Genomic DNA, 89,218 nt, shown 5'->3' with positions numbered 1-89,218 from the left:
GATTTCGATGAGCTTGGTACCCAAGCCATTGAGCAGTGCATACACCAGCACTACGTGAAACGCTATGACCAGCCCTATGCCCAGGAACTTCTTGCCCGGCTCTTGCTGGCGATCTGAAAAATCCATTCCGACTGTCTCCTTAAGCTAAGAATACGAAGGCGCTAATAATAACCTCTGTTGAATAAAAAATTTCGTCTGCTGCCTGAAAAGTTTTCATATTTTTTGTAGCAAAGACAGATTTTTTTTGCATATAGTCCCTTTTTTTGTTGTTAATACCTCTTTATTGCCAGTGCTGACCAGCGTTGGATTCGCCAGTCAGTCCACTTTGTTGCCTTTTTTGCTTTTGTTTGATGACTGAAAAAATATAGGCCTTAATATCGGTAGCACGATCATGATTTTGTGATGATGGCAATTTCAGTTGAGCTCGACAAAACAAACCACGCTAAGCGCCGGGAGAATGAAGCTGCCACTCTCGCTGACAAAGTGCGCTTCACTGGCAATGCGCTGATCGCCAGCACCATGCATCAGGTGTACCGGATGCAGTTGAAAGTGGCGACCTTGTTGTTCCGGAATGACTAAGCGCTGTTCCTGCTTGCTGACATTAAAAAAATACATCACTGCTTTAAAGTGAGCTGGGCTCAGATGTTCGCCATTCAGATGGGCGGCGATGACGGACGGATTTTGTTCCGGGCCTGTATTAAAGAAGCGCAGCCGCTGCTGTATATCTGCGCTGCTGGACAGGCGAAATAATGCAGAGCTGCTGCGTATTCTCAGCAGATCGCGAAACGCATCGCGGCTCATGGCAATATCCTGCGGCCGTGGCTTGATCCGCTGATCGGCCAGCAGTGGGCGCATGATGGAGTAAAAACGTGCGTTATCTTTTTCTGGTGGCAGCCCGGTGCCGAAATAATTTTGTTGATACGTCCAGTCCAGCCGGTTGAACCAATCACCGGAATTGTAGCTGTTGCCATCCAGCGATTTGGAACGCAGGATGTCTGATCCTGCATGAAAATACGCAATGCCTTGGCTGAATGCCGTCAACCCTAAGCCAAGTATCTGTACTCTGGCGCGGTCTTCGTGACTCGTTGTGAGGGGGAGCCGGAATGCATTGATGTCAAACAGAGTATGGTTATCGTGATTCTCAACATAATTAACGACTTCTGCAGGTGAACTGACGTAACCGGCAGGCTGATCGTTGTATGCAATCTCGCTGAGTTTTTTCGTCTGACCATCTGCGGTCTGCATGACATAGTTCGCAATTGAGCCAGCCAAGCCTACCCGCACCATGTCTGCACTACGCTGCACTGTATTGTTTAATAGTGCTGGCGATGCGCCAGCGGCTTCCAGTAAGCCATTGATATACCCCTTGTTTTGTACGATGGCAGCGGCATTGTCGCCATGCCCGCCACCGCGAATGGCATCGCGGGCACGATCGCTGAAGGTGCCGATCTGACTGCCATTCAATGCTAACTGAGATGCCTGAATAAAGCGCGCGCCGTTCGCTACTTCACCAAAATTCCAGCCTTCGCCTATCAGTTGTATCTCTCTGCCATTATCAGTCTGCAATGCTGCTTTTATTTCATCCATGGCCGCGCGAGGCTGATGCCCCATCAGATCAAAACGAAACGAATCCATCTTATATTCACGCGCCCATAGCCTGACGGAATCACTCATCAGCTTTGCCATCATGCGGTTTTCGGTCGCCGTGTTGCCGCAGGGCTGGCAAGTGGAATCTTCAACTTCTCCTTGCGCGTTCAGTCTGTGGTAATAGCCGGGAACGATACGATCAAGGACGGATTGTGGATGTTGCCCCGCAAACGCCGTATGGTTATAGACAACATCCATACCGACCCGCAGACCAGCCTGATGCAGCGCCATGACCATTTTTCTCAGTTCAAGAATACGCGTCGCACCATCGTCAGCATTGCTGGCATAACTGCCTTCGGGCGCATTGTAGTGGTAGGGATCGTAGCCCCAGTTGAAGCAGTCTTTACCGGCCTGCGCATTGATGGTCGCTTGCTGACGCAAGCTGTCTGCGCCTCCGCTGACGTTAGGGCTGATGCAGTGACGCTCGGGAATGGTGGCAATATCGAAAATCGGTAATAAGTGGATATCGGTGATACCCGCTTCGCTGAGTGCTCGCAGATGACGCATGCCAGCCGATGCCGGTTCGGTAAAGGCCAGATATTTGCCACGGTAGGCGGGGCGTACGGTTTTATCGTTGATGGAAAAATCGCGCACATGCAGTTCATAAATTGCCATGTCTGTCGGATTTTTTACCCGCTCGGGTATTTTGTGCTGATCCCAACCCGCCGGTTTCAGCGCAGAATTTTGCAGGTCGGCGATATAACTGCGGCGCGAATCGCTGCTCAGGCTGATGGAATAAGGATCTGTGACGCGATTGCGTATCAGCCCTGCGCCTGGAACGAAGACATCGACCAGATAGCGGTAATAGCTGCCGCTCACATCCTTATTTATTGCGCTTACCCAGATGCCTGTACGTTTATCCAGAGTCATTGGTAGCAGTGCGTTGGCATGGCTAGATCCCGTCTTATATATGCAGGCACTGACGTGTTGTGCCGTTGGCGCCCATAAACGGAAGTTGGTACTTGCCCGCGCGCTGCCATCAGCAGACGAGGCGGTCACAGTGACACCAAGTTTTGTCTCTTCAGTAGCTGTCTGATACAGATCATCGATCACACCGGCGATTTGTACAGAGGTGAAATCAATGACTTCGCCACGCTCGTTTTCCTGAACCAGAATCAACTGTTGCGCGAGTATATTTGCCAGTGTCTGCGCGGACAGCGAATGCCTGAGCAAAGCACCTTCGCCGATGAACTTGTATCGTTGCCGGATGTCTGTTGGCAGAGCCGTAGTTGTGGCAGTTGGAGTAGTCGTGCTGATTCTCAGATCGGCATCGCTGACAGGCAAGCCTTTTTGTATGCGCAGTTTTCCACTGGCTGATGCATAGAGGGCGAATGTCCCTTTTGGGTCTTTCCCTGGCCATTGGATAAAGTCGCGCTTGAGCCAGTAGGCGCGGGCGTCTGACCGGATAGATGTCTTATTCAGGATGGTCTGATGCGATGGGTGATCGCAATCGCGTACGTCAGGTGTGCTGGTAAGCGGAGTTGTCTTTGCGTTGATTTGTGCAGAATCTGCCGTATCTGCCAATGTTGCAGAGCAAGTGGCATTCGAAAAGAATAAGGCTAAGGCGCTGACACAGGCGATCAGTCCGGCTCTTGTTCTGATTGGTACAGGCGAAGGCAACACGATGTGCTTGCTTATCTGCACTTTTGTCTCCAAATAAGTAGTTCAACTACATTTAGTATTTTTTGAATATCGCCAGAAAATCTTTGTTTTCTATAGGTTTGCGTTATTAATCAACAAATTTTGTCTGGTAAGTTAAAAAATATTAGACAGGTATATTTGATGAATGTAGTATTGTTACATAAATTTATCTGAACTTGTTCAGAAATTTTTTCAATTTGAGCTTATTCATACTAATGGTGAGAAGTCAGTGCAAGATTTAAAAAAACAAAACTACACATCGCCACGTTTGCTTGCCGATATCGGTGGGACGAATGCGCGTTTTGCGCTGGAAACTGAGCCGCATCGCTTTGAGGCTGTGGCTGTACTGGCGTGTAATGATTACGCTACATTGCATCTGGCGATCTCTGCCTACCTGCAAAGCGATGCAGTACAAAGAATCTGTCAGCAGCCTGTTCAGCATGCAGCGATAGCGATTGCGAATCCGGTTAATGGCGATCAGATCAGCATGACAAATCATCACTGGGCGTTCTCTATTCAGGCCTTGCGCGATGCCTTGCATTTGCAGACATTATTAGTCGTGAATGATTTTACGGCCTTGGCGATGGCTTTGCCTTACCTGGAAAATCATCAGCGCGTACAGATCGGTGGTGGGCGGGCGCAGCCAGAGCGGGTAATAGGCTTAATCGGACCTGGTACCGGTCTCGGCGTCTCCGGTATCGTCCCCGCTGGCAAGCAATGGATTCCTCTTAGCAGCGAAGGCGGGCATGCCAGCTTTTCTCCGGCCGATGCGGCAGAGGTCGATTTATTGAAAGTGATCTGGCGGGAATTTCCGCATGTTTCCGCTGAACGCTTAATCTCGGGTATGGGCTTGGAAATTATTTATCGCGCGCTGGGTGAATTACATGCAGACGGTGCGGATGCCAGTTTGTCTGCCGCCGATATCAGTCGTCGGGCATTGGACGGCAGTTGCGCCAGATGTCGCCAGACCGTTGCCCATTTCTGTGGCATGCTGGGAACAGCGGCTGGCAATCTTGCCATCACTTTAGGTGCGACCGGCGGCGTTTATATTGGTGGCGGCATTGTGCCGCGTCTTGGTGACTTATTTATGCAATCGTCTTTCCGTCAGCGTTTTGAGGCGAAAGGGCGGTTTGCAAATTATCTGGCGGCTATTCCGACCTTCCTTATCACTGCGGAATACCCTGCGTTTCTGGGCGTGTCTGCGATATTGGCGGAAAAATTATCGCTCGCTGATCACGCTACGCACTGATGCCGTATTGTTCTTTATTCTTGCTTACTATGTCTCCTACATCGATCTCAGGTAATTCCGTTCAGCAATCTGATTCCCATTCGCAGTGGTGGCGCGAAGCGGTGATTTATCAGGTGTATCCGCGCAGTTTTTTGGATACCAATGATGATGGTGTCGGCGATTTGCCAGGCATTACTGCAAAACTGGATTACATCGCACAGCTAGGCGTGGACATCGTCTGGATTTCACCATTCTTTACTTCACCGATGAAAGACTTTGGTTACGACGTGGCAGATTACTGTGATGTTGATCCTTTGTTCGGGACGCTGAGTGATTTTGACCGTTTGCTCGAACGGGCGCATGCATTGGGTTTGAAAGTCATGATTGATCAGGTGCTGTCGCATTGTTCGGATCAGCATCCATGGTTCGTGGAAAGCCGTCAAAGCCGGGATAATCCCAAGGCGGAATGGTATGTGTGGGCAGATCCGCAGGCAGATGGATCGCCGCCGAATAACTGGCTCTCTGTTTTTGGCGGTTCTTCCTGGCAATGGGATGCGCGCCGCCGTCAATATTATTTGCATAATTTTCTGACGAGTCAGCCAGATCTGAATTTTCATCACCCTGATGTACAGCAGGCGCATTTGGACAACATGCGTTTCTGGCTGGAACGTGGCGTTGATGGTTTCCGCCTCGATGCCTGTAACTTTCATTTTCACGACCGTTCTTTGCGTAGTAATCCTCCGGCCACTAAGCGCGATACCAAGACGGTGCAAGACAATAATCCTTACGGTATGCAGTCGCATATTTATGACAAGACGCAGCCCGAGAATATCGCTTTTCTGGAAAAAATGCGCAGTCTGCTGAATGAATACGGCGCGATCGCGATCGGTGAGGTCGGTGCCGATGACTCGCTCGGCGTCATGGCTGAATACACCGCCGACGACAATAAACTGCATATGGCGTACAGCTTCAATTTACTGACGCCTGACGTGTCTGCGGCATATATCCGCACTCAGGTAGAGGAGTTTGAAGCGCGGGTGAAAGGTGGCTGGGTTTCGTGGTCGGTAGGTAATCACGACGTGGTGCGCGTGATGTCACGTTGGGGCGGCGATGCAGCTACACCGCAGTTTGCAAAAATGATGATGGCACTGCAGGCAGCGCTGAAGGGCACCCCATGTCTGTATCAGGGGGATGAGCTGGCGCTGACCGAGGCTGATATTGCGTATGAGGATATACAGGATCCTTATGGAATTACCTTCTGGCCGGAATTCAAAGGGCGCGACGGCTGTCGCACTCCTATGCCATGGCGCACCGATCAGCCGCATGGCGGATTTACCAGCGGTAAGCCGTGGTTGCCAGTGCCAGCTGAACATATCGCTGTTGCGGTATCGCAGCAGGAACAAGATCCGGATTCTGCTTTGACGTATGCGCGTCACATATGGCGCTGGCGCAAGCAGCATCGACAACTGATGCTCGGCGAGATTCATTTTTTTGACGCGCCGGAACCTGTATTAGCGTTTTGTCGTCAGCTTGATGGCGAGCCGACAATTTTTGCCGCATTTAATTTAGGCGATCAGGCTGTTAATTTTGTATGGCCGGAAGTGGCAGGAGCAATGCTGCTCACGGGCTACAATTTGCCCGGAACACTGAACAGCAAGACCTTGGAATTACCAGCGTTTGGCACCTGGTTCGGTACGCGTTAAGAATGTCTACAGGTGTGGCAGATCACACAATTTGTGTCGGTTCTGTCGTGCCTGAGCATCCGAGGCAATCTGAGACAATGCTGGGAAATGAGGAAATTATTTCCCGGTCAGATAAATTTTGTCATCAAAAGTGAATAGCCATTCAGGGCGATAAACTGCAAAAATTGTAGTCAGAAAACCAACTAAAAAAGCTTCACCCCACGTCAGTAACAGCATGTAGGCAATTGCGTCGCCAGGGATGATTTTCACTGGTGCGAGCAGCATGTGCGCTGTCAGAGCGAGTAGGCCCGCACTGGCGTTGACGACTAGTGAGCCAAAGAAGCCGTTACCAAACAAATACACAAACATGTGATGAGGTAAATACTGGCGGGTTTTGTTCAGTATCAGTTCACTCAGATAACTGGGGAAAACCGCCAGTACAAGAATATTCGCACCGAGATTCAGCCATATACCATCGTATTCTGCGGTGTATGCCAGCGTGGCAACTGCAATTCCTAAGATCGCCAGTGATCTGCCAAACATCAGTGCAAATAAGGCGACCCCCATCAGATGAAGATGCAGATCGTTATGAACGGGAACGCGCATACGCCATAGCAGTATCAGCACAATGATGCTGGCACACCAGGCGGAAAAAACGGTAGGTTCCTGCAAGCGCTGCCAGGGGATTTTGCGAATTTCCACTCCCAGCAGAACCAGTGCGACCAGCATTGCAAAAATGCATAAGCCGATATCAACAGGAGTATAAAAAATGCCCATGGGAGATGCGCGACAGTTGTCTGGGAGACTATCATAATCCTGATTGGCTGACGATGCACTGCGTGATATCAAGAAAAAAGACAAACAAAGGAGTCTCTTGTTTGTCTTTTTAGTTTAAGCGCAGCATAAATCAGGGATCGACCAGGGTCACCGTCGCCGTTGCCGTTTTTCCTTTGCCATCGCTGATGGTGTACTGAAAACTGTCGCGTATAAAGCTGCCGAACGGCGAGAAAATCACCTTGTTACCTGAGATGCGGAGTGTGCCCGTATTTCCTGCCATCGGTGTGACCGACACGAGTGTCAAAGGATCGCCATCGGGGTCGCTGTCGTTGGCGAGTGGATCGATCGTTGTTTCAGTGGTACCGGGAACGATGAAGGAATCATTTCTGGCGATAGGTGCGTTATTTACCGGAGGAGCAATGACGTTGAGAGTGACTTGTGCACTTGCTTTTCCACCGCGACCATCGCTGATCGTATATTGGAAACTACCGGGTAAAGAATTGCTGCCCGGAGTGAAAACGACCTTGTTACCGGAAATACGGACGCTGCCGTTGTTTCCGGATAAAGCGGTAATTGCAGAAATGGTTAATGGATCGCCATCAGGGTCACGGTCGTTCGCGAGCAAATCAAGAACGATGTCCGAACTACCCGGGACGGTGAATGTATCGTCATTCGCGACTGGTGCCTTATTCGCAGCGGCAACGCTGACATTGACTTGCGCGGTGGATTGTCCGCCACGACCATCGTTGATGGTGTACGTGAAGCTGTCATTACCGCTGTAATCGGGATGCGGAACATAGAGAATTTTTTGCGATTGTATCGTCGCCGTTCCGTGCGCAGCATTGCCGACCGTGCTGATAGTGATTGCATCCGAATCCGGGTCAGCGTCGTTACTTAAAACGTCGATCACGACGGATTGATTTTGCTGTGTGCTGGCGCTGTCGCTTGCCGCTTGTGGCGCGCGATTCAGGTAATTTCTGGTTTTAGTTTCGGTTTGAGTTTTTTCCTGATAGCGATACGTATCGACTGTGCGCTTATGCTCTACCGAGTTACGCAGTGCCCTGCGTATCCATGCCGGCTCCTGAGAAATATCCTCGCGTTTGTAAGTGACTTCCACCGCAGGCGCAGGCAGAACCTGTTCTGGTATTTCTATGACTTCAGTTTTATCGATGCGGCTGACAAACTCGAGATCCACCCGGCGATTTTTTTCGCGCGTTTCTTTGGTTGCTGGGTACTTAGGCTCCAGCTTGCCTTTGCCTTCAACCACAACTTCATCGGTATTTACCACACCCAAAGAGATCAGGTAATCCCGCACCGCCACCGCACGTGATAACGACAGTTTTTGGTTGTAGCTGACAGAGCCAATATCGCAGGTATGTCCGGTAATTCTGACATTGCCTTCATGCGGATATTTTTTCAAGGTTTCAGCGATTTTCGCTAATTCCTGTTTTGCAAAATCCGTCAACCCGGCGCTATCGATTTTAAAGAACGCATCACCAGTCATGGTGGTCGTTGTTTTGACCAGGCGCTGCTCGGTTCTGGCAGGAATAATAGTCGGAGCTGTTGGTGCGGCGGGTACTTCAACCATCCTATATTTTTGCTCAAAGCGACTACTGGAACCGCCAAAACTATAGCGATACATCAGATTAATCCGGCGATCATTTTGTTGGCTGTCGAAATCACCCGATTTGCGATACTGACCAACTTGCAGTGCCAGACTGTGCGGCGTACCAACAAAGAACTTTTCCGCAGTGAAGCTCACGCCGATTTGTTTGCTGCTGGCTTTACCCCATTCGTAATCAAGCCCGGCGCTGACACGCACGGCATTTTCCGTATAGTAGTGTCCCGCGCGGGCGCCAACGCCATAATCATAGGCGCGCTCATACAGACGCGTGTTTGTGATTGTGGTGATGGTATCAATATATCCGCGCCCGGCGTCATTGCCGTTTTGTTCTGTAATCGTTGTTGTCAGCGTGTTTTGCAACAGCCGTTTGTTACCGGGGCTGTAACTGGCATAGACATGACCAAACCAGTCCTGATTTTCCTGGCCAATACCGATGCTGAGTTTTTTATCCTTCAGCTCATTCTGGTCGATTGCCGCAAAATATTTAACGACAGAATTTTGTTGTTGCGAGTGGTAACTCAGTTTGCCGCCACCCGATTTATTGCTCAGCCATACTTCACCCAGCCAGACATTTGTCCCTGAGTCTGATAACACACCAAACAGTTCGCCCGTAAATGCGCCACCATTTTGATAGCCGATGCCGATGCGCGAATTTTCGCCGATGAATTGTAAATTGCCGCCGTTCTGAATGCCCGGATCTGTGGACTGTTGTGCCGAAGCCTGATTCAACTGGGCGAGCAAAGCGAGAAATAGAAGGGAGAGCTTAGGTTGAGTGTATCGGGCAGACATAACAAGCGAAGTAGTGATTGAAACGAAACCATGCGCGCGGGCTGGCGACCCATAACGGCTGTTGCATAAGTTGAAAATATCACATTTTTTATTGACATAAAAAAACCGCATCAGCTAAAGCGTGATGCGGATATTTTCCGTGTCTCAAAAACGAGTCAGACCTACTTAATTGCAAACTCCATCATGATGAGTGCCCGATACTATATTTTGCTTGCCGGGGTGTCAAGCTTCCTCGATTCATGGCGTACTTCAGAGCATGGAACGCAGGCTCGTTTTTTAGACAGCCTATTTGATGCGCATATCATTTTTGACAGATTTAACACAATTAACATTGCGGGTAATTTTAATTGCTTTATCAACGTCATGTTGTGAGGTTATAGGTTATCTTAGGAATTAATAAATAACTAAATCCTATCAGCGTAAGGCAATGCTTTTATGTAACTTTCCATAAAGCTCCAATCAGGTTCTCCCGATGGATTAACTGGTAAAACTATTTTATGTTTTATAAGATTTTTTTGTCTGTATTGCCTCCCGTATTGATAGCGATATTTATCTTTTTGTATTACGGTATTTATAAATAGCATCGCATATTTGCTCATATCAGATTTTGCTTTCAATGCAATTACGTTATCATCACAGCAAAATTCGCTTACGTGCGTAAACGTATTACAGAACATATCAACTGTAATTGCCTCTTTAAAGATTTTTTGATCTTCATTTAAGATGAAATCTTTAACTCCTAAGTCAGACTCTCCTGCAGTTACTAAAGGTAATTTTCCAGCTATTCTGTCTTCCTTAGTAAGTCTTGAGCCTCTTGAGAAAGTAAAAAGATCCGTTAGACTAAATTCTCTCCAGTTTTCTATGTTTAATGGGATACTAATATTATCTTTTTCAAAATTAGACGATAAATTGGTTGATCCAAATTTAACCAGATAAGATAAATATTCGCGAACTGTTTTTTCAAAATCACATTGTGACAATCTAGAATAATCTGTGTTCATGTAAGCTTCAGCTAGCCACTCATCAGAATGAGTTACTTCCTTTTTTGCTGATAAGCCGTCAGTTACTTCTGAGTTTTTATAAAGCTTAAGCCATTTTGACTTTATTTCTTCCCAAGTTGCAAACGCATCAACTCTACCTAGTTTTTTTCGCTTAACAAATCCGTCATCATTGCAGTAGCCAAAAAATGTTTTTACTGAGGAATCATGGGGTTTATGAGCCTCCCATACCATAACGCACACATTTGTACCTGTAGGATAAAAGATATCATCAGGCATAGAGAAAACAGCTTTTAATGTGTGTTTGTCAAACAATCTTTTTCTAACATCTTTGAATTTAGTACCTATTGCGCAAGACATTGGTACAACTACAGCCGCCTTTGAACCTTTAACAAGTATTTTTAACAGTCTCTCAACAAATTCAAGTTCGACGTGGTCTTTTTGTGAGTATGGAGGATTCAGTAATCCAGCTGTTAAACCAATATTGTCATTTTGAACCTTGCCATCTCTATCTATTCTTAATTTTGCCGATTCAAGTAACGTCTTGGTCGTAGTGTCGGAAAAACAATCTCCATGAATAATATTGGATTTTCCATCCTTTCGGATAATCATGTTGGCAATTGCGAGTACATATAAGTCTGGGTCTAACTCTATGCCATGAAGTTGATGTTTTCTGATGTTTTCGTACTTATGAGGGTCCGAAGTTTTCTTGAACATGTGATTCATGGCAGAAACCAAGAATGACGAGCTACCACAGCATATGTCTGCTACATAGCTATCTTCATTAATTTCGGCAAGCTCACACATAAACTCCGTTAGATGTTGAGGTGTCAACACAATTCCTAAACCACTTCCGTCCCCACCACTATACTTAACAAATTCATGATAAAAAACCCCAAGAGCATCTAATGATGAATCTGCACTATTCATCATTGGTTTGATTTTCATTTCAAGTTGTTCTATATACCAAGCTATTGAATTGTCCGACCCAATAGGGATTTGTTTTAGTTTCTCATTTTGGCCAATAGATTTGAAGGAGGCTTTAATATTGTCTCGTTTGGATTTTGATATATCACTGTTATCTAAGACATTATCAATAGCATTTCCCAACGCATTTATTAATGAGCTAAAGCTGGAAAGATTAATATAATCCCTAGCAAAGTCCGGGTCTTCGAGCGCTATTAAAATTCCGGCAATGAATATAGGCTTTTGCTTTTCCGTAACTTTAATGGTGCGCAAGCGATTATGGAAATCAATAGCAGTTTCACGAATTTCATTAAGGGAATAACTTTTAGCAATTTTTTCTCCATTAATTGCTTTTAGATAGTTTTCCGGTGTTAGAAAAATACCATGAAGTTTCTTTTGATAGATTGGCTTTTCTTGACTTTTTGGCCAATAGTATACATCTAGTGCTGCTTTCTCTTTTTCAGTTCCACTTATGCCAATTGCAATAATGTTATATTCTTGCTTAAGAAATTTCGCGTAGTAGAGTGCGCCGTCAACAGCAAAGCTATTCGGTTTGTTTAAATCTTTGGTTGCATGTTTTTTAGCTTGCTTTTTACATTCAATAACAATGATAGTGTTTGGATCATGTTTGTATGTAATAACGTATTCCGGTTTAGCACTACCTAATCCACCTTTGGAATAATCATCAAGTTCACATTCAGAAGGCTTGCCTCCAGCTTTGGATAAGAGTTTTTTTATCTTAGTAATGTCATGAATGTTGCCCTGTGGATAGACATAGCCAAAGTTATTATCTCCTAAAGAGAAATGCATCTCATCTCTAGTTAGCTGTTCTGTGTAGCTTTCTATTTTAGTCACGCAACTTACTCCATTTATCTTTGAATATTATTCTTCATTGTTAGATTAATTAAATTCAATCACATAACATGCTTAACTATACACTGCAATGAATGAGGCGAAGATCATGAAATACCGAATAAGTGTATAGCTATTATTAGCTGTGGATGGTGTTAAAAGTTAAGCCAAGAACTATTCCATGATAAAGCAAAGTGTATTCTTATATATGAGGCTTGGCTGTAAATTCTTCCAGAGCAAGGTATAGCGAAGAATTGAAAATTTGAGAAAACTATTTGTAGCAAATATTGTCTAGAAATGAAAAAGGACTTACGTTTTAAGCGTAAGTCCTTGAATTCATTGGTGGTGATAGGTGGACTTGAACCACCGACCCCAGCATTATGAGTGCTGTGCTCTAACCAGCTGAGCTATATCACCAAGAAGCCTTAGATTATGTCAGTTGGCTGTTCTGGTGTCAATACCAGGCATCTGTTTTTTATGGAATCGATCGGGTATTTTGCAAAAAAACAAGCGGTTTTTCATGAAATAAGCGTTGAATTGCTGCTTCTTGACTACTTTCTTGCCATTTCCTGCTGTACCAGATGCAGGATTTGTTTTGATGGATTCTGGCTCAGGCAGTCTATCAATATGCGCTCTGGCATGGAGCGTAACCAGGTGAGTTGGCGTTTAGCTAACTGGCGGGTGGCGATAATGCCGCGTTCCCGCATCTCTTCGTAAGTGCAGAGATGATCAAGGTAATCCCATGCCTGACGATAGCCGACACAGCGTATCGATGGCAGATTTGCGTGTAAATCCTGCCGTTGTTTTAACTGTTTTACTTCATCTAAAAAGCCGTTTTGCAGCATCAGATCGAAGCGGCTTGCAATACGTTCATGCAGAACGCTGCGATCGGAGGGTTCCAGTGAAATTGGCAGTATGTCGAACGCTGGCCCGGTTTTAGTTTGGCGGGCGAGTAGTGCAGACATCGACTGTCCGCTCAGTGTGATGATTTCCAGTGCTCTCTGGATACGCTGACTGTCATTGGGATTCAGCCGTGCGGCCGTTTCAGGGTCGAGGGTCGCCAGACGCGCATGCAAACCCGGTACGCCTATGCGTTCTGCTTCCGCATCCAGTTCGGCACGTAACGCGGGATCGGCACCGGGCAGATCGTCGAGTCCGTGTTTCAGCGCATTGAAATACATCATGGTGCCGCCAACGAGGATGGGCAATTTACCTCTCGCCTGAATATCAGCGACCAGTCTTTCTGCATCTTTACGGAATTGCGCGACGGAATACGATTCCACCGGATCAATAATATCGATCAGATGGTGTGGCGCGCTGGCGAGTTCCTCGGCAGAGGGTTTGGCCGTGCCGATATCCATGCCGCGATAAATCAGTGCTGAATCAACAGAGATAATTTCGGAAGGAATGTGTTTGGCGATTTCCAGCGCGGCAGCCGTTTTGCCGGATGCGGTCGGTCCCATGATCGCGATGACGTTGGCGGCATTCGAGGTGTTCATGCTAATTCCGTTTTTATAATTAATGTCGTTGGTAACGGTGTTGATAGTTCACGATGGTTAGAATTTACTGGCCACGCAAGAACATTTTATCGAGATCGTTCAGACCAAGTTGCACCCATGTTGGTCGCCCATGATTGCACTGATCAGCTCGCTCCGTTTGCTCCATCTGACGCAACAGCGCATTCATTTCCGGAACGGTGAGGCTGCGATTGGCACGCACCGCTGTATGACAGGCGAGGGTGCCGAGCAATTCATTGCGTCTGTCAATCAAGACGCGTGAACCGCCGAATTCGCGCACTTCACGCAATACGTCTCGTGCGAGTGATTGTGCATCGGCATTTTTAAGCAATGCTGGAACGGCGCGCACCGCCAGCGTGGTGGGCGATATCGCCGCCATGTCAAACCCCAGTGCTTTTAATGTGTCCTGATGTTCTTCGACAGTGCCGACTTCAATTGCGTCAGCATAAAAGGTCACCGGTATCAGCATCGGTTGCACAGGCATGGCGTTTTCATCGAGCGCATTCTTGAGCTGTTCATACAAGATGCGTTCATGCGCTGCATGCATATCTACCAGTACCAGACCTTTGCTGTTTTGTGCGAGTACATACACACCGTGTAGTTGTGCCAGCGCAAAGCCTAAAGGATGCTCATCCTCTGGTAGTGCTTGTGCTGGCACGGTATTTTCTGCGCGGGAACTGTCGCTGAACATGGCGCCATAACTTTGCAGCGTCTGCGCGACACCGTTACCGCTACCTGTCTGATTGCGACCCCATTGATCGTAAGCATTCGGCGTGCTGCTGCCGGCATTCGTATAGGGGGACGGCGTTGCAAATTGTGCCGCAAACGTTGTTTGTTCACCGGCAATCCAAGGCATTGCTTTTTCTGCTAATACGGACGACGCCGATGCTGCGGTGGCGGGGGCCGGAACGGTGCCGAAAGCGGTGGCAGATGTCTGCGCCAGTGCACGGCTGACGGCATGAAATACAAATTGATGAACGGCGCGGCTATCGCGAAACCGCACTTCAATTTTTGATGGATGAACGTTCACATCAACGAGTGCCGGATCAAGATCAAGCGCCAGGACATAAGATGGATAACGATCGCCATGCAACACATCCTGATAGGCAGCGCGCACCGCATGGGTCAATAATTTGTCACGGACAAAGCGACCGTTCACATAAAAAAATTGTGCATCGGCACGCGCTTTAGAGGCCGTCGGCAAACCGACAAAACCATGCAGGCGCAATGGCCCCGCGCTTTCATCGAGTGGCAGACGCGCGCTGGAAAATGCATCACCAAGTATCTGCGCGCTGCGCTTATCAATTGCGCTGACATTCCAGTGATCAACCGCTTTGCCATTATGTGTGAGGGAAAACGAGACGTCGGGGCGCGCCAGCGCAATACGGCGAACGACTTCAGCGCAATGACCAAACTCGGTTTGTTCTGATTTTAAAAATTTCCGGCGGGCCGGGGTGTTGTAATACAAATCCTGCACATCAACGGTGGTACCCGGTGCGCCGGATGCAGGGCTTACCTTGCCATTTTCAATTTGCCACGCATGCGGCGCATCGGCGGTGCGTGTCGTTAGCGTAAGCAAGGAAACCGAGGCGATGGAGGCGAGCGCTTCGCCGCGAAATCCCAGGGTCGCGACATTTTCCAGCTCCGTCAGCGAGGCGATTTTCGACGTTGCATGACGTGCCACGGCGAGTGGCAATTGCTCTTGCGGTATGCCGCGTCCGTTATCGCTGATCGCTATCCGTTTGACGCCGCCTTCTTCGAGCCGGATGGTGATGCTGCTGGCTCCCGCGTCCAGCGCGTTTTCAAGCACTTCCTTGACGACGGCAGACGGCCGTTCGACGACTTCGCCGGCAGCAATTTGAGAGATCAGGTTATCAGGCAGCGCCTGAATCGGACGGTAAGGAGAGGAATTCGGATTCATCGCGAGATTATACCTGCGCTGTCTTGCGTGTAATGCGGCTTAGTGTATGATTGCCGCGATTTCTTTGACTGGAACAATAATGGATTTCATGCAACTGTTAGACATGATTTTGCATGTCGATAAGATGTTGGGGATGGTGATTGCTGAATACGGAACGCTGGTTTATGTCGTTTTATTTGCGATTGTTTTTTGTGAGACTGCCTTTGTGATTTTTCCATTTTTACCCGGCGATTCATTATTGTTTATTGCTGGCGCTTTTTGCGCGACGGGAGCGATGAACCCCTGGCTGCTGGTTGGTTTATTGCTGCTTGCATCGATCTCCGGCAACACGATTAACTACTGGATCGGCAGCCTGATTGGTCACAAAGTCATGGCGCACGACTATCGCTGGATAGATAAGGCGGCGCTGAAAAAGACCCATGAATTTTACGAAAAGCATGGCGGTAAAACCGTTGTACTGGCGCGCTTTGTGCCTATCGTGCGCACCTTTGCGCCTTTCGTGGCAGGTATCTCCGATATGACGCACCGTACTTTCCAGTTCTTCAATGTGCTTGGTGCGTTGTTATGGATATTATCTCTGGTCATGAGCGGTTACTTCTTCGGTAACATTCCTTTCATACAGAAAAATCTGAATGCCATCGTACTGGTGGGGGTGGGGGCCGCGATTGTGCCTCTGTTGCTGGGGGCATTGTGGAAAATGCTGAAACGCTTGCGTAAAGCGGCCTGACGATTGTGAAAAAGCCGACTTCATCGACGCTGATCTGGCTACGCCAGCAAGCGCCGTTGAAACCAGAAGTCGGCCTGGCCTGTAATGGCTGTGGTGTTTGCTGCGCTGCCGAGCCTTGCCCGGTGGCGCTTGTTTTTTTGTGGCAGCGGCATGGAAGTTGCCGTGCCTTATTATGGGATCAGGCTTCAATGTCCTACCGCTGCGGCATGCTGACTCAGCCTGCACAGTACCTGCGCTGGCTTCCGCTACGCTGGCAGGCCTGGTTTGCGCGCAGAGTCCGTCGCTGGATCGCCGCTGGCGTTGGCTGCGATTCCAGCGCACAGGCAGAATAAAAAATGCCCGGCGAAATCGTCGGGCATGATTTCGTTAACTCTGTTGCGGATGATGGCTCAGGTCAGTCGGCTTTTTGCCAGTGGCGGATTTTTCGAAAAATATTTCTTAATCCCTTTCATCACCGCATCCGCCATCTGATCCTGATAGGCGTCATCGGTCAGTTTTGCTTCCTCTTCCGGATTCGAAATAAACGCCGTTTCTATCAATATGCTGGGAATATCCGGAGCTTTCAGTACCGCAAATCCGGCTTGTTCCACTGAGCCTTTGTGCAATTTATTGATACCGCTGATTTCTGTCAGCACAACTTTGCCGAGTTTTAAACTATCGTTGATCTGCGCCGTTGTGGATAAATCGAGTAATACGCTGGCGAGCTGTTTGTCGTGATTTTTGATGTTCACGCCGCCGATCAGATCGGCCGCATTTTCTTTATCCGCCAGCCAGCGTGCGGCGGTTGAACTCGCACCTTTATCGGATAAAACAAACACCGACGAACCACGCGCAGATGAATTCACAAACGCGTCGGCATGCACCGACATGAATAAATCGGCCTGCACCGCGCGGGCTTTTTGTACCCGGACGTTCAATGGCACAAAATAATCTGCATCCCGCGTCAGCATCACGCGCATATTCGGTTGTTGTTCTATTTTGGCTTTCAGTCGTTTGGCGATAGACAAGACTACATCTTTTTCGCGGCTGCCACCACGCCCGGTGGCGCCGGGATCTTCACCGCCATGACCCGGATCAATCGCAATTGTGATCATGCGGGTCATCGCCGGTGCAGCTGATTTGTCTGGTGATTTTTCACTCAGATGCGGTTCAGTTTTTTCGCTGTGTTTCAGCGCCGACTTATCGTCAGGCTTAGCCTCCGCCATGAGTTCCGGTTTAGATGCTTTTTGATCAGATTTGCCATCGGCTTTGACTTCACCCGCCATAGTCGGTGTGGTCGGGGCGACGCTTCTGGTCTGGGTGTCTTTGTGCCACTCGCCTTTTTCTATCAGCGCGGCAATTGGGTCGGCCGGATTGGCTGGATACAGATCGAAGACCAGCCTGTGTTTATAGTTACCAACGGGTTGCAGGGTAAATACCTGTGGGCTGATTTCTTCTTTTAAATCGAACACCAGGCGCACAACGTTCGGTTTATTCTGACCAACCCGCACCTGCTTGATGTAAGGGTCATTCGGCTGTATCTTCGCCACCAGTTCTTTCAGGGTGGGATTTAATTCCAGACCTTCGATATCAACCACCAGGCGCTCAGGATTTTTTACTGTAAAAAAATTGGTATTGAGCTCAATATCATTTTCCAGCGTGACGCGGGTGTAATCTTCGGCAGGCCAGACCCGGACAGCAAGAATTTTCGCCGCATTTGCTGCTTGCGGCACACAAACGGACAGCAGCAGGGTGCCGCCAGCTTTAATGAAAGCGCGTCGCTTTCCTGATGGGGATTTCTGGCTTACAGATTGGGGGCGAATTGGAGTGATGCGAGACATGCGATACCTTTGGCAGACAACGCCTGCAATTCTACCTCACGACCATCACCTGCAACGCTTAAAAATACATTCAGATCAGGTTCTGGCAGCACGCCATCTGCTTTTTCTGGCCATTCGACGATACAGATATTCGATGCGTTAAACTCTTCGCGGAATCCGGCGTCCAGAAATTCTTCGGCGCTCAGCATACGATACAGATCAAAATGCATGATCGTTGTTGTTTGCGATTGGATTCTTACCTGATACGGTTCTGCCAGCGTATAAGTCGGGCTTTTTACATTACCCGTAAAACCAGCGGCGTGAATCATGGCGCGGGTGAGGGCGGTTTTACCAGCACCCAGATCGCCGTGCAGAAAAATAACCAGCCCCGGCACTAATGTGTGGGCGAGACTTTTTCCTAATGCCTGCGTTGCTGCTTCATCCGGCAGTGTGGTTTTATAATGTGACATTTCCTGCAAAGTCCGTATTCATGAATTCGCTAAACATAGCATATTGCCCCGCCCTTGTGTATTTACCGGAGTTTGTCGCGTGAATCTGGATGACGACAGCTTATCTGCTTTATCCGCACAGATCAAAAGCTGGGGCAAAGAACTCGGCTTTGCAGAAATCCGTATTGCCGATGTTGATCTCAGCCACACCGAAACCGGTTTTCAGAAATGGCTGGACGCCGGTTTTCATGGCGATATGGCGTATATGGCGGCGCATGGCACCAAGCGCAGTCGCCCGGATGAATTAGTGCCTGGAACGGTCAGGGTGATTTCGGCACGCATGAATTACTTGCCAGCCGATCCGCACTGGCGCGCTGCGGAAGCACAGCATACTGCAGATACTGCGGTGATTTCTATCTATGCGCGCGGTCGCGATTATCACAAAGTTTTACGCAGTCGCCTGCAGCAGCTTGCAGAAAAAATCAGTCAGCAGATCGGTGAGTTTGGTTTCCGTGTCTTCACTGATTCTGCGCCGGTAATGGAAGTGGCGCTGGCAGAAAAATCGGGTCTCGGCTGGCGTGGCAAACATACCTTGCTATTGAGCCGTGAAGCAGGTTCTATGTTTTTTCTGGGCGAGATACTGGTCGATCTGCCGTTGCCGCTTGACCCGCCAGTTGGCAATCACTGCGGTCAGTGTTCATCGTGTATCGATGTCTGCCCGACCAAGGCGATAGTCGCACCATACACCGTCGATGCGCGGCGCTGTGTGTCGTATCTGACGATAGAACTGCATGGCAGTATCCCAATCGAATTCCGGTCGTTGATCGGTAACCGGGTGTATGGTTGCGACGATTGCCAGTTGCATTGTCCGTGGAATAAATTTGCGCAAGTTGCCGCAGTCGATGATTTTGCGGTCAGAAATGGTTTGGATCATGCGCGCATGGTGCATTTGTTTGCGTGGACGGAAGAGCAGTTTTTGCGCATGCTGGAAGGCAGCCCTATCCGTCGTATCGGGCATGAACGCTGGTTGCGCAATATCGCGGTTGGTCTTGGTAATGCGGCGACCACGATGTGCGGCGATGCGGGCATCGTGGCGGCCTTACGCGCGCGTCTTGATCATCCGTCAGAGATGGTGCGTGAGCATGTGATCTGGGCGCTAGCCTGCCATGGCCTGAGCGCGTAGTGAAAATGTGGTGCTGCTATCGCACCAACGCCAGCCAGATCGGCAGGGTCAGTACTGACAATACGGTGCTGGCAGAAATCAGAAATGCGACGAACGGGCCATTGCCACCCATGCGCGCCGCCAGCACGTAGGCGCTCGATGCAGTCGGCAGCGCACAGAAAATGACGGCGATCTGCAATTGCAGAGCTGGCAATTCCAACCAGCGGCCAAGTACCAGCGCTATCGCCGGTAACGCCAGCAATTTCACCGAGAGAAAATAGGCGGCGATACCTTTTGCTTCGTGTATCGCCGACACCTTCATCCCGGCACCCACGGCAAGCAAGCCGAGAGCGATGGCGGCATTGCCCAGCCGCGACAGCGTTGCTGCTATTCCTTCCGGCAATGGGATGTCCAGCAGACTGACGATCACACCGCTGGCGGTGCCCACCACCAGTGGGTTACTGGCGATTTCTTTCAGCAAGCGGCCACTGTTATGAGCCAGCGCATAGACCGCTGCCATATTGCAGAGTGGAACCAGAAAGCCTATCAGTAATGCCATCAGCGCGGTGCCCTGATCTCCCGCGAGGCGGGACGCGATCGCCAGCGCAATATAAGAATTGAAGCGGAATGCCGTCTGCACGCCGGATTCAAAAATACGCGGTGCTGTTTTAAACAGATACTTAGCCAGCCAGCCGAGCAACATGCCAGCTATCGTGGCAATGATGGCGACCTGCAACAGATGTCCGGTCGCATGAAAATCAAAACGTGTGCGTGCGGTGGTGTAAAACAGCAGGGCAGGAAACAGCAGGAAGTAAACGAGCTTTTCGACGCCAGCCCAGAAATGGCCTCCCCAATGGGAATGGCGGGCGAGCAGGAAACCGATCAGAATTAAACTAAAATCAGGAAAGAGTAAGGTGAAGATAGACATACTGGGTGGAGTATATTTCAACCCCTAATGTTTACAAGGAGAATAGGGTGAAAATCAAGGATACTCCCCCATTTTTACTAAAAACTACTTCAGGATTCCCGCCAGTTCGACGGCAGTTTTGACTTGCATTTTGTCGAACACATGCGCGCGGTGCACTTCCACGGTACGCATGCTGATGCCGAGTTCGTCTGCGATGACCTTGTTCATTTTGCCGAGCAAAATCAGCTCCAGCACTTCTTTTTCGCGCGCAGACAAGGTCGCCAGACGTTCATGCACGGCAGCAGAAACACCCGCTGCACGCGATTGCGCCAGCGCTTCCTGCACTCTGTCCATGAGCTTGTTATCGTTAAACGGCTTTTCAAAGAAATCAAAAGCACCGCGTTTGAGCGTATCGACCGCCATCGGCACGTCGCCATGCCCGGTCAGAAAAATCACCGGCAGACGTTTGGTCAGTTTTTTGCCGGATAAAATATCAAACAGATGAATGCCGCTCAGCCCTTCCATGCGCACATCCAGCAAAATGCAGTCGCCCTCGGCATCAAAGCGCAAAGGTTGATCGAGCGAGGCCAGAAACTGTTCTGCGCTGCTATAGCCAATCGCGGCAATCTGGCGCGAACGGGCGAGCCAGGAAAGTGAATCGCGGATCACGTCCTCGTCGTCAATGATGTGTAGCATGTCGTCTCCAATTGCGATATCAGAATGTCACGGGCAGAAGCGGTCACGCTGTATCGGTATGACCGCACGTTGACCGTCTCATTATTCTTTTTGTGACGCTGCAGTCGGCAGGTCAGCGGGATTATTTTCTTCTTGCACTGCCGGCAGAATGAAGCGGAAGATACTACCACCGACCGGGTTATCGCGGTGAGTAAGTTTGCCGCCGTGAAACTCAATCGCCGTCCTGCAGATATTCAACCCCATTCCCATGCCGGTTGTTTTGGTGGAAAAAAACGGTGAAAACAATCGGTCAGCCACGCTGGCAGGAATGCCGTGTCCACGGTCGATGACTTCGACGACGATATCGCCATCGTTGTCGAGGCTGGCTTGTATGCGTAAATTTCTATGTTCCGGCGGTGTGTCTTCCATCGCTTCAATCGCGTTGCGGGTCAGATTCAGCAATACCTGTTCGATCAGTACCTGATCCGCCAGTACCTGTGGTGTGCCGGGCAGCGGCAGCCATTGCAGGCTGATGTGCGCAGCCTGCGCTTGCAATTCGACCAGAGGCAGCGCATTTTTAATCAATACGTTGATGTCGACCAGCTCCCTGGTTGGTTCCCGTTTTTTGACGAACTCATGCACGCTGCGGATAATTTGTCCGGCACGCTGCGCCTGGGTTTTCACTTTTTCCATCGCTGATAACAATAAGGCTTTATCGGTATCGCCCGCTTCCAGCAGATTCATGGCACCAGTGGTGTAACTGGAAATAGCGGCCAGCGGCTGATTCAGTTCATGCGCGAGCATTGAGGCAATTTCGCCCATGGTGGCGAGCCGCGCACTGGAATGCAGTTTGGCTTCTTGTTGACGAGTCAGTTCCTGTGCCCGTTTGAGTTCGGAAATATCCAGTATCGAGCTCATCCAGCCAGTTTGTTTACCGCTTTCATCGATCAGCGGCGATTCATAAATTAATACCGGAATCCGTTCGCCACTCGCATGCTGATAAATGGTTTCAAAACCGTCTTGCGGCACCGAGCCTGCCAGCAGTTTAGAAAAGCGTTGCTGATATTCTTCGACGACTTCAGGAGCCCAATACGGCATGGGTGGCAGACGGCCGATGATTTGCTCTGCCGGGTAGCCGACCATTTTGCAGAATGCCGGATTCACATAGGTCATGCGGCCATGCATATCGCGCGCGCGCAAGCCGGTGATCAGTGAGTTTTCCATCGCAGTACGGAAGATGACTTGCTGGCGCAGGGCACCTTCGGCAGCCAGGCGGCGATTGATGTCGCGCCACAAAGCAACCAGACTCCAGATCAAGCCCATTGACAGCAGAATGACCATCACCACCAGCAAATTGGACAGTAGCTTGGGTTCGCTCTTATTGCTATTGGTGTGCAGCGCGAGTGTGACGCCGGGCAGTTCCAGATTGCGGTTGTGGGTATACACATTTTTACCCGGCCCGCCGGCAGCCCGCGTTGCAATCACTTTGTCATCGTTGTCCAGCAGAGAAATCTGGTTTTCCTGCGCAAACCACCATGGGACTAATTCTTCCAGTATGCCATTGGCATGGTAGGTGATGAGGATGCTGCCAAAATAGTGGTTTTCTTTCTTTAAGGGGATCTGACAACTGATGGCGTAATTGTATTTCTGTGATTTGGTTTCCTGTCTGGGAGCAAAACAGCGGGTTTTGTTATCCAGTTCTGCCTGAGCAGATTTGATGTCATCGGGTATCAGAATATTGGATGAATTGAACGCTGTGTCATGTGACGACGTGACAATAGCATTGTGCTGGTCGAGTAAGACCAGGCGGGAAATCTCATGATTGTTTTGCAGTAAATTACGGAAGCGCAGCAAAATGGCATCCGGCTTCAGGCCAATATTCATCATATCGGCGCCGATCTGACGCAACATTTCATCGTTGCGGTCGATCTGAAATTGTATCGCCTGCTCCACCCAAAGAGTGTCGGCAATCAGTTGCTCCTGCCTTTCATTCGCTTCCATGCGCTGTGCCTGCCACGGCAACCAGATCAGCGTGGTCAGAAACAAGGCAATCAGCAAAATAGGAATGATCCAGCGCCACTTGTCGTTAGGCCATCGCTGCGATTTATATAGACGTTTCATGCTGTTAGTTTACTGCAGGTGTTGTTTATATGGGCAATCGAATGCGGTATGTGGTTTTCCACAATTGTTCAGCGGGTGACTATTTCAAATAATCGTAGAATAATAACTTTGATAATTAATAAACTGGAGACTCTCATGAAAATCAAATCCGTTCTGTTTTCGCTTCTGGCGGCATCACTGGTTAGTGGCGCGGCATTTGCTCAATCCCCTATCGTCATTAAATTCAGCCACGTTGTCGCCAGCGATACACCAAAAGGCAAAGCTGCAGAGCGCTTTAAAGAACTCGCAGAAAAAGCGACCAAAGGACGCGTGAAAGTCGAACTCTATCCCAACAGCACACTGTATAAAGATAAAGAAGAATTAGAAGCATTACAGTTAGGTGCAGTACAAATGCTGGCGCCATCACTGGCTAAATTCGGCCCTTTAGGCGTCAAAGAGTTTGAGGTGTTTGATCTACCATACATTTTCCCGACCAAAGATGTGTTGTATGCAGTCACAGAAGGACCTATCGGTAAAGATCTGCTGAAGAAACTGGAAAGCAAAGGCATCACCGGTCTGGGTTACTGGGATAACGGTTTTAAAGTCATGTCGTCGAATAAACCTATCCATTTACCATCCGACATGAAGGGACAAAAATTACGCATACAATCGTCCAAAGTGCTGGATGCGCAAATGCGTGCATTGAATGCGAACCCACAAGTGCTGGCATTCTCCGAGGTGTATCAGGCGTTGCAGACTGGCGTGGTGGATGGCACAGAAAACCCGCCATCAAATCTGTACACACAAAAAATGCATGAGGTACAAAAGCATGTGACGATGACAAATCATGGCTACCTTGGCTATGCGGTGATCGTGAACAAAAAATTCTGGGATGGCTTGCCCGCAGATATCCGCAATGAGTTAGATGGCGCGATGAAAACGGCGACCAAGTATGCGAATGCGATTGCCCAGCAAGAGAACGATAATGCGCTGGAAGCAGTGAAAAAATCCGGCAAGACCACGGTCTATGTACCAACTGATAAAGAAAAAGCAGAATGGCGCAAAGCCTTGCTGCCAGTGCAAAAGCAGATGGAATCACGGATCGGTAAAGATCTGATTGCAAACGTCAACAAAGAAGCCGTTAAACTCGGTATCAAGTAAGTTCTTTCCGTCAGATGAGAACCGGTAAGCTCAGGTTTGCCGGTTCTCATCTCTCATTCTTATCCTTCACAGGAGAACACAATGAAGTTCCTTGATCACCTAGAGGAATGGTTGATTGCGACCCTGATGGGCGCTGCGACCCTGGTCACTTTTATGGCGGTGGTACACCGTTATCTTTCGGGATTTGAAATCCCTTATCTGCAAGACGAGCTGTTAAAAATAAATACCAGTTGGGCACAAGAGCTGACCATTTACATGTTTGTGTGGATGGCAAAGTTTGGCGCTGCCTATGGCGTGCGTACCGGTATTCACGTTGGCGTCGATGTGCTGATCAACAAACTGAGCCCTGCGAATCGCTATAAGTTTGTGATTCTGGGATTAGCTGCCGGCGCTTTATTTACCGGCATTGTCGGCACACTGGGCGGTAGTTTTGTATGGGAAATTGCCCATACTGATCAGACCTCCGCTGATCTGGAAATACCGATGTGGTGGGTCTATCTGGCGATACCGCTGGGTTCTTATCTGATGTGTTTCCGTTTTCTGCAAGTTATCTGGAATTTCGTTAAAACAGGTGAATTGCCTAAACACGATCACACCCATGTTGATGGTCTCGAAGATGAGGTGAAAGCATGAACGCCACCATTATTTTTGTCTTGTTATTGCTGTTGATGCTGACCGGCATGCCGATTTCGATTTCGCTCGGCCTGACAGTACTGACGTTCCTCTTCACGATGACACAGGTACCGATTGAGTCGGTTGCCTTGAAGTTATTTACCGGAATAGAAAAGTTCGAAATCATGGCGATTCCGTTCTTTATTCTGGCCGGTAACTTTCTGACGCATGGTGGTGTCGCCCGCCGGATGATTAATTTTGCGGCCGCGATGGTCGGGCATTGGCATGGCGGTCTGGCTCTGGCTGGCGTTCTTGCCTGTGCTTTGTTTGCGGCTGTTTCGGGTTCGTCGCCAGCGACCGTGGTGGCCATTGGCTCAATTATTCTTCCTGCCATGGTCAAGCAGGGTTATCCAAAAGGCTTTGGTGCTGGGGTGATTACGACATCCGGTGCATTGGGTATTCTGATCCCACCTTCGATTGTGATGGTGATGTATTCCGTTTCGACCAATACCTCGGTTGGGCAATTATTCATGGCGGGCGTTATCCCCGGCCTGATGCTGGCATTTTTTCTCGGTCTGACGACATGGTTTCTGGCGCGTAAGCACAACTATCCTCGCATGCCGAAAGCAAGCTGGGGCGAGCGTTTTACTGCGTTCAGAAAAAGCGCCTGGGGCTTGTTGCTGATCGTGATTGTGATGGGCGGCATTTACAGCGGTATGTTCACGCCGACGGAAGCCGCCGCAGTTGCAGCAGTCTATGCGTTCGTGATCGCCGTGTTTGTCTATAAAGACATGACTTTGAAAAAAGTACCTAAGGTCTTGCTGGATTCCGCTTCGATGTCGGCGATGCTGCTCTACATTATCACTAACGCAGTACTGTTCTCATTCCTGATGACCAGCGAAAATATCCCGCAAGCGATGGCAAGCTGGATTATGGACAAAGGTTTCGGCATGATCAGTTTCCTGCTGGTGGTGAATATCCTGCTGTTGTTAGCGGGTAATGTGATGGAGCCGTCGTCTATCGTGCTGATCATGGCACCGATTTTGTTCCCGGTCGCGATGAAACTTGGTATCGACCCCGTCCACTTTGGTATCATTATGGTGGTGAATATGGAAGTCGGGATGTGTCATCCACCCGTCGGTCTGAATCTGTATGTTGCCTCTGGTATTACGAAAATGGGTATTACCGAGCTGACAGTTGCCGTTTTACCGTGGCTGATGACGATGATCGCGTTCTTATTGCTGATTACGTATATTCCAGAGATTTCTACCTGGCTGCCGAATTTAATTTATAAATAATTGATTTTTATAATAAATAAATTGGATTAGCACATTTTTCGGATATGTACATGTCTTTTACATATCCGCAACAATTAAGTATTTTTGCGTAGTTTTTTTTTGTCACTGGTATTCGGTCGTGCTATATTCTGCGCAGTCGAACTTTTAGCAGTTCAGAAGATTAAAAGGCGGTAGTGCAAGAAAACGGTACCCAATGCCGTACACTGAGGAGACGCGCGTTTTTATTACAAGCTGAGTATTGTGGAAACACAATAACTAAACAGCCGAAAACGCGAAACATGCTTTCAAGGCGCATCATTGATGCGCCTTTTTTCTTTTCCGGATGATATTTATCGCGGTAAGCATTCTGGAATCAGCACATCTGGCGGATAAATTTGTCAGTATCTGTTTGCTATTTTTTTATGCTGACGACAAGTGCGCTGACGTTTAAAATCCACAGAGATTTGATTGATGAGCAGGCTGATCTGGCGATGGGCATGTTCTCGTCGTACATACTGAAGCAAGCTTTTCCCTTTTTGAGGAACACTCATGTCAGACAAAGAGAGCGGTATTTTTTCTGCCATCGTTGCTGCACCATTTGGCGCAGTCGGAATCCGCGTCGCTGATTCCTTACTGACTGAGCTGGTTTATTTGCCACCAAGGTTCCATGAGAAAGACCCAGGTGATTCCCTCTCAGAGAAGGTGGCGACACAAATACTGCACTACTTCGACGACCCTGATTTTCAGTTTGATCTTCCTTTGCGGGCTGTTGGTACGACATTTCAAAATTCGGTCTGGCGTGGAATTTCAGCTATTCCACGAGGTCAGGTGCTGACTTACGGGCAGATTGCCAAGCAAATCCGCTCTGCACCGCGCGCGGTTGGTCAGGCTTGTGGCGCGAACTGGTATCCGCTGGTGATTCCCTGTCATCGCGTCACCGCAGCGGGTGGTTTGGGCGGGTTTGCTCATCATGATGATGAAACGGGTTTTCATCTGGGCGTAAAGCGCTGGTTGCTGGCGCATGAAGGTGTAGCTGATTATGCATGAGGATGTTGTCAGTTTAAAAAAGACCGGTTTAATGCCGAAAGATAATTCGGTGCCATTTTTATTACCTGCAGAATTGATGGCGCAGATAGACCAGTTCTGTGATGTTTTGTGGCTTGAAGACGGGTTGGCAAAAAATACCGTAGAAGCTTACCGGCGCGATATGCGCCTGTTTGCCGAATGGTTGTCCGAAGCGACTGGCAAAGACTTATATCAGGCAGATTACGGCGATATCAGCGCCTATATCGCGCTGAAACACACATCATCCAAGGCAACTTCTGCCAATCGTCGTCTTAGCGTATTGAAACGTTTTTATTTGCTGGCTGTCCGGCAGAATCTGGTCAGACAAAATCCGTGCAGCAAACTCAAATCGGCAAAACAACCCGTCCGCTTACCCAAAACCCTGAGCGAAACACAGGTAGAGTCTTTGCTGCAGGCTCCCGATGATTCTCCTCTCGGGCTACGGGATCGCACCATGCTGGAATTGCTCTATGCATGCGGGTTGCGCGTCAGCGAACTGGTGCAACTCAAATCTTTGGAAGTTGGTTTAAACGAGGGAGTTCTGCGTGTAACCGGTAAAGGGGATAAAACACGCTTGGTACCATTTGGTGAGCACGCCAGATTATGGCTGGAACGTTATTTGAAACAAGCACGTCCGGTGATATTAAACGGCCAGATCGACGACGCTTTATTCGTGACAGCGCGCGGCGGTGCGATGACACGGCAGATGTTCTGGATCCTGCTCAAGAAATATGCAGCACAGGCCGGGATTACGATTCATCTCTCCCCCCACACCTTACGCCACGCATTTGCCACGCATTTACTCAATCACGGGGCGGACTTGAGAGTCGTGCAGCTGTTGCTGGGACATGCTGACATCTCCACGACACAAATTTACACTCACGTTGCCAGAGAGCGATTAAAAAAACTGCACGCATTGCATCATCCGCGAGGGTGATTATTTGTATTGTATAACGCGGTATATCCGCCGTAAGAAATAAAAAAACCTGCGGGGCTCTGAGCGACGCAGGTCTGGTAATTTTGTTGAACGACTTATTTCACTGCGGTATTTTCGTTTAAGAATTTTTCAGCGCGGGTCCAAAAGTCAACATTGTTTTTCAGGGTGCGCCATCCGTGGCCTTCATTCGGATAAGTGATCCATTCAATTTTTGCGTCTTTAGGTGCTGCTTTTTTGAATTGTTCACCGTGTACCAATGGCACTCTTCGATCTGCTGCGCCATAAGCAAGAATCAATGGTTTTGTTAAACGATGTGCTTGCGTGACAGGCGAGGTCGCTTTCAGTTGTTCTGCATCCTTGGTCTGATCACCGATCATCAATGGCATACCGTAACGTGTCCACGCCGAACCAGAGGTATCACTCCAGGTGACATCAAATAAGTAATTGATGTCAGTCACACCAACCCAACTGATACCGCAACGATACAAATCCGGCTCTTTGATTAAGCCCATCAGTGTTGCGTAACCACCATAGCTGGCGCCTGCGATGCAGATACGTTTGGGGTCAGCATAACCCTGAGCAATCGCCCATTTTGTCGCATCTGTTACGTCATCCTGCATTGCCAGTCCCCATTGTTTCCAGCCCGCCCGGAACAACTTGATTCCATAACCTGTACTACCGCGGAAGTCAGGTTCAAGTACAGCATAGCCGCGAGATGCAAGAAACTGTGTTTCGCGGTTCCATTCCCAATGTCCACCCCGGACATAAGGGCCGCCATGTACCATCACCACCATGGGTAAATTTTTACCACTACCGTTTTTTGGCAGCGTGATATAGGCCGGAATTTCCATACCATCCCGCACTTTAATGCGGACAAAGTCTTTATAGGACATGGTCTTAGAATTGATTTCAGGATGGACGTCACCAATCGGAACAAATTTCTTTGTCTCGGTGTTAAAGAGCAAATAGGATCCAGGATGAACGTCAGAGAACGAGTGAACAAGGATAGTATCGTTGTTCGTAGTTTCCGGGCCCCAAATCAGATTTGCCGTATTTGGCAGTGCGGCATCGACTGCTTTTTGCAAACTATTCCATTTTTCATCCAGCCATAAAGTAGAAAAAGCATCGCTCTCGTAATGAATCCCTAGAAGCTTATTTTCTTCTTTGTTAAAAACGAAATTACCATGGAAATCAAATCCTTTTGTGGCGACGATAGGCGTGTCATCCAGTTTATTTTTTTCCAGATCAAAACGGAACACGGAAACCGTGTCACTTTTCTTCGCCGTTGTGACATAAAACTGGCCATCCGGTGCAATAAATGCTGGAGAGAAACCATGCCCTTTTACGTTGTCGTACTCAATCAATTTTCGCCATTGCTGTGTTTTTGGGTCTTTATAATGAACAGCAGAGAGGTTGTCCTCAGAGGTTTCTGCAACCCTTACGTCGCCGAATTTATCAATCATGAAACTAACGGAGTTCGTAGGAGTCTGTACGGTTTCGTTGTAGCCGTTCAGGGTATTCAGTTTCATTAAAGTGTAAGACGGTGTTTTACGCGTTCCAGTGCTGCGCGTTATATACACGTCATTGGAGTCTGGCACGTGAGTGACATCAAGAAAATCGTGATAGCCATTGAGCACTCTGAATTTGCCACCGGTGTCACCGGTCGCAATCAATTCTCGTAACTCACTGCCATCTATATTAATTGCAAATAAACCATTGCCTCTATCGCGGTCACCATCGCCAATGGCGCGATCTCCGACGCCAAAAACAAGTCGTTGGTTATTTACCCAGCTAAAAAATACCACGTCAGTCTTTTCGTAACCAGCCACAATTTTTGGCTTTAACTTATCCACTTCCATGATCGCCAGAACCAAACGATCATTTGCTCCTGCAGCCAACATCGCGATGTTTTTGCCGTCAGGTGAAAACATGACATTCGAGATCTGTTCGCTTTTGAAAAAATTTTCTACTGGTATCAGTTTGTTTTGTGCATGAGCTGACAATGGCATTGCGGCAGTGCTGGTAATCAATACTCCAATAGCGAGCGCCCTACAAAATTTGTGAAGCAATGTTTGCATAAATTCCTCAAAGAGAAAGTGATTCAGGCGATAGAAAAAATAAACGCCCCGTTGAACGAGGCGTTTATTGTCCAGCTAACTACACAATATTAACGGAAAGTATATTTCGCAGATACGCGGAAATAACGGCCAGTATTGTTATGCAGTGTCGAGTTGTAACCCTGAGCGATGGACGCAGCAGTAATTGTTGGATAGTAAGGTGCTTTGGTATCCAAAATATTGCTGATGTTGATACCCAGTGTCAGATCTTTGAAACCGGTGTAAGTATAGCCAAGGTCAACTGTTGTCCAGCTTGGAACTGTGCAATCTGGATAGTAGTCGAGGTACTTAGGAATGCCTCCCAACTGCGGCGTACCTGCAGGCTGACCAGAACCCCAATGACAAACTCCACCATTTGCATAGGTAACATCATTGTTGTAACGACGATATTGCGTGATGCTATCAACAAAGCGGATTGCTCCATTAACGCTATGAGGACCTTTTTCCCAACGACCACTCAATGTTGCTCTCAAACGAGGAATAGGTCCAACCGAGGTTGCAAAGTCGTTCAGATCACCAGCTGTACCAACAGCATTACGCTCTACGTCACCTGGTTGTTCTGCACGACGGTAGGAGATCAGGTAGGTCGTTTGCAGACCGGTAGTCAGTTTGCCGTATTCACCCAGATTTGTACGTAATTTCATATCAACGTCAATACCGCTGACTTCAGTGCTACCTTGGTTGGTCCATGGCGTTTTTATCGCCAGAAGTGGACCCGTACCTGAGATAGGATTACCATTCGCATCTTTCAACTGATTCAATGGATTCGTATCACGAGTGATGTAATCTGCCGGGAAATTAGCAGGATGTGTGAGCAAGAAAGTGGAATCAGCAAGAGCAACAACACCCTCTTGGCGCAGTTTATAAGCATCCACGGTCATGTCAAAGTCTTTTGTTGGCGAGAAAATCAAGCCCAGCGCCAGACTCTTGGATGTTTCTGGCTTCAGATCAGGATTTGCGCCGCCGACCCCTGACATACTCTTAGCGCAATCGGTTTGATCTGCACCGGCAACAGGTGTTGTACCACTCGGGCAGCGAACAGGATCAACAACGTTACTGAGGAAGTACTGTGCACCACCTGGCGCAACTTGTGATAATGCCGGAGCACGGAAACCCTCTGAATAGCTACCACGGAAAGCAAGGCTATCAGTTGCAGTCCATTTTGCGCCGACCTTAGGAACGAAGTTGGCCTTCAGGTTCGGATATTTATCCACACGACCTGCAAAATCCATCTCGAAGTTTTTCATGAATGGAGTACGGACTTCAAAGAAAGCCGAAGAAACATTACGTTTTGCTTCAATTGCAGTTGTCGCCAGACCCAGAATGTCACCGCGAGCATTTGCCGCATCAGGACTAATAGACAGTTTTTCCTGGCGGAGTTCTGCACCGACCGCGAAACCGATTGCACCACCCGGCAAGCTACCAAATTCAGTGCTGGCTTTACCATCCCATTGGGCGATTTGCGAAGTTCCGTTATTTGTCAGGTCTTTAGTGATCGTAGGATCCGCTGCCAAAGAAGCCAGTGAGCGGTTTTCTGTAATCAACTTACGCAAAGTTGGCAGATACAGGAAACCGTACGATGTCTCAATGCGTTTAGAACGGTTCCACAAAAGAGCAGATTCCCAATCCCAGCTACCGAGGCTGCCACGCAAACCAGCCAGCAGACGAGCATTTTGGTTTTCCAGATCAGTACCTGTTTTCAGGTTCTCGAAGCGATAAACGACTGCTGAGCGCGCATCTGGGTTTGGATTGTCTGGATGACCGATTGGCAGAATAGCTTGGAATGGGTCTCCAAGGCCACCAACAACATAGTTAGTCGTTGGAGATCTGCCGTCAATGGTTCTGGCCGCCGAACGATAAACCCGTTTCGAATCAGTGAAAGCAACTTCACTGAATGCAGACAGATTTTCATTAATTTTCAGGTTGCCGACTGCCATGAAGTTGATGTCGTCGGATTTACCCTGAACATCGGTAAATTGATCTGCATCGTAGTTACAGAAAGTACGGCCATACAATACACTGCTTGTCGCGATGCCATTTGCTGCAGAACCAGTTATTTTACGGGACGCGTCGCAATTAGTTTGATTGATAACCGTAGGGCCAGTCGTAATGAATGACTTAGTGTTAGGTGATCTTTCTTTATAGAAAAAACCTTGATTAGAAGCAAAACTGGAATATGGATTCAGACGATAGTTCATGGCTGCATATTGTTCAGCCTGGATATCGTTGGAACCATTGCGTTCGCTGGTAGCTTGTTTCTTCGTCGCATCCAATGACACTAAAACGTTATAGCCTTGGCTTGCGAAATCGCCAAAACCAATGGTGCCGTTCACATTTTGGCGACCAAATTCGCGATCATCATTCGCGCCTGCGGATACACTGACTTCGCCGCCTTTGTAATCGCGTTTGGTAATGAAGTTGATAACGCCTGCAATCGCGTCTGAGCCATACACAGCAGATGCGCCGTCTTTGAAAATTTCGACGCGTTCCAGAGCAGACAGTGGAATACTGTTCAGATCATACAACGCAGACTGACCGTTATTTGGATTGGCGTAGGCAGATGGAGCCATACGACGGCCATTCAACAGAATCAGTGTGGAAGTAGAGCTAAGACCACGCAAGGACGCCGTTGCTACACCGCGGGAAAAGCTATTTTGATCAGGAGTATCGTTATAACCGCCAGTACCCATCGATGGGACTTGTTTCAACAAATCGAGAACTGTGGTTGCGCCACTTTCTTTGATTTCTTTTGCAGTAATAGTCTGAATCGGAGATGTGCCTTCTTTATCAGCACGTTTAATATTAGAACCAGTGATTTCGACTTTCTGAACACTTTTCTCTTCTTGAGCTTGAGCCATGCCGGATAACATGACCGTGCCAGCTAAAACTCCGATTGCCAAGCGTACTGACTGTACGCCTATCTTTTCTTTAAAAATCATAATGATCCCCAAACGGTTAACGAACGCAACGCTGATGCTTAAAAAAACTGAGTAGATAAAGACTCAAAGCGATATAGAAAACGATCCTGAAGATGCTTCCGCGCAAATGGTATTTGTCTTTTGACCTAATCAGACTTTGAAAGAAAATGAAAGTTAATAAATCAGACGTACTTCGATTATGTAAATAAAATGGGTATATGTGAAAGTGTTTGTTACATTAATATGACTATTTGTTGCGTATTGGATACAGGAATGAAAATTTTTTTTCTTTTTCCCATGAAATGGGATTTGTCTGTTCAATTGAACTCGCTATGAATGTCCCATTTGCTTCAACTAAGTTGTACTAAGTAATTGAAATTTAAAATTTATTTCGGCCCATAGGTAGATGAATGGCCAACGGTTTACTGATTATGGCTTTTCTATGACTGCGTATTTTTCTTGAAAATTTTTGTCGGAAAGGGATACTTTTTGTTACGGTCAGCCATCATTTTTTGCATAAGTACCCTACAAATTTGCACTTAATTAGTGCGTAGAATGGAAAATAAAAACTTTTTATTCCTATCTTCATTCAATTTTCCATTTCCTTGAATTATTTCTGTGCATTAAAAGCAATTCGGATGACCCGGTTTTGAGTATCAGATACATTTCCAGTTTGTACGCAACGGCTATAATCGCTTGAATATATTAATAGCAATACGAGGTTAAATTTTGGCTAAGAAAGAACACGTATCTGAAACGCCTGCGACGCAGTTTTTGCGTAAAAACAAGGCGGAGTTTTCTGAGCATCCTTACGCCTACGAAGAACATGGCGGTACTGCGGTTTCTGCGCGTGAGCTGGGGGTGGATGAGCATCATGTGATCAAGACGCTGGTCATGCAGGACGAGGCGGCGAAACCTTTAATCGTGTTGATGCACGGTGATCGTAAGGTATCAACTAAAAATCTGGCGCGACAGATCGGCTGTAAATCTATCGAGCCCTGCAAACCGGAAATTGCGCAAAAGCATTCGGGTTATATGGTCGGCGGCACCTCGCCGTTCGGCACTAAAAAAGTGATGCCGATTTATGTCGAGCAGGCGATTCTTGATTTACCGAAAATTTATATTAACGGTGGCCGTCGCGGTTATCTCGTCGGAATTTCCCCCGCGCTGTTGCAGAGTTTATTGCAGGCGCGCGCTGTTGAATGCGCTCTGGAAGAGTAATTCTGAGGGAGTATGTTATAAAATGCCCTTATTGTCTGCGTAAATAAAGCGCTTTTAAAAATACTGGGGGGAGTATATTTTTCGCCCCGTAGCTTCTTTAGGAAACACATGAATACTATTCTGGCCGGTGTGCTGGCTTACCTGATTGGTTCTGTCTCGTTTGCCGTGGTGGTGAGCAAATTATTTGGTTTATCTGATCCGCGTACTTATGGTTCTAAAAATCCCGGTGCAACGAATGTTTTGCGTAGTGGTAATAAGGCGGCCGCAGTATTGACGCTGCTGGGGGACGCGGTCAAAGGCTGGTTTGCGGTCTGGCTGGCGACGCACTATGCGGAGCAGTTTAATCTTGATGATGGCAGCATTGCGCTGGTCGCTATTGCGGTTTTCCTCGGGCATCTGTGGCCGGTATTCTTTAAGTTTGTTGGCGGCAAAGGCGTGGCCACTGCGGCTGGCGTATTGATTGGTATTAATGCCTGGCTCGGTGTTGCGACGTTGGTGACCTGGCTGGTGATTGCCTTTGCATTTCGTTATTCCTCACTGGCGGCACTGATCGCCGCGATTTTTGCGCCACTCTATTACGGCATGTTATTTGGCCCGGATGTGAAGTTACTGGCCGTATTTGTTATGAGTGGTCTGCTGGTTTACCGTCATAGTCAGAACATTGTGAATCTGATGAAGGGTAAAGAAAGCAAAATTGGCAGCAAGAAAAAGTAAGAATTCCTGTGTGCCGCGCATTGAGTGCTGCGCGCTGACTTCGTGTCCATAGCACGTCACTCTCCGTAACAAAAAAGGCGCGTTGCGATAACGGCCTTTTTGCTTACGAACGGTGAATAAGCGATTCAGGCCTTGGCTGGCGTAGTAATCAGGCGACGCTTAATTCATGCAAAGGCCAGCGTGGCCGCACATTGAAACCATAATCCCGTGTCGCTGCCGCGGGATTTTTTTTGAGTCGCATTGCGCCTGCGAATGCGATCATTGCACCATTGTCAGTGCAGAATTCCAGTTCCGGGTAATACACCTGAAAGCGACGTTTGGCGGCAGCCGCATTCAACGCCGCACGTAATTGCCGATTTGCACCGACGCCACCAGCGATGACTAAGCGTTTGAGGCCACTTTCTTTCATGGCAGTGACGCACTTGGCAACCAGCACGTCGACCAGCGCATCGACGAAACCGCGCGCGATATCTGCCTTGCTTTGTTCGCAGATATTGGCGGTCTGATTTTTGACGACAGTCAGTACTGCCGTTTTGAGACCAGAAAAACTGAAATTCAAGTCTTTGGAGTGCAGCATAGGGCGCGGAAATGTAAAGACGCCAGGATTGCCGAATTCTGCCAGCCGGGAAATTTCGGGGCCGCCCGGATAAGGCAGCCCGAGTAGTTTTGCAGATTTGTCGAATGCTTCGCCCGCAGCGTCATCAAGGGTTTCACCGAGTAACTGATATGCACCGATGCCATCTACCCGCATTAATTGGGTGTGGCCGCCTGAAACTAATAAGGCGATAAACGGAAACTCCGGCGGCTGACTGGCCAGCAGCGGTGACAGCAAATGGCCTTCGAGATGATGCACGCCGAGTACCGGTTTATTCAGTGCCATTCCAAGTCCGCAGGCAAAAGAGGCACCAACCAATAAGGCACCAGCCAGCCCGGGCCCCTGTGTGTAGGCAATCGCATCGATATCCGGTTTCTGTATCGTTGCTTTCTGCATGACTTCATTTAATAAAGGCAGAGTGCGGCGGACATGATCGCGCGAAGCCAGTTCCGGTACGACACCGCCATATTCTCTGTGCATGGCGATTTGGGAATGTAAGGCATGCGCGAGCAAACCGCGTTGCGTGTCATACAAAGCCAGCCCTGTTTCGTCACAGGAAGATTCAACACCGAGCACTATCATGAAGTTATTTTTGAAATTTTTGAAGTATAAAAAAGCTGCGTTTTAGCAAAAAACGCATCTGCATCAACCGCTGCGGGAATAAAAATCCAACGAGGACATTTACATGGGGAATTTTCGCACCAACGAGATTATAGCCGCCTCAGCGTCTTTTTACTGTGATACAGGCATCGGTGGGCGCGGTGTAGCGATGGGCAGATCGATATAGAAATGTGCCCCTTTGTGTAAGTCGGAATCAAAACCGATATTGCCGCCCATGTGTTCAACCAGCTCTCTGGAAATTGCGAGCCCCAGGCCGGTACCACCTTTTTCCCTGGTGTTCGATGAATCTGCCTGGGCAAATTTCTGAAAAATACGCGAATGAAAATCGGCTGGAATACCTTCACCATGATCTCGCACGGAAATGCGCACGGTATTTGTCCTGATGGCTGCGCTGATTTCCACCGTTTCATTCTCAGGCGAATATTTGATCGCATTCGATAGCAGGTTGGACAATATCTGCATCAGCCGCTGGCTATCGACGGCCACAGTGACATCCGGAACCGGTGCCTGTAATTGCAGATGAATTTTTCTTTGCATACCGAACGTCAGATTGCTTTCCAGTGCCTGCGTGAGTAGATAATTCAGAGGGTAATTTTGTATATTGAAATGCATCTGCCCGGCACTGAGTTTTTCCATGTCGAGCAAATCATTAATCAGGAACGTCAGGCGCTGGCTGTTTTTGCTGGCAATTGTCAGTAACGGCGCCAGATTTTTTGGTAAGGCACCGGTTGCGCCGCCGAGAACCAGACCGAGCGCACCCGAAATCGAGGTGAGCGGTGTCCGCAATTCATGACTGACGGTAGAAATAAATTCGTTTTTAATTCTTTCTAGTCGCTTGCGTTCGGTAATATCGCGCACCAGCCCGATATACAACGGGTGTCCGCGTCGCCGCACAGTTGAGACGGATAAATCCAGCGGAAAAATACTGCCGTCTTTGCGTCTGGCTTCGACTTCCTGCGTGACGCCGATACCCTCTTCAAATGCATTTTGGCGGATTTTCTGATTCCGGCTGCCATCATCCCAGACTGGGAGCAGCATATTGAAATTCTGACCGATCACTTCCTCTTTGTTATAACCAAATATTTTCGCCGCGGCGGCGTTATACGCGTCAACTTTACCGGTGTGATCGATCGTGACGATGCCATCAAGCACATTGTCGAGAATGGCTTCGGTGTGAGCGGCCTGATCACGCAAGGCTTCGGCGTTTGCCTTGCTGTCACTGATGTCCTGAAAAATTCCGTAGATGCGAACGATCTGATCATCCTGATAGTATGGCAAGCCGATTGCACGAACCCAGCATTGTTTTTGTTTCGCAGTAATGATTTCAAATTCTTCGTCAAATTTTTTCCCGTCTGCAATCGCTTCACGCATCAGTTGCAAAATCCGGTCACGGTTTTTTCCTGGCTTGTAAAATAACAAAGCATGGTCTGCATCACACTCATAATCGTCGCTGACTTCGTGGATTTGTCTGGTGACCTGGCTCCAGAAAACTTTACGGCTCTGAATGTCGAATTCCCATGTGCCTATGCGTGCTGCCGTGTTCGATTGCTCCAAGAGTGCATAAGCATGCGCCAGTTTTTCTTCCGCCAGTCGCTCTTGCGTGACATCCTGATGGCTACCAGACATAACAAGTGGTTTTCCATCTTCGCTCCAACTGACCACGCACCCTCGGTCTCTGATCCATATCCAGTGCCCGTCCTTATGACGCATACGGCTGACCAGATCGAAGTAGGGCAATTCTCCCTTGAAATGCTTCTCCAGCATTGCGGTAGAGCGTTTCAAGTCTTCGGGATGACACATATCCAGCCAGGTTTGAACCGTCGTAGGCTGAAGCTCAGCCAGCGTGTAACCGAGCATTTCAGCCCACCGTTCGTTGTAGACGGTTTCTCCACTGGCGATATCGCATTCCCAGGTGCCAATGTTGGTGCCCTCGATAATGTTTGCCAGGCGTCTTTCACCTTCTTCATGCTGGCGCTGGACTTTGGCCGCATTGATTAACTGACCTATCGTGATCAGCACGGGTTGCAGAAAATCTATCGTTTGCTGATCGTAATCATCGCTGCTGTTCGCCAGCCCTATGGTGGCGACGATATCGCCATTGTAATAAACCGGAACACACAAGAATCGATGCAGCGCGCCGCTGAGGGCATTACCGGATATCGCTTGCCCCGTGCTAATAGCCTGAGCAAACTGCGCATCCAGATAATGTGTGGCCGCCTCCATCGTGAAATCATTTTTATCATCTTCGGAAGTCGTACGATCAGCGTTGTCGCTAACCTCTGCGCTGACATAATTTTTCAGGATATAGTCGCCCGTTTTACCCTGCTGCACTTTACAGACCTGACCGTATCGGCTGCCAGTAAGCAGAACTATGTCGTTCAGTAAGGTCCTGATACCTTCGCGCTTATCCCTGCCTTTGATAAATTGCGATTGCGCCCGGGCGACGGCGTCATTCAATTTTTGCTGCAGTTCCAGCGCATGATCCAGCGCCAGTCGTTTCAGAGTGCTGTTGACCCAGTCGCCTAATACGTTGATGAATTCAATTTCGACTTCGCTATAAGCAGTCGCGCGGGGATGGTCATCTGAAAACCCCAGCGTTCCATACCGATGACCTTCCAGAAAAAGAGGAATGCCGATGTAGGTTTCCTGCCGGAAGCGTTGGTAACTCGGGTGATTGCTGTATTTGCTCTGAGCTATATGTTCGATGCAGACAACGCCTTCATCGACTTTCAGCAAATCAGAATAGGTCTGATTTTTGGGAAACAGCTGCCCTTCGTGTAAAGTTTCCAGCGCTGATTGCAGTACGCTGACGTAAATATTATCGCCTTCATTTTTTGAAATGATGCCGGTACTCAGCTTCAGATATTCACAACCAAGCGCAAGCGTCTCCCGCAATAAGGTTTGCGGATCATCGAAGGTAAGCGAAGTGATGCGGGCCAGAGTCAGTAAAGCATCGTGCTGACGGTGTGCCTGTTCGTTGGCAATTTCGTGTTCGACGCAGTCGGCCAGGTCGCGCAGCGATGCCAGTTCCTGCGTGGTCAGAATTCTGGCTTCGCTATCGATAATGCACAGTGTACCTATGCGCTGCCCATTTTTTGTATGCAAAGGCGCGCCAGCATAAAAACGTATGTAGGGTGCGTCCAGAACCAAAGGATTATCGCTGAACCGTATATCTTTGCTGGCATCTTCCACAACGTAGACATCACTCGACAAAATGGCGTGACCGCAAAATGAAATATCGCGATGTGTTTCCTGCGCTTCCAGACCTTGTCTGGATTTAAACCATTGTCGCTCCTCGTCAATTAAAGAAATCAGAGCGATATCGGTGTGAAAAATCTGGCGGGCAAGGCGTGTGATGCGATCAAACCTCTCCTCGGGCTGGCTGTCGAGCAGACGGCATTCCCTGAGCGTACTGAGACGCAGCGCTTCATTTTCAGGATATTCCGGTGGCAACATAGGTGAAATTCGGTACAGGCATCAATTCGAAGTAACTGGCATTCATATCATGAAAGCCGGCTGGGTAACATGTTTCACTGGTACAACTAATAATGTTTAACAAAAAACACCATTATTTATTGTTGAAACGTCTATTTTTATCGCATTGCTTTCATATTTTTTCTGCGTAGCGTGCGCTCAGGAAGCGCGCAGTCTGTGCAAAACCATGCTGACGATGAATTCTTCCGCGTCATCGAAATCCTGTTCTGATAACGACTCCTGCGCAAGAACCAGATTCATCTGCGTTGCAAAGTCCGCATACGACTGTGTCATCGCCCAGATGGAAAATAATAAATGGGTCGCGTTGACGGCCTTGATTTTGCCCGCTGCTATCCATTTTTCAAAAGTCGCTATATCTTTTTTAAATAGAGGCAGAATTTTTTCGCGCATCTGCTGAGAGTACACCGCCGCACCGCCGATGACTTCCATCGCGTAGACGCGTGAGGCCTGCGGTTGCTCTTTTGAAAAACGTAATTTTGCGTGAATGTATTGCCGTAATAATTGCTCAGGTTCTTCATCTGAAGTGGCGAGAAAATCCATGCGTTCCAGCCATTGATCCAGGATCTGATCCAGTACTTTCTGGTACAACACTTGTTTATTGGCGAAGTAATACAGTAAATTTTGTTTAGAGATACCTGCACATTCAGCGATCCCGGCCAATGAGCTGCCATGAAATCCGGATTCTGCAAATACCTGCGTCGCGCTGTCTAAGATACGAATCTCAATGGCATCACGCGCGCTGGAGATTTTTTCCACACGTTTATCCATGAGCAGACTCATCGCTGATGCTGTGTAAAAATGTAAGAAGTTGTGCCGAGTTGCAATACGCAATATTGAAACGGAACCAGGGATAAGTGGTTTCGTGAAGACTGAAAAAATCTGCCGGTGCCAGTAAGATACCGGCGTTTAGTGCCAGTGTCGTTATCTCGTGAGCTGTTCTTGTCGAATCACGCCATCCGGCGCTGATAAACATGCCGCCACGTGGTTCAGTCAGCAGGGTCAGGCCTGCATCCTGCAACAGTCTTATTGCCTCGGTGCGCGAGGTATCAAGTTGTCGTTTAAGTTTTTCCAGCATGCGCCGGTAGAGTCTGGAACTGATTGCGTGCAACACCGCACGTTCATTGATTTCCGATGTCGTTAGTCCGGTCAGCATTTTGATGCGCAGTAACTCATCGATCAGTGAGTGCGAGGCGCAGAGTGAACCGACTCTCAGGGTGGGGGAGAGTACTTTGGAAAAACTGCCTACCCGTATCACACGTCTGAGCCCGTCCATCGCAGCTAAAGAGGGTTCTGGGCGTGTACATAGTTCGCGATAGATATCATCTTCGACCAGCCAGAAATCGAATTGCTCTGCCAGTGCCAGCAGACGGTGTGCCTGTGCCTGCGAAAGGCTGGTGCCAAGCGGATTTTGCAGTACCGTATTCACAAACATGATTTTTGGCTGATGCAGTATGGCTTTTTCCATCAGTGCATCCAGATCCAATCCATGCGCATCCCTTTGTATGCCGACCGGAATGCAACCATGATGGCGTATCAGCGACAGCAAATTGCTGTAGCCGGGATTTTCCACCAGCACTGTGTCGCCGGGCTTGCATAGTGTCCGCAATATCAGGTCGAACGCATGTGTCGCACCGTTGGTGAGCAGGATCTGTTCAGCATCAAGTTGAAACAGTTCTTGTGACAACTGCTGAGCCAGATGCTGGCGCAGACTGGGAAGGCCGGCCGGATGACCGTAGCCGCGCAGACGTTGGGTTGGGATGCGCATCGCCTGCCTGAGTGCGTCGAGCAGGACATCGTCACCATACCATTCTGGTGGCAGCCAGCCTGAGCCTACCGGTAAAGCGGATGACACACCGGAATACAAATCAGGGCTTAACGCATCAAGCATGGTTGGTGTTGTCGCATGTAGCAGAGGCGATGGCGCACTGGCAGGTTTGCTCACAAAATAGCCGGAACCACGGCGTGAACTCAGCATGCCGAGCGTGATCAGCCTCTCGTAAGATTCGACGACGGTGAAGGTACTGACGGCATTGCATTTGGCAAACTGACGTACCGATGGCATCTTGCTGCCGAGCGCTAAGCGATTTTGCCGGATCAACTGGCTTACTTCCTGCACGATCTGCTCAACCAGGCTGGCTTGACGGCTTCGTTCCAGAGCCAGTTGAGGCCACAGGGGTGATCCGGACGCCTGTTGTATTTCTTTAGTCAACTCCATTTTATCCCCTGATATTGCAACGGTCATCCTGCCATCTGACGTGGAACTGTGATCTGGACACTTATTGGTATGTCATTTGCTTTTACCAGCGCCTATCAGCTTGTCTGTCAGGATGTCTGTATCGTTCGAATGAAACTGTGCAGTTCAGAAAGCCAATACGGTTGGGTGAAATTCCACTGGCTGTATATGTCTTCTGCGCATATGCTTGGTTAGGATTTCATCATACTTTTACCAATCGGTAAATTATTTCAGGAGAGCCACATGCTTAGCAAACAACAACTCAATGCGTATTGGATGCCGTTTACGGCAAACCGGGATTACAAGGAAGCGCCGCGCGTCGTAGCTTCGGCTGCCGGAATGTATTACCGCGATCAGGATGGCCGCGAGATTCTCGACGGTACCGCTGGGTTGTGGTGTGTACCTTTGGGACATTCTCATCCGACGATAGTCAAAGCGGTGCAGGAAGCGATTGCGACGCTGGATTACGCACCGGCATTTCAGATGGGGCATCCGGCGGCTTTTGAACTCGCCGAACAGTTGATTGATTACAGCGATAATAAATTCGGTCAGGTGTTTTATACCAATTCCGGTTCTGAATCTGTTGATACGGCGATGAAGATGGTCTTGGCCTATCACCGTGCACGCGGCGAGGCACAACGCACCCGTTTCATCAGTCGTGAGCGCGGTTATCACGGTGTCGGCTTTGGTGGTATGTCGCTCGGTGGCCTGCCCGCCAATCGCAAACAATTTGCGAATTTGTTGGGCGGTGTCGATTATTTGCCGCATACCTATAATCTCGAAAAAAATGCATATAGCCGTGGCATCCCGGAATACGGCACCCATCTTGCCGATGAGCTCGATCGCATTGTCGCGTTACATGACGTATCAACGATAGCGGCAGTAATTGTGGAACCGTTGTCGGGTTCCGCCGGCGTGATTCTGCCGCCAAAAGGTTACCTGAAGCGCTTGCGTGAATTGTGCGATAAGCACGGTATTCTGCTGATTTTTGATGAGGTGATTACCGGCTTCGGACGCATGGCAACACCGTTTGCCAGTGATTTTTTCGATGTCACACCTGATCTGATGACGACCGCTAAAGGGCTCACCAATGGCGTCGTACCTATGGGGGCCGTATTCAGTAAAGCGATGATTTATGAAACCCTGCTGCAGAGCCCTGCTGGCATCGAGTTTTTCCACGGCTATACCTATTCTGGTCATCCATTGGCTTGTGCTGCCGGGTTGGCTTCGCTCAAAGTATTTAAAGAAGAAAAAGTGCTGGAGCATGCGCAAAGCATGACTGAGTATTGGGAAGATGCGTTGCATTCACTTAAGGGCTTACCGCATGTGATCGACCTGCGCAATGTTGGCCTGATTGGTGCGATCGAGCTGGCATCGATTCCGGGGAAAGTCGGTGCGCGTGCGATGGCCGTGTACAAGCAGGCATTTGCCGAAGGCGTGTTGATTCGCACCACTGGCGACATCATTGCATTATCGCCACCCTTAGTACTGGAGAAAAAACATATCGACGATCTGTTTGGAAAACTCGCCGATATCCTGAAAAAAACGGTCTGATCTGTTGCACCGGATGCTGAAGTCGCTTTGCCACTGTCAGCGATTTGTTGCGACACTTCTTAACGAAAAAGAGTTTTGTGCTGCCGATGACGGCGACACCATTTTGATGTTTAGTTACTTTAGCTGAGCATCACCGGTGTCGCCGTTCCTCTTATTGCTGCGCCCTGTCACGAAAATTGCTAACAGAAACAGACGAAGTTATTGCCATCAGAAATAAACAATCACCAACGATATTGCTGAATTGGAGCCACCTATGTTGGAAGCACTCAAGCATGTTGCATCAGCGACTAGTAGCGATGAACAGCTGCAGGAAAAATTCACCGATCTGCAACCGGGTTTAAACAGCCGTCAGGCAGCGATAGAAAGCGAACGTTGTTTGTATTGTTATGACGCGCCTTGCACACGCGTCTGTCCTACCGAAATTGACGTTCCCGGTTTTATTCAGAACATCGCGACCGGCAATATTAATGGGGCGGCAAAAAGTATTTTGGATCAGAACATTCTCGGGGCCAGTTGCGCACGTGTTTGCCCGACTGAGATTTTATGTGAGCATGCCTGCGTCAGAAATCACGATGCGGAAGGTGCGCCAGTCAGGATAGGTTTGCTGCAGCGCTATGCGTTGGATCATATGTATTTTCCAGAGCATCCATTTACGCGTGCTGCTGTGACAGGAAAAAAAGTCGCGATTGTCGGCGCTGGTCCGGCAGGTCTTTCTTGTGCACATCAACTGGCGCGGGCAGGGCATGACGTCGTGATATTTGAAGCGCAGCCGCAGTCAGGTGGATTGAACGAATATGGTATTGCAAAATACAAACTGGTCGGCGAAACGGCGCAGCGCGAAGTCGATTTTCTGTTGCAGATCGGTGGTATCAGTGTGCGGCATGGTCAGGTATTAGGTAAAAACTTGCAGCTGTCTGATTTGCAGCGTGACTACGATGCCGTGTTTCTGGCATTGGGTTTAGGTGCCAGCCGTCGGCTTGGTCTCGATCATGAAGATGCGCCGGGTATGGTCGCGGCAGTCGATTACATCGCAGAATTGCGTCAGGCCGATGATCTGAGTCGCTTGCCAGTTCCGCGTCAGTGCATCGTCATTGGTGCGGGTAATACGGCTGTCGATATGGCGGTTCAGATTGCCCGTCTTGGTGCAGAAGACGTGACGCTGGTGTATCGCCGCGGTGCAGAAGATATGTCTGCGACTGCGCACGAGCAATCGATTGCGAAAGAAAATCAGGTTCGTATTCTGACCTGGGCACAGCCACAGGAAGTGTTGTTGGATGCAGCAGGAAACGTCGGTGGAATGCGATTTGAAAAGACTGTTGTCGTTGATGGAAAGCTGAAAACAACGGGGGAAACAATAGAACTTCCTGCCCAGGCGATATTTAAAGCGATAGGCCAGAACCTGAATCTGGCGAGTCTGCAAGATACTGCTGCACAGCATTTGCAGCTTGAGGGCGGCAAGATCCGGGTCGATGAAAAATACAGAACCAGTCTGGCTAAGGTGTATGCCGGTGGCGATTGCATCGCTGCCGGACAAGATTTGACCGTACAGGCGGTACAACATGGCAAGCTGGCTGCGCTGGCGATCAATGACGATTTGAAAGCGAAGGTGTGATATGGCTGATCTCTCTGTAAATTTTGCTGGCATTAAAGCGCCGAATCCGTTCTGGCTTGCATCGGCTCCACCGACCGACAAAGCCTATAACGTGGTGCGGGCGTTTGAAGCTGGCTGGGGCGGTGTGGTCTGGAAAACGCTGGGCGAAGATCCGCCGCCAGTCAATGTCTCTTCACGCTATTCAGCGCACTTTGGAAAAAACCGCGAAGTGATCGGCTTCAATAATATAGAGTTGATTACCGACCGCAGTCTGGAATTGAATTTGCAGGAAATCACACAAGTAAAAAAAGACTGGCCGGATCGCGCGATGATCGTGTCATTGATGTTTCCGTGTGAAGAAGAAAGCTGGAAGCGCGTACTGCCTTTGGTGGAAGCAACCGGTGCCGATGGCATAGAACTGAACTTCGGATGCCCACATGGTATGCCGGAACGCGGTATGGGTGCGGCGGTGGGGCAGGTACCCGAATATGTTGAAATGATCACACGCTGGTGCAAAAAATATTCTTCGTTACCGGTGATAGTAAAGCTGACGCCTAACATTACTGATGTACGTATTCCGGCACGCGCTGCGTTTGCTGGCGGCGCTGATGCGGTATCTTTAATTAACACCATTAATTCTATTACCTCGATAGATCTTGATCAGATGATTGCCCGTCCCATCGTCGGCACGCAAAGTACGCATGGTGGTTATTGTGGCAGTGCGGTCAAGCCGATTGCGCTCAATATGGTGGCTGAAATCGCCCGTGATCCGGCGACGAAAGGTTTGCCGATTTCCGGTATCGGTGGCGTCAGCAATTGGCGTGATGCCGCTGAGTTTCTGGCATTAGGTGCCGGATCGGTTCAGGTCTGTACCGCAGCCATGCTGCATGGCTTTCGCATCGTTAAAGAAATGCAGGATGGCTTGTCGCGCTGGATGGATGAAAAGGGCTATCAGCGTATCAGTGACTTTTCAGGTAAAGCGGTGACGAATACCACCGACTGGAAATATCTGGATATGAATTATCAGGTCATCGCGGAAATTGATCAGGATAAATGCATACAATGTGGGCGCTGTTATATCGCTTGCGAAGACACGTCGCATCAGTCGATTGCACAACTGATCAACGCAGAAGGTACGCGCCGTTACGAAGTGAAAGCAGAAGAATGTGTGGGATGTAATCTGTGTCAGATCACTTGTCCTGTAGAACAGTGCATCACCATGGTGCCACAGGTAACCGGCAAGCCTTATATGAACTGGACGCAAGACCCGCGTAATCCGCGAGCGCTCAGTAAATAATGCGCTGAGTAACAAAATAAGTTGAGAAACCGCTTGCTGAGTAAGTTGCTCAGGCAAATCCAGCACCGAAGCATTTTTCTTCTGTTTCACGCTTTGCTTGTCATCAGTCTTATGTGAGCGTATAAATCCCGCTTTGTTACGGTATGCGGTGATGTTGCCGCATACCGGGCTTGGCAGGAATTCACACCGCACTGACTGCGTAAAAAATGCATGCGGCCGATATGTGGTTTTGTGGAATGAAGTTTGCTATGCATCTGATACATCTTTTCAGATCTTTTTTTGCATCAATTTCATTCCACTTAACACTGACATTTTTTCTCGTATCAGTAGCGTTGTTAGCATGGATGTGTTTGTGCAAATCCTCAGATATTGACCTTGGAGAAAAACTATATGCAAGCGGAAAGCAATCAACTTTGGAATGAGGATTTAGCACCGACCTCAGAAGCGCAGCGCACCTGGCGTTGGTATCACTTCGCCGCGTTATGGGTAGGCATGGTGATGTGCATTCCTGCTTACACTTTGTCTGCCAGTCTGATTGAGGGCGGTATGTCCGGCTATCAGGCGGTCTGGACCGTATTTCTGGCGAACGCGATTGTGCTGGTTCCCATGCTGTTGATTGGTCACGCTGGTGCGAAATATGGTATCCCTTATGCGGTGCTGGCGCGTACCTCGTTTGGTGTGCGCGGTGCACGTCTGCCTGCACTGATGCGTGCCATTGTTGCCTGTGGCTGGTATGGCATACAAACATGGTTTGGCGGGCAGATGATCTACACTCTCGGAGGTGTTTTAATCGGACATCCGCTTGGTGGCGACAACATCACAGGCTTAGGGATTAACGCCGCTCAGCTGATTTGTTTTCTGATTTTCTGGGGCATACAGTTCTGGTACATTTTTCATGGCATGGAATCGATACGCCAGCTAGAGACATATACCGCGCCGTTAAAGATACTCATCTGTTTTGTATTGCTGGCATGGGTGTACAACAAAGCGGGCAGTTTTGGTGCCTTGCTGGATCAGCCCTCTCAATTTGTTGAAGGCGGAAAAAAAGCCGGGCAATTCTGGACGACCTTCTGGCCGTCACTGACCGCGATGATCGGTTTTTGGGCAACACTGGCGCTGAACATTCCTGATTTCACACGTTTTGCCAAATCACAAAAAGATCAGATACTTGGTCAAACCGTTGGCTTACCAGCGCCTATGGGTTTGTTGGCTTTAATGGCGGTGATCGTTACATCGGCGACCGTCGTTTTGTACGGAAAGGCGTTGTGGGACCCGGTGGATGTCGCGAGCCGCATGACAGGCGCTGCCGTGCTGATCGCGCTGGTGATTTTGCTGATCGATACCGTCTCGGTCAATCTCGCTGCGAATCTGGTCGGTCCCGCTTACGATTTTTCTGCATTGAATCCGAAGTTGATTTCGTATAAAACCGGTGGCTACATTACGGCAGGTATCGCGCTGGTGATGATGCCGTGGAAAATTCTAGAAACCACACAAGGCTATATTTTCACCTGGCTGATCGGCTACTCAGCCCTGCTTGGGCCTATCGCCGGTATTCTGATTATCGACTATTACTTCATTCGCCAGACGCAAATTAACGTACCAGCTTTATATGAGGAGCATGGTCAATACAGCTATCAGAAAGGCTGGAATATGGCGGCAGTGATCGCATTTGCGATGGGTGTTGTACCGAATATTCCAGGTTTCCTGAACGCAGCATTTCCAGCTTCTTTTCCAGAAGTTTCCGCCATGCTGAAAACAATTTATACCTATGCCTGGTTTGTCGGGCTGGCAATTTCCGGCATCGTGTATTTTGTGTTGATGCGGAATAAGCGCGCTTCTGTATGAGTGCATCAAGTAACGGCTAGGCGTGTTTGTGAAAACTGAAATCAACCGAGGTGAACCAGCGTTGACCTCTTTCATTGCAGTATTCGGAACGGAGGGGTGATGAGTATTCTGATTCGTGGTGGTACGGTAGTGAATGCAGACCGTGAATTTCAGGCAGATGTGTTGTGCGATGACGGAAAGATTCTTGCCGTAGGCGAGCAACTGGATGTCCCCGTCGGTGCTGAAATCATTGATGCCGCTGGTTTGTATGTGATGCCAGGCGGGATCGACCCGCATACGCACATGCAGTTGCCATTCATGGGAACGGTCACGCAGGATGATTTCTTTACCGGCACCGCAGCAGGGCTGGCTGGCGGCACCACCAGCATCATCGATTTCGTTATTCCTGATCCTCAGCAAAGTCTGATGGAAGCATTTCATCTCTGGCGTGGCTGGGCGGAAAAATCGGCTGCGGATTACTCGTTTCATGTCGCGGTAACCTGGTGGGATGACAGCGTGCATGCTGATATGGGCAAGCTGGTGCAGGAGCATGGCGTTAACAGCTTCAAGCATTTCATGGCGTATAAAAACGCCATCATGGCAGATGACGAAATACTCGTAAAAAGTTTCAGCCGGGCGCTGGAGCTGGGTGCCATGCCGACTGTGCATGCGGAAAATGGTGAGCTGGTTTATCTGTTACAGCAACGCTTACTGCAAGAAGGCAAAACCGGGCCAGACGCTCATCCCTTATCGCGCCCACCGATGGTGGAGGGAGAAGCAGCGCAGCGTGCCATCGCGATTGCGAATGTACTCAATACGCCGCTGTATGTCGTGCATGTGTCGTGTGCCGAATCTCTGGGTGCGATCACCCGTGCCCGCGCAAGCGGCCAGCGTGTCTTTGGCGAAGTGTTGGCCGGGCATCTGACGATTAACGATAGCGTGTATCAACACCCTGAATTCGCACAGGCAGCCGGGCATGTCATGAGCCCGCCTTTCCGCAGTAGCAGTCATCAGCAGGCACTGTGGCAGGGATTGCAGGGCGGTAATCTGCATACCACGGCAACTGATCACTGCACGTTTTGTGCTGAACAAAAAGCGGCAGGCAAAGACAATTTCACCAAAATTCCGAATGGTTGTGGCGGCATAGAAGAACGCATGATGGTACTGTGGGATGCCGGTGTGAATACGGGCCGTCTGACGCCTTCCGAATTTGTCAAAGTCACGTCAGCTAATTGCGCCCAGATTTTTAACATCTATCCGCGTAAAGGCGTGATTGCTGCCGGTGCCGATGCTGACATCGTGTTGTGGGATGCAGAAGGCAGCAAAACATTATCGGTAAAAACACAATTTTCGAAAGGCGATTTTAACGTCTTTGAAGGACGCACAGTCAAGGGTATTCCTACCCATACGATCAGCGGCGGTCAACTGGTTTTTAAAGAGGGTGATTTACGTGCCGTTGCCGGTCGTGGCAAATACGTTAAGCGCCCGCCGTTTTCAGCGATGTTCGGTGCACTCAGCAAAATGCACAACGCAATCTGAAGGAGTAAAGCATGTCTGTAGCAGACTTGAGAATTAACGGTGAGCGCTTATGGTCATCACTGATGGAACTCGCGCAGATAGGCGCGACTGCGAAAGGCGGTGTGAAACGTCTGGCGCTGACTGACCTTGATAAGCAGGGCCGCGATCTGGTTGTTTCCTGGGGGCAGCAGGCAGGCATGAGTATCACCATCGATCAGATCGGTAATGTCTTCATGCGCAGGGAAGGGCGAAATTCTGCGCTGCCGCCGGTGATGTCCGGTAGTCATATCGACACCCAGCCTACTGGCGGCAAGTTCGACGGCAACTATGGCGTGCTGGCTGCGCTTGAGGTTGTGCGTACGCTGAACGATCACCATATCGAAACCGAAGCGCCGATCGAAGTCGCGTTCTGGACCAATGAAGAAGGCTCACGCTTTGTGCCGGTGATGATGGGCTCAGGCGTCTTCTGTGGCGCATTTACGCTGGAAACCGCTTATGCAGCGAAAGATACCGAAGGAAAAACCGTCGGTGATGAACTCGAACGCATAGGCTATAAAGGTACAGAAGTACCCGGCCAGCATCCTATCGGCGCATATTTTGAAACGCATATAGAACAAGGGCCAGTGCTTGAAGATGCGGACAAAGTGATCGGTGTGGTTCCCGGTGTGCTGGGTTTATCCTGGTACGATTGCGTGGTCACCGGGATGGAAGCGCATGCAGGTCCCACGCCTATGGGCTTGCGCAAGGACGCCTTGCAAGTCGCCACCGGCATCATGCAGGAAGTGGTGAACATCGGTAATCGTTATCCGCCGTATGGTCGCGGCACTGTTGGCATGGTGCAGGTGTTTCCGAATAGCCGCAATGTGATTCCCGGTGAAGTCAAATTCAGTATTGATCTGCGCAATGTGTCTTCTGAATTACTCGATACCATGCATCAGGAAATACTGGCGTTTGTTGAAAAGACCAGCAACAACAGCGGGCTTCAGATCAGCGTTGAAAGAGTGTCTTATTATCCGCCGTGTCCGTTTCATCCTGATTGCGTGGATGCCGTGCGCAACGCCACTGCCACGCTGGGTTACAGCACGATGGATGTTGTGTCCGGTGCGGGTCATGACGCCATCTACACCGCCAGACTGGCACCTTCGGGCATGATCTTCGTTCCCTGCAAAGACGGTATCAGCCATAACGAAATCGAAGATGCAAAGCCGGAGCATCTGGCTGCCGGGTGCAACGTGTTATTGCATGCGATGCTGGCGAAGGCGCAGTGTATTTAACGCGATCTGAAGAGGTACAGAATATTTCCGTACCTCTTACTTGGCCATGCAATGCAGCTTGTCTGAATCAGAGATAGGCTTGTATATCAACCTCATCAATTTGTTCAGCCTTCATAAACATTTTCGCGTATTCCAGATAGATACCTGATTTCAGGAATAGCGTGAACAAGTCACCATCAATATGTTGGTCTTTTTTCATGAAGCTCATAATCCTGATGGCTTCGGATAAGGTCTTACCGTTTTTGTAGGGGCGGTCGGCAGCGGTCAGGGCTTCAAAGATATCGGCGATGGCCATCATGCGGGCGGGGATACTCATCTCAGCGCCGGTCAGGCGTTTCGGGTAGCCGGTGCCATCCATTTTTTCGTGATGACCGCCAGCGATTTCAGGTACTTTTGCCAGATAGCGCGGAAACGGCAATTTTCCCAGCATCATGATGGTTTGCGTCATGTGCTCATTGATTTTATAGCGCTCCTCTTCGGACAGTGTGCCGCGGGTTACGCACAGGTTATACAGCTCGCCGCGGTTATATAAATTCTCTGGCACCTTGATCTTGAAGCCCCAGGGATTATCTGCAGGAATGTGATCGCGAGCTGAGCGGGTAAAAATATGTTCAGGTTTGTCGCTGAGCAGGTATTCGCTTACTGGCAGTGCCTGTTCCGGGGTACGGTTTTTGCGTTCTTTTTCGTCGTGTGAAATGCCGATGCGGTCAGATAATGTTCTGAGCCATGTGCGTTCAGCGATCGCTTTTATACGGGCGATTTTATCTGGCGCCATGAATTCTCCACCTTCATTGCATTCGGCAATAAAGGCAAAGTCATCATCCAGTTGTCTGATTTCGGAACTAAGTTTTTCTTTCAGTTCTGCCGTATTTCCGCCATTGGCAATGGCTTGCCAGCAGGCGATCTCGGCATCGCGTTTCATTACTTCAAAGCGCATGCGTATTTCATGAATGCGGTCATACAGTGTTTCCAGTTTCGTGGCCTTATCGACGATGTACTCCGGCGTCGTTACTTTACCGCAGTCATGCAACCACGAGGCTACATGTAATTCTTCCCACTCTTCGTCATTCAGATCAAAGCTGGCATAAGGCCCGCTGGTTTCTCTGCAGGCTGCTTGTGCTAGTAATTTTGTCAGCACAGGAACGCGCTGGCAATGTCCGCCGGTGTAGGGGCTTTTGGCATCAATCGCACTGGCGATCAGTTGTATGAACGATGCCAGCAAGGCTTTCTGTTCCTGAATCAGACGTTGATTTTCTATTGCGACTGCGGCAGCGCCGGAGACAGCTTCCGCCATTGCCAGATGAGCATCGTCAATTCCGGCCGCGTCAATCACCAGTGCGATCGCGCCTGACAATGTGTTGTTGCGGTCTTTCAGAGGGATAGAAATCAGTGTCATTACATGCGACGACTCTGGTAATGCACTGAAAAAAAGTTTCAGATCACCTGCCTGTAGTTGCATAATTTGCGAACCGGAATGGCAGGCCGCAACAACCGGATGGCTGTGATCGCTCATGACGACGCTTTGTGCATCTGTTTCAATCACTTGATGATCGGCATAAATCTGAACAACATTCAGCGCATTTTTTTGCGGTTCGTACAGATACAGCAGGCCCGATTTAGCACCTGTTATTTCAGACATTTCTTTTAAAACTCTGGCCAGCAGACGATCGTAATTACTTTCTGATGCAAGGCTGCTGGCGATGTCGAGAAATGATTGTATGGTGGCTTTCATTCCTTTCATAGAATCAGCGAGATCAGCAATTTCTCTGATACGCGATTCAATTTCTATTTTGCTGTGAAAGTCGAAGTGCGCAATTTTTTTCGCTTCGTCTGATAGTTGATTCAACGGCTTTGACGCCAGACGTGAAAAATAAATTGTTACGCCGATTTCTCCGAGCAGCAGTAGCGCAAATATCACGATGTTTTGTTTGCGCATGCTTAGGATGTCTGCCAGCAGCTCCGCATGCGGACTGGCGATCAGTATGTTCAGATCCTGCCCACCCGGAATGTGCAGTCTGGTCTGATATGTTGACCAGGTTTCACCATGTACATCAATCGCTGCACTTTTAGTGTGAGCCTGTTCTGCTGGCGCCGATCCGTCAGTTTTTCGTATTTGATTCAGCACAGGCGCATCCTGATCTGCGAGCAGTGGCATGCCTTTGCTGCCATCCTTACGTACGCTGATCTGCGGCTTATAGCTGCCATAGCGCCCGTTTTTCCACGCGATTAACTGCCCTTGCTGGTCCGTCAGCGCAATCGAAGTCGAGGGCGTGACGTTGTGATTCCTGATGATGTCTTGTATCGTCGGTATTTCAATGTCGATGCCAACCACCGCTTCTTCATTCACAATTTTCTGTGAGTAGGTGATACCGATTTGTCCGGTAGTAAAGAAATAATAGGGTTCCGATACGTTTGCCCTAGTTTGATTTTCCATTGCAGACAAGTACCAGTTACGTTGACGTGGATCGAAATTTCTTAAAGGAATTTCCAGCCGTTTTATTTCTTTGAGATTGCCGTTCAGATACACAATGTATTCGACCAGATGACCATGATCATGGCTGGTGCTTTGTGCTATCCAGACGGTATCGGGCGGGGCGTTAAATACTTCTTTGCTGCCATTCGATTTTGCAAACTGACGCAACAGAAAAAAATCGCCATTGGCATAACCGACATAGGTGGAGGTTGCCGATGGCAGTTTTTCTATTGCTTTCGCCAGATAGGCGACATTCCGCAATCGTTCATTCAGGCTGTTACCGGGTAGGGGATGAATCTGCGCCAGAATTTCAGTCTGGTTTTTTACCGGCTCATAAATTTCCCGGACATCCGTGGTAATTTCTTTACCGATCAGCTCATATGCATTGTTCGCCTGCGCGAGAATGATTCTGCTCATGTGCGGAAATTGTACCGCACCCATAATCAGTGCAAAAATCAGAATGAGTCCGGTAAAAAAATAAGAAATGTAGATATAGAAATACACGTTCTTTTTCGTCGGCATGGCATGCTTTCTGAAGTTGTTTTCCAGGGCGGAATGACTTTTTGTTTGATGCAGAAACTCTCAGCAAAAAAAAGAAAAACTATTCGGTTCAGGCGTGCAGCCTTTTACGTATCAACTTGTATTCCAAGACACTGTAACGAGACGCCGGCATTTGCAGCTGTATGAAACCCGGCGTGAAAAACGCAATATTTTTTACGTGTTATTTTCATTCGGAGCAAACAAAGCTTGTTCCATCAGGTCTGCCATCGCAATACCATCCTGATTATTTTCTTCACGCAAACCCATCGCAATATTGATACGGTTTTGCGTTATTTTATTCTGACTTGCTTTCCATTTTCCCGTGATGCGGGTGATGGGGATTTCGATGCCGACGATGGCTTCCATCAGATGATGAATATAGTCTGACGGGGCATCGCTGATGTGCCACGGCATCGTCCGTTGAGCCTCAAAATGTGTGGTCAGGCTATCGAGCAGCGCGAGAAATTCCTGTTGATCTTCGACGACACGTAACTTTCCGTATGTGTGTACCACTGCATAGTTGTATGTAGGAACAACGGCGCCATTCTGTTTTTTTTCTTCATACCAACTAGGTGTGATGTAAGCGCTTGGCCCCTGAAAAATACACAGCATTTCTGACGGGTACTGCCATAGTGGATTTTGTCGCGCGACGTGTCCGCGCAGCGTGCCGAACGGTGCATCAGCACTCGGCGGGGCGATGATCAAGGGAATATGATCTGCAGTCAAGCCATCCTCAGCCTGAGTCACTATGCTTGCCAGCGGATGTTCAGCTATCAGTGCATGCAGCACTTCAATTTTTTTTTCGGAGAACGCTGCGGGTGTATACATTTTATTCGCTCACACTGGGGTAATGAGGACTTCTGCACGGATAGAGTTCGCTATATAACAGTGCTCGTGGGACAAGTGATGCAGCGCCAGAATTTGTTCCGCAGTCGGAATGGTTGGCCCGGAAAATACAGTATGCGGGCGCAGTTCTATACGGGTGATGGACATCCGTCTTTTTTCATTTTTTTTCATGATACCGGCGGCGTTATCTTCATAACTGTCAACGATAAAGCCTTGCTTGCTGGCGAAGGCGAGAAAAAACAGCATATGACAACTCGAAAGCGCGGCGACCAGTGCTTCTTCCGGATCTATGTTTTCAGCAACCGATAACGGCAGAGGAACGGATGATGGTGCTGAAGACGCAGGTACCGTCAGGCCGCCGTCAAATTTCCATTCATGACCTCGGCTATACTTATTGTCACTGAAATTTTGCTCACCGCGATTCCAAACCACTTTTGCACAATACTGTTCCATATAATTCCTTCAGGCGATCATGGATAAATTCAGCTGTACCTATTCCGACACGATTTGATGCTGCGTTGCCAAACAGCGAGATCAGTAAAACCGGTACGCTCAGTGTTGACAGACAGTTTAACGTAATGATCAGAATACTTGTAGCCGATCTGCAGCGGTATCAACACGAACCATGATGCCGCTGCGGGTATTGTTGGTTTAATGTGCCAACGTCAGAGTATTGTTTCTTCCAGACGTTGATGTTGTCGACGGTTAATCGCGTTAATGGTGGCTTGTATCGATGCTGCCTCACTGGTATCGGCCATTGCAACACCAAACTCGCGCGCGCCGTTCACTCGTATTTCCAGAATACACAGCACTTTACTTTCCGGATTCTGGCGTATTTTTTCTTCGCTGTGGCTGAATATCTGCAGTTCTATGCCTTGTGACTGAAAGGCCCGATGTAAGGTTTCATGAATGCCACGGCCTGTCGCACGGATAACTTGTGATTGTCCGTGAAACAGCAGCTCCAGCTGCAACGATAATTGCGCTGAATCGGATGGCGGTGCTCTGTGTTCCAGAAGCTGATGTGCCTGATAAGCGTAGTGCGGAAACGGTGTCAGGTATTCCTGACTGAAAATATGAAAAATTTCTGACGCCTGCATTTCTTTGCCGCTGCTGTCTGCAACGCGCTGAATGACCTGACTGAATTCGATTTGTAAGCGACGTGGCAGCCGTATGCCATATTCATGTTCAAGTAAAAATGCCATTCCGCCTTTACCTGACTGGCTGTTGACGCGGATGACAGCATCGTAATTACGCCCTATATCTTGTGGATCGATAGGTAAATACGGAACTTCCCAAAAACCTTGTGGGTCTTGCTGAGCCAGTCCTTTTTTTATGGCATCCTGATGTGAGCCTGAAAATGCGGTATGTACCAGATCGCCGGCATAAGGGTGACGCGGATGTACCGGCAATTGATTGCACTCTTCCACACACTGACGCACAGAATCGATGTCAGAAAAATTAAGTTGCGGATGTATGCCCTGGGTATATAAATTCAGTGCCAGCGTCACAAGATCGACATTGCCGGTGCGTTCACCGTTACCGAACAGGCAGCCCTCAACACGATCGGCACCGGCCATTATGGCCAGTTCGGCAGCTGCAACGGCGGTACCACGGTCATTATGCGGATGAACGCTGAGCACGGTCGCAGAGCGGTAAGTGAGATGCCTGTGCATCCATTCAATCTGATCTGCATAAATATTCGGCGTACTTGATTCAACGGTGCCCGGCAAGTTGATGATGATTTTCCGCTCAGGCGTCGCTTGCCATATTTCGCTGACGGCATCGCATATTTCTTTCGAAAAATCGAGCTCAGCCATGCTGAAGGTTTCCGGTGAATATTCAAAAATCCACTCGGTTTCCGGTTGTGCGTCGGTCAGCGTTTTGATCAGTTGTGTTCCGGCGATGGCAATTTGTTTTATTTCTTCGCGGCTTTTTGCAAAGACGATACGGCGAAATGCGGGTGCAATCGGGTTATACAAATGCACGATCGCACGTCGTGCACCTTTCAGTGACGCGATGGTTCTGTGTATCAGTTCGGGGCGAGCCTGAGTCAATACCTCTATCGTCACGTCATCAGGAATCCGCTGTTCCGTAATTAACTGACGGACGAAATCGAAATCGGTGTCCGATGCTGCGGGGAACGCCACTTCAATTTCTTTCAGACCGATGCGTGTCAGCATTTCAAAAAAGCGCAATTTGGTGGCGCTGTTCATGGGTTCTGTCAGCGCCTGATTCCCATCGCGTAAGTCGGTGCTCATCCAGATGGGTGCTGCACTGATGACGCGTTCTGGCCACTGACGTGCGGGCAAATCGATAGGAGGAAACGGGCGGTATTTGTTCGACGGTTGAGCAAGCATCTGTATCTCTCGGCTAGGTTTTGACGGCAGTCCGCCTCGCTTTCAAGCGATAGTGGTGTGGACTGTTGAACGGAATGAAGCTGGCGTTCAGAGGTTAACTGACGGCCAGCAAACAATACGCGAGGCCAGTTAACCGATCGGTAGTCGTAGTACGGATAGCAGTGCTTGCACAGCGACGGACAGCATCAGCCCGGCGTCGCTGCGACGCTGAAAACGGCTGATTAATCTGGCGCTGATGTACATGCGGATTCCTGAAGGAAGACTTCGGTGAAGTCGAAAAAACTGAAAATAAAAACGGGAGTAAAACCTGATTGAGACCACTTTTTTAGCAGAATTGCTTTGCTTATTTAGGTAGTAGCAGAGATGCCAGTGATAGCAGAGTCAGTAGCATCCAGCCCGAAAACGCGAGCAGCAGAGCGGGTCTGTGTCCGGCAGTTGTTTTCGCAGCAGTGATATGAGTGGATGTACGCATGGGTTTAATGTAAAGCCTTACGCAGATCAATGTCAAGGCTGAATTTAAAAAAAGCTCTCTTTCCTTTTAGAGAAAGAGAGCTTGGTCTGATTGTTGAAATCAGCTTTTGGTGTGATGTGAATACAGATTCACATCACTGATGCGATTACCAGATCGTGATACGTTTCTCTGGCGCTGTGTACATTTTGTCGCCTTCTTTGACGCCAAACGCAGAGTAGAAAGCTGGCAGGTTGGTCAGTGGCGCATTACCACGTACCGCCGCTGGTGAGTGTGGGTCGGTGTTGATCAGACGAATCGCTTCGGCATCACGCGCCTTACCACGCCAGACTTGTGCCCAGCCCATGAACAAACGCTGGTCGCCAGTGTAACCGTCAATCACCGGCGCCGCTTTACCGCCGAGTGAGATCTGATACGCTTTATACGCGATCGATAAACCGGAGTTATCGGCAATGTTTTCACCGAGTGTCAGCGCGCCGTTGACGTTGTAACCCGGCAGCGGGCTATACGCGTTGTATTGTGCAATCATTGCTGCGGTCAGCTTACCGAAATTCGCTTTGTCTTCTTTCGTCCACCAGTCACGCAGATTGCCATCGCCATCAGACTGGCTGCCGGAATCATCAAAGCCGTGGCTGATTTCATGCCCGATCACCGCGCCGATACCACCGTAATTCACCGCATCATCTGCTGCAGGATTGAAGAATGGCGGTTGCAGAATCGCTGCCGGGAATACGATTTCATTCTGACGTGAGTTGTAATACGCGTTCACGGTTTGCGGGCTCATGCCCCATTCTTTGCGGCTGACTGGCTGACCCAATTTGGACAATTGGCGTAAGTATTCATGTTCGCGGCCACGCATCACGTTACCGACCAGATCGTCTTTTTTGATGACCAGTTTGCTGTAATCACGCCACACATCCGGGTAGCCGATTTTCGGTGTGAATTTAGCGAGTTTGGTGAGCGCTTCTTTTTTGGTTTCAGGGCTCATCCAATCCAGCGTTTCTATGCTTTGTTTGTACGCGAGTGTCAGATTTTTCACCAGTTCTTCCATACGTGCTTTATTCTCAGGCGGGAAGTATTTGGCGACATACAGTTTGCCCAGTGCTTCCGACATGCTTTCTTCCACGCGTGCCACACCACGTTTCCAACGTGGCTGGTTGGCTGGAATGCCGCGTAATGTCACGCTGGAGAAGTTGAAATCTTCATCAACAAAGCGCTTCGATAACAGGCTGGCATACGCACTCAGCACTTTCCATTTGTAATAGGACTGCCATACGGAAACAGGTGTGTCCTGGATGATTTTTGCCATGCCACTGAGGAAACCTGGTTGACGAACGATGACATAATCCACGCGGTTACCGACGCCAGTGCCTGCGAAATACGCGGTCCAGTCGAAGCCGGGCAGCAGTTCTGCTAATTTTGCTTTTTCAATTTTGTTGTAGGTTTTGACCGGGTTCCGGTTTTCGACTTTGGTCCATTGGATTTTCGCGATTTCTGTTTCCAATGCAAGGATGCTGGCGGCCGCTTTTTCAGCGTCTTTCTGACCGCTCATTTCCAGCATTTTTTCTATGTGTTTAACGTAAGCATCGCGGAAGCCTTTGAGCTTGGCATCGTCGTCTTTCAGGTAGTAATCACGGTCTGGCAAACCCAGCCCGCCCTGGCTGACATACACCGCGTATTTGCTGGAATCACGTGCATCCTGGCCGATGCCGGATTGCACCGGCAGCGAAACGCCGAGTTTGGACAGATTAGAAATCAGTGCTGGCAAATCTTCTTTTTTGGTGAAACGGTCAATGCGGTTGAATGTCGCTTTGAGCGGCGCAATATCAAGTTTCTCAGCCTGCGCTTCGTCCATGAAACTATTGTAAAGATCGGCGATTTTTTTCTCGTTGCTGCCCGCTTTCAATTTGCTGTCTGCGGCTAATGCTTTGATGATGTCATACGAACGTTGTTCGGATAAGTCGCGCAACTGATCGAAAGAACCAAAGCGGGCGCGGTCTGCTGGAATCTCTGCATTCGCCAGCCATTTACCGGACATGAATTTGAAGAAATCATCCTGTGGCCGAACGCTGGTATCTATCCATTGCAGGTCTATGCCTGAACTGCGGGCGGCTGTGGTAGTCGTTGTCGTTGTCGTTGCCGCTGCGGTCGTGTTGGCTGGTGTCGTGGTTTGGGCAAAAGCGGCGCCGGTGCTGCCGGCAGAGATAGCTGCCAGGACGGCAAGCGAGAGCAGGGTGCGTTGCATGTGAGAGTCCCTTTAATTTTTAAATTCGGTTGAAATAGAGTTCATGAAATGTCATTCAATCGCCTGCATCAAAAGTAATGCAAGGGGAAGAATGCTGTCCAGTTTTATGAGACAAAAAAGCGGCAGATTAGTTCGTCAGAATGCGAAATAATCAGCCGCTTTTGTTATCCGGATAATGCGGTCGGTGACGCCGGTTTTAGTCTGAATACGCATTGTTGAGGCGATCTTCAGGAGGCTATTTAAGGCGATAAAAGCATGAAATATACTGGGGGGAGTATATTTAAACCTCCTTTATTTACGCGGAGATTAAGGTGTTTTTTACATATACTCCCCAAAATTACAGCAATTACGAGGATTTTTTCTGACGGTAAGACCAGAACAGCAGCAGCGCGCCGACCACTATCATCGGCAGAGAAAGCATCTGTCCGGCAGAGATCGTGAGTCCGGCGAAACTGACTTCGTAATCCGGCGTGCGGAAGTATTCTGTGCAGAAGCGGGCACAGCCATACAGGATCACAAACAGCGAACCAACTGCCAGCCGAGGCCGTGCTTTGCTGGCGAAGATCCACAAAATAATGAACAGTAAAACACCATCGACCAGTGCCTGATACAGCGGCGATGGATGCACAGGATGATCGACGCCGGGCCAGATCATCGCCCACGGTAAATCGGCGGAGGCAACGCGCCCCGGCAATTCGTGATTGATGAAGTTGCCGATGCGGCCAGCCGCATAACCAAGCGGCACGAGCGGCGCGATGAAATCGTACACATCCGCCAGATGCATTTTTGCTTTACGCGCCCACAAGGACATCGCAATCAGCACACCGAGAAAACCGCCATGAAATGACATGCCGCCTTTCCAGACTTTTAAAATTTCCAGCGGATTGTCGAGGTAGTAGGGCAGCCCGTAAAAAAGCACTTCGCCAAGACGACCGCCGAGGATCACGCCAAGCACGCCATAAAAAAGCATGTCGTCGATATGTTCGCGGGTCCAGCCTTTGGCGGCGACATGCGGCAATCTGAGGCGATAACGGCCCAGAACAATAAACTGGGCAAAGGCGACCATATACATCAGGCCATACCAATGCACGGAAAGGGGGCCAATGGCAAAAGCGACGGGATCAGGATTAGGATGAATCAGCATGTGGTTGTATGTAAAAGCTGTAAAAAGGAGGCGAGCACCGCTGACGGATTATCTTTACGCCAGACGATGCCGATCTCTACTGCAGGTGCGGCATGTTCAATCGGATGATAGACCACGCCGGGGCGCTGCAAGTTCGAGACGGATTGTGGCACAAGTGCGATACCCATGCCAGCCGAGACCAGACCGACGATGGTTTGCATCTGTATTGCCTCCTGGCCGATGACCGGCGTTTTCCCCACCGCGTGGAAATGGCCGAGTATGGCATCGTGCAATGACGGCGCGATTTTGCGGGGGAATAAGATTAATGGCAGATCCGGACAGTTTTCCATTTTGAGTGAGCTGTGACGCGGTAGTAAGTGCTCAGGTGCCGCCAGCATCAGCGGTTCGGTCAGAATTTTCTGATAGCACAAAAGCTGTTGCAGCTTTTCCGGTAAAGGCGGAATCATAAAGCCTGCATCAATTTCACTTTTTTCCAGCGCATCGAGTTGGACATCGGTCGTGGCTTCACGCAACTCTATGCTGACGTCGGGATGACTTTGCCGGAACGCTCTCAACGTCGGCGGCAGTATGCTGTAATCGGCGACAGAGACGAAGGCGAGAGACAAATGCCCTTGTGCGCCAGCGGCGGCTCTTTGTGCCAACTGACGCAGACTATTGGCCTGTTCCAGCAGCCGTCTGGCTTCCGGTAGCAAAGCAATCCCGGCGGGCGTCAGCGCGGTATGGCGGGTGGTACGGATAAACAGTGCGGTACCGAGCAAGGTTTCGAGCGACTGAATCGCCTGCGATAGCGGCGGTTGGGTCATATTCAGGCGTAGTGCGGCTTTGCCAAAATGCATTTCTTCCGCAACCGCGATGAAATAGCGAAGCTGGCGTAATTCCAGATGGCGCAGATCAGAATTGCTCATGCGTGAAGATTACCGGTTTTCTTGTCCGTAAAAAAAGCCGACCTAATGTCGGCTTTGTGTTTTCTTAAAACTGAGTGTCATCAACGACGACCGACTTTTTTATCAAACGTCCGCTTCAGGCGTTCTGCCTTCATTTTTTCGAAGTGCGCATCATCTTTGCGTTTATCCAGACCCAGCATGCGTTCGAAAAATTCAAACCACAAAAAGGCAAATATTGCGCCGCCAATGATCCACCACCAGGACATCGTGGCGAACACCGACACTTCGGCAAGTTTTAAGACCAGCAATAAGAACAGCGGGATGATCAGTAGCATAATTAGTTTCCTTTTGTCAGCAGATTAAAACGTATTGCGTGGCAGGTCAACCAGCATGTTTTCAGTCGTGTTCAAATCTCTGAAAAGCGTTAAAATGAAACGGCATTTTTAACCTGGAGAGAACAATGAAATATTCCTTAATCGTAGGTGCTGCTCTGGCAGTATTGGCATCTGGCTCGGCGCTGGCAAATGCCGATCTGGCAAAAGCGAAAAATTGTCTGGCATGTCATGCGGTTGATAATAAAGTCGTCGGTCCCGGCTACAAAGAAGTGGCAAAAAAATATGCGGGCGATAAAACTGCAGAAGCGAAACTGATACAAAAAGTCATCAAAGGTGGTACCGGTACCTGGGGCGCGATCCCTATGCCAGCGAATCCGCAAGTCACAGAAGCAGAAGCTAAAACTTTGGTTAAGTGGATTCTGGCATTGAAATAAGCAAAACAGACTGCTGAAAAATGCAGATCATCATTAATAAAAAAGCCCGGTTCATTTGAACCGGGCTTTTTTTGTCTGAACTTGAAGCTGATCTTGACGCTGATTATTTCGTCACAGCCAACAGATCACGTTTGCCGCCTTTGTATGTGTACAAAGTCAGTGTACCGTCTTTGATATCGCCTTTGTCATCAAATGCGATATCGCCAGTGACGCCTTTGTATTTGATTTTCTTCAGTACTGGCAAATATTTTGCCGGTTCTGCAGAATTAGCTTGTTTCATTGCTTCGACCATCGTCATCACAGCATCGTAAACATACGGTGCATAGATCTGCACATCGACGCCGAATTTTTTCTTGTAAGCTGCTTTCCAGTTGTCGTTCGCTACTTTTTGCGCGTCGAGAACACCACCAGCCTCAGCACAAACTACCTGACCTTCGCCGATAGCATCACCAGCGAGTTTAACCAGATCGGCGGTACAGATACCGTCGCCGCCCATGAATTTCGCATTCACGCCCAATGCTTTCATCTGACGCAGCATAGGACCGGCAACCGCATCCATACCACCGAAGAAAATCAGATCAGGTTTTTTCGCTTTGATTGTAGTCAGAATTGCGGCGAAATCATTCGATTTATCCGTTGTATGTTCCTGAACGAGGATTTCTGCGCCTTTACCTTTAGCGCCTTTGACGAATTCTTTCGCTACACCTTCGCCGTAGGCTGTTTTATCGTCAATCACTGCAATTTTTTTCGCTTTGCTGATCTGTACAGCATAACGACCCAAAGTGCCGCCTAACTGGCCGTCGTTAGCCACAACGCGGAATGCGCCTTTGAAGCCTTGGTTGGTGTATGGAACTGCTGTTGCAGATGGGGAAATTTGTGGAATACCTGCATCGTTGTAGATTTTGGATGCTGGGATTGTTGTTCCTGAATTCAGATGGCCGATGACGCCGTTGACTTTGGCATCAACCAGTTTTTGCGCAACAGTCGTGCCTTGTTTTGGATCGCCGCCGTCGTCTTCAGCCAGCAATTCGAATTTTGCTTTTTTGCCGCCTATCATCACGCCTTTTGCATTCAACTCTTCGATCGCCATTTTGGCGCCGTTTTCATTGTCTTTACCTAAGTGGGCAATAGCGCCGGAAACTGGGCCGACGTGACCAATTTTAATAACGACTTCCTGAGCTGCCGCAGAACCGGCAAATGCGAAAGCGATCGCGCCAGCCAGTGGAATCATTTTAGTTTTTAACGACATGAACATACTCCCTTGAGGATTAAAAAGTAGGGCTACAAAACTGTAATGCCAACCTATTCAGGAAACTGAATATACAAAAGGTACAACAGAAAAAAAATTTCGGAAAGCTCTTTAGCATGATTTTTTTTTATCCGAATGATTTTTCCATGCGCCAAAATCGGGCATTTTTTTAACCGGGATTGCCAGCTTTTAACTCATAGAAAGTCAGTACCGATTATTAATGTTGAAGCCTTGATAAGCAACCGCTGTCCATCTCGCGAACACTTCTTTGCAGTGCATCAAAATGTTATGTCGCAGCCTTCCCATGTTCACAAGGTTTGCCACGATAGTGCCGATGTCAGAGTGGGAAGGTTTTCTGAATGGGGACAAATGCCGGGGCGGTAAGGCGCGGGCAGAGATAACTTAGGGCGAGGCGCACAAAGTTGGTGCGACATCATGAAAATGCGAGTGAAAAATGCTTTGAAATTTTATTTGATAGCGACAATATTTTTTTAATTCTGGTGGTTTTTTACATCAGTAAGAGGCTGATTTTGTGCGGCGCACCACGTTATTGTGATCGATTTTATGCGTCACCCGAAAGTGCGTGCATTGGATATGTTGCTGGCAGGATAGGTCAGACGGCGCGCCGAATGCAGTCGTCTGACCGCAGAAAACTCGCCTGAAAGAATGGAACGAGGTGTTGCAACATTGAGATAAAAAACTATTTTGAATTCTTCACCTTGTTGATTTCCTGGGTGACAGCTCTGGTGACCAGTTCTTCCAGTGAGTTTTTCAGACCGGCGCGAATCTCTTTCGCCAAGCCCTCAACCGCTGTCTGCAATACATCGGCAAGATTGTCCCTGACTCTATGTTCGAGAACAAAATCGACGCGCGCCAGAACGTGCTTCAGTACGTCTTCTTTTAAACTTTGCTCCAGTGTTTGCCAGTGTTCTTCCGGAACGCTGACATTTGTTGCCTCGGCATCCGGCTGTACAACGGCGGTGGTGGGCAGCGGAATTGGTAATGGAGATGAGGATGTTGTTGCAGCTGTTACCGTTCCAGCCTCAGTAAGAGCCTGATCCACAGTTTCAGTAACCGGGAGGATAATTTCGGTGAGAACGGGGATGCTGGCATCAATCGAGGTATTCATATTATTTAGCGACGTTATGGCTGAGAGTGTGGCCTTGCTGTTGATAGTGGCGATAGCGTTCGCGCGCTGTCAGCGTGTCTTGCTGGTCGCCTGAGACGATTTCTATCATGCGGCCAAACAGAGGGAAATGTTCCGGCACAGCGGCACTCAGATTGACCAGCAATTCAAAATGCGGGCTTTGATCCAGACGCGTATTGCTGAGGACAATCGGCGTCATTGATGCAAGTGCGTCATCGGCCATGACATGCGGTAAAAAATCGGCTTCGCTGATGGTCCACAGTGCTTCATCCAGGTGGCGCAGAACAGTCAGATCATGATGATAGACCACGACTTTGCTATTCGCTGCGCGCGCCTTGCGTATCAGTCGGCAGGCGTAGTGAAGCTTGTCAGCGACATTACTGTGGAAATCGATACGCGTCATATCAGAAGCGGAAGTCATTTTCTGACGCAGGCTTTTTGGCCGGAACGTTGGCAGGCTTTTTCTGCTGTGCGGGCTTTTCATCAGCTGTCGTTGCCGGTGCAGCGGGTGCTGCGCTTTCTGCTGCCGGATAACGATAATCCGGCGGCAGCATGTTGCTGGCAGGATAAGCGGCGGACGTTACCGCCGCTTTCCAGTCGTCAGCGTTGTAACCACGTAATTTCTTGCTGCCGATTTGCATCACAGGAAGCTGGGTGTCGCCACTGATTTGTTTCAGCTTTTCTATGTCTTCGGATGTTTTGACAGTTTTTTCTGAAAAAGGAACACCGGCGGATTTCAACAGATTTTTGCCATCATTACAGGGCGCGCAATTGGCCGCTGTGTAAATGGTCACCGGATTTTTTGAGACAGCCTGCCCGAGTTCATAAGGGAAATTTGCGGTGCTTCCCGAGCTGGACAATTCTTTTTTCTCCAGCAATTTCTGATTCGCCTGTGGCGGTGTATCGGAATAAGTGATTTTTCCATCCGGCCCGACCGATTTATATAGCTGTGCCTGCGCTTGCACTGCCAGTAACATCAAGGACAGAAGCAGGAAATGCTTTGCTGAGGTTGTTCGTTTCAAGTTGTACTCCTTCAGGCTGACATGCCGCTATGGCGTAATAAAGCATCGATGGCGGGCTCTCTGCCACGGAAGGCTTTGAATGAATCAAGAGCCGGGCGCGAACCACCGACTTCCAGTACTTCTTTCTGAAACTTTTGTCCCGCTGTGCGTGACAGATTGCTGCCCTCGGTTTTACCGTGTTCTTCAAACGCAGCATAGGCATCGGCAGATAAGACTTCCGCCCATTTATAGCTGTAATAACCGGCAGCATAGCCGCCAGCAAAGATGTGGCTGAATGCATGCTGGAAGCGGTTGAATTCCGGCGCGGTAAACACAGAAATCTGTTCTCTGACCTGATTCAGAATATCCTGCACCGACTGCGTTCCGTGCGGATCGAACTGATCGTGCAGACGCATATCGAACAGCGAAAATTCAACCTGACGTAAAGTTTGCAAGCCAGACTGAAAATTTTTCGCCGCAATCATCTTGTCGTACAAACTGCGCGGCAGGGATTCGCCGGTGTCGGCATGAGCGGTCATGTGTTGCAGCACATCCCACTCCCAGCAGAAATTTTCCATGAACTGCGATGGTAATTCGACGGCATCCCATTCCACACCGGAAATGCCGGATACCGATAAATCATCAACTTGCGTCAGCAGATGATGCAGACCATGACCGAATTCATGGAACAGGGTGATCACTTCATCGTGGGTAAAGTAAGCTGGTTTGCGCACGCCATCCACCGTCGCAGGCTCGGTGAAATTACACACCAGATAGGCAACCGGTGTTTGTATGCCATCGGCGTTTTTGCGGCGACCACGGGCATCGTCCATCCAGGCGCCGCCGCGTTTGCCCTGACGCGCATACAGGTCGAGATAGAACTGACCGATCAGTTGGCCGTCTTTTTCTATGCGATAAAACTGCACATCAGGATGCCAGGTATCGGCTTTATCGATACGGATGGTGACGCCGAACAAGGTCTGAATCACGCGGAATAAGCCGCTGATGACTTGCGGCTCGGGGAAATACAATTTCACTTCCTGCTCAGAAAACGCATAGCGCTGTTCGCGCAGTTTTTCGGAGACATAGGTGACATCCCACGCTTCGAGCGTACTGATGCCTAATTGTTCTGCGGCGAAGCTGCGTAATTCCTGCAAGTCTTTTTCTGCATAAGGGCGCGCACGTTGCGCGAGGTCTTCGAGAAAGCGGCTGACCAGTGCCGGTGATTCTGCCATCTTGCTGACCAGAGAAACTTCGGCAAAATTCCGGTAGCCGAGTAATTCTGCTTCTTCTTTGCGTAACTGCAGCAATTCCGCGATGATTCCGGTGTTATCCCATTCTGGTTTCGCACCTAATTCGGATGCCTTGGTGGCATTCGCGCGATAAATCGTTTCACGAATCTGGCGATTATCAGCGTACTGTAATAACGGGAAATAGGATGGGAAATGCAGGGTGAACTGATAACCGGCTTTACCATTTTTTTCAGCCGTTGCTTTGGCTGCCTGAATCACATCTTCCGGCACGCCTTTAAGTTCGTTGATGTCGCTGATCAGTAAAGCATAATCATTGGTGGCATCGAGCACATTCTCGGAAAAACGCGTGGTCAGCATCGCGTGTTTTTCCTGAATTTCTGCATAGCGTTGTTTCAGTTCATCCGGCAACTCAGCGCCACCCAGACGGAAATCACGGATCGCGTTTTGTATGATAGTTTTGCGTGCCACAGGCAAGGCATCAAATCCGGCTTGTGCGCGCAAGGCTTTGTATTTGCCGAACAACGCCAGATTTTGTCCCAGCTCGGTCCAGAACTCTGTGATCGCCGGTTGATTTTCATTGTAGGCCGCCCGCAATTCCGGCGTATCGGCTACGCCATTCAGATGGCTGACGATGCCCCAGGCACGGCCCAGTTTTTCGGTGGCGTTCTCCAGTGGCTCAACAAAATTTTCCCACGTCACTTCGTCCTGACTGGCGGACAGTTGTTCGACCACGGCACGGTTTTCCGCCAGCAGGCTGGTGATGGCGGGCGTGATGTGTTCGGCGCGGATATCGGCAAAACGTGGCAGGTCGGTAAAGTCGAGTAATGGAGAACTGGTTGTCATCTTAATTTCTTTCGGCAGCTTCAATCGTGTTGACCAGTAACATGGTGATGGTCATAGGACCTACGCCACCCGGAACCGGTGTGATATAACCCGCGACTTCTTTGGTTGGCGCATAGTCAACGTCGCCACAGAGTTTGCCGTCATCGTCACGATTCATACCAACGTCAATCACAACGGCGCCTGGTTTGACCATGTCTGCGGTAACGATATTGCGTTTGCCAGTGGCGACAACAAGAATGTCGGCGTTGCGCGTATGCGCTGCCAGATCGCGGGTCTTGGAATTGCAGATGGTGACGGTGGCACCGGCTTGCAAGAGCAACATCGCCTGTGGCTTACCGACGATATTCGACGCACCGACCACGACCGCATTTGCACCGCGCACCGGGTAATCAATCGATTCCAGCATTTTCATGACGCCGTATGGTGTGCATGGACGGAACAGCGGCTGGCCTGTCATCAGCAAACCGGCGTTGCTGATATGGAAGCCGTCGACGTCTTTTTCTGCGGCGATCGCCTCGATGACTTTATTCGCGTTGATGTGCGCAGGCAAAGGCAGTTGCACCAGAATGCCGTTAATTTTCGGATCCTGATTCAGTCTTTCGATGTGGGCGAGCAAATCGGCTTCGCTGAGATCGGCGGCATATTTTTCCAGCACTGAATAGAAACCGCAGTCTTCACATGCTTTCACCTTGTTGCGGACATACACCTGCGAGGCAGGGTTTTCACCGACCAGGATGACTGCCAGACCCGGCTGTTTTCCTTGCGCTGTCAGGGCAGCAGCACGTTGCGTGACATCGGCACGAATTTGTTGGGAGAGTTCGGTTCCGCTGATAATTTGGGCAGTCATGATGGGCTTTGCAAAAGAAGATCAAGCCGCGATTATAAATTATGCGGTGGCTCACCGGATAACTATGCGGATTGAGGCAGAATGCAAACGTATGCCTGCGTGAGAAGTCTGCGTGCCGGATAGCTGAAATATCACGTATATCACGCTGAGGCTGCGCTCAGACGTGTGCCGTGAACCGGAGTTTCGACGATATTCAGAGCAGAGAACCAGATCGAGTTGTTTTTAACTGTAAATATACTCCGGGGGAGTATATTTACAGCCCCAATGATTTCAAAGACATTAGGGGGGATTTTGATAATTTATGGGGGAGTATCTGAAATATCGACAGTAGCGGACAAAGCGATGATGCCCGCAGCGAGTGTCAACAAGGCTATTTATACATGACGACGGCCAGCACCAGTCCTAATACGCACAAAGCATAGATAAAGAGTGCGGTGGTGGGGGGGGCTATCCCTGCATTTGTCGCGGAACGCTTACCGCTATCGGCGGAAGCCCGCGCTTTGCTGCCTTTTGCAGACGGCAACTTTTTCTTACCGTGCACATCCGGCATCAACTCGAGCAATGGCGCAGAGTCCAGCTTAAGCAGCTTGGCGTATGCGCGGACAAAACCGCGGACGATTGCCGGTGCCGGCAGGACGTCATAATCGTCCGCTTCAATTGCCAGTATCTGGTGACGTGTTATTTTCAGTTGCGTCGCCACCTGATCAACAGTCCAGCCAGACGCATTGCGGGCTGCGGCCAGCCTGGCGCCCGGCGAAGAGGACAGGCGTTCAGCATCAGCGTTAAATACATCAGTCGCAATGGGTTGCCCAAGCCTGGACTCAATCAGTTCCTGATAATGAAAAGATCCCGTCACTTCTGATAATAACGGCTGACCCGACCCTGCATCACTCATAGAACCCTCGCTTTTAAAAAACGATATTTTGCGCAAAAACGGCGAATAACTATAGCACTGATCATATTGCTTTTTTGTAACTGTGTGTAATTTTTATAGTGTTGCTTACTTTATCGTTGTAAAGCCGTTACTTCATGTCATTTAGACTCAGATATTGCTTTTTTTGTTACATCGAAAGATGTGCTTATGCTTGGTTTACGTCGGTGAGTTGACGTGATCTTGATCTCTTATGCAAGCCCGGTTTGTCACCTGCATGGTACTTTTGATCACCATCATTTTTACCAGTTGGCTGATTGTTGTGGCTCCGCCGTGGTAAAAATTTAACGCCGTTGTCTAAGCCTGATGCAAATAATGCGCCATAAATGCGCGATAATCTCAGGTTGGTTTAAAACCAGCCAGACTCTCGTCCGGTGCTTTCCTTTTCCCGTGGGCCTATCCGCTTTGATTCCGGAGTATGACAAATGATAAAAATTGCCGTTGTTTCATATAACAATGAAACTCCTATCTCCCCCGTTGCGGCCAGCTTTAGTGAAACACCGCAGACGATAGGACGCAGCGACGACAATTTTCTGGTCTTACCAGATCCCAAACATTTCGTTTCCCGCACTCAGGCCAAAGTCTGGAGCGATGGAACACACCATTATCTGATGAATGTCAGTCTGGCGAATCCGGTCAGTGTTAACGGTAAAGAAATCGATCCTGAGCATGACTATGCTATTCATATCGGCGACCAGATTCAGATTGGCTTATATGTGCTCGAAGTTCTTGCCAGTGAGGTGCAAAGTGACACCACGTTAACTGCGGTCGGCGTGACAGATGTCATTGCCGCACCGGCTCCGACCGAGAGTGTATCGTTCGTAAAAACAGTGGCATTGCAAGGCGACCGGAAAGAGACGCCGCAACCTCCGCGATTTTTAATGCGTGCGGACGCCGATGCTGTTGCTGAAAACTTGCATCAGGACGATGCGCATAGTCTGTCATCGGCTACCACGACGCAGCCAGCATCGGATGGTGTGGTAGCTGAGGCGGTCGAGGTAGCAGATGTCGCAAAACTGGCCGAATCAGCGAAGGCTGTTGCGGATTCCAATGAATTATTAAATGCCTTTTTGCAGGGCGCGGGTCTGACTTCCCTGCACATTTCCTCCGGGCTGACAACGGAGCTGATGGAAACATTAGGCAAATTAGTGGCGACGTCGGTGGAAGGAACGATGGGTTTGATTTCGCAACGGGCATTGGTGAAACGCGAAGTGAATGCGGACGTCACCATGGTGGTGTTACGAAAAAACAATCCCTTAAAATTTTTCCCGGATAGTCAGACGGTACTGACGCAGATGCTGCGCAAAAAAATGCCCGGTTTTATGACGCCGGCAGAAGCGATGGAAGATGCATTTCAGGATTTGCGCGCGCATCAGTTAGGCGTTGTCGCCGGGATGAAGGCCGCGATGGATGCACTGCAGAAAAAATTCGAACCGACTGGATTTGCGCGCTTGTTGCCGGTGCCGACGTTGATGGATAAGATGAATCCGGCACGCCGTAAAGCGGACATGTGGGATCATTTTGTGGAAATGTTTGAAGATCTTTCGCTGGAATCGAAAGACGAATTTCAGACCTTGTTCGGCAAAGAATTTTTAGCTGCTTATGAACGCGAAGTGGAACGTGCCAGACACGAATCCACTGCGCTCTGAATGATTGCGTGATGATGCCCATGCATCTGGATACTGCATACATTAACGCGATCGGTGACCGGCAATCGAATCAGGATGTACTTGACAGCGCGTTTGAGGATGACCTCGCCTGTTTCGTACTGGCCGATGGAACCGGCGGGCATCTGGGCGGCGAAACCGCCGCCAATCTGGTTACTGCGAGTATCATAGCCAAGTTCCGGAAAGATGCGTCGTTCAGCGCCCATGCCTTGCGCTCTTATATAGAGTCGGCGATACAGCAGGTTGGGCAAGAGAAAGCGTCCAGCGTCCGGCAGGAAAATATGAGCTCGACCATGGCAACGCTGCTGATTGATATCGCGAATCGCTGCGCCTTGTGGGCGCATCTGGGGGATACGCGGATTTATCTGCTGCGTCAGGGAAAAATACTGTCGGTCTCGAAAGATCACAGTCTGGCGCAAAGAATGATCGACGCAGGTTATGCTGATTACGCAGCGCTACGGCAACATCCTCATCGCAACATATTATTTGCCGCGGTTGGTGCCGAGGGTGATATTGTTCCGGAAGTAACACTGGATGCCGTGGCTTTGCAAGAAGGCGATGCCTTCCTCATATGTACGGATGGCTTCTGGGAATGGGTGCATGAAGACCAGATAGAACAGAGCTGGCTGGCAAGCCGGAGCAGCGAAGCGTGGTTGAAGCAGATGAATGCGATGGCCGAAAAAAATATCGCCAATACCGATGTCAGTCGGGATAATTTTTCAGCATTTGCCATTTGCGTCCGTGATGCCAGCGCTTTGTGATAAGACATGATCTGCCATTTTTACCCTTTGATTTTAGCTTCTAATTTTTAGCCTCTGAGTAAGCCTTGAATACAACTAAATTACTCGATAACGATGTCGCAGACGAGCACCCGGCAGGAACCGGAAATTGCCTCGCGACAGGGACTCGCCTGAATGATTTTGAAATTACCGGTGTACTCGGTCAGGGTGGGTTTGGCATCGTGTATCTGGCCTTCGATCATTCCTTGCAGCGAACCGTAGCGATCAAGGAATATATGCCGGGCGCACTTGCCGGCAGGGCAGAGGATGGCAGCGTCGTCGTTCACACTGGCCGGCACAAACCGACGTTTGATGCCGGTCTCAAGAGCTTTATCAATGAAGCACGTTTGCTGGCGCAGTTCGATCATCCGTCGCTGGTAAAAGTTTATCGCTTCTGGGAAGAAAATAAGACGGCTTACATGGTGATGCGTCATTACGATGGAGTGACGCTCAAGGAGATTGCTGCCACGCGTCCCGAACTCGTGACGGAAGCGTGGCTCAAATTTATTTTCCGGCAAATTCTGGATGCGCTGGATACTTTATACCATGCCAGAATACTGCACAGAGATGTGTCACCCGATAACATTATCGTGCAAAAAAACGGTGACGCGGTGTTGCTGGACTTTGGATCAGCACGTCAGATTATCGGTGACATGACGCAAGGATTAACCGTTATTCTGAAACCCGGCTATGCGCCGGTCGAACAGTATGCGGATGACGATGATCTGCGTCAGGGGCCGTGGACCGATATTTATGCGCTGGCCGCTGTCATGTATTACATGATTATCAAATCCCCGCCTGTGATGTCAGTGGCACGTGTGGTAAAGGATACGCTGGTGCCTTTGCAGCAAGATCCTCACCCAGGGTTCAGTACAAAATTTCTGAGTGCAGTTGATCAGGGTCTGGCGATACAGCCGCAGGACAGACCACAAACGATGGATGAATTCAGGCGCTTGCTTGGTATCAGCGCGCTTGCCTCATCCCGTAAATCGCGCAAATCCTCATCCCAGCGCAAGGCGAGTGAAAGCGGTCGCACGGATGCCAGTAATCCGTCATCGCAAAAACTTATCACGACCACGCGTCTTGGTAAGCCGGTTGCCGCCGGTATGATTCACGGAATATTGCGTGAAAAACTGCAAGCGCTCCGCCAGAGTTCCACCACCCGGACGGGGCTGACTGTTATCGGCGGTATTCTGATTTTGCTGGCAGCAGGTGTTTATCTCGCCAGTCGCCATGAGAGCGTGCAACCAGTGTCGTCAACCGTGCCAGTTGCACAGCAGCAGTCCGTTGCGTCATCGGTCGCGGCCACTGCATCCATTCCGCTTGCATCAGATATGGCCAGTAGCCCGGATCCGGAAGCGCAGGCATGGGAAAAACTGAATAGCAGTGATCATTCAGAGCCGCAAGCGTTCAGCGCATTTTTGCAGCAGTATCCGAATGGCAAACATGCCGCGGCGGCGCAAGCACGTTTGAATGAATTAACGCAGGCGGCAGAGCAGGCGAAGGCGCAGAGTGCTCCGGCGGAACCTGTGATCAGCAAAGTCAATGTTAAACTTGCCGTCAAGCCGTGGGGCACAGTGTTTGTCGATGGTGTGCAAAGTGGTGCCAGCCCACCGCTGAAGAATTTAAGTCTGACCAAGGGTAAGCATAAAATCAGGATTACCAATCCAGGCTTCCCCGACTATCTGATCGAGGTTGATGCTGGTAAAAATAATGCCAGCGTTATCGAGCATGAGTTCGTTGCTAAATAAGTTTGAGTAAAATGAAGAATAGATTCCGCCTTTTTCCTGTCTGCAGCCTGCTTCTTGTATGCACCTTTTTGCCGGGATGCGAAACAGCTCCAAAGAATGTTCCGGCACCAAAAGCGGCAGTCAAATCGAAAGAGACAAAACCTGCAGCAGCGGCTAATCCAGCACCTGAAGCCGCAGCACCAGCACCGGTGATCAGCCCTGACGTGCAGGCTTACAACGAGGGAAGCGCCTTATATAACGACGGTAATTACAACGGGGCGATCAAAAAACTCAGTGGTGCGACCGAGATCTGGAATGGTCATAACAAGGCGATACAACTCGATGCGCTGAAAACAATGGCGTTCAGCTATTGCGTAACATCCAGAACACAACTGTGTCGTCAGCAATTTGAGCGAGCCTTAAAGCTTGATCCCAACTTTGATCTGATGCCGAATGAGATTGGTCATCCGATATGGGGGCCGGTCTTTTTGAAAGCTAAAAAAGCCAAAAGCCTTAAAAAATAACAGGGCGTCATGCTGCGCAGCTTTTAGTTGTGCAGCTATTTTTCTGCTGTTCTGCTCAAGTGTTTCTGTCATCGCGTTCGCTCATGACATCGCAGATGCTGACTTCTTCCAGCCGTCTTTCTCGCTGATATAAATTCAAAAACAGGTATAGACAAGCCGCGCCGTGCTGCTTGTCTTTCTGTGCTTGTTTTCGCCATGTATGCCTGTAAAAGTTTCATTTCCCATTTTTGTGCACTACCTTGATCAGATAACAGACGAGAATCAGGTTTGCCGGATCGGTTTCCGGGTGCAGGAGCTGACTATTCCATGCGGTAACTTTCGCTAAAAAGCAGGCGATAAAATATGTTGCGCCGCAAACAAAATTTCACATTATAAAATTGAATATCGCTATTTGGAAAATTAAAAAACCCCTGCTAGAATGCCTGCATAAATAAAATTTCAGTTTATATTCGTCGATACGCTAACGCGCGCTCACCTCGAAAGCGCACCAACAGGAGGCCTCTTATGTCACCCCAGATAGACCAAGTTCTGGCGCAAGCCGTCAATGATCCAGATGTAATGGAAACGAATGAGTGGCTTGATGCGCTCGAATCCGTGATTGAGAATGAAGGCCCTGAGCGTGCTCATTACCTGATGGAGCGCATGGTTGATCTGGCGCGCCGCCGTGGTGCGCATATCCCGTTCTCCAGCAATACTGCTTACGTCAATACGATACCGGCTGACCAGGGCGAACATTGCCCGGGTAATCTGGAAATCGAAGAAAAACTGCGCTCGATGATGCGTTGGAACGCGATGGCGATGGTGGTGAAAGCCAATCGTCTGGATGGCGATCTGGGCGGTCACTTATCCAGTTTTGCCTCACTGGCCAATATGCTGGGCATAGGCTTCAACCATTTCTGGCATGCGCCGACCGAAGACCACGGCGGTGACTTGTTGTACATCCAAGGTCACTCTGCGCCAGGTATTTATGCCCGCGCATTTCTGGAAGGTCGCCTGACCGAAGAACAGTTGCAGCATTTCCGCCGCGAAGTCGACGGCAAAGGTTTGTCTTCTTATCCGCACCCGAAACTGATGCCGGATTTCTGGCAGTTCCCAACCGTATCGATGGGTTTGGGCCCATTGATGGCGATTTATCAGGCGCGTTTCCTCAAGTATCTGCATGCGCGTGGTATTGCGGATACAGAGAAACGGAAAGTCTGGGCATTCTGTGGCGATGGCGAGATGGATGAGCCGGAATCTATGGGCGCAATCGGTATGGCAGGCCGCGAACAACTGAATAATCTGGTGATTGTGGTCAACTGTAATTTGCAGCGTCTGGATGGACCTGTACGCGGCAATGGCAAAATCATTCAGGAACTGGAATCCGATTTCCGTGGCGCAGGCTGGAATGTCGTCAAAGTGATCTGGGGCAGTGGCTGGGATGAATTGCTGGCGAAAGACAAAGAAGGCATCCTGCAAAAAGTGATGATGGAAACCGTCGATGGTGAATATCAGAACTACAAAGCCAGAGATGGCGCTTATGTCCGTGCCCACTTCTTTGGCAAACATCCAAAATTGCTGGAAATGGTCAGCAAAATGTCGGATGACGATATCTGGCGCCTGACCCGCGGCGGTCATGATCCGCACAAAATTTATGCGGCCTATAAAGTGGCACAGGAAAGCACAGACAAACCAACTGTGATTCTGGCGAAAAGTATCAAAGGCTTCGGTTTTGGTAAATCCGGCGAGGCGCGTAATACCGCGCACAATACCAAGAAGCTTGATGATGAAGCGATCAAAGCCATGCGCGACCGCTTCCAGTTGCCGATCGCTGACGCTGATCTGCCAGCCATTCCTTTCTACAAACCAGCCGACGACACGCCAGAAATGCAATACCTGCATGCGCGTCGTAAAGCGCTGGGTGGTTATCTGCCGCAACGCCGTCAGAAAGCGGATGAAGCGCTGGTTGTGCCAGCATTATCGGCATTCCAGGCGATGCTCGAACCCACTGCTGAAGGGCGTGAAATTTCCACCACTGCTGCGTATGTCCGCGTTCTGACGACCTTATTGCGGGATGCGAGTTTAGGCCCGCGCGTTGTGCCTATCATGGTGGATGAATCACGCACTTTCGGTATGGAAGGTTTGTTCCGTCAGATCGGTATTTTCAGTCAGGTTGGGCAGTTGTATGAGCCTGTCGATAAAGATCAGGTCATGTACTACCGCGAAGATAAAGCTGGTCAGATTTTGCAGGAAGGCATCAATGAAGCCGGTGGTATGAGTTCGTGGATCGCCGCAGCGACTTCCTACTCGACCAATAACCGCGTGATGATTCCGTTCTATACGTATTACTCGATGTTTGGTCTGCAGCGTATCGGCGATCTGGCGTGGGCTGCGGGCGATATGCGAGCACGTGGTTTCCTGCTTGGCGGTACAGCCGGTCGCACGACGCTGAACGGCGAAGGCTTGCAGCATGAAGATGGTCACAGCCATGTGTTGGCATCGACGATTCCGAACTGCGTGCCTTACGATCCGACCTTTGCGCATGAAGTGGCGGTCATCATGCATGACGGCCTGCGTCGTATGGTGACGAATCAGGAAGACGTGTTCTACTACATCACGCTGATGAACGAGAACTACAGCCATCCGGGTCTGAAAGCGGGTCAGGAAGAGGGCATTATCAAAGGTCTGTACCAGTTGCAAAAATCAGCAGAAACAACCAAACATCGCGTGCAGTTGCTGGGTTCCGGCACGATACTGCGCGAAGTGATTGCTGCTGCTGAGTTGTTGCAATCTGACTGGGGCATTGCAGCCGATGTCTGGTCTGCACCTTCATTCACTTTGCTGGCGCGGGATGGTCAGGATGCAGAACGCTGGAATATGTTGCATCCGACTGAAGACGCACGTTTGCCATACATCACTCAGTGTCTGAAAGACACGACAGGTCCTATCGTGGTATCGACGGACTATATGCGTACGTTTGCTGAACAGGTACGTGCTTTCATCCCTAAAGACCGTAGCTACAAGGTCTTGGGAACTGATGGTTTCGGTCGCTCCGATTCACGTGCCAAACTGCGTGAATTCTTCGAGGTGAATCGTTACTTCGTTGTGATCGCTGCGCTGAAATCGCTGGCTGACGAGGGCGCTTTGTCTGCTTCCGTGGTGGCTCAGGCAATCGCGAAATACGGCATCAACGCAGACAAACCAAATCCGGTGACTGTGTAACAGCATGAGGCAGGGTGCGCCAGGCGCACCCTACGAAAGAAACGCAAACGGAGCTAATTTATGAGCGCAATTGAAGTCAAAGTACCGGATATCGGTGATTTCAAGGAAGTGGAAGTCATTGAGCTGATGGTCAAAGTGGGCGATACCATCAAAGTCGATCAATCTCTGATCACGGTCGAATCAGACAAGGCCAGCATGGAAATTCCGTCCAGCCATGCCGGTGTGGTTAAAGAAATTAAAGTTAAAGTTGGTGATAAGGTCGCCGAAGGTTCGTTACTGGTGATCGTCGAAGCCAGTGGCGATGCGGCTGCACCAGCTCAGCCAGCAGTTGCGCCTGCGACGCCCGCCGCGCCAGTGGTCGCAGCACCAGCACCTGCCCCGGCATCCGCGCCGGTGGTTGCAGCGGCACCTGCGGTAACAGTTGCCGCACCAGCGGCGACTGCGGTTGCCGGTAAAGCGCATGCCTCACCATCGATACGCAAATTTGCGCGTGAACTCGGTGTTGATCTGAGCCGCGTTGCCGGGTCTGGCCAGAAAGGCCGCATCACGCAGGAAGATGTGCAGAACTTCGTCAAAGGCATCATGGCTGGCAGCACCGCTGTTGCTGCGGTTTCTGCTCCGGCAAAAAATGGCAGCGGCGTCGGCCTTGATGTATTGCCGTGGCCATCGCTGGATTTCAGCAAATTTGGCGCGACGACAATTTCACCTTTGTCACGCATCAAAAAATTGTCCGGCCCGAATCTGCATCGCAACTGGGTCATGATTCCGCACGTCACGCAATTTGACGAAGCTGATATCACCGGCCTCGAAGATTTCCGTAAATCGTCGAACGAAGCGATGGCAAAATCCGGCGTCAAGCTGACTATGCTGGCCTTCGTGATTAAAGCGAGTGTGGCTGCGCTGAAAAAATTCCCGGCATTTAATTCTTCGCTCGATGCAACCGGTGAAAACCTGATCCTGAAGCAGTATTACAACGTTGGCTTTGCTGCTGATACGCCAAACGGTCTGGTGGTGCCTGTTGTCAAAAATGCGGATCAGAAAACCCTGTCGCAAATTGCACAGGAAATGGGTGATCTGTCGGCGCAAGCACGCGAAGGCAAACTGAAACCAGCCGATATGCAAGGTGCAACCTTCACGATTTCTTCACTCGGCGGCATCGGCGGCACGGCGTTCACGCCTATCATCAATGCACCTGAAGTGGCGATTCTGGGCTTGTCGAAATCCAGCATCAAACCAGTGTGGGACGGTAAAGCATTCCAGCCGCGTCTGATGCTGCCTCTGTCGCTGTCTTACGATCACCGCGTGATCGATGGCGCGATGGCCGCGAAATTCACTGCTTATCTGGCCGACGTGTTGGCTGATCTGCGTAAAACCTTGCTGTGAGCGGAGACCAGGCTATGAGTGCTATCGAAGTTAAAGTTCCCGATATCGGTGACTTCAAAGAAGTCGAAGTGATTGAAGTGCTGGTCAAGGTTGGCGATACGATCAAGGTCGATCAGTCCTTAGTGACGGTTGAATCCGATAAAGCCAGCATGGAAATTCCTGCCAGCCACGCGGGCGTGATCAAAGAGCTGAAAGTGAAGCTGGGCGATAAAATTGCCGAAGGCAGTATTCTGCTGGTGATTGAGGCGGAAGGTGCAGTTGGTACATCGGCAGCGAGTGCAACACCTGCAGCTCCAGCAGTTGCGGTAGCGCCAGTTGCTGCCACTCCAGCCCCGGCTGCCGTTGCCGCGCCTGCAGCTCCACCTGCACCTGCCGGACCAGTCGGCATCGTCGAAGTCAAAGTGCCGGACATCGGCGATTTCAAAGAAGTTGAAGTCATCGAAGTCATGGTCAAAGTAGGCGATACGATCAAGGTCGATCAGTCATTGATCACGGTGGAATCGGACAAAGCGAGCATGGAGATTCCTTCCAGCCACGCTGGTGTGGTCAAAGAAGTCAAAGTCAAGGTAGGTGATAAAGTCGCCGAAGGCTCGTTGTTGCTGTTGGTGGAAGCCGCGGGCGCAACATCTGCAACATCTGCTGCGGTCGCGCCTGCTGTTGCTGCCTCAGTTGCCGCCGCAGTTGCTTCGGCTGCTCCAGCTACTCCTGCACCGCTTGCGTCTGGCTACACTGGTCAAGTCGATATTGAGTGCGACATGATGGTACTCGGTGCCGGGCCTGGTGGTTATTCCGCCGCCTTCCGTTCTGCCGATCTTGGTATGAATACGGTGTTGGTAGAGAAATATTCCACACTTGGTGGCGTCTGCCTGAATGTCGGTTGCATTCCATCCAAAGCGCTGCTGCACGTTGCTGCGGTGATCGACGAAACATCGCACATGGAAGCGTTGGGCGTGACATTTGCGAAACCGGCGATCGATATCGACAAGCTGCGCGGCTACAAAGAAAGCGTCATCAAAAAAATGACGACGGGCTTAGCTGGCATGGCGAAAGCGCGTAAGGTCAATATAGTGCAAGGCGTTGGTCAATTCCTCAGCTCTTACCACATTGAAGTGACTGCGGCAGACGGCACTAAAAAAGTCGTACAGTTCAAGCAGGCGATTATTGCCGCTGGTTCTTCTGTCGTGAACCTGCCTTTCGTACCGGCTGACCCGCGCATTGTTGACAGCACCGGCGCACTGGAATTACGTCAGGTGCCAAAACGCATGCTGGTGATCGGTGGTGGCATTATCGGTCTGGAAATGGCGACGGTGTATTCGACACTCGGTGCGCGCATCGATGTGGTTGAAATGATGGATGGCCTGATGCAGGGCGCGGATCGCGACATGGTCAAAGTCTGGCAGAAGCACAATGAAAAACGCTTCGATAACATCATGCTGAAAACCAAAACGGTCGGTGTCGAAGCGCTGCCGGAAGGCATCAAGGTCACGTTTGCATCCGCAGTTGAAGGCGAAGCTGCACCGGCACCGCAAGTCTACGATCTGGTGTTAGTAGCGGTTGGTCGCAGTCCTAACGGCAAGAAAATTGCTGCCGACAAAGCAGGCGTTGCCGTGACCGATCGTGGCTTTATCACTGTCGATAAACAGATGCGTACGAATGTGCAGCATATTTTTGCGATCGGTGACCTAGTTGGTCAGCCTATGTTGGCGCATAAAGCCGTGCATGAAGCACATGTGGCGGCCGAAGCTGCTGCTGGTGAAAAAGCCTACTTCGACGCGACTGTGATTCCGTCGGTCGCTTACACTGATCCTGAAGTTGCATGGGTCGGTGTGACCGAAGATGAAGCGAAAGCCAAGGGCATCAAAGTCGAAAAAGGCTTGTTCCCGTGGATGGCTTCTGGCCGTGCTGTGGCGAATGGCCGTGACGAAGGTTTCACCAAATTGCTGTTTGATGCAGACACCAAACGCATCGTTGGCGGCGGTATCGTCGGTACCCATGCCGGTGACATGATAGGCGAGATTGCGCTGGCAATTGAAATGGGCGCAGATGCGGTAGATATTGGCAAAACCATCCATCCACATCCGACACTGGGTGAATCTATCGGCATGGCAGCAGAAGTCTATAAAGGCGTCTGCACGGATTTGCCTCCGCAACGCAAGAAGTAAGAGCATCCCCCGTTCTCAAGGGAACGGTACTGCATGACAAAAAACCGCGCTTCAGGGCGCGGTTTTTTTATGGCTGCTCGCTGCCGCTTAACATTTGCTGGCAATGCAGAGATTGCCTGCATCTAGGGGTCAACAGGTCAACAAGGTCAGCCGTTCAGCATTTTCATCGTTGCTGCCGGATAGCGTTCTCCGGCGACGGCTTCCGGCGGAAAAATCTGATTCAGAGCCTGTACATCGGCGGCAGACAGTGAAACGTTCAGCGCCTCCCAGTTTTGCTCCAGATAAGAGCGCCGTTTGGTTCCGGGAATCGGAATAATATGCGGGTCTTGTGCCAGTACCCAGGCGAGCGCGAGCTGTGAAGCGATGCAGCCATAGTGTGTGGCAAGTTGTTCCACTTTCTTTACGAGTTGCAGGTTTTTATTAAAATTTTCTCCTTGAAAACGCGGGCTCGAACGCCGGTAATCATCTTCGGAAAATTGTTCCGGACTGGTCAGCGCACCTGTCAGAAAGCCGCGTCCCAGCGGGCTATACGGCACAAAGCCAATACCGAGGCGGCGACATGCAGCGAGTACACCCTGTTCCGGATCGCGCGTCCACAAGGAATATTCGCTTTGTATTGCGGTGATCGGATGAACCCGGTGCGCGCGCTCTATGGTGGCAACGGATGGTTCCGATAAGCCGATATAACGAATCTTGCCTGCCTTGACCAGATCGGCCAGTGCGCCTACCGTTTCTTCTATCGGTGTATGCGGATCAATCCGGTGCTGGTAATACAGGTCGATGGTATCCGTGCCGAGACGACGCAGGCTGCCTTCGACGGCGCTACGGATATACGCCGGCGTACCATTGACGCCGCGCAGATGCGGATTGGATGGATCGCGCACGATACCGAATTTAGTCGCGATAAAGCATTGCTGGCGCTTTCCCTGTATCGCTTTTCCTATCAGTTCTTCATTGGTGTAAGGGCCGTACATATCGGCAGTGTCGAGCAAGGTGATGCCGATTTCCAGTGCACGATGAATGGTGGCGATGGATTCGGCATCGTCGCGGTTGGCATAGAAATCGCTCATTCCCATACAGCCCAGCCCCATGGCGGAGACCAGCGGGCCATTACTGCCGAGCTGGCGGGTTTTAAGAGATGCGGTTTCTGTGGCGACTGGTGCCTGAGTCTGTTTGTGGTGCAGATGGCTGGTGCTCATGAAGGCTGTCCTTGGGGTGAATGGATGGTAAATCGATCTCAGCCCCGAAGTTCGCCTGCATATCGCTATACATGGCAATTTTCAGTTGCAGTACCGTCAGGTTGTCCTGCAAGGCTGCGATCGTCTGTTCCACGCTTTGGGTATGCTGTTCCAGCAAGGCCTTGCGTGCAGACACACTCTCTGGCGTATTGCCTTCCCTGCGCCATTCTGCATAGCGCAGCATGTCGCGTACCGGCAAACCGGTGCGCCGTAGTTTCAGCAAAAAGTCTATCCACCGGATATCTTCTTCACGGAACTGGCGGTGTGTATTACTGCGCCGCGCGACCGGATCGAGCAAACCGATCCGTTCGTAATAGCGCAGGGTATGCACGCTGAGCCCGGTGGCAGCAGCGGCTTGTTGTATCGTCATGGGAGTGGTCATGGCAGGCAGTCTAGAAGTTGGAGCGCGCTCTAAGTCAAGCACATTCCGGAGAAAATATTTGAGTATGAAAGGCAAGATCGCGCAGACAGAATAGCAGGATTCAATCTGATGACCCATCCTGAAACAGAGAGACAGTTTTATTGCGTAACGAAAACAAATGGCATCGTATTTCGACCCGACGTTGCCGGTTTCACCCTGGCTGATACTGCACTTGTCAGCATTTTTACAGCAACTGTCCCGTCACTGATTCTGCCCATGCCATTTTTCGCCTTCAATATACTCCCCCTGGTATGTTTAAAGCCCCTTTGTTTATAAGGACATCAGAGGTGTTTTTTATAAAATAGGGGGGAGTATCCACAATTGCTGCTTTCAGCGGGTGAATACCGGCCCATTCACCTGGCCTGGTTTCGCTGATGTTGTACTATTGTCTTTTCATGATGGCATTCATTGCTCCCTTGTCTGATTTAACCTGTCTGTGATTGAAAGGAATCTCCATGCCCTTGGTGACATTGACGGTACGCCGTCCTAAAACTGCTGCGTTTAAAGACACGGTACTTAACAGTATTCATGAGGCGCTGGTCGCCACCGGCGTGCCGCAGGACGACGTATTCCAGCGCGTGCTGGAACTCGATGCCGAAGATTTTCGCTTTCATGCGCGCTATCCCGATGCAGTAACTGATCGCGATGAGAATTTCGTACTGATCGAAATTCTGTGGTCGGCCGGACGCAGCGTCAAAGTAAAAAAAGCCTTACTGACAGACCTGATGCAAAAGTTGCAGGCGCAAGGTTTTGATCCGGAAAATGTGATGCTGGTATTTAAAGAAACCAGCTGGGAAAACTGGTCTTTTTCCGGTGGGCGCTTGCTGCATACCTGAACCCTGAATCCTAAACCCTGAATTCTGTAAGCTTGTTCGTGAAACTGAGGCAACCCTATGAAAAAAATGTGGCAGATGTGTAGTGCGCTGATGGTATCGATTGCCGTGTTCTGTGCGTCGCCAGCGCAAGCCGACAGCACGGAACGTGGCATTTCCCTGGCAACGGCGAATGGCGAAATACAGGGCAGCTTATTGCAACCGGAAGGCAGCGCAAAAGTGCCGGTCGTGCTGATCATTGCTGGCTCTGGCCCGACGAATCGCAATGGCAACAGTGCAGGATCATCCGGCAATAACAATAGTCTGAAAATGCTGGCAGAGGGATTGGCCAATCAGGGCTATGCTTCGGTGCGCTTTGATAAGCGCGGCGTGGGCGACAGCGCCGCTGTGGCAAAGACGGAATCGGCTATACGTTTTGAAACTAACGTCAATGATGCCGCGGCGTGGCTGAAGATGCTGAAAGCGGATACGCGTTTTTCTGATGTGGTGGTGTTGGGGCACAGCGAAGGTTCGCTGATTGCGATGCTCGCCGCGCAGCAAGTGCCAGTCAGCGCGCTGGTGTCGGTTGCGGGCGCTGGCAGCAATTTAGCGGATGTGTTGCGTCAGCAATTGTATGGCAAATTACCACCCGATCTGGTGAAGCCGAATGAAGACATTTTGCAAGCCTTGCAGGCAGGGAAAACCACCGCCAGCGTGCCGCCTGCGCTGCAGTTTTTATATCGCGAGAGTGTGCAGCCCTACCTGATTTCCCTGTACCGCTATACGCCGCTGCAAGAAATTCGCAAACTCACGATGCCGGTGCTGATTTTGCAGGGCGATACCGATATTCAGGTTGATCGCAGCCAGGCCGAAGCATTGAAAGCGGCAAAACCAGACGCAGAACTCCACGTCATCAGCGGCATGAATCATGTCTTGAAAATAGTACCGGCCGACGCAAAGAAACAAATGGCCTCGTATTTTGATCCCACGCTGCCGATTTCACCTGAGCTGATACGTCATTTGTCGGCATTTTTGCAGCAACTGCCTCGCCGCTGATGCTGCTGGATCGATTTTTGGTCTCAAATATACTCCCACCAGTATATTTTAAAGCCCTTTGTTTATAAGGACATCAGGGCTGTTTTTATCAATACATGGGGGAGTATCCATCAATGTCGCATCTTTCGCATTGCTGACGCGGTACTTATGCCGCACTGCACCTAAAGTCCTTATCGTTTTCGCGTCGGCGGTCATTGCCAATGGCTGTTTTGTTGTCATAGTATGAATGTATTGATCCAGATCAAGATGGACAATCCACTACAAAAACGATGGAGACAGCATGGCAGACCAGACTCAGGGACGAGGTGGTGACAGCGCGCCACCCGACATTACCACCATCATCGATACCGCATCACCCTTTCCACCTATCCGCCGCATCGGCATGTTTCGCCCGTTCACCTGGCTGCGGCTGGGCTGGGACGATTTCCGCGAATCCGGCAGCGCCAGTATTTTTTACGGCATCTGTTTTGCCGCAATGGGGCTGATACTCAATCTCGTGCTCAGTCATGCGCCGCAATATGTGTCTGCACTCAGTTGCGGCTTTTTACTGATCGGACCCTTGCTGGCGCTGGGTTTGTACGACATCAGCCGTCGTATAGAAAACGTGCGTTCCGGTTTGCTCGGCAGTGTATTTTCCATGCGCGGCCGCTGGAGCAATATCGGCGTGCTGGCACTCGTGCTGGCAGTGATACTGATGGTCTGGGCACGCGCTTCGCTGGTGATTTTTGCTCTGTTCTATAACAAGGGCATGCCCACTATGCATGGCTTTCTGACGCAGTTATTTTCACTGAATAATCTGGAATTTCTATTGGTCTATGCCTGCATCGGTTTCATCTTCGCGAGTATCGTTTTCGCAATCAGCTGGGTCTCGATTCCTATGATGCTCGACAGAGACAGCGACGCCATCACCTCGATGATCATCAGCTGCGTTGCGCTGTTCATCAATGTGCCCGCAAGCATCGTCTGGGCGCTGATCATCGTCAGCTTCGTGGTGCTCGGCTTCATGACCTGGAGCCTGGGTTTCATTATCGCCATGCCAGTTATCGGCCATGCGACCTGGCATGCGTACAAAGAAGTGGTGGGGAACGCGGCTGACTCAAGGGTGTATCGGAAATGAATCTTGAATGCGCTGATAGGTGCATGCCTTTGTTGGAAATGCTTTTTTTAAGATTTTTTCCTTCTGGCCTGAAAAAACATCTTAAAATTAATAAAAAAGAAATCTACCGTCAAAAATATGAAATGATAATTTCTACGGGGATTGGCTTAAATAAAGGATTCCCGTCATAATTAAGAAATTGTGAAAATGACGGCTGAGTCCAGGACTGACATGAACTACACCCCAATCCCAGAAGACGCGATTCGACAGGCAATTGATGCTGAAGCAGTTTTCACCGAGCTCCATAAGACTCGGAAAAGAGCTCAGGCGTACGCATCTGGAATGTATTGGAAGCAAGAGCCAGAAGGGGAGCAGCTCGTTAAGACTCTTCCTCATAAGCGACAAGAGCGCTTAGGTCGTCGGTCGCCTGAAACCGAAAAAATCTACGAAGCCTACATTCCAAAAAAGAAAGAAATTGAAATGCGAGCAGCTACCTTGGCTGCAGAGATGGATAAACATCGCCGTCTCAATAAGGCTTTGCGAGTCGGAAGGGTTCCAAACATCGTTGTTGAATTACTGCAAGAACTCGACAATGCCGGTCTATCGGAACACTTTACCGTCGTCGGAACACATGCACTCTATGCCTACGAGACTGCGGCCGGTGTACGGATACTCCCGGCAGCGTTGGCAACGCAAGACGTCGATTTGCTATGGGACGCAAGAAAGAGAGTACGATTCTTGGCGGAGATGGAGAAACTCCAGGTCTCGATACTTGATATTCTACGTAAGGTCGACCGCACCTTCGAGCGCAAAGAGGGCGCACTTGAAACCGCAGTGAATGATAAAGGCTTTGAGGTCGACTTCTTACGTCGGCCTAATCAAGAAGGGGATGAGCATCCATTTCAGCTTTCAAACGACGAAAACGACCTTTGGGTCATACAAGCGCTCCGTGCAGATGTGTTGACCCAATCTCCAAAATTTGAACGAGTGGTTTTTGCTGCAAACGGAGCGATGGCGACAATGAAAACGATCGACCCTCAAGTTTTTGTGGAGTTCAAGAATTGGTTGGCAACCGAAGCGCCAAACCGGGATACCTTGAAGCGGAGGCGCGATGCGCAACAGGCACGTATTATTCAAGACCTCATCGAAGAGGGGTTGTTAATGCCTGCAAAGCGTTGACCTATCGTTATCTCAAATCATTGATTCACTATTATTGGTGCCGTTTTTTTGAGTAGCCCAATATGGTTTGATTGAATGTATTTTTTTTCTCTTTCTTTTTTTGTTAATATATACAATATAACAATATCTCCAGACGATCCAATTGCATTTAAAATTGACACTCCAGGAGCCCACTTTATTTCGATGCCACCAATCCAAAGAAGGTAGGGAATTAAAGTGATAATTAGAAAGGGCATGAGAAGTATTACCGAGTATCTTCGCCTGCTTACGACGCCGCTGTAACTAACAAATGCAAGCCCACTTTTTCTATCAAAGCCCATAGCTGAACGATCATTTAAACCAAATCCAGGAAATGCGAGTGCATGACATATTTCATGGAAAAGCATTAAGACTAACAGCATTGGCAAAAATTTCTCTGGCGGATAATCCATCACATAAATTAAATCTTTATTGGTCGCAATAATTTTCCAAAACATTATCCCGCCAGGAGCCACAATTACGATCCCAAACAGCAAAGCCCACACATGAAGTTTATCAATATTTTTAATAAGTGCTGTCGGATCCTCCAGCAATTCGGTTGTTCCAATTGGTATTTTTGTTGTGAATTTCATCTAAATTAATAGCATCCGATATGCTGATTGATTTGAAAAAATATAACTCGCAATATGCCTTACATCAGTTGCAATTAAATATATAGCACGGGGAGTATTTTTTTCGAAATTTTAACTCAAAGCACTTCGTGTAGCGACAGTTTGTCGCGTAAAGACATACGCCGAATTTTGCCGATCATATCCATAGCAACCACCTTTTTATCTCCAGCCTAAAATTAGGCCGGACAAATAGAATATCTGGGGCAATTTTCGTCCGACAATAAGGTTGGACTGACGCAAAGTTGCCCCGGCAAGGCATGGCGACGAAGACAGCAAGCGTAGGGTGCGTCATACGCACCAAATTAGGTAAGGTTGATGTTCGTCGGCTGGCCGTAACCAGCCTCGCATAAGATGCGTCATCATCATGTGCGACGTCGCCAGATTTCAGACTGAGTGGCGAATGAACAGGTGAGTGCATTTGATTGATGAAGGGGGGCGTATGACGCACCCTACTGGGTACGCACGCTACGCTTGCTGCAACCTAAAAAAAAGCCCGGTCATTAACGTGACCGGGCTTGATGCTTTGAATGACAGCGGGCTTACTTCAGCGGTGGAATCGCTTGCGGCACCAGTTTTTTGACGGGTTGTTCGCGCAGTTTATCGGTCAGCATTTGCAAGGCTTTTTCGAGTTGCTGATCTTGTCCGTTGAAGGTTGCATGCGGCATGTTTTCGACTTCCACATCCGGCGTGACGCCGACGCCTTCGACCAGCCAGCGGCCATCCATGCCGAACTGTGCATTTTCTGCTGCGCGTATCATGCCGTTATCAGCCAGGCTGTTGCCATCCGACAGCCAGACACCGGCACCAGCAGTGCGTTTGCCAACCAGTGGCCCGAGT

At 49.6% G+C, this 89,218-nt stretch carries 66 protein-coding genes and 1 tRNA gene (1 of these 67 running past the window's edge); 30 read left to right on the top strand and 37 right to left on the bottom strand.

What is annotated here, in order from left to right; all coding sequences use genetic code 11:
- Nucleotides 1-414: 414 nt before the first annotated feature.
- Nucleotides 415-3,291 (bottom strand): alpha-1,6-glucosidase domain-containing protein, encoded by a 2,877-nt coding sequence (locus H8K38_RS16775; RefSeq protein ID WP_186886001.1) that lies wholly within the window; start codon nucleotides 3,289-3,291, stop codon nucleotides 415-417.
- Nucleotides 3,292-3,517: 226 nt separating this feature from the next.
- Here H8K38_RS16775 and H8K38_RS16770 point away from each other — a divergent pair, with 226 nt between their 5' ends.
- Entirely contained in the window at nucleotides 3,518-4,537 is a 1,020-nt protein-coding gene (locus H8K38_RS16770) for a glucokinase (protein WP_370587112.1), read from the top strand.
- A 29-nt stretch (nucleotides 4,538-4,566) separates the two neighbouring features.
- Nucleotides 4,567-6,219, top strand: coding sequence for an alpha-glucosidase (locus tag H8K38_RS16765; protein WP_186886000.1), 1,653 nt, complete (start codon nucleotides 4,567-4,569; stop codon nucleotides 6,217-6,219).
- 96 nt (nucleotides 6,220-6,315) lie between these two features.
- Here H8K38_RS16765 and H8K38_RS16760 read toward each other — a convergent pair whose 3' ends face one another.
- The 6 genes from H8K38_RS16760 to mutL form a co-directional block, all read right to left on the bottom strand.
- Complete coding sequence (locus H8K38_RS16760) at nucleotides 6,316-6,975, bottom strand: energy-coupling factor ABC transporter permease (RefSeq protein WP_186885999.1); 660 nt, start codon at nucleotides 6,973-6,975, stop codon at nucleotides 6,316-6,318.
- A gap of 130 nt (nucleotides 6,976-7,105) precedes the next feature.
- Nucleotides 7,106-9,388, bottom strand: a complete 2,283-nt coding sequence (locus H8K38_RS16755) for an Ig-like domain-containing protein (RefSeq protein WP_186885998.1) — start codon at nucleotides 9,386-9,388, stop codon at nucleotides 7,106-7,108.
- A 404-nt stretch (nucleotides 9,389-9,792) separates the two neighbouring features.
- A complete protein-coding gene (locus H8K38_RS18740; RefSeq protein WP_186885997.1) occupies nucleotides 9,793-12,207 on the bottom strand; it encodes an N-6 DNA methylase in 2,415 nt (804 codons plus the stop codon).
- 337 nt (nucleotides 12,208-12,544) lie between these two features.
- Nucleotides 12,545-12,621 (bottom strand) — tRNA-Met (locus H8K38_RS16745).
- A gap of 134 nt (nucleotides 12,622-12,755) precedes the next feature.
- A complete protein-coding gene (miaA, locus tag H8K38_RS16740; protein WP_186885996.1) occupies nucleotides 12,756-13,703 on the bottom strand; it encodes a tRNA (adenosine(37)-N6)-dimethylallyltransferase MiaA in 948 nt (315 codons plus the stop codon).
- 64 nt (nucleotides 13,704-13,767) lie between these two features.
- Complete coding sequence (gene mutL / locus H8K38_RS16735) at nucleotides 13,768-15,642, bottom strand: DNA mismatch repair endonuclease MutL (protein WP_186885995.1); 1,875 nt, start codon at nucleotides 15,640-15,642, stop codon at nucleotides 13,768-13,770.
- 79 nt (nucleotides 15,643-15,721) lie between these two features.
- Between mutL and H8K38_RS16730 the strand changes: the two genes are divergently transcribed.
- Together H8K38_RS16730 and H8K38_RS16725 are read left to right on the top strand one after the other, a co-directional pair.
- A complete protein-coding gene (locus tag H8K38_RS16730; protein WP_186885994.1) occupies nucleotides 15,722-16,369 on the top strand; it encodes a VTT domain-containing protein in 648 nt (215 codons plus the stop codon).
- A gap of 5 nt (nucleotides 16,370-16,374) precedes the next feature.
- Nucleotides 16,375-16,701 carry a hypothetical protein gene (locus H8K38_RS16725; RefSeq protein WP_186885993.1) on the top strand — a complete coding sequence of 109 codons (327 nt, stop codon included), beginning with the start codon at nucleotides 16,375-16,377 and terminating at the stop codon, nucleotides 16,699-16,701.
- A 57-nt stretch (nucleotides 16,702-16,758) separates the two neighbouring features.
- Here the strand turns inward: H8K38_RS16725 and H8K38_RS16720 are convergent, their stop codons facing one another.
- Both H8K38_RS16720 and tsaE read right to left on the bottom strand, forming a co-directional pair.
- Nucleotides 16,759-18,189 (bottom strand): N-acetylmuramoyl-L-alanine amidase, encoded by a 1,431-nt coding sequence (locus tag H8K38_RS16720; RefSeq protein ID WP_186885992.1) that lies wholly within the window; start codon nucleotides 18,187-18,189, stop codon nucleotides 16,759-16,761.
- Entirely contained in the window at nucleotides 18,153-18,638 is a 486-nt protein-coding gene (gene tsaE, locus H8K38_RS16715) for a tRNA (adenosine(37)-N6)-threonylcarbamoyltransferase complex ATPase subunit type 1 TsaE (protein ID WP_186885991.1), read from the bottom strand. Before tsaE ends, H8K38_RS16720 begins: the two co-directional genes overlap by 37 nt.
- Nucleotides 18,639-18,717: 79 nt before the next feature.
- Between tsaE and queG the strand changes: the two genes are divergently transcribed.
- Nucleotides 18,718-19,800, top strand: coding sequence for a tRNA epoxyqueuosine(34) reductase QueG (gene queG, locus H8K38_RS16710; protein WP_186885990.1), 1,083 nt, complete (start codon nucleotides 18,718-18,720; stop codon nucleotides 19,798-19,800).
- Between the two features lie 16 nt (nucleotides 19,801-19,816).
- Here queG and H8K38_RS16705 read toward each other — a convergent pair whose 3' ends face one another.
- From H8K38_RS16705 to H8K38_RS16695, 3 genes are all read right to left on the bottom strand, one after another.
- Nucleotides 19,817-20,707 carry an AEC family transporter gene (locus H8K38_RS16705; RefSeq protein WP_186885989.1) on the bottom strand — a complete coding sequence of 297 codons (891 nt, stop codon included), beginning with the start codon at nucleotides 20,705-20,707 and terminating at the stop codon, nucleotides 19,817-19,819.
- A gap of 84 nt (nucleotides 20,708-20,791) precedes the next feature.
- On the bottom strand, nucleotides 20,792-21,382 hold the full coding sequence (locus tag H8K38_RS16700) for a response regulator transcription factor (RefSeq protein ID WP_186885988.1): 591 nt from the start codon (nucleotides 21,380-21,382) through the stop codon (nucleotides 20,792-20,794).
- A gap of 81 nt (nucleotides 21,383-21,463) precedes the next feature.
- Nucleotides 21,464-23,482, bottom strand: coding sequence for a sensor histidine kinase (locus H8K38_RS16695; RefSeq protein WP_186885987.1), 2,019 nt, complete (start codon nucleotides 23,480-23,482; stop codon nucleotides 21,464-21,466).
- A 135-nt stretch (nucleotides 23,483-23,617) separates the two neighbouring features.
- Between H8K38_RS16695 and H8K38_RS16690 the strand changes: the two genes are divergently transcribed.
- The 5 genes from H8K38_RS16690 (at nucleotide 23,618) to xerD (ending at nucleotide 28,513) form a co-directional block, all read left to right on the top strand.
- The gene (locus tag H8K38_RS16690; RefSeq protein ID WP_186885986.1) at nucleotides 23,618-24,622 is read left to right on the top strand and encodes a TRAP transporter substrate-binding protein; all 1,005 of its coding nucleotides are present in this window, start codon (nucleotides 23,618-23,620) and stop codon (nucleotides 24,620-24,622) included.
- 81 nt (nucleotides 24,623-24,703) lie between these two features.
- A complete protein-coding gene (locus tag H8K38_RS16685) occupies nucleotides 24,704-25,255 on the top strand; it encodes a TRAP transporter small permease (RefSeq protein WP_186885985.1) in 552 nt (183 codons plus the stop codon).
- Nucleotides 25,252-26,532 (top strand): TRAP transporter large permease, encoded by a 1,281-nt coding sequence (locus tag H8K38_RS16680; RefSeq protein WP_186885984.1) that lies wholly within the window; start codon nucleotides 25,252-25,254, stop codon nucleotides 26,530-26,532. The genes H8K38_RS16685 and H8K38_RS16680 overlap by 4 nt, the downstream gene beginning before the upstream one ends.
- 528 nt (nucleotides 26,533-27,060) lie before the next feature.
- Nucleotides 27,061-27,558: a methylated-DNA--[protein]-cysteine S-methyltransferase gene (locus H8K38_RS16675; protein ID WP_186885983.1), complete on the top strand. Its 498-nt coding sequence runs from the start codon at nucleotides 27,061-27,063 to the stop codon at nucleotides 27,556-27,558.
- A gap of 31 nt (nucleotides 27,559-27,589) precedes the next feature.
- Nucleotides 27,590-28,513 carry a site-specific tyrosine recombinase XerD gene (gene xerD / locus H8K38_RS16670; protein WP_186885982.1) on the top strand — a complete coding sequence of 308 codons (924 nt, stop codon included), beginning with the start codon at nucleotides 27,590-27,592 and terminating at the stop codon, nucleotides 28,511-28,513.
- Nucleotides 28,514-28,608: 95 nt separating this feature from the next.
- On the opposite strand, the gene H8K38_RS16665 is transcribed toward xerD, so the two are convergent.
- Both H8K38_RS16665 and H8K38_RS16660 read right to left on the bottom strand, forming a co-directional pair.
- Nucleotides 28,609-30,444, bottom strand: coding sequence for a S9 family peptidase (locus H8K38_RS16665; RefSeq protein ID WP_186885981.1), 1,836 nt, complete (start codon nucleotides 30,442-30,444; stop codon nucleotides 28,609-28,611).
- A gap of 236 nt (nucleotides 30,445-30,680) precedes the next feature.
- Nucleotides 30,681-33,569: a TonB-dependent receptor domain-containing protein gene (locus H8K38_RS16660; protein ID WP_186885980.1), complete on the bottom strand. Its 2,889-nt coding sequence runs from the start codon at nucleotides 33,567-33,569 to the stop codon at nucleotides 30,681-30,683.
- 705 nt (nucleotides 33,570-34,274) lie between these two features.
- On the opposite strand from H8K38_RS16660, the gene ybaK reads away from it, so the two are divergent.
- Nucleotides 34,275-34,769 (top strand): Cys-tRNA(Pro) deacylase, encoded by a 495-nt coding sequence (gene ybaK / locus H8K38_RS16655; protein ID WP_186886009.1) that lies wholly within the window; start codon nucleotides 34,275-34,277, stop codon nucleotides 34,767-34,769.
- Between the two features lie 108 nt (nucleotides 34,770-34,877).
- Entirely contained in the window at nucleotides 34,878-35,483 is a 606-nt protein-coding gene (plsY, locus tag H8K38_RS16650) for a glycerol-3-phosphate 1-O-acyltransferase PlsY (protein ID WP_186885979.1), read from the top strand.
- A gap of 148 nt (nucleotides 35,484-35,631) precedes the next feature.
- Here the strand turns inward: plsY and tsaD are convergent, their stop codons facing one another.
- From tsaD to H8K38_RS16630, 4 genes are all read right to left on the bottom strand, one after another.
- Nucleotides 35,632-36,660, bottom strand: a complete 1,029-nt coding sequence (gene tsaD, locus H8K38_RS16645; RefSeq protein ID WP_186885978.1) for a tRNA (adenosine(37)-N6)-threonylcarbamoyltransferase complex transferase subunit TsaD — start codon at nucleotides 36,658-36,660, stop codon at nucleotides 35,632-35,634.
- Between the two features lie 150 nt (nucleotides 36,661-36,810).
- The gene (locus H8K38_RS16640) at nucleotides 36,811-40,155 is read right to left on the bottom strand and encodes a PAS domain S-box protein (protein WP_186885977.1); all 3,345 of its coding nucleotides are present in this window, start codon (nucleotides 40,153-40,155) and stop codon (nucleotides 36,811-36,813) included.
- 177 nt (nucleotides 40,156-40,332) lie between these two features.
- Complete coding sequence (locus H8K38_RS16635) at nucleotides 40,333-40,962, bottom strand: TetR/AcrR family transcriptional regulator (RefSeq protein ID WP_255423043.1); 630 nt, start codon at nucleotides 40,960-40,962, stop codon at nucleotides 40,333-40,335.
- Entirely contained in the window at nucleotides 40,955-42,409 is a 1,455-nt protein-coding gene (locus tag H8K38_RS16630; RefSeq protein ID WP_186885975.1) for a PLP-dependent aminotransferase family protein, read from the bottom strand. The genes H8K38_RS16635 and H8K38_RS16630 overlap by 8 nt, the downstream gene beginning before the upstream one ends.
- A gap of 261 nt (nucleotides 42,410-42,670) precedes the next feature.
- On the opposite strand from H8K38_RS16630, the gene H8K38_RS16625 reads away from it, so the two are divergent.
- The 6 genes from H8K38_RS16625 to H8K38_RS16600 all read left to right on the top strand — a co-directional run bounded on the left by H8K38_RS16625 (nucleotide 42,671) and on the right by H8K38_RS16600 (nucleotide 51,485).
- Nucleotides 42,671-43,981: an aspartate aminotransferase family protein gene (locus H8K38_RS16625; RefSeq protein ID WP_255423041.1), complete on the top strand. Its 1,311-nt coding sequence runs from the start codon at nucleotides 42,671-42,673 to the stop codon at nucleotides 43,979-43,981.
- 253 nt (nucleotides 43,982-44,234) lie between these two features.
- Nucleotides 44,235-45,593 carry an NAD(P)-dependent oxidoreductase gene (locus H8K38_RS16620; protein ID WP_186885974.1) on the top strand — a complete coding sequence of 453 codons (1,359 nt, stop codon included), beginning with the start codon at nucleotides 44,235-44,237 and terminating at the stop codon, nucleotides 45,591-45,593.
- Nucleotide 45,594: 1 nt separating this feature from the next.
- Nucleotides 45,595-46,869 (top strand): NAD-dependent dihydropyrimidine dehydrogenase subunit PreA, encoded by a 1,275-nt coding sequence (gene preA / locus H8K38_RS16615; RefSeq protein ID WP_186885973.1) that lies wholly within the window; start codon nucleotides 45,595-45,597, stop codon nucleotides 46,867-46,869.
- A 390-nt stretch (nucleotides 46,870-47,259) separates the two neighbouring features.
- The gene (locus H8K38_RS16610) at nucleotides 47,260-48,714 is read left to right on the top strand and encodes an NCS1 family nucleobase:cation symporter-1 (protein ID WP_186885972.1); all 1,455 of its coding nucleotides are present in this window, start codon (nucleotides 47,260-47,262) and stop codon (nucleotides 48,712-48,714) included.
- A 99-nt stretch (nucleotides 48,715-48,813) separates the two neighbouring features.
- Complete coding sequence (hydA, locus tag H8K38_RS16605; protein ID WP_186885971.1) at nucleotides 48,814-50,232, top strand: dihydropyrimidinase; 1,419 nt, start codon at nucleotides 48,814-48,816, stop codon at nucleotides 50,230-50,232.
- Nucleotides 50,233-50,243: 11 nt separating this feature from the next.
- Nucleotides 50,244-51,485 carry a Zn-dependent hydrolase gene (locus tag H8K38_RS16600; protein WP_186885970.1) on the top strand — a complete coding sequence of 414 codons (1,242 nt, stop codon included), beginning with the start codon at nucleotides 50,244-50,246 and terminating at the stop codon, nucleotides 51,483-51,485.
- Between the two features lie 67 nt (nucleotides 51,486-51,552).
- Here H8K38_RS16600 and H8K38_RS16595 read toward each other — a convergent pair whose 3' ends face one another.
- The 8 genes from H8K38_RS16595 to H8K38_RS16560 form a co-directional block, all read right to left on the bottom strand.
- Nucleotides 51,553-54,480, bottom strand: a complete 2,928-nt coding sequence (locus H8K38_RS16595; protein WP_186885969.1) for an HD domain-containing phosphohydrolase — start codon at nucleotides 54,478-54,480, stop codon at nucleotides 51,553-51,555.
- A gap of 192 nt (nucleotides 54,481-54,672) precedes the next feature.
- Complete coding sequence (locus tag H8K38_RS16590; RefSeq protein ID WP_186885968.1) at nucleotides 54,673-55,326, bottom strand: FMN-binding negative transcriptional regulator; 654 nt, start codon at nucleotides 55,324-55,326, stop codon at nucleotides 54,673-54,675.
- A 9-nt stretch (nucleotides 55,327-55,335) separates the two neighbouring features.
- On the bottom strand, nucleotides 55,336-55,797 hold the full coding sequence (locus H8K38_RS16585; RefSeq protein WP_186885967.1) for an OsmC family protein: 462 nt from the start codon (nucleotides 55,795-55,797) through the stop codon (nucleotides 55,336-55,338).
- Between the two features lie 212 nt (nucleotides 55,798-56,009).
- Nucleotides 56,010-57,701 carry a 2-isopropylmalate synthase gene (gene leuA / locus H8K38_RS16580; RefSeq protein ID WP_186885966.1) on the bottom strand — a complete coding sequence of 564 codons (1,692 nt, stop codon included), beginning with the start codon at nucleotides 57,699-57,701 and terminating at the stop codon, nucleotides 56,010-56,012.
- Between the two features lie 617 nt (nucleotides 57,702-58,318).
- On the bottom strand, nucleotides 58,319-60,415 hold the full coding sequence (locus H8K38_RS16575) for a M13 family metallopeptidase (protein WP_186885965.1): 2,097 nt from the start codon (nucleotides 60,413-60,415) through the stop codon (nucleotides 58,319-58,321).
- Between the two features lie 346 nt (nucleotides 60,416-60,761).
- On the bottom strand, nucleotides 60,762-61,559 hold the full coding sequence (lgt, locus tag H8K38_RS16570; RefSeq protein ID WP_186885964.1) for a prolipoprotein diacylglyceryl transferase: 798 nt from the start codon (nucleotides 61,557-61,559) through the stop codon (nucleotides 60,762-60,764).
- Complete coding sequence (locus H8K38_RS16565; protein WP_186885963.1) at nucleotides 61,553-62,464, bottom strand: LysR family transcriptional regulator; 912 nt, start codon at nucleotides 62,462-62,464, stop codon at nucleotides 61,553-61,555. Before H8K38_RS16565 ends, lgt begins: the two co-directional genes overlap by 7 nt.
- 80 nt (nucleotides 62,465-62,544) lie before the next feature.
- A complete protein-coding gene (locus tag H8K38_RS16560; protein WP_186885962.1) occupies nucleotides 62,545-62,778 on the bottom strand; it encodes a TIGR04438 family Trp-rich protein in 234 nt (77 codons plus the stop codon).
- A 125-nt stretch (nucleotides 62,779-62,903) separates the two neighbouring features.
- Here H8K38_RS16560 and H8K38_RS16555 point away from each other — a divergent pair, with 125 nt between their 5' ends.
- Complete coding sequence (locus tag H8K38_RS16555) at nucleotides 62,904-63,212, top strand: c-type cytochrome (protein ID WP_186885961.1); 309 nt, start codon at nucleotides 62,904-62,906, stop codon at nucleotides 63,210-63,212.
- A 103-nt stretch (nucleotides 63,213-63,315) separates the two neighbouring features.
- Here H8K38_RS16555 and H8K38_RS16550 read toward each other — a convergent pair whose 3' ends face one another.
- From H8K38_RS16550 to H8K38_RS16520, 7 genes are all read right to left on the bottom strand, one after another.
- On the bottom strand, nucleotides 63,316-64,461 hold the full coding sequence (locus tag H8K38_RS16550) for a branched-chain amino acid ABC transporter substrate-binding protein (protein ID WP_186885960.1): 1,146 nt from the start codon (nucleotides 64,459-64,461) through the stop codon (nucleotides 63,316-63,318).
- 700 nt (nucleotides 64,462-65,161) lie between these two features.
- Nucleotides 65,162-65,590, bottom strand: coding sequence for a hypothetical protein (locus tag H8K38_RS16545; protein ID WP_186885959.1), 429 nt, complete (start codon nucleotides 65,588-65,590; stop codon nucleotides 65,162-65,164).
- 1 nt (nucleotide 65,591) lies between these two features.
- Nucleotides 65,592-66,011 carry a DNA polymerase III subunit chi gene (locus H8K38_RS16540; RefSeq protein WP_186886007.1) on the bottom strand — a complete coding sequence of 140 codons (420 nt, stop codon included), beginning with the start codon at nucleotides 66,009-66,011 and terminating at the stop codon, nucleotides 65,592-65,594.
- Nucleotide 66,012: 1 nt separating this feature from the next.
- Entirely contained in the window at nucleotides 66,013-66,630 is a 618-nt protein-coding gene (locus tag H8K38_RS16535; protein WP_186885958.1) for a glutaredoxin family protein, read from the bottom strand.
- A gap of 11 nt (nucleotides 66,631-66,641) precedes the next feature.
- Nucleotides 66,642-68,705, bottom strand: coding sequence for a M3 family metallopeptidase (locus H8K38_RS16530; RefSeq protein WP_186885957.1), 2,064 nt, complete (start codon nucleotides 68,703-68,705; stop codon nucleotides 66,642-66,644).
- 1 nt (nucleotide 68,706) lies between these two features.
- Nucleotides 68,707-69,552: a bifunctional methylenetetrahydrofolate dehydrogenase/methenyltetrahydrofolate cyclohydrolase FolD gene (gene folD, locus H8K38_RS16525; protein ID WP_186885956.1), complete on the bottom strand. Its 846-nt coding sequence runs from the start codon at nucleotides 69,550-69,552 to the stop codon at nucleotides 68,707-68,709.
- Nucleotides 69,553-69,922: 370 nt separating this feature from the next.
- Entirely contained in the window at nucleotides 69,923-70,447 is a 525-nt protein-coding gene (locus H8K38_RS16520; RefSeq protein ID WP_186885955.1) for a RodZ family helix-turn-helix domain-containing protein, read from the bottom strand.
- A 461-nt stretch (nucleotides 70,448-70,908) separates the two neighbouring features.
- On the opposite strand from H8K38_RS16520, the gene tagH reads away from it, so the two are divergent.
- The 7 genes from tagH to lpdA all read left to right on the top strand — a co-directional run bounded on the left by tagH (nucleotide 70,909) and on the right by lpdA (nucleotide 81,929).
- Complete coding sequence (gene tagH, locus H8K38_RS16515) at nucleotides 70,909-72,132, top strand: type VI secretion system-associated FHA domain protein TagH (RefSeq protein WP_186885954.1); 1,224 nt, start codon at nucleotides 70,909-70,911, stop codon at nucleotides 72,130-72,132.
- A gap of 11 nt (nucleotides 72,133-72,143) precedes the next feature.
- Nucleotides 72,144-72,911: a PP2C family serine/threonine-protein phosphatase gene (locus tag H8K38_RS16510; RefSeq protein ID WP_186885953.1), complete on the top strand. Its 768-nt coding sequence runs from the start codon at nucleotides 72,144-72,146 to the stop codon at nucleotides 72,909-72,911.
- A gap of 65 nt (nucleotides 72,912-72,976) precedes the next feature.
- On the top strand, nucleotides 72,977-74,680 hold the full coding sequence (locus H8K38_RS16505; protein WP_186885952.1) for a serine/threonine-protein kinase: 1,704 nt from the start codon (nucleotides 72,977-72,979) through the stop codon (nucleotides 74,678-74,680).
- A gap of 11 nt (nucleotides 74,681-74,691) precedes the next feature.
- Nucleotides 74,692-75,183, top strand: a complete 492-nt coding sequence (locus tag H8K38_RS16500) for a TssQ family T6SS-associated lipoprotein (RefSeq protein ID WP_186885951.1) — start codon at nucleotides 74,692-74,694, stop codon at nucleotides 75,181-75,183.
- 504 nt (nucleotides 75,184-75,687) lie between these two features.
- Complete coding sequence (gene aceE, locus H8K38_RS16495) at nucleotides 75,688-78,384, top strand: pyruvate dehydrogenase (acetyl-transferring), homodimeric type (RefSeq protein ID WP_186885950.1); 2,697 nt, start codon at nucleotides 75,688-75,690, stop codon at nucleotides 78,382-78,384.
- A gap of 60 nt (nucleotides 78,385-78,444) precedes the next feature.
- The gene (aceF, locus tag H8K38_RS16490; RefSeq protein ID WP_186885949.1) at nucleotides 78,445-79,767 is read left to right on the top strand and encodes a dihydrolipoyllysine-residue acetyltransferase; all 1,323 of its coding nucleotides are present in this window, start codon (nucleotides 78,445-78,447) and stop codon (nucleotides 79,765-79,767) included.
- A gap of 14 nt (nucleotides 79,768-79,781) precedes the next feature.
- Entirely contained in the window at nucleotides 79,782-81,929 is a 2,148-nt protein-coding gene (gene lpdA, locus H8K38_RS16485) for a dihydrolipoyl dehydrogenase (RefSeq protein ID WP_186885948.1), read from the top strand.
- A gap of 146 nt (nucleotides 81,930-82,075) precedes the next feature.
- Here the strand turns inward: lpdA and H8K38_RS16480 are convergent, their stop codons facing one another.
- Both H8K38_RS16480 and H8K38_RS16475 read right to left on the bottom strand, forming a co-directional pair.
- On the bottom strand, nucleotides 82,076-83,128 hold the full coding sequence (locus tag H8K38_RS16480; protein WP_186885947.1) for an aldo/keto reductase: 1,053 nt from the start codon (nucleotides 83,126-83,128) through the stop codon (nucleotides 82,076-82,078).
- A complete protein-coding gene (locus tag H8K38_RS16475) occupies nucleotides 83,061-83,549 on the bottom strand; it encodes a MerR family transcriptional regulator (protein WP_186885946.1) in 489 nt (162 codons plus the stop codon). Before H8K38_RS16475 ends, H8K38_RS16480 begins: the two co-directional genes overlap by 68 nt.
- A 494-nt stretch (nucleotides 83,550-84,043) precedes the next feature.
- On the opposite strand from H8K38_RS16475, the gene H8K38_RS16470 reads away from it, so the two are divergent.
- The 4 genes from H8K38_RS16470 to H8K38_RS16455 all read left to right on the top strand — a co-directional run bounded on the left by H8K38_RS16470 (nucleotide 84,044) and on the right by H8K38_RS16455 (nucleotide 87,731).
- Nucleotides 84,044-84,424: a tautomerase family protein gene (locus tag H8K38_RS16470; protein WP_186885945.1), complete on the top strand. Its 381-nt coding sequence runs from the start codon at nucleotides 84,044-84,046 to the stop codon at nucleotides 84,422-84,424.
- A gap of 57 nt (nucleotides 84,425-84,481) precedes the next feature.
- On the top strand, nucleotides 84,482-85,456 hold the full coding sequence (locus H8K38_RS16465; protein WP_255423040.1) for an alpha/beta hydrolase: 975 nt from the start codon (nucleotides 84,482-84,484) through the stop codon (nucleotides 85,454-85,456).
- 280 nt (nucleotides 85,457-85,736) lie between these two features.
- Nucleotides 85,737-86,573: a DUF2189 domain-containing protein gene (locus H8K38_RS16460; protein ID WP_186885944.1), complete on the top strand. Its 837-nt coding sequence runs from the start codon at nucleotides 85,737-85,739 to the stop codon at nucleotides 86,571-86,573.
- 210 nt (nucleotides 86,574-86,783) lie between these two features.
- A complete protein-coding gene (locus H8K38_RS16455) occupies nucleotides 86,784-87,731 on the top strand; it encodes a GSU2403 family nucleotidyltransferase fold protein (protein WP_186885943.1) in 948 nt (315 codons plus the stop codon).
- Nucleotides 87,732-87,748: 17 nt separating this feature from the next.
- Here H8K38_RS16455 and H8K38_RS16450 read toward each other — a convergent pair whose 3' ends face one another.
- Both H8K38_RS16450 and H8K38_RS16445 read right to left on the bottom strand, forming a co-directional pair.
- Nucleotides 87,749-88,342: a DUF3267 domain-containing protein gene (locus H8K38_RS16450; protein WP_186885942.1), complete on the bottom strand. Its 594-nt coding sequence runs from the start codon at nucleotides 88,340-88,342 to the stop codon at nucleotides 87,749-87,751.
- A 578-nt stretch (nucleotides 88,343-88,920) separates the two neighbouring features.
- A protein-coding gene (locus tag H8K38_RS16445; protein WP_186885941.1) for a S41 family peptidase crosses the window boundary here: on the bottom strand, nucleotides 88,921-89,218 show its end. Its footprint extends 3,113 nt past the window's final position; 298 of the gene's 3,411 nt are visible here — the last part of the coding sequence; the start codon falls outside the window, past its right edge — the gene reads right to left on this strand; it ends in the stop codon at nucleotides 88,921-88,923.

The sequence above is a fragment of the Undibacterium sp. FT79W genome, from assembly GCF_014284215.1.
Classification (GTDB): Bacteria; Pseudomonadota; Gammaproteobacteria; order Burkholderiales; family Burkholderiaceae_D; genus Undibacterium; species Undibacterium aquatile.
This window is presented reverse-complemented; position numbering and strand designations above follow the sequence as displayed.

Excerpts from the sequence above, each read along its gene's own strand:
- miaA (WP_186885996.1), bottom strand. The coding sequence starts at position 13,703 with ATGAACACCTCGAATGCCGCCAACGTCATCGCGATCATGGGACCGACC.
- H8K38_RS16465 (WP_255423040.1), top strand. The coding sequence starts at position 84,482 with ATGAAAAAAATGTGGCAGATGTGTAGTGCGCTGATGGTATCGATTGCC.
- H8K38_RS16590 (WP_186885968.1), bottom strand. The coding sequence starts at position 55,326 with ATGTATACACCCGCAGCGTTCTCCGAAAAAAAAATTGAAGTGCTGCAT.
- leuA (WP_186885966.1), bottom strand. The coding sequence starts at position 57,701 with ATGCTTGCTCAACCGTCGAACAAATACCGCCCGTTTCCTCCTATCGAT.
- preA (WP_186885973.1), top strand. The coding sequence starts at position 45,595 with ATGGCTGATCTCTCTGTAAATTTTGCTGGCATTAAAGCGCCGAATCCG.
- H8K38_RS16600 (WP_186885970.1), top strand. The coding sequence starts at position 50,244 with ATGTCTGTAGCAGACTTGAGAATTAACGGTGAGCGCTTATGGTCATCA.
- folD (WP_186885956.1), bottom strand. The coding sequence starts at position 69,552 with ATGACTGCCCAAATTATCAGCGGAACCGAACTCTCCCAACAAATTCGT.
- H8K38_RS16705 (WP_186885989.1), bottom strand. The coding sequence starts at position 20,707 with ATGTCTATCTTCACCTTACTCTTTCCTGATTTTAGTTTAATTCTGATC.
- H8K38_RS16755 (WP_186885998.1), bottom strand. The coding sequence starts at position 9,388 with ATGTCTGCCCGATACACTCAACCTAAGCTCTCCCTTCTATTTCTCGCT.
- H8K38_RS16675 (WP_186885983.1), top strand. The coding sequence starts at position 27,061 with ATGTCAGACAAAGAGAGCGGTATTTTTTCTGCCATCGTTGCTGCACCA.
- H8K38_RS16460 (WP_186885944.1), top strand. The coding sequence starts at position 85,737 with ATGGCAGACCAGACTCAGGGACGAGGTGGTGACAGCGCGCCACCCGAC.
- H8K38_RS16595 (WP_186885969.1), bottom strand. The coding sequence starts at position 54,480 with ATGCCGACGAAAAAGAACGTGTATTTCTATATCTACATTTCTTATTTT.
- hydA (WP_186885971.1), top strand. The coding sequence starts at position 48,814 with ATGAGTATTCTGATTCGTGGTGGTACGGTAGTGAATGCAGACCGTGAA.
- H8K38_RS16685 (WP_186885985.1), top strand. The coding sequence starts at position 24,704 with ATGAAGTTCCTTGATCACCTAGAGGAATGGTTGATTGCGACCCTGATG.
- H8K38_RS16530 (WP_186885957.1), bottom strand. The coding sequence starts at position 68,705 with ATGACAACCAGTTCTCCATTACTCGACTTTACCGACCTGCCACGTTTT.
- H8K38_RS16500 (WP_186885951.1), top strand. The coding sequence starts at position 74,692 with ATGAAGAATAGATTCCGCCTTTTTCCTGTCTGCAGCCTGCTTCTTGTA.
- aceF (WP_186885949.1), top strand. The coding sequence starts at position 78,445 with ATGAGCGCAATTGAAGTCAAAGTACCGGATATCGGTGATTTCAAGGAA.
- H8K38_RS16480 (WP_186885947.1), bottom strand. The coding sequence starts at position 83,128 with ATGAGCACCAGCCATCTGCACCACAAACAGACTCAGGCACCAGTCGCC.
- tsaE (WP_186885991.1), bottom strand. The coding sequence starts at position 18,638 with ATGTCACATTATAAAACCACACTGCCGGATGAAGCAGCAACGCAGGCA.
- H8K38_RS16565 (WP_186885963.1), bottom strand. The coding sequence starts at position 62,464 with ATGAGCAATTCTGATCTGCGCCATCTGGAATTACGCCAGCTTCGCTAT.
- H8K38_RS16450 (WP_186885942.1), bottom strand. The coding sequence starts at position 88,342 with ATGAAATTCACAACAAAAATACCAATTGGAACAACCGAATTGCTGGAG.
- H8K38_RS16555 (WP_186885961.1), top strand. The coding sequence starts at position 62,904 with ATGAAATATTCCTTAATCGTAGGTGCTGCTCTGGCAGTATTGGCATCT.
- H8K38_RS16540 (WP_186886007.1), bottom strand. The coding sequence starts at position 66,011 with ATGACGCGTATCGATTTCCACAGTAATGTCGCTGACAAGCTTCACTAC.
- H8K38_RS16695 (WP_186885987.1), bottom strand. The coding sequence starts at position 23,482 with ATGAAACGTCTATATAAATCGCAGCGATGGCCTAACGACAAGTGGCGC.
- H8K38_RS16700 (WP_186885988.1), bottom strand. The coding sequence starts at position 21,382 with ATGCTACACATCATTGACGACGAGGACGTGATCCGCGATTCACTTTCC.
- H8K38_RS16665 (WP_186885981.1), bottom strand. The coding sequence starts at position 30,444 with ATGTTTTCACCTGACGGCAAAAACATCGCGATGTTGGCTGCAGGAGCA.
- tsaD (WP_186885978.1), bottom strand. The coding sequence starts at position 36,660 with ATGATAGTGCTCGGTGTTGAATCTTCCTGTGACGAAACAGGGCTGGCT.
- lpdA (WP_186885948.1), top strand. The coding sequence starts at position 79,782 with ATGAGTGCTATCGAAGTTAAAGTTCCCGATATCGGTGACTTCAAAGAA.
- H8K38_RS16660 (WP_186885980.1), bottom strand. The coding sequence starts at position 33,569 with ATGATTTTTAAAGAAAAGATAGGCGTACAGTCAGTACGCTTGGCAATC.
- H8K38_RS16630 (WP_186885975.1), bottom strand. The coding sequence starts at position 42,409 with ATGGAGTTGACTAAAGAAATACAACAGGCGTCCGGATCACCCCTGTGG.
- H8K38_RS16560 (WP_186885962.1), bottom strand. The coding sequence starts at position 62,778 with ATGCTACTGATCATCCCGCTGTTCTTATTGCTGGTCTTAAAACTTGCC.
- H8K38_RS16640 (WP_186885977.1), bottom strand. The coding sequence starts at position 40,155 with ATGTTGCCACCGGAATATCCTGAAAATGAAGCGCTGCGTCTCAGTACG.
- H8K38_RS16585 (WP_186885967.1), bottom strand. The coding sequence starts at position 55,797 with ATGGAACAGTATTGTGCAAAAGTGGTTTGGAATCGCGGTGAGCAAAAT.
- plsY (WP_186885979.1), top strand. The coding sequence starts at position 34,878 with ATGAATACTATTCTGGCCGGTGTGCTGGCTTACCTGATTGGTTCTGTC.
- lgt (WP_186885964.1), bottom strand. The coding sequence starts at position 61,559 with ATGCTGATTCATCCTAATCCTGATCCCGTCGCTTTTGCCATTGGCCCC.
- H8K38_RS16765 (WP_186886000.1), top strand. The coding sequence starts at position 4,567 with ATGTCTCCTACATCGATCTCAGGTAATTCCGTTCAGCAATCTGATTCC.
- xerD (WP_186885982.1), top strand. The coding sequence starts at position 27,590 with ATGCCGAAAGATAATTCGGTGCCATTTTTATTACCTGCAGAATTGATG.
- H8K38_RS16625 (WP_255423041.1), top strand. The coding sequence starts at position 42,671 with ATGCTTAGCAAACAACAACTCAATGCGTATTGGATGCCGTTTACGGCA.
- H8K38_RS16470 (WP_186885945.1), top strand. The coding sequence starts at position 84,044 with ATGCCCTTGGTGACATTGACGGTACGCCGTCCTAAAACTGCTGCGTTT.
- H8K38_RS16635 (WP_255423043.1), bottom strand. The coding sequence starts at position 40,962 with ATGGATAAACGTGTGGAAAAAATCTCCAGCGCGCGTGATGCCATTGAG.
- H8K38_RS16575 (WP_186885965.1), bottom strand. The coding sequence starts at position 60,415 with ATGCAACGCACCCTGCTCTCGCTTGCCGTCCTGGCAGCTATCTCTGCC.
- H8K38_RS16550 (WP_186885960.1), bottom strand. The coding sequence starts at position 64,461 with ATGTCGTTAAAAACTAAAATGATTCCACTGGCTGGCGCGATCGCTTTC.
- H8K38_RS16680 (WP_186885984.1), top strand. The coding sequence starts at position 25,252 with ATGAACGCCACCATTATTTTTGTCTTGTTATTGCTGTTGATGCTGACC.
- mutL (WP_186885995.1), bottom strand. The coding sequence starts at position 15,642 with ATGAATCCGAATTCCTCTCCTTACCGTCCGATTCAGGCGCTGCCTGAT.
- H8K38_RS16720 (WP_186885992.1), bottom strand. The coding sequence starts at position 18,189 with ATGTCTCGCATCACTCCAATTCGCCCCCAATCTGTAAGCCAGAAATCC.
- H8K38_RS16690 (WP_186885986.1), top strand. The coding sequence starts at position 23,618 with ATGAAAATCAAATCCGTTCTGTTTTCGCTTCTGGCGGCATCACTGGTT.
- H8K38_RS16760 (WP_186885999.1), bottom strand. The coding sequence starts at position 6,975 with ATGGGCATTTTTTATACTCCTGTTGATATCGGCTTATGCATTTTTGCA.
- H8K38_RS16520 (WP_186885955.1), bottom strand. The coding sequence starts at position 70,447 with ATGAGTGATGCAGGGTCGGGTCAGCCGTTATTATCAGAAGTGACGGGA.
- aceE (WP_186885950.1), top strand. The coding sequence starts at position 75,688 with ATGTCACCCCAGATAGACCAAGTTCTGGCGCAAGCCGTCAATGATCCA.
- H8K38_RS16545 (WP_186885959.1), bottom strand. The coding sequence starts at position 65,590 with ATGAATACCTCGATTGATGCCAGCATCCCCGTTCTCACCGAAATTATC.
- H8K38_RS16730 (WP_186885994.1), top strand. The coding sequence starts at position 15,722 with ATGGATTTCATGCAACTGTTAGACATGATTTTGCATGTCGATAAGATG.
- H8K38_RS16455 (WP_186885943.1), top strand. The coding sequence starts at position 86,784 with ATGAACTACACCCCAATCCCAGAAGACGCGATTCGACAGGCAATTGAT.
- tagH (WP_186885954.1), top strand. The coding sequence starts at position 70,909 with ATGATAAAAATTGCCGTTGTTTCATATAACAATGAAACTCCTATCTCC.
- H8K38_RS16610 (WP_186885972.1), top strand. The coding sequence starts at position 47,260 with ATGCAAGCGGAAAGCAATCAACTTTGGAATGAGGATTTAGCACCGACC.
- H8K38_RS16475 (WP_186885946.1), bottom strand. The coding sequence starts at position 83,549 with ATGACCACTCCCATGACGATACAACAAGCCGCTGCTGCCACCGGGCTC.
- H8K38_RS16510 (WP_186885953.1), top strand. The coding sequence starts at position 72,144 with ATGATGCCCATGCATCTGGATACTGCATACATTAACGCGATCGGTGAC.
- H8K38_RS16620 (WP_186885974.1), top strand. The coding sequence starts at position 44,235 with ATGTTGGAAGCACTCAAGCATGTTGCATCAGCGACTAGTAGCGATGAA.